At 69.9% G+C, this 115,343-nt stretch carries 98 protein-coding genes and 1 pseudogene (1 of these 99 running past the window's edge); 49 read left to right on the top strand and 50 right to left on the bottom strand.

Features of this window, described 5'->3' with window-relative positions; translation table 11 throughout:
- Positions 1–145 precede the first annotated feature (145 nt).
- Positions 146–484, top strand: coding sequence for a hypothetical protein (locus OG504_RS10800; RefSeq protein ID WP_405989595.1), 339 nt, complete (start codon positions 146–148; stop codon positions 482–484).
- A 252-nt stretch (positions 485–736) separates the two neighbouring features.
- On the opposite strand, the gene OG504_RS10795 is transcribed toward OG504_RS10800, so the two are convergent.
- Positions 737–2,077: an MFS transporter gene (locus OG504_RS10795; protein ID WP_405989594.1), complete on the bottom strand. Its 1,341-nt coding sequence runs from the start codon at positions 2,075–2,077 to the stop codon at positions 737–739.
- A 205-nt stretch (positions 2,078–2,282) separates the two neighbouring features.
- Complete coding sequence (locus OG504_RS10790; RefSeq protein WP_033285796.1) at positions 2,283–2,948, bottom strand: TetR/AcrR family transcriptional regulator; 666 nt, start codon at positions 2,946–2,948, stop codon at positions 2,283–2,285.
- Between the two features lie 189 nt (positions 2,949–3,137).
- Between OG504_RS10790 and OG504_RS10785 the strand changes: the two genes are divergently transcribed.
- Positions 3,138–4,025: a shikimate dehydrogenase gene (locus OG504_RS10785; RefSeq protein ID WP_405989593.1), complete on the top strand. Its 888-nt coding sequence runs from the start codon at positions 3,138–3,140 to the stop codon at positions 4,023–4,025.
- A 34-nt stretch (positions 4,026–4,059) separates the two neighbouring features.
- Positions 4,060–5,859, top strand: coding sequence for a bifunctional sugar phosphate isomerase/epimerase/4-hydroxyphenylpyruvate dioxygenase family protein (locus OG504_RS10780; RefSeq protein ID WP_405989592.1), 1,800 nt, complete (start codon positions 4,060–4,062; stop codon positions 5,857–5,859).
- On the opposite strand, the gene OG504_RS10775 is transcribed toward OG504_RS10780, so the two are convergent.
- The 8 genes from OG504_RS10775 to tkt form a co-directional block, all read right to left on the bottom strand.
- Positions 5,846–7,309: a membrane-associated oxidoreductase gene (locus OG504_RS10775; protein WP_405989591.1), complete on the bottom strand. Its 1,464-nt coding sequence runs from the start codon at positions 7,307–7,309 to the stop codon at positions 5,846–5,848. The genes OG504_RS10780 and OG504_RS10775 overlap by 14 nt on opposite strands.
- 100 nt (positions 7,310–7,409) lie before the next feature.
- Positions 7,410–7,997: a histidine phosphatase family protein gene (locus tag OG504_RS10770; RefSeq protein ID WP_405989590.1), complete on the bottom strand. Its 588-nt coding sequence runs from the start codon at positions 7,995–7,997 to the stop codon at positions 7,410–7,412.
- Between the two features lie 7 nt (positions 7,998–8,004).
- Positions 8,005–8,880 (bottom strand): phosphogluconate dehydrogenase (NAD(+)-dependent, decarboxylating), encoded by an 876-nt coding sequence (gene gnd / locus OG504_RS10765; RefSeq protein WP_405989589.1) that lies wholly within the window; start codon positions 8,878–8,880, stop codon positions 8,005–8,007.
- Between the two features lies 1 nt (position 8,881).
- Positions 8,882–10,540 carry a glucose-6-phosphate isomerase gene (gene pgi / locus OG504_RS10760; RefSeq protein ID WP_405989588.1) on the bottom strand — a complete coding sequence of 553 codons (1,659 nt, stop codon included), beginning with the start codon at positions 10,538–10,540 and terminating at the stop codon, positions 8,882–8,884.
- Entirely contained in the window at positions 10,533–11,468 is a 936-nt protein-coding gene (opcA, locus tag OG504_RS10755) for a glucose-6-phosphate dehydrogenase assembly protein OpcA (protein ID WP_405989587.1), read from the bottom strand. The genes pgi and opcA overlap by 8 nt, the downstream gene beginning before the upstream one ends.
- Entirely contained in the window at positions 11,465–13,081 is a 1,617-nt protein-coding gene (gene zwf, locus OG504_RS10750; protein WP_405989586.1) for a glucose-6-phosphate dehydrogenase, read from the bottom strand. Before zwf ends, opcA begins: the two co-directional genes overlap by 4 nt.
- Entirely contained in the window at positions 13,078–14,223 is a 1,146-nt protein-coding gene (gene tal / locus OG504_RS10745) for a transaldolase (protein WP_405989585.1), read from the bottom strand. The genes zwf and tal overlap by 4 nt, the downstream gene beginning before the upstream one ends.
- A 19-nt stretch (positions 14,224–14,242) precedes the next feature.
- Positions 14,243–16,318, bottom strand: coding sequence for a transketolase (tkt, locus tag OG504_RS10740; RefSeq protein WP_405989584.1), 2,076 nt, complete (start codon positions 16,316–16,318; stop codon positions 14,243–14,245).
- Between the two features lie 146 nt (positions 16,319–16,464).
- Between tkt and OG504_RS10735 the strand changes: the two genes are divergently transcribed.
- Positions 16,465–17,364, top strand: coding sequence for a helix-turn-helix domain-containing protein (locus tag OG504_RS10735; RefSeq protein WP_405989583.1), 900 nt, complete (start codon positions 16,465–16,467; stop codon positions 17,362–17,364).
- A gap of 105 nt (positions 17,365–17,469) precedes the next feature.
- Here the strand turns inward: OG504_RS10735 and OG504_RS10730 are convergent, their stop codons facing one another.
- Together OG504_RS10730 and OG504_RS10725 are read right to left on the bottom strand one after the other, a co-directional pair.
- Positions 17,470–18,873 carry a glycoside hydrolase family 16 protein gene (locus tag OG504_RS10730; protein WP_405989582.1) on the bottom strand — a complete coding sequence of 468 codons (1,404 nt, stop codon included), beginning with the start codon at positions 18,871–18,873 and terminating at the stop codon, positions 17,470–17,472.
- A 263-nt stretch (positions 18,874–19,136) separates the two neighbouring features.
- On the bottom strand, positions 19,137–20,381 hold the full coding sequence (locus OG504_RS10725; protein ID WP_405989581.1) for an Ig-like domain-containing protein: 1,245 nt from the start codon (positions 20,379–20,381) through the stop codon (positions 19,137–19,139).
- Between the two features lie 340 nt (positions 20,382–20,721).
- On the opposite strand from OG504_RS10725, the gene OG504_RS10720 reads away from it, so the two are divergent.
- Positions 20,722–23,385: an FAD/NAD(P)-binding protein gene (locus tag OG504_RS10720; RefSeq protein ID WP_405989580.1), complete on the top strand. Its 2,664-nt coding sequence runs from the start codon at positions 20,722–20,724 to the stop codon at positions 23,383–23,385.
- Between the two features lie 182 nt (positions 23,386–23,567).
- Here the strand turns inward: OG504_RS10720 and OG504_RS10715 are convergent, their stop codons facing one another.
- Both OG504_RS10715 and OG504_RS10710 read right to left on the bottom strand, forming a co-directional pair.
- Complete coding sequence (locus tag OG504_RS10715; RefSeq protein ID WP_405989579.1) at positions 23,568–24,962, bottom strand: ATP-binding protein; 1,395 nt, start codon at positions 24,960–24,962, stop codon at positions 23,568–23,570.
- Between the two features lie 190 nt (positions 24,963–25,152).
- On the bottom strand, positions 25,153–25,848 hold the full coding sequence (locus OG504_RS10710) for a response regulator transcription factor (RefSeq protein WP_405989578.1): 696 nt from the start codon (positions 25,846–25,848) through the stop codon (positions 25,153–25,155).
- Positions 25,849–26,123: 275 nt separating this feature from the next.
- On the opposite strand from OG504_RS10710, the gene OG504_RS10705 reads away from it, so the two are divergent.
- From OG504_RS10705 to OG504_RS10690, 4 genes and pseudogenes are all read left to right on the top strand, one after another.
- On the top strand, positions 26,124–27,842 hold the full coding sequence (locus tag OG504_RS10705; protein WP_405989577.1) for a ferric reductase-like transmembrane domain-containing protein: 1,719 nt from the start codon (positions 26,124–26,126) through the stop codon (positions 27,840–27,842).
- 33 nt (positions 27,843–27,875) lie between these two features.
- Positions 27,876–28,103, top strand: a complete 228-nt coding sequence (locus OG504_RS10700; protein ID WP_405989576.1) for a hypothetical protein — start codon at positions 27,876–27,878, stop codon at positions 28,101–28,103.
- Positions 28,104–28,294: 191 nt separating this feature from the next.
- Positions 28,295–28,774 (top strand): annotated as a pseudogene (locus tag OG504_RS10695) (SDR family oxidoreductase); the annotation flags it as partial.
- On the top strand, positions 28,768–29,031 hold the full coding sequence (locus tag OG504_RS10690; protein WP_405996297.1) for an SDR family oxidoreductase: 264 nt from the start codon (positions 28,768–28,770) through the stop codon (positions 29,029–29,031). The pseudogene OG504_RS10695 and the gene OG504_RS10690, both read left to right, overlap by 7 nt.
- Positions 29,032–29,036: 5 nt before the next feature.
- Here the strand turns inward: OG504_RS10690 and OG504_RS10685 are convergent, their stop codons facing one another.
- Entirely contained in the window at positions 29,037–30,299 is a 1,263-nt protein-coding gene (locus tag OG504_RS10685) for an FAD-dependent monooxygenase (protein WP_405989575.1), read from the bottom strand.
- Positions 30,300–30,397: 98 nt separating this feature from the next.
- Between OG504_RS10685 and OG504_RS10680 the strand changes: the two genes are divergently transcribed.
- Positions 30,398–30,964: a TetR/AcrR family transcriptional regulator gene (locus OG504_RS10680; RefSeq protein WP_405989574.1), complete on the top strand. Its 567-nt coding sequence runs from the start codon at positions 30,398–30,400 to the stop codon at positions 30,962–30,964.
- 25 nt (positions 30,965–30,989) lie between these two features.
- Here the strand turns inward: OG504_RS10680 and OG504_RS10675 are convergent, their stop codons facing one another.
- Together OG504_RS10675 and OG504_RS10670 are read right to left on the bottom strand one after the other, a co-directional pair.
- Positions 30,990–31,889 carry an IclR family transcriptional regulator gene (locus OG504_RS10675; RefSeq protein WP_405989573.1) on the bottom strand — a complete coding sequence of 300 codons (900 nt, stop codon included), beginning with the start codon at positions 31,887–31,889 and terminating at the stop codon, positions 30,990–30,992.
- A gap of 20 nt (positions 31,890–31,909) precedes the next feature.
- Complete coding sequence (locus OG504_RS10670) at positions 31,910–32,335, bottom strand: MarR family winged helix-turn-helix transcriptional regulator (RefSeq protein ID WP_200687367.1); 426 nt, start codon at positions 32,333–32,335, stop codon at positions 31,910–31,912.
- A gap of 287 nt (positions 32,336–32,622) precedes the next feature.
- On the opposite strand from OG504_RS10670, the gene OG504_RS10665 reads away from it, so the two are divergent.
- Genes OG504_RS10665 through OG504_RS10650 form a run of 4 tightly spaced genes read left to right on the top strand, consistent with a single transcriptional unit; the run spans position 32,623 to position 36,440 of the window.
- The gene (locus tag OG504_RS10665) at positions 32,623–33,540 is read left to right on the top strand and encodes an SDR family NAD(P)-dependent oxidoreductase (RefSeq protein WP_405989572.1); all 918 of its coding nucleotides are present in this window, start codon (positions 32,623–32,625) and stop codon (positions 33,538–33,540) included.
- A gap of 23 nt (positions 33,541–33,563) precedes the next feature.
- Complete coding sequence (locus tag OG504_RS10660) at positions 33,564–34,433, top strand: amidohydrolase family protein (RefSeq protein WP_405996296.1); 870 nt, start codon at positions 33,564–33,566, stop codon at positions 34,431–34,433.
- Positions 34,434–34,443: 10 nt separating this feature from the next.
- A complete protein-coding gene (locus OG504_RS10655) occupies positions 34,444–35,970 on the top strand; it encodes an acyl-CoA synthetase (RefSeq protein WP_405989571.1) in 1,527 nt (508 codons plus the stop codon).
- 14 nt (positions 35,971–35,984) lie between these two features.
- Entirely contained in the window at positions 35,985–36,440 is a 456-nt protein-coding gene (locus OG504_RS10650) for a MaoC family dehydratase (protein WP_405989570.1), read from the top strand.
- A gap of 129 nt (positions 36,441–36,569) precedes the next feature.
- Here OG504_RS10650 and OG504_RS10645 read toward each other — a convergent pair whose 3' ends face one another.
- The 8 genes from OG504_RS10645 to OG504_RS10610 all read right to left on the bottom strand — a co-directional run bounded on the left by OG504_RS10645 (position 36,570) and on the right by OG504_RS10610 (position 48,176).
- Entirely contained in the window at positions 36,570–37,412 is an 843-nt protein-coding gene (locus OG504_RS10645) for a hypothetical protein (protein ID WP_405989569.1), read from the bottom strand.
- Positions 37,412–39,085, bottom strand: coding sequence for a histidinol-phosphatase (locus OG504_RS10640; protein ID WP_405989568.1), 1,674 nt, complete (start codon positions 39,083–39,085; stop codon positions 37,412–37,414). Before OG504_RS10640 ends, OG504_RS10645 begins: the two co-directional genes overlap by 1 nt.
- A gap of 35 nt (positions 39,086–39,120) precedes the next feature.
- Positions 39,121–40,965: a LamG-like jellyroll fold domain-containing protein gene (locus OG504_RS10635; RefSeq protein ID WP_405989567.1), complete on the bottom strand. Its 1,845-nt coding sequence runs from the start codon at positions 40,963–40,965 to the stop codon at positions 39,121–39,123.
- A 52-nt stretch (positions 40,966–41,017) separates the two neighbouring features.
- Positions 41,018–43,939: a glycoside hydrolase family 2 TIM barrel-domain containing protein gene (locus OG504_RS10630; RefSeq protein ID WP_405989566.1), complete on the bottom strand. Its 2,922-nt coding sequence runs from the start codon at positions 43,937–43,939 to the stop codon at positions 41,018–41,020.
- Positions 43,939–44,802 (bottom strand): carbohydrate ABC transporter permease, encoded by an 864-nt coding sequence (locus tag OG504_RS10625; protein ID WP_318020000.1) that lies wholly within the window; start codon positions 44,800–44,802, stop codon positions 43,939–43,941. Before OG504_RS10625 ends, OG504_RS10630 begins: the two co-directional genes overlap by 1 nt.
- A gap of 13 nt (positions 44,803–44,815) precedes the next feature.
- Positions 44,816–45,775 (bottom strand): carbohydrate ABC transporter permease, encoded by a 960-nt coding sequence (locus OG504_RS10620; protein ID WP_405989565.1) that lies wholly within the window; start codon positions 45,773–45,775, stop codon positions 44,816–44,818.
- Positions 45,775–47,061 (bottom strand): ABC transporter substrate-binding protein, encoded by a 1,287-nt coding sequence (locus tag OG504_RS10615; RefSeq protein WP_405989564.1) that lies wholly within the window; start codon positions 47,059–47,061, stop codon positions 45,775–45,777. Before OG504_RS10615 ends, OG504_RS10620 begins: the two co-directional genes overlap by 1 nt.
- Before the next feature lie 98 nt (positions 47,062–47,159).
- Complete coding sequence (locus OG504_RS10610) at positions 47,160–48,176, bottom strand: carbohydrate kinase family protein (RefSeq protein ID WP_405989563.1); 1,017 nt, start codon at positions 48,174–48,176, stop codon at positions 47,160–47,162.
- 151 nt (positions 48,177–48,327) lie between these two features.
- Between OG504_RS10610 and OG504_RS10605 the strand changes: the two genes are divergently transcribed.
- From OG504_RS10605 to OG504_RS10590, 4 genes are all read left to right on the top strand, one after another.
- The gene (locus OG504_RS10605) at positions 48,328–49,092 is read left to right on the top strand and encodes a DeoR/GlpR family DNA-binding transcription regulator (RefSeq protein WP_019058991.1); all 765 of its coding nucleotides are present in this window, start codon (positions 48,328–48,330) and stop codon (positions 49,090–49,092) included.
- Positions 49,089–50,426, top strand: coding sequence for a 6-phospho-beta-glucosidase (locus tag OG504_RS10600; protein ID WP_405989562.1), 1,338 nt, complete (start codon positions 49,089–49,091; stop codon positions 50,424–50,426). The genes OG504_RS10605 and OG504_RS10600 overlap by 4 nt, the downstream gene beginning before the upstream one ends.
- A 114-nt stretch (positions 50,427–50,540) precedes the next feature.
- Positions 50,541–53,600 carry an alpha-mannosidase gene (locus tag OG504_RS10595; RefSeq protein ID WP_405989561.1) on the top strand — a complete coding sequence of 1,020 codons (3,060 nt, stop codon included), beginning with the start codon at positions 50,541–50,543 and terminating at the stop codon, positions 53,598–53,600.
- An 80-nt stretch (positions 53,601–53,680) separates the two neighbouring features.
- Positions 53,681–54,931 carry an alpha-L-fucosidase gene (locus OG504_RS10590; RefSeq protein ID WP_405989560.1) on the top strand — a complete coding sequence of 417 codons (1,251 nt, stop codon included), beginning with the start codon at positions 53,681–53,683 and terminating at the stop codon, positions 54,929–54,931.
- 100 nt (positions 54,932–55,031) lie between these two features.
- Here OG504_RS10590 and OG504_RS10585 read toward each other — a convergent pair whose 3' ends face one another.
- Both OG504_RS10585 and OG504_RS10580 read right to left on the bottom strand, forming a co-directional pair.
- Complete coding sequence (locus OG504_RS10585; protein ID WP_405989559.1) at positions 55,032–56,717, bottom strand: carbohydrate binding domain-containing protein; 1,686 nt, start codon at positions 56,715–56,717, stop codon at positions 55,032–55,034.
- A 138-nt stretch (positions 56,718–56,855) separates the two neighbouring features.
- Positions 56,856–58,007, bottom strand: coding sequence for an ATP-grasp domain-containing protein (locus OG504_RS10580; RefSeq protein WP_405989558.1), 1,152 nt, complete (start codon positions 58,005–58,007; stop codon positions 56,856–56,858).
- A 304-nt stretch (positions 58,008–58,311) separates the two neighbouring features.
- On the opposite strand from OG504_RS10580, the gene OG504_RS10575 reads away from it, so the two are divergent.
- On the top strand, positions 58,312–59,220 hold the full coding sequence (locus OG504_RS10575) for a metallophosphoesterase family protein (RefSeq protein ID WP_405989557.1): 909 nt from the start codon (positions 58,312–58,314) through the stop codon (positions 59,218–59,220).
- Complete coding sequence (locus tag OG504_RS10570) at positions 59,168–59,848, top strand: 4'-phosphopantetheinyl transferase (protein WP_405989556.1); 681 nt, start codon at positions 59,168–59,170, stop codon at positions 59,846–59,848. Before OG504_RS10575 ends, OG504_RS10570 begins: the two co-directional genes overlap by 53 nt.
- A gap of 34 nt (positions 59,849–59,882) precedes the next feature.
- On the opposite strand, the gene OG504_RS10565 is transcribed toward OG504_RS10570, so the two are convergent.
- Positions 59,883–60,110 (bottom strand): hypothetical protein, encoded by a 228-nt coding sequence (locus OG504_RS10565; protein WP_405989555.1) that lies wholly within the window; start codon positions 60,108–60,110, stop codon positions 59,883–59,885.
- A gap of 218 nt (positions 60,111–60,328) precedes the next feature.
- Between OG504_RS10565 and OG504_RS10560 the strand changes: the two genes are divergently transcribed.
- Entirely contained in the window at positions 60,329–61,354 is a 1,026-nt protein-coding gene (locus OG504_RS10560; protein ID WP_405989554.1) for an alpha/beta fold hydrolase, read from the top strand.
- A gap of 46 nt (positions 61,355–61,400) precedes the next feature.
- Here the strand turns inward: OG504_RS10560 and OG504_RS10555 are convergent, their stop codons facing one another.
- Together OG504_RS10555 and OG504_RS10550 are read right to left on the bottom strand one after the other, a co-directional pair.
- Entirely contained in the window at positions 61,401–61,940 is a 540-nt protein-coding gene (locus OG504_RS10555) for a toxin-antitoxin system, toxin component (RefSeq protein WP_405996295.1), read from the bottom strand.
- Between the two features lie 32 nt (positions 61,941–61,972).
- Positions 61,973–62,629, bottom strand: coding sequence for a helix-turn-helix domain-containing protein (locus OG504_RS10550; protein WP_405846105.1), 657 nt, complete (start codon positions 62,627–62,629; stop codon positions 61,973–61,975).
- A 225-nt stretch (positions 62,630–62,854) separates the two neighbouring features.
- Here OG504_RS10550 and OG504_RS10545 point away from each other — a divergent pair, with 225 nt between their 5' ends.
- On the top strand, positions 62,855–63,520 hold the full coding sequence (locus OG504_RS10545; RefSeq protein ID WP_405989553.1) for a hypothetical protein: 666 nt from the start codon (positions 62,855–62,857) through the stop codon (positions 63,518–63,520).
- 95 nt (positions 63,521–63,615) lie between these two features.
- On the opposite strand, the gene OG504_RS10540 is transcribed toward OG504_RS10545, so the two are convergent.
- Together OG504_RS10540 and OG504_RS10535 are read right to left on the bottom strand one after the other, a co-directional pair.
- Positions 63,616–64,377 carry a cache domain-containing protein gene (locus OG504_RS10540; protein WP_405989552.1) on the bottom strand — a complete coding sequence of 254 codons (762 nt, stop codon included), beginning with the start codon at positions 64,375–64,377 and terminating at the stop codon, positions 63,616–63,618.
- A 41-nt stretch (positions 64,378–64,418) separates the two neighbouring features.
- The gene (locus tag OG504_RS10535; protein WP_405996294.1) at positions 64,419–65,144 is read right to left on the bottom strand and encodes a FadR/GntR family transcriptional regulator; all 726 of its coding nucleotides are present in this window, start codon (positions 65,142–65,144) and stop codon (positions 64,419–64,421) included.
- Between the two features lie 131 nt (positions 65,145–65,275).
- Between OG504_RS10535 and OG504_RS10530 the strand changes: the two genes are divergently transcribed.
- The 4 genes from OG504_RS10530 to OG504_RS10515 are packed head-to-tail and all read left to right on the top strand — an operon-like array spanning position 65,276 to position 69,293.
- On the top strand, positions 65,276–66,313 hold the full coding sequence (locus tag OG504_RS10530) for an ABC transporter ATP-binding protein (RefSeq protein WP_405989551.1): 1,038 nt from the start codon (positions 65,276–65,278) through the stop codon (positions 66,311–66,313).
- 49 nt (positions 66,314–66,362) lie between these two features.
- The gene (locus tag OG504_RS10525; RefSeq protein WP_405989550.1) at positions 66,363–67,574 is read left to right on the top strand and encodes an ABC transporter substrate-binding protein; all 1,212 of its coding nucleotides are present in this window, start codon (positions 66,363–66,365) and stop codon (positions 67,572–67,574) included.
- A 3-nt stretch (positions 67,575–67,577) separates the two neighbouring features.
- Positions 67,578–68,441, top strand: a complete 864-nt coding sequence (locus tag OG504_RS10520; RefSeq protein ID WP_405989549.1) for an ABC transporter permease — start codon at positions 67,578–67,580, stop codon at positions 68,439–68,441.
- Between the two features lie 36 nt (positions 68,442–68,477).
- Positions 68,478–69,293, top strand: coding sequence for an ABC transporter permease (locus OG504_RS10515; RefSeq protein WP_366429958.1), 816 nt, complete (start codon positions 68,478–68,480; stop codon positions 69,291–69,293).
- Positions 69,294–69,334: 41 nt separating this feature from the next.
- Here OG504_RS10515 and OG504_RS10510 read toward each other — a convergent pair whose 3' ends face one another.
- Positions 69,335–70,747, bottom strand: a complete 1,413-nt coding sequence (locus tag OG504_RS10510) for an aminopeptidase P family protein (RefSeq protein ID WP_405989548.1) — start codon at positions 70,745–70,747, stop codon at positions 69,335–69,337.
- A 93-nt stretch (positions 70,748–70,840) separates the two neighbouring features.
- Here OG504_RS10510 and OG504_RS10505 point away from each other — a divergent pair, with 93 nt between their 5' ends.
- The 12 genes from OG504_RS10505 (at position 70,841) to OG504_RS10450 (ending at position 84,771) form a co-directional block, all read left to right on the top strand.
- Positions 70,841–72,013 (top strand): NAD(P)/FAD-dependent oxidoreductase, encoded by a 1,173-nt coding sequence (locus tag OG504_RS10505; RefSeq protein ID WP_405989547.1) that lies wholly within the window; start codon positions 70,841–70,843, stop codon positions 72,011–72,013.
- Positions 72,010–72,312: a (2Fe-2S)-binding protein gene (locus OG504_RS10500; RefSeq protein WP_405989546.1), complete on the top strand. Its 303-nt coding sequence runs from the start codon at positions 72,010–72,012 to the stop codon at positions 72,310–72,312. Before OG504_RS10505 ends, OG504_RS10500 begins: the two co-directional genes overlap by 4 nt.
- On the top strand, positions 72,305–73,738 hold the full coding sequence (locus OG504_RS10495) for an FAD-dependent oxidoreductase (protein ID WP_405989545.1): 1,434 nt from the start codon (positions 72,305–72,307) through the stop codon (positions 73,736–73,738). Before OG504_RS10500 ends, OG504_RS10495 begins: the two co-directional genes overlap by 8 nt.
- A gap of 69 nt (positions 73,739–73,807) precedes the next feature.
- Positions 73,808–74,704, top strand: a complete 897-nt coding sequence (locus tag OG504_RS10490; RefSeq protein ID WP_405989544.1) for a dihydrodipicolinate synthase family protein — start codon at positions 73,808–73,810, stop codon at positions 74,702–74,704.
- Positions 74,705–74,744: 40 nt separating this feature from the next.
- A complete protein-coding gene (locus OG504_RS10485; RefSeq protein WP_405989543.1) occupies positions 74,745–75,746 on the top strand; it encodes a proline racemase family protein in 1,002 nt (333 codons plus the stop codon).
- Positions 75,747–75,815: 69 nt separating this feature from the next.
- The gene (locus OG504_RS10480; RefSeq protein WP_405989542.1) at positions 75,816–76,511 is read left to right on the top strand and encodes a GntR family transcriptional regulator; all 696 of its coding nucleotides are present in this window, start codon (positions 75,816–75,818) and stop codon (positions 76,509–76,511) included.
- Positions 76,512–76,593: 82 nt separating this feature from the next.
- Positions 76,594–77,592: a LacI family DNA-binding transcriptional regulator gene (locus OG504_RS10475; protein WP_403585941.1), complete on the top strand. Its 999-nt coding sequence runs from the start codon at positions 76,594–76,596 to the stop codon at positions 77,590–77,592.
- Positions 77,593–77,702: 110 nt separating this feature from the next.
- On the top strand, positions 77,703–79,049 hold the full coding sequence (locus tag OG504_RS10470; protein WP_405989541.1) for an ABC transporter substrate-binding protein: 1,347 nt from the start codon (positions 77,703–77,705) through the stop codon (positions 79,047–79,049).
- Positions 79,050–79,053: 4 nt separating this feature from the next.
- Entirely contained in the window at positions 79,054–80,010 is a 957-nt protein-coding gene (locus OG504_RS10465; protein WP_405989540.1) for a carbohydrate ABC transporter permease, read from the top strand.
- Positions 80,007–80,882: a carbohydrate ABC transporter permease gene (locus OG504_RS10460; protein ID WP_405989539.1), complete on the top strand. Its 876-nt coding sequence runs from the start codon at positions 80,007–80,009 to the stop codon at positions 80,880–80,882. The genes OG504_RS10465 and OG504_RS10460 overlap by 4 nt, the downstream gene beginning before the upstream one ends.
- A 40-nt stretch (positions 80,883–80,922) precedes the next feature.
- Positions 80,923–82,524: a glycoside hydrolase family 13 protein gene (locus OG504_RS10455; RefSeq protein WP_405989538.1), complete on the top strand. Its 1,602-nt coding sequence runs from the start codon at positions 80,923–80,925 to the stop codon at positions 82,522–82,524.
- A gap of 66 nt (positions 82,525–82,590) precedes the next feature.
- Positions 82,591–84,771 carry a discoidin domain-containing protein gene (locus tag OG504_RS10450; protein ID WP_405989537.1) on the top strand — a complete coding sequence of 727 codons (2,181 nt, stop codon included), beginning with the start codon at positions 82,591–82,593 and terminating at the stop codon, positions 84,769–84,771.
- Here OG504_RS10450 and OG504_RS10445 read toward each other — a convergent pair.
- The 10 genes from OG504_RS10445 to OG504_RS10400 all read right to left on the bottom strand — a co-directional run bounded on the left by OG504_RS10445 (position 84,761) and on the right by OG504_RS10400 (position 93,433).
- Positions 84,761–85,558, bottom strand: coding sequence for an ABC transporter ATP-binding protein (locus tag OG504_RS10445; RefSeq protein WP_405989536.1), 798 nt, complete (start codon positions 85,556–85,558; stop codon positions 84,761–84,763). The two genes, OG504_RS10450 and OG504_RS10445, sit on opposite strands and share 11 nt — an antisense overlap.
- Positions 85,559–85,578: 20 nt before the next feature.
- On the bottom strand, positions 85,579–86,358 hold the full coding sequence (locus OG504_RS10440; protein ID WP_405989535.1) for an ABC transporter permease: 780 nt from the start codon (positions 86,356–86,358) through the stop codon (positions 85,579–85,581).
- Positions 86,355–87,128 (bottom strand): ABC transporter permease, encoded by a 774-nt coding sequence (locus tag OG504_RS10435; RefSeq protein WP_405989534.1) that lies wholly within the window; start codon positions 87,126–87,128, stop codon positions 86,355–86,357. The genes OG504_RS10440 and OG504_RS10435 overlap by 4 nt, the downstream gene beginning before the upstream one ends.
- Entirely contained in the window at positions 87,125–88,093 is a 969-nt protein-coding gene (locus OG504_RS10430; RefSeq protein ID WP_405989533.1) for an ABC transporter substrate-binding protein, read from the bottom strand. The genes OG504_RS10435 and OG504_RS10430 overlap by 4 nt, the downstream gene beginning before the upstream one ends.
- Positions 88,094–88,310: 217 nt before the next feature.
- Positions 88,311–89,246 carry a PDR/VanB family oxidoreductase gene (locus OG504_RS10425; RefSeq protein WP_405989532.1) on the bottom strand — a complete coding sequence of 312 codons (936 nt, stop codon included), beginning with the start codon at positions 89,244–89,246 and terminating at the stop codon, positions 88,311–88,313.
- On the bottom strand, positions 89,243–89,422 hold the full coding sequence (locus OG504_RS10420; protein WP_405989531.1) for a hypothetical protein: 180 nt from the start codon (positions 89,420–89,422) through the stop codon (positions 89,243–89,245). Before OG504_RS10420 ends, OG504_RS10425 begins: the two co-directional genes overlap by 4 nt.
- Positions 89,419–90,483, bottom strand: coding sequence for a Rieske 2Fe-2S domain-containing protein (locus OG504_RS10415; protein WP_405989530.1), 1,065 nt, complete (start codon positions 90,481–90,483; stop codon positions 89,419–89,421). The genes OG504_RS10420 and OG504_RS10415 overlap by 4 nt, the downstream gene beginning before the upstream one ends.
- A gap of 319 nt (positions 90,484–90,802) precedes the next feature.
- Complete coding sequence (locus OG504_RS10410) at positions 90,803–91,627, bottom strand: MIP/aquaporin family protein (RefSeq protein ID WP_405989529.1); 825 nt, start codon at positions 91,625–91,627, stop codon at positions 90,803–90,805.
- Entirely contained in the window at positions 91,609–92,346 is a 738-nt protein-coding gene (locus tag OG504_RS10405) for a YoaK family protein (RefSeq protein ID WP_405989528.1), read from the bottom strand. Before OG504_RS10405 ends, OG504_RS10410 begins: the two co-directional genes overlap by 19 nt.
- A gap of 124 nt (positions 92,347–92,470) precedes the next feature.
- Positions 92,471–93,433, bottom strand: a complete 963-nt coding sequence (locus OG504_RS10400; protein WP_405989527.1) for a LysR family transcriptional regulator — start codon at positions 93,431–93,433, stop codon at positions 92,471–92,473.
- A gap of 154 nt (positions 93,434–93,587) precedes the next feature.
- On the opposite strand from OG504_RS10400, the gene OG504_RS10395 reads away from it, so the two are divergent.
- Complete coding sequence (locus OG504_RS10395) at positions 93,588–95,567, top strand: amidohydrolase (RefSeq protein WP_405989526.1); 1,980 nt, start codon at positions 93,588–93,590, stop codon at positions 95,565–95,567.
- Positions 95,568–95,614: 47 nt separating this feature from the next.
- Here the strand turns inward: OG504_RS10395 and OG504_RS10390 are convergent, their stop codons facing one another.
- Positions 95,615–95,809 carry a hypothetical protein gene (locus OG504_RS10390; protein WP_405989525.1) on the bottom strand — a complete coding sequence of 65 codons (195 nt, stop codon included), beginning with the start codon at positions 95,807–95,809 and terminating at the stop codon, positions 95,615–95,617.
- Here OG504_RS10390 and OG504_RS10385 point away from each other — a divergent pair.
- From OG504_RS10385 to OG504_RS10370, 4 genes are all read left to right on the top strand, one after another.
- Positions 95,799–97,343 carry an MFS transporter gene (locus tag OG504_RS10385; protein ID WP_405989524.1) on the top strand — a complete coding sequence of 515 codons (1,545 nt, stop codon included), beginning with the start codon at positions 95,799–95,801 and terminating at the stop codon, positions 97,341–97,343. The genes OG504_RS10390 and OG504_RS10385 overlap by 11 nt on opposite strands.
- A gap of 77 nt (positions 97,344–97,420) precedes the next feature.
- Positions 97,421–97,669: an Atu4866 domain-containing protein gene (locus OG504_RS10380; protein WP_266864405.1), complete on the top strand. Its 249-nt coding sequence runs from the start codon at positions 97,421–97,423 to the stop codon at positions 97,667–97,669.
- 12 nt (positions 97,670–97,681) lie between these two features.
- Positions 97,682–99,229: a Na+/H+ antiporter gene (locus OG504_RS10375; protein WP_405989523.1), complete on the top strand. Its 1,548-nt coding sequence runs from the start codon at positions 97,682–97,684 to the stop codon at positions 99,227–99,229.
- A gap of 127 nt (positions 99,230–99,356) precedes the next feature.
- Entirely contained in the window at positions 99,357–100,748 is a 1,392-nt protein-coding gene (locus OG504_RS10370; protein ID WP_405989522.1) for an amidohydrolase family protein, read from the top strand.
- A 74-nt stretch (positions 100,749–100,822) separates the two neighbouring features.
- Here OG504_RS10370 and OG504_RS10365 read toward each other — a convergent pair whose 3' ends face one another.
- Both OG504_RS10365 and OG504_RS10360 read right to left on the bottom strand, forming a co-directional pair.
- On the bottom strand, positions 100,823–101,917 hold the full coding sequence (locus OG504_RS10365) for a glycosyl hydrolase family 18 protein (protein WP_405989521.1): 1,095 nt from the start codon (positions 101,915–101,917) through the stop codon (positions 100,823–100,825).
- 106 nt (positions 101,918–102,023) lie between these two features.
- A complete protein-coding gene (locus OG504_RS10360; RefSeq protein WP_405989520.1) occupies positions 102,024–102,854 on the bottom strand; it encodes a GntR family transcriptional regulator in 831 nt (276 codons plus the stop codon).
- Between the two features lie 168 nt (positions 102,855–103,022).
- Between OG504_RS10360 and OG504_RS10355 the strand changes: the two genes are divergently transcribed.
- The 5 genes from OG504_RS10355 (at position 103,023) to OG504_RS10335 (ending at position 108,549) form a co-directional block, all read left to right on the top strand.
- Positions 103,023–104,369, top strand: coding sequence for an ABC transporter substrate-binding protein (locus OG504_RS10355; protein WP_405989519.1), 1,347 nt, complete (start codon positions 103,023–103,025; stop codon positions 104,367–104,369).
- A 5-nt stretch (positions 104,370–104,374) separates the two neighbouring features.
- On the top strand, positions 104,375–105,340 hold the full coding sequence (locus OG504_RS10350) for a carbohydrate ABC transporter permease (protein ID WP_405996293.1): 966 nt from the start codon (positions 104,375–104,377) through the stop codon (positions 105,338–105,340).
- A 67-nt stretch (positions 105,341–105,407) separates the two neighbouring features.
- The gene (locus tag OG504_RS10345; protein ID WP_405989518.1) at positions 105,408–106,310 is read left to right on the top strand and encodes a carbohydrate ABC transporter permease; all 903 of its coding nucleotides are present in this window, start codon (positions 105,408–105,410) and stop codon (positions 106,308–106,310) included.
- Positions 106,307–107,554: a 6-phospho-beta-glucosidase gene (locus OG504_RS10340; RefSeq protein ID WP_405989517.1), complete on the top strand. Its 1,248-nt coding sequence runs from the start codon at positions 106,307–106,309 to the stop codon at positions 107,552–107,554. The genes OG504_RS10345 and OG504_RS10340 overlap by 4 nt, the downstream gene beginning before the upstream one ends.
- Complete coding sequence (locus tag OG504_RS10335; RefSeq protein ID WP_405989516.1) at positions 107,554–108,549, top strand: N-acetylglucosamine kinase; 996 nt, start codon at positions 107,554–107,556, stop codon at positions 108,547–108,549. Before OG504_RS10340 ends, OG504_RS10335 begins: the two co-directional genes overlap by 1 nt.
- Positions 108,550–108,882: 333 nt before the next feature.
- Here the strand turns inward: OG504_RS10335 and OG504_RS10330 are convergent, their stop codons facing one another.
- Together OG504_RS10330 and OG504_RS10325 are read right to left on the bottom strand one after the other, a co-directional pair.
- Positions 108,883–109,671, bottom strand: a complete 789-nt coding sequence (locus tag OG504_RS10330) for an Atu4866 domain-containing protein (RefSeq protein ID WP_405989515.1) — start codon at positions 109,669–109,671, stop codon at positions 108,883–108,885.
- Positions 109,672–109,781: 110 nt separating this feature from the next.
- Positions 109,782–111,647, bottom strand: coding sequence for a glycoside hydrolase family 76 protein (locus OG504_RS10325; protein ID WP_405989514.1), 1,866 nt, complete (start codon positions 111,645–111,647; stop codon positions 109,782–109,784).
- Between the two features lie 402 nt (positions 111,648–112,049).
- Here OG504_RS10325 and OG504_RS10320 point away from each other — a divergent pair, with 402 nt between their 5' ends.
- Complete coding sequence (locus OG504_RS10320; RefSeq protein ID WP_405989513.1) at positions 112,050–114,869, top strand: MGH1-like glycoside hydrolase domain-containing protein; 2,820 nt, start codon at positions 112,050–112,052, stop codon at positions 114,867–114,869.
- A 54-nt stretch (positions 114,870–114,923) separates the two neighbouring features.
- Here the strand turns inward: OG504_RS10320 and OG504_RS10315 are convergent, their stop codons facing one another.
- Positions 114,924–115,259 carry a hypothetical protein gene (locus OG504_RS10315; RefSeq protein ID WP_405989512.1) on the bottom strand — a complete coding sequence of 112 codons (336 nt, stop codon included), beginning with the start codon at positions 115,257–115,259 and terminating at the stop codon, positions 114,924–114,926.
- Positions 115,260–115,326: 67 nt separating this feature from the next.
- Positions 115,327–115,343: the final stretch of a glycoside hydrolase family 9 protein gene (locus OG504_RS10310; protein WP_405989511.1), read on the bottom strand. 1,906 nt of this gene lie beyond the right edge of the window; 17 of the gene's 1,923 nt are visible here — the last part of the coding sequence; the start codon falls outside the window, past its right edge — the gene reads right to left on this strand; its stop codon occupies positions 115,327–115,329.

Raw genomic sequence — 115,343 nt, 5'->3', positions numbered from 1 at the left:
TCCGGCCGATGTTCTTGCGCGAAACGTCATCTGTCAACGGGTTGCCCGCGCGAAGGGAGGGCCCAGGGATGTGCCTGGCGCACGGACTGAAGAAGGCCGATGTCTCGGTCGCCGCGGACGGCACGCGCTCGGCGGTGCGGCGCCAGTGTCTGCCGCACGCGGAGATCAGGGGCGCCGGCATCATCGCCCCGCGACTCGCGCCCTGCTCTCGGACGAGGTCCTCAACGGGCTGTCCCTCATCTTCGGCACCAAGGGCATGATCGGCGTGCTCCACGTCATGGAGTTCAAGTGGGACGACCAGGGAAGGCCCAAGAACCCTGCCGGCACAGCCCTGTCGGGCAGCTGGTCCGGCCTGCGGTTCGACACCGCACGCGACTGCATCAACCTGTCGATCTGGAGCGCCCACGACCACTTCCCCGAGGACACGCACCAGCAGCGCGGCAGGCAACTCGTCGACATCGCACCGGAGTCGACCCGGAACTGACACCCCGACCTGCGCCGGATCGCCACCTCCGTCCCCGTCGACCCCTGGCCGACCACCACCATCACCCTGCTCGGCGACGCCATCCACACGATGACCCCGGGCCAGGGCGTCGGCGCCAACACACCGCACTGCGCCGGAAGTTCCTCGCCGACATGTACGCGTACCGAGGTTCCGAGACGGTCTGAGCGCCGCCTCGGAAACCGAAACCCCCGGGCAACGGAGCCCAGGGGTGCGGTGGTTGAGGCACTGAGGTCAGGCCGTCACCGTCTCCGGCTGCGACGCCTCCCGGGGTGACCGGGTGCCGAGCAGTTCCGTCGGCACCGTGTTCGTCTCGCGGGCCGAGATCGCCGCGATCACCGGCGGGACGCACAGCGCCGCCGTGAACAGTGCCACCGAGGACCAGTCCGTGCCGTCCGGACCCGCGATCTGCGCGGCGAACGTGACCGCGAACCCGGCCACCGCGAAGCCGATCTGCGTGCCGATCGCCATGCCGGACAGCCGGACCCGGGTCGAGAACATCTCGCCGTAGAAGGAGGGCCACACGCCGTTCGCGGCGCTGTAGACGACGCCGAAAGCGACGATGCCGAGGATCAGGGTGAGGGCGTAGGAGCCCGTCGAGATGGCCCAGAGGTAGAGGAACATCGTGATCGCGCTGCCGACCGCGCCGATCAGATACACCGGGCGGCGGCCGATGCGGTCGGACAGGGTGGCCCACAGGGGGATCGCGGCGAGCGCGACGAGGTTGGCGAGCGCGCCCACCCACAGCATCGACGAGCGGGACATGCCGACGGAGTCACTGGTCGCGTAGGCCAGCGCCCACACCGTGAAGATCGTCGAGACGGAGGCGATCAGCGCGCCCGCGATCACCCGCAGGACGTCCGCCCAGTGCTCGCGCAGCAGCACCACGAGCGGCAGTTTGACGACGCCCTCGGTCGCGGCCTGCTCGGCGAAGGCCGGGGTCTCCTGAAGGTTGCGGCGGATGAAGAAGCCGGCCACCGCGACCAGCACGCTCGCCCAGAACGGAACGCGCCAACCCCATGACAGCAGCTGCTTGTCCGGGAGTTGGGCCACCGCGAGGAACACGAGCGTGGCGATGAGCTGGCCGCCCTGGGTGCCGCCCAGCGTGAAACTGGTGAAGAAGCCGCGCCGGTCCGCCGGCGCGTGTTCCAGCGTCATGGAACTGGCGCTCGCCTGCTCGCCCGCCGCCGAGATGCCCTGCAGGACCCGGCACAGTACGAGCAACACCGGTGCCAGGCCGCCGACTTGGCCTCGCGTGGGCAGGCAGCCGATGAGGAACGTCGACAGGCCCATCAGCAGCAGCGTGAAGATCATGATCTTCTTGCGGCCGACCCGGTCGCCGAAGTGCCCGAGGAACAGCGCGCCGACCGGCCGGGCCGCGTAGGCGACACCGAAGGTCGCGAGGGAGAGCAGGGTCGCGGTCGCCGGGTCCGAGTCGTCGAAGAAGACCTTCGGGAAGATCAGCGCGGCGGCACTGCCGTAGATGAAGAAGTCGTAGTACTCCAGGGCGCTGCCGATCCAGGCGGCGGTGGCGGCCTTTTTCGGTTGCCCGACGGCTTTGGCGGGGACGGACACGGCTTGCTCCTTCGGGGAAACTCCACCGTGGGCGGAGTGAGCGGAGACGGGGGCGACGGGTGTGACGGGGGCGTCGGGGGCGTCGGGGAGACGCGGGGGAGGTGGCGCCGGGTCGCGGCTAATTAACCCACTGGGTAGTTAGTCTCGGTGGGTAGGGATGTTGCGCTCACGTTTCCCAGGTGTCAAGGGGGGCCGTCGGGCGACTTCAGTCCGTCGCGCGCTCCGCCGTCAGGTAGGCGATCACCATGTCGCCCAGCATCGTCCGGTAGTGCTCGCGCTGCGCCGGTGCCACCAGGTCGCGGCCGAACAGGGCGCCGAAGGTGTGCCGGTTGGCGACCCGGAAGAAGCAGAAGGAACTGATCATCGCGTGCAGGTCGACGGCGTCCACGTCGGCCGTGAACAGGCCGGACTTCTGGCCCGCCTCCAGGATGCGGCGGATCACGTCGAGGGCGGGCGAGCCGATCTTCCCGAGCTTCTCGGAGGCGGCGATGTGCTCGGCGCCGTGGATGTTCTCGATCGACACCAGGCGGATGAAGTCCGGGTGCTGCTCGTGGTGGTCGAAGGTCAGCTCCGCGAGCCGGCGGATCGCCGCGACCGGGTCCAGGTGCTCGACGTCCAGGCCCCGTTCGGCCTCGCGGATCACGCCGTAGGACCGTTCCAGAACAGCCGTGAAGAGCTGTTCCTTGCCGCCGAAGTAGTAATAGATCATCCGCTTCGTGGTGCGGGTACGGGCGGCGATCTCGTCGACGCGGGCGCCGTCGTAGCCGGCCCGGGCGAACTCGTGGGTGGCCACGTCGAGGATCTCGGCCTTGGTGCGGGCCGCGTCGCGGATGCGCCCGTTCGGTCGTGCCGGTTCTTCGACGCTGGTCATCGGGTTCCTCGGCTTCGTTCGGGCGTGGGCGCGGTGTGCGGCCGATTGTAGAAGGGCCGGACGGTGGCGGTCGGCCGAGTCCGCGGCGGGGCTTCCGGAGTGCGTGGCCGGGGGCTTCCCGTAGCCGGACGATGCTGATATAGCTAACGTACTAGTTCGTACATTAGTGAGCCACTCAGGAGGGCCGCCGTGGCCGATGTCTTCAAGGACTCGTATCTCGTCGGGCTGATCGGTTCCGGCATCGGGCCCTCCCTCAGCCCGGCCCTGCACGAGCGCGAGGCCGACCGGCAGGGTCTGCGCTATGTGTACCGGCTCATCGACATCGACACACTCGGCGTCGGCCCGGAGGCGGTCGGCGAACTGGTGCGCGCCGCCCGCGACTTGGGCTTCGACGGGCTCAACATCACCCACCCCTGCAAGCAGCTCGTCATCGAGCACCTCGACGGGCTCGCCCCGCAGGCCGAGGCGCTGGGCGCGGTCAACACCGTCGTCCTCGAGGCGGACGGCCGCGCGATCGGCCACAACACGGACGTCACCGGCTTCGCCGCCTCCTTCGCACGCGGACTGCCCGACGCACCCATGGAACGCGTCGTCCAGCTCGGCGCCGGTGGCGCGGGCGCGGCCGTGGCACACGCCACGCTCACCCTCGGCGCCGAGCGCGTCACCGTCGTCGACGCGCTGCCGGAACGGTCCAACGCCCTCGCCGACTCCCTGAACCGCCACTTCGGCCCGGGCCGCGCCGTCGGCGCCACCCCCGACCGGCTGCCCGAACTCCTCGCCGCCGCCGACGGCATCGTCCACGCCACGCCCACCGGGATGGCCGCCCACCCCGGACTGCCCTTCCCCCCACGCCTGTTGCACTCCGAGCTGTGGGTCGCCGAAGTGGTCTACCGCCCGCTGGAGACCCAACTGCTGAGCACCGCCCGCGCGTTGGGCTGCGCCACCCTCGACGGTGGCGGCATGGCGGTCTTCCAGGCGGCGGACGCGTTCCGCCTGTTCACCGGCCGGGAACCCGACAGCGCGCACATGCTCGCGGACATCGCCGAGTTGGCCGGTGCCGTGCCCGCACCGAAATAGCGCCGCGCCCGCTTCCAGCCAGAGAGGTACTCCGATGCGGACATCCATCGCCACCGTCTCCCTCAGCGGCTCTCTCACCGAGAAGCTCACGGCCGCCTCCCGGGCCGGCTTCGACGGCGTCGAGATCTTCGAGAACGACCTGCTCGCCAGCCCGTTGACCCCCGAGGAGATCCGCGCCCGGTGCGCCGACCTCGGCCTGACCATCGACCTCTACCAGCCGATGCGGGACATCGAGGCCGTGCCCGAGGCCGAGTTCGCCCGCAACCTGCGCCGTGCCCGGCACAAGTTCGAGCTGATGCGCAGGCTCGGCACCGACACCGTCCTCGTCTGCTCCAGCGTCTCCCCGCTCGCCGAGGACGACGACGCGCTCGCCGCCGCCCAGCTCGGCCAACTGGCCGACCTGGCACAGGAGTTCGGCGTCCGCGTCGCCTACGAGGCGCTCGCCTGGGGACGGCATGTCAGCACGTACGATCACGCCTGGCGCATCGTCGAGAGCGCCGACCACCCCGCGCTCGGCACCTGCCTCGACAGCTTCCACATCCTGTCCCGGGGCTCCGATCCCAAGGGCATCGAGGACATCCCCGGCGAGAAGATCTTCTTCCTCCAGCTCGCCGACGCCCCGCTGCTCGCGATGGACGTCCTGCAGTGGAGCCGCCACTACCGCTGCTTCCCCGGCCAGGGCGGCTTCGACATCGCCGGACTCGTACGGCACGTCCTGACCGCCGGTTACGACGGCCCGCTCTCGCTGGAGGTCTTCAACGACGTGTTCCGGCAGGCGGAAGCCGGCCCGACAGCGGTCGACGCCCAACGCTCGCTGCTGGTCCTCCAGGAGACGGTCGGCGTCCTGGAGCCCCCAACTCCCGTCGTCCCCACGGGCATCGCCTTCGCCGAACTCGTCACCCCCGACGCGGAACCCGTCACCGCCCTGCTCGCCGCCCTCGGCTTCGCCCGCGTGGCCCGCCACCACGGCAAACCCGTGGACCTGTGGCAACAGGGCGAGGCCCGCATCCTGGTCAACACCGGCCCCGCCCTACGCCGGGACGGTACGACCCTCGCGGCAATCGGCCTGGAATCACCCGACCCGGACGGCGCCGCCCGCCGCGCCGAGGCCCTCCTCGCGCCGGTCCTGCCCCGCCGCCGTACCCCCGAGGACGCCCAACTCGACGCCGTGGCCGCACCGGACGGCACGGAACTCTTCTTCTGCGCCCGCACCACCCCCGAACTCCCGGGCTGGCGAGCCGACTTCACCGACACCGCCGGCCAACTGCCCTCAGGGGCAGGCATCCAGCGCATGGACCACCTCGCCCTCACCCAGCCGTGGCACCACTTCGACGAGGCAACTCTCTTCCACCGCAGTGTCCTTGGGCTCCAGGCTCAGGAGAGCGTCGACGTCGCCGACCCCTACGGCCTGTTGCGCAGCCGAGCCGTCACCACCCCCGACGGCAGCGTCCGTATCGCGTTGAGCGTCGGCGCGGCCCCCAGCGAGGACGGCGCCCACGCCCAACACATCGCCCTCGCAACGGAGGACGTGGTCACCGCGGCCCGCCGCTTCCGCGAGTCCGGCGGCCAACTGCTGCGTATGCCCGCGAACTACTACGACGACCTTGCGGCCCGATTCGACTTCACCGAGGGCGAGTTGGCGACGTACCAGGACCTCGGGATCCTCTACGACCGTGACGCGGGCGGCGAGTTCCGGCACTGCTACACCCGGACGGTCGGGCGCGTCTTCTTCGAACTGGTCCAGCGCGAGCCGGGCTACCGGGGTTACGGCGCCCAGAACGCGCCGGTGCGGCTGGCCGCCCAGCACGCGGCGAAGCGGCTCACTGGCGGCTGACGGTCCGGGTCACGCCGGTGACGACCGTCGTGGCCAGGATCCAGCCGGTGATGATCAGGGCGTAGGCGAGGTACTGGTACCAGCCGTTCGGCGCGAACGCCTCCTCCTGTCCGAAGGAGATCACCGGGAGCAGCAGGTCGAGCGTGTAGAACACCGGGTTGAAGTGCGGGGCCTCGGACGCCTTGAGGGCGTGGGGGTGGTGGAGGCCGTAGGTGAGCGCGCCGATGGCCAGCAGCGACAGGAGCCAGCCGCAGGCGCGCAGCGGGCGGAAGCCGTAGCCGACGGTGGCGTCCTGGACGTAGCCCCAGATCCGGTTGTACCACCGGAGGGTGCCGCGCAGGCGGCGCTGCTTGGCCAGTTGGACGGTGCGAGCGGAGTAGTCGTCGCCGACGCGGCGGTAGGCGGCGGCCAACTGCTCGTAGGCGTGCGGGACATAGCCTTCGGTGTCCCGTTCGAGCATGGTCAGCCGACGGGCGGCCGGTATGTGCGGGGTGAGCGAGGTGTAGGCGAGGCTGGTGAGGGAGACCTGGTCCGGCAGCATGGTCGGCTCCAGCCACAGGACGTCGATCTGCGCACTGTGCAGCACGAAATTCCCTGTCACGGGCGGCCCTTCGCGCAGCCAGAGTTCCCCCATGGTGGAGCTGCCCGCCAACAGTGCGGAGCCGCCCGGGTTCGACAGGCTGGTGTACGACAGGTCCAGTCGGCCCGCGATCCGGGCGCCGCGCAGACCGACCCAGCCCTCCACGCGGGCCAGCCGGAGCAGGAAGTTGCCCTCCACGACGAGTACCTCGGCGTCGATGGCGGAGTCTCCGGGGTGGGAGAGATGCGCCGTGTTGAGGTTGACCGACCCGGCGACACTCGCGCCGCTGAGCCGTATCTGACCCTGTGTGCGCAGTCCGGTCGCCCGGAGATCGTCCCCGATGGCCGCCTGATTGAGCTGCAGCACGGGCTGCTCCTCGTCCGGAGCGATGATCTCCGTGCCCTCCAGATACAGGCTCCCGGCGATCTTCGCTCCGGCAAGCCGCACCAGCCCGCTGAACCGGGCCCGGGTCAGCCGCAGCACGCCGTCCACCCGCATCGCGTGGGCGGTCAGCCCGGGCAGGACGGAGTCGCCGAGGTTGAGTTCGCGCAGCCGGGCCGCGTAGCAGCGGGGCACCTCGTCGAAGTGGCAGTACCGCAGCCGGACGGGGTGGTCGATCGTCGCGTACTGCAGATCGAGCCTGCCGCTGATCCGGGCGCCCGCCAGGCTCAGCGACGCTATCTCGCCTGCTTCCTGGGGCCCGTTGAGCAGCAGAGCCCGCAACACCTCGGCGCGGACGGTCCGTTCGGGCCCCCAGCCGGAGCCGAGGGCCACGTCCTCGTCCTCCGTCGTGCGGAAGTCCACGGACTCGCCCAACGGGAACGCCCGCCACACCTGTTCCTCGGCCGGTGTCAGATCGTTGATCTCCATCAGGCGGGACTCTAGTCGCGGAGGGCGCGCGGGCACAGGGGACGACGACGGCCCGGACCGCACGTCAACGCGTGGTCCGGGCCGTGGAGTTGTGCCGTTGTTACGGTCGGGTGTTCCACTCCGCGATCACCGGGCGGTCGTGCTCGGTGGAGAGGCGGCTGACCGTGCCGGTGGCCAGCTGGAACAGGCGGCCGTCCGCCGCCGTGAGGCCCAGGCGGCGGGCCGTGAGGACGCGGAGGAAGTGGGCGTGGGCCACGAGGATCACGTCACCGTCCACGAGCGCGGTGTCCACCCGCTTCAGGACCCGGTCGGCCCGGGCGCTGATCTCGTCCGGGGACTCACCGGGGTGTCCGGCAGGGCCCGGCGGCACCCCGTCGGTCCACAAGTACCAGTCGGGGCGGGTGCGGTGGATGTCGACGGTGGTGACGCCCTCGTAGGCGCCGTAGTCCCACTCGTGCAGGTCGGGGTCGGGTACGGCCCCGGTGATGCCCGCGAGTTCGGCGGTGCGTATCGCGCGGCCGAGCGGGCTGGTGAGTGCGAGAGCGAAGGCCCGGTCCGAGAGGAGCGGAGCGAGGGACTTGGCCTGTTCCTCGCCGTGCTGGGTGAGGGGCAGGTCGGTCCAGCTGGTGTGCTGGCCCGACACGCTCCACTCCGTCTCGCCGTGGCGGACCAGCAGAAGATCCCCCACGGCGCGCCTACTTGGACTCGACGGCGTGACCGCCGAACTGGTTGCGCAGCGCCGCGATCATCTTCATCTGCGGGGAGTCGTCCTGACGCGAGGCGAACCGCGCGAAGAGGGAGGCCGTGATCGCGGGCAGCGGCACGGCGTTGTCGATGGCCGCCTCGACGGTCCACCGGCCCTCGCCGGAGTCCTCCGCGAAACCGCGCAGCTTGTCCAAGTGCTCATCGCCGTCAAGGGCGTTGACCGCCAGGTCCAGCAGCCACGAGCGGATGACGGTGCCCTCCTGCCAGGAACGGAACACCTCCCGCACGTCCGTGACGGAGTGGGCCTTCTCCAGCAGCTCCCAACCCTCGGCGTACGCCTGCATCATGGCGTACTCGATACCGTTGTGAACCATCTTGGAGAAGTGCCCGGCACCCACCTTGCCGGCGTGCACGAAGCCGAACTCGCCCTCGGGCTTCAGCGCGTCGAAAATCGGCTGCACCTTCGCGATGTTCTCGGCGTCGCCGCCGACCATCAGCGCGTAGCCGTTCTTCAGGCCCCACACACCACCGGACACGCCCGCGTCGACGAAGCCGATGCCCTTGGCGCCCAGCTCCTCGGCGTGCTTCTCGTCGTCCGTCCAGCGGGAGTTGCCGCCGTCCACGATGACGTCACCGGGCTGGAGCAGCTCGCCCAGCTCGTCGACGACCGACTGGGTGGGGGCACCGGCCGGGACCATCACCCATACCGTGCGCGGCGCTTCGAGCTTGCCGACCAGTTCGGCGAGGCTCTCGACGTCGGTCACTTCGGGGTTGCGGTCGTAGCCGATGACGGTGTGGCCCGCGCGGCGGATGCGCTCGCGCATGTTGCCGCCCATCTTGCCGAGGCCGATCAGTCCGAGCTGCATGTCAGTTCACTTCCTGGGAATTACGGAGCGTCCGGTAGGTGGCCACGAGAGCGGCGGTGGAGGAGTCGAGACCGGGCACGTCCGCGCCCTCGGTCAGGGCGGGTTCGACGCGCTTGGCGAGGACCTTGCCGAGCTCGACGCCCCACTGGTCGAAGGAGTCGATGTTCCAGATCGCACCCTGGACGAACACCTTGTGCTCGTAGAGGGCGATGAGTTGGCCGAGCACCGAGGGGGTCAGCTCGCGGGCCAGGATCGTGCTGGTGGGGTGGTTGCCTTTGAACGTCTTGTGCGGCACCAGCTCCTCCGCGACGCCCTCGGCCCGCACCTCGTCCGGCGTCTTGCCGAAGGCCAACGCCTGTGTCTGCGCGAAGAAGTTGGCCATCAGCAGGTCGTGCTGAGCCTTGAGGCCCTCGCTCAGCCCGCCGATCGGGTTGACGAAGCCGATGAAGTCCGCCGGGATCAACTTCGTGCCCTGGTGGATGAGTTGGTAGTAGGCGTGCTGCCCGTTCGTGCCGGGCGTGCCCCACACCACCGGGCCGGTCTGCCACTCCACCGGATTCCCGTCCCGGTCCACGGACTTGCCGTTGGACTCCATGTCCAGCTGCTGCAGGTAGGCGGTGAACTTGGAGAGATAGTGCGAGTACGGCAGCACCGCGTGCGACTGCGCGTCGAAGAAGTTGCCGTACCAGACGCCCAACAGGCCAAGAAGGAGGGGGGCGTTGGACTCGGCGGGTGCGGTGCGGAAGTGCTCGTCGATGAGGTGGAAACCGTCGAGCATCTCGCGGAAGCGGTCGGGGCCGATGGCGATCATCAGGGAGAGACCGATGGCGGAGTCGTACGAGTAGCGTCCGCCGACCCAGTCCCAGAACTCGAACATGTTGTCCGTGTCGATGCCGAAGTCCGACACCTTCCCGGCGTTCGTCGACAGCGCCACGAAGTGCTTCGCGACGGCCTTGTCGTCACCGCCGAGACCCTCAAGGAGCCACGTCCGTGCGGACGTCGCGTTGGTGATCGTCTCGATCGTCGTGAACGTCTTGGACGCGACGATGAACAGCGTCTCGGCCGGGTCGAGGTCACGGGTCGCCTCGTGCAGGTCGGCGCCGTCCACGTTCGACACGAACCGGACCGTCAACGAGCGGTCCGTGAACGCGCGGAGGGCCTCGTAGGCCATCGCCGGGCCCAGGTCGGAGCCGCCGATGCCGATGTTGACGACATTGCGGATCCGACGACCCGTGTGGCCGGTCCACTCGCCGGAGCGGACGCGGTCCGCGAAGCCGGCCATCTTGTCGAGCACGGCGTGGACTTGGGGCACGACGTTCTCACCGTCGACCTCGATCACCGCGTCACGCGGGGCACGCAGCGCGGTGTGCAGGACCGCGCGGTCCTCGGTGACGTTGATCTTCTCGCCGCGGAACATGGCGTCCCGGAGGCCGAACACGCCGGTGGCGGTGGCCAGTTCCTGGAGAAGGGCGAGGGTCTCGTCGGTGATCAGGTGCTTGGAGTAGTCGATGCGCAGGTCGCCGACGGTGACGACGTACCGCTCCGCGCGCCCCGGGTCCGCCGCGAACAACTCACGCAACTGCGGCTGCAGTTGATCCGCGCGGTGGTCCTCCAGAGCGGTCCACTCGGGCCGCCGCACGAGCTTGGGGGAGTCAGACATGACGGGGGGTCTCCTTGGTGCCGTCGGCCCGCAGGGCGATGGCGTACATCTCGTCGGCGTCGAGGCGCCGCAGCTCCTCGGCGATCAGTTCGGAGGTCGTGCGCACCTTCAGCGCGAGGGTGCGGGAGGGCTGCCCGGGCAGGGACAGCGTGGCCAGCGGGCCCTCGGGGCGGTCGATGACGACCTCGCCGGCGCCGGTCCCGAGGCGGACGGCCGTGATGACCGGTCCCGCGGTGACCACGCGGTCGATCTTCACCTTGAGGCGTGCCTCCAGCCAGCGGGCCAACAGCTCGGCGGCCGGGTTGTCGGCCTCGCTCTCCACGGCACCCGAGGTGATCTTGGACTTGGCCTGGTCGAGGGCCGCCGCCAGCATCGAGCGCCACGGGGTCAGCCGGGTCCAGGCGAGGTCGGTGTCGCCGGGCGCGTAGGCACGGGCGCGGGCGTCCAGCGCCTCCAGCGGGTTCGTCGCCGAGTACAGGTCGGTGATCCGGCGCTGCGCGAGGGCGCCCAGCGGGTCCTTCGCCGGGATCTCGGGGGCGTCCCCGGGCCACCAGACGACGACCGGCGCGTCCGGCAGCAGCAGGGGCAGCACCACAGAGTCGGCGTGGTCGGACACCTCGCCGTAGGTCCGCAGCACGACCGTCTCGCCGGTGCCTGCGTCGGCGCCCACCCGGACCTCGGCGTCGAGGTGCGAGTTGGTGCGGTCCCGCGGGGTGCGGGCGTGCCGCTTGATGACGACCAGGGTGCGCGAGGGGTGCTCGTGCGAGGCCTCCTCGGCCGCCTTGATCGAGTCGTAGGCGTTCTCCTCGTCCGTGACGATGACCATCGTCAGGACCATGCCCACGGCAGGGGTGCCGATGTCGCGGCGACCCTGCACCAGCGCCTTGTTGATCTTGCTTGCCGTGGTGTCGCTCAGGTCGATCTTCATGGCCTGCGCCAGCTCCGTCCGTCTCGTGCGAGCATCTCGTCCGCCTCCTCGGGACCCCAGCTGCCCGAGGAGTACTGCGCGGGCTTGCCGTTCTGTGCCCAGTACTCCTCGATCGGGTCGAGGATCTTCCAGGACTCTTCCACTTCCTGGTGGCGCGGGAACAGGTTGGCGTCGCCGAGCAGCACATCCAGGATGAGCCGCTCGTACGCCTCCGGGCTCGACTCCGTGAACGACTCGCCGTAGGCGAAGTCCATGGACACGTCCCGGATCTCCATCGAGGTGCCCGGCACCTTGGAGCCGAACCGGACCGTCATGCCCTCGTCGGGCTGGACGCGGATGACGATCGCGTTCTGGCCCAGTTCCTCGGTGGCGCTGGAGTCGAAGGGGGAGTGCGGGGCGCGCTTGAAGACGACCGCGATCTCCGTCACGCGCCGCCCGAGCCGCTTGCCGGTGCGCAGGTAGAAGGGGACGCCCGCCCAGCGGCGGTTGTCCACCTCCAGCTTGACGGCCGCGTAGGTGTCGGTCTTCGACTGCGGGTCGATGCCGTCCTCCTGGAGGTAGCCGACGACCTTCTCGCCGCCCTGCCAGCCCTCCGCGTACTGCCCGAACACCGTGTGCTCGCCCAGCTTCTCCGGCAGTCGCACCGACTTCAGCACCTTGAGCTTCTCGGTGAGCAGCGCCTCCTCGTCGAAGGCGATCGGCTCCTCCATGGCGGTCAGCGCCATCAGCTGCAGGAGGTGGTTCTGGATGACGTCACGGGCCGAACCGATGCCGTCGTAGTAGCCGGCGCGGCCGCCGATGCCGATGTCCTCGGCCATCGTGATCTGGATGTGGTCGACGTAGGACCGGTTCCAGATGGGCTCGTACATCTGGTTGGCGAAGCGCAGCGCCAGGATGTTCTGGACCGTCTCCTTGCCGAGGTAGTGGTCGATGCGGAACACCTGGTCCGGGTCGAACACCTCGTGGACGATCTTGTTCAGCTCGCGCGCGCTCTTCAGGTCGCGGCCGAACGGCTTCTCGATGACCGCGCGCCGCCAGGAACCCTCGCCGGCCGTCGCGAGCCCGTGCTTCTTCAGCTGCTGGACGACCTTCGGGAAGAACTTCGGCGGTACGGAGAGATAGAACGCGTAGTTGCCGCTGGTCCCGCGGGACCCGTCCAACTCGTCCACGGCGGCGCGTAGTTGCTTGAACGCGGTGTCGTCGTCGAAGTCGCCCGGGATGAACCGCATGCCCTCGGCGAGCTGCTGCCAGACCTCCTCGCGGAACTCGGTCCGCGAGTGCTCGCGCACCGAGTCGTGCACCACCTGCGCGAAGTCCTGGTCCTCCCAGTCCCGCCGGGCGAACCCGACGAGGGAGAAGCCCGGCGGCAGCATGCCGCGGTTGGCCAGGTCGTACACGGCCGGCATCAGCTTCTTGCGGGACAGGTCACCGGTGACCCCGAAGATGACCAGCCCGGACGGGCCCGCGATGCGCGGGAGCCGACGGTCGCGCGGGTCGCGCAGCGGGTTGTCCCAGCCGGCGGCCAGGGCGTCGGTGATCTCCTCGACGGTGAGCGCCTGCACGGCCGCCTCGGCCGCTCCGGCCGGTTTCGTTTCGGGAAGTTCCTCGGTCATTCCCCGTCGACCCCCTTGCTGTTCAGCGACTTCGCGACGGCGTCCAGCAGGTCCTGCCAGGCCACCTCGAACTTGGCGACGCCCTCGTCCTCCAGCTGCTTGACGACCACGTCGTACGAGATCCCCAGCCGCTCTACGGCGTCCAGGTCGGCGCGGGCCTGCGCGTAGCCGCCGGTCACCGTGTCGCCGTGGATGTCACCGTGGTCGGCGGTGGCGTTCAGCGTCGCCTCCGGCATGGTGTTGACCGTGCCGGGCGCGACCAGCTCGTCGACGTACAGGGTGTCCTTGTACGACGGGTCCTTCACGCCGGTCGAGGCCCACAGGGGGCGCTGCTTGTTGGCCTTGGCGCCTGTTAGACCGGTCCAACGGTCACCGGAGAAGACCTCTTCGTAGGCCTCGTACGCGAGCCGCGCGTTGGCGAGAGCCGCCTTGCCCTTGAGGGCGAGGGCCTCGTCCGTGCCGATCGCGGTGAGGCGCTTGTCGATCTCGGAGTCGACGCGGGAGACGAAGAAGGAGGCCACGGAGTGGATGGTCGCCAGGTCGATGCCCGCGGCCTTCGCCTTCTCCAGGCCGGCCAGGTAGGCGTCCATGACCTCGCGGTAGCGCTCCAGGGAGAAGATCAGCGTGACGTTGACGCTGATGCCCTCGCCGATGACCTCGGTGATGGCGGGGAGGCCGGCCTTCGTCGCCGGGATCTTGATCATCACGTTGGAACGGTCCACCAGCCAGGCCAGCTGCTTGGCCTCGGCGATGGTCGCCTCGGTGTTGTGCGCGAGCCGCGGGTCGACCTCGATGGAGACCCGGCCGTCCCGGCCGCCGGTCGCGTCGTAGACCGGGCGCAGGATGTCGGCGGCGGCGCGGACGTCGGCGGTGGTCATCATCCGTACGGCCTCTTCGACCGTCACCCTGCGCACGGCCAGGTCGGCGAGCTGCTGCTCGTAGCCCTCGCCGGAGCCGATGGCGGCCTGGAAGATCGAGGGGTTGGTGGTGACACCGACGACGTTCTTGGTGTCGATGAGTTCGGCGAGGTTGCCGGACTCGATCCGCTTGCGCGACAGGTCGTCCAGCCAGATGGAGACGCCCTCGTCGGACAGGCGCTTGAGAGCTCCCGCGGTGGCGGTCACTTCGGTCACTGTGATCATCTTCTTTCTGGCGATCGGATCAACCGCGCGCGGCGGCAAGGGATTCCCGGGCAGCAGCGGCGACGTTCTCGGCCGTGAAACCGAACTCGGCGAACAGGGTCTTGGCATCGGCGGAGGCGCCGAAGTGTTCGAGGGAGACGATGCGTCCTGCGTCACCCACGAACCGGTACCACGTGAGACCGATCCCGGCCTCGACCGCAACGCGGGCCTTCACGGACGGCGGAAGGACGCTGTCGCGGTACTCGCGCGACTGCTCCTCGAACCACTCCACGGACGGCATCGACACCACCCGTGCACCCACGCCCTCGGCCTCCAGCTGCTCCCGCGCCTCGACGGCGAGGTGCACCTCGGAACCGGTCGCGATGAGCACGACGTCCGGGGTCTCGGTGGAGGAGTCCTTGAGGACGTAACCGCCGCGCGCCGCATCGGAGTTGGGCGCGTAGGTCGGCACACCCTGGCGGGTCAGCGCGAGGCCGTGCGGGGCGGGCTTCGTGGCGTGCCGCTTGAGGATCTCGGCCCAGGCGATCGCGGTCTCGTTGGCGTCGGCCGGGCGCACGATGTTCAGGCCCGGGATGGCGCGCAGCGAGGCGAGGTGCTCGACCGGCTGGTGCGTGGGGCCGTCCTCGCCGAGACCGATGGAGTCGTGCGTCCAGACGTACGTCACCGGGAGCTGCATCAGCGCGGAGAGACGGACGGCGTTGCGCATGTAGTCGGAGAACACCAGGAAGGTGCCGCCGTAGACACGGGTGTTGCCGTGCAGGGCGATGCCGTTCATCTCGGCCGCCATCGAGTGCTCGCGAATACCGAAGTGGATCGTACGGCCGTACGGGTTCGCCTCCGGCAGCGGGTTGCCCTTCGGGAGGAAGGACGAGGTCTTGTCGATGGTGGTGTTGTTCGAACCGGCGAGGTCGGCGGAGCCGCCCCACAGCTCGGGCAGGACCGGTCCAAGTGCCTGGAGGACCTTGCCGGAGGCGGCGCGGGTGGCGACGGAGGAGCCCGCCTCGAAGACCGGCAGGGACTGCTCCCAGCCCTCGGGGAGCTGCCCGGCGACGACCCGGTCGAAGAGCTTCGCCCGCTCGGGCTGCTCGCCGCGCCATGTGTCGAGCTGCTTGTCCCAGGCGGAGTGCGCCTCGGCGCCCCGGTCCAGGGCCCGGCGGCTGTGCGCGATGACCTCGTCGGCGACCTCGAAGGACCGCTCCGGGTCGAAGCCGAGGACGCGCTTGGTGGCGGCGATCTCGTCGGCGCCGAGCGCGGAGCCGTGGGCGGCCTCGGTGTTCTGGGCGTTCGGGGCGGGCCAGGCGATGATCGTGCGCATCGCGATGATCGAGGGGCGCTCGGTCTCGGCCTGCGCCGTCCTCAGCGCCGTGTACAGCGCGTGGGTGTCGATGTCACCGTCGGCGGCGGGCTCGATGCGCTGGGTGTGCCAGCCGTAGGCCTCGTAGCGCTTCAGGACGTCCTCGGAGAAGGCGGTCGCGGTGTCGCCCTCGATGGAGATGTGGTTGTCGTCGTAGACGAAGACGAGGTTGCCGAGCCTCTGGTGGCCGGCGAGGGAGGAGGCCTCGGCGGAGATGCCCTCCTCCAGGTCGCCGTCGGAGACGATCGCCCAGACGGTGTGGTCGAAGGGCGACTCGCCCTCGGGAGCCTCGGGGTCGAAGAGGCCGCGCTCGTAGCGGGCGGCCATCGCCATGCCCACCGCGTTGGCGACACCCTGTCCGAGCGGTCCTGTCGTGGTCTCCACACCGGCCGTGTGCCCGTACTCGGGGTGACCAGGCGTCTTCGAGCCGTGCGTCCGGAACGCCTTCAGGTCGTCCAGCTCCAGCTCGTAGCCGGCGAGGTACAGCTGCGTGTACAGCGTCAGCGAGGTGTGGCCGGGGGAGAGGACGAAGCGGTCACGGCCGGTCCACTCGGGATCCGCGGGGTCGTGACGCATCACCTTCTGAAAGATCGTGTACGCGGCGGGAGCCAGGGCCATCGCGGTTCCCGGGTGGCCGTTGCCGACCTTCTGCACCGCGTCAGCGGCCAGAACACGGGCGGTGTCGACGGCTCGACGGTCGAGATCGGTCCACTCGAAGCTGTCAGGTGTGTGCGCGTTCATCTTCAAGAAGTCCTCGGTAAGAGCGGAAGAACTGCTCGGACGTCTTCAAATCTAAAAGTCTGACTTTTACGAGGGAAGGTGCCGGTGTGCCAGCCTGTGGTGAAAGTGGGACACCGGGATGAGCGTCGAGGCGGCACGAGAAGGACATGACGGACAGAACTATCCAAGACGTCGGCGGTGACGGCGACGTGATCAGAACGTTTCCCTTCCCTGTCGATCTGAGTGTCTGCGGCGTCGGCATGCAGGTCGGCCCGATGGGCACCGACCACACCTGGCACGCCGACGCGCCCCTGCACCGCGTCCACCGCATCGACTTCCATGTGGTGATGCTCTTCTCCGGCGGCCCGGTCCGCCACATGATCGACTTCGCCGAGTACGAGGTGAGCGCCGGTGACGTCCTGTGGATCCGCCCCGGCCAGGTCCACCGCTTCTCCTCGACCAGCGAGTACCGCGGCACGGTCCTGACCATGCAGCCCGGCTTCCTCCCGCGCGCCACGGTCGAGGCGACCGGCCTCTACCGTTACGACCTCCCGCCCGTCCTGCACCCCGACGAGCCCCGCCTCGCCGCCCTGCGCGCCTCCCTGGGCCAGCTCCAGCGCGAGTACGAGGACTCGACCACGCTCCCGCTGAGCCTGCACACCTCTGTCCTACGACACTCCCTGACGGCCTTCCTGCTACGGCTCGCGCATCTCGCGGCGAGCTCGGCCGAGGACGCCGCCGGGCAGGCCGACACGACGTTCACGCTCTTCCGGAACGCCGTCGAGAAGGGCTTCGCCACCAATCACAGCGTCAGCGCCTACGCCGACGCCCTCGGCTACTCCCGCCGCACCCTGGTCCGCGCGGTCCGCGCCGCGACGGGTGAGACTCCGAAGGGCTTCATCGACAAGCGCGTCGTCCTGGAGGCGAAACGGCTGTTGGCCCACACGGATCTGCCGATCGGCCGCGTGGGCGCGGCAGTTGGGTTCCCGGACGCGGCGAACTTCTCCAAGTTCTTCCAGCAGCACACGGATGTGACACCGGCGGGGTTTCGGGCGGAGTTGCGGTGAGGGCGGTGGACGCGCTGAACGGGGACATGTCGAAGGAAACGGGGGCGTGTCGAAGGGGGCCCCACGCGCACGCGTGAAGCCCCCTTCTCCCGTGGGGAGTTGGTATCAGTGGCCGAAGTCGAACCAGTTCACGTTCACGAAGTCCGCCGGCTGGCCGCTGCTGAAGGTGAGATAGACGTCATGGGTGCCGGTGACCGAGCTGATGTTCGCCGGGACTGTTCTCCATGACTGCCAGCCCCCGGTGTTGGCCAGGGCGAAGCTGCCGACCGGGGTCGCGGTGGGGCTGTCGAGGCGGACCTGGACCAGGCCGCTGACCCCGCTCGCGGCGCCGCTCGCGACCCGGGCGTAGAACTGGGTGGCCGCCGTGGAGCCGAAGTTGACTCCCTTGTAGAGCGCCCAGTCTCCGTTGGCTATGGAGCCGATGTCCTGGCCGCCGCCGGTGTCCGTGGTGGTCTCGGCGATCGTGCCGGACTGGCTGTCGTAGGACTCGGCCTGGACGGCGCTGTAGGCGTCCCGGTTGCCCGTCGGCGGGGGTGTGGTACCGCTCCCACTGCCCGTGGACGAGAGCACCTGGACGTAGTCCACCGTCATCGGGTGGTTCGGGTCGGTGGTGCTGGTGGGGCCGCCGCCGAACGCGTCCGGGAAGCCGCCGCCCATTGCCACGTTCAGGATGATGAAGAAGCCGTGGTTCGTCGCGTTGGCCCAGGTCGTCGCGTCGACCTGACTGGAGTTCACCGTCTCGAAGTTGACGCCGTCGAGGTAGTAGCGGATCTGTTCGGGGCTCGTGGAACGGTCCCACTCCATCGCGTACGTGTGGAAGCCCGCCTGGCAGGTCGTTCCCGTGCACGCCGTCGAACCGCCGATGCCGGTCGTCTCGTTGCACGGACCGCCCGGGCTGGTGCCGCAATGCACCGTGGACCAGTCGGTGTTGAGACCCTGGACGTTCTCCATGATGTCCAACTCGCCCACGCTGGGCCAGTTCTGGTAGTTGCCCCGGTACGGCGCGCCCAGCATCCAGAACGCGGGCCAGTACCCGAGCGCCGATGAGCCGGTGACATTGGGGAGTTGGATACGGGCCTCGACGCGGAGCTTCCCGCCGGCCGGCGGCTGGAAGTCGGTGCGGTTGGTCTCGATACGGCCCGAGGTCCAGTTGCCGGAGGCGTCCCGGCGCGGGGTGATCAGCAGGTTGCCGTTGCCGTCCAGGGCCACGTTGTTGGTGGAGGAGGTCATCGTCTCGACCTCGCCGGTGCCCCAGTTGGCGGCCCCGCCCGGGTACGAAGTCCCGGTGTCGTACTGCCAGTTGGTGGTGGAGACACCGGTGCCCGCGGAGCCGTTGAAGTCGTCCAGGAAGACCTGTGTCCAGCCCGACGGGGGCGTGGGCGCGGACGCGTTCGCGGGCAGGGTGAAGGCCGTGGCGGTGGCGGCCGCCAGGCCGAGGGTGCTGAGGACGGCGATCAGGGTGCGCCTGAAGGGGCGGGGTCTGCGCTGCGTGCCGCGGGGTTCACTCATCGGTGCCTCTCGGATACGGAGTGGGGGTGCGGGGTGCCGTGCCTGTCTGAGAGCGCTCTCAGACAGTGGGGTGCGCGGTCAATGTGCTCTCAGCCACCCAGGCCGTCAAGAGGTGAAGCCGTGAAAGTCCTTTCGCTGTGCGGGAGTTCGGGCGATGAATGCGGTGAAAGAGGAAGTTTCCGATCCGCCTTCCGAGGCGGCAGGGGCCTGCCCGGGACCGGTCGGGATCGGAGAGCCTCCGTCGGGACCCGGGGTGACAGGCCCTAGACCGCGCTCCCCGCCTTCCACTCCGCCCACGACAGGTTCCAGCCGTTGAGGCCGTTGTCCGCTGCCACGGTCTTCTCGCCGGAGTTCTTCACGATGACGACGTCGCCGAGCATCGAGCTGTCGTAGAACTTGTAGCCGGCGACGGAGGTGTCGTTGGCGCCCTTCGCGTCGTGCAGGCCGACGCAGCCGTGGCTGGTGTTCTCGCTGCCGAACACCGAGGTGGACGCCCAGTAGTTGCCGTGCACGAAGGTGCCGGAGGTGGTGAGGCGCTGGGCGTGCGGGACGTCGGAGATGTCGTACTCGTCGCCGAGGCCGACCGTCGAGGACTCCATGCGGGTCTGCTTGAACCGCTCGCTGATCACCATGATCCCGGACCAGGTGGTGTGCTGGGCGTTGCCGCCGCTGACCGGGTAGGTCGCGAGGGTCTTGCCGTCGCGCTTGACGACCATCTCCTTGCTGGACAGGTCGACCGTGCTGATCTGCTCGCGGCCGATGTCGAAGGTGACGTCCTTGGACTGGACGCCGTAGATCCCGTCCTGGCCCTCGACGTCCTTCAGACGGAGGCTGAGGGTGATCTTCGTGCCGGCCGCCCAGTACGTCTCGGGGCGGAAGTCGAGCCGGGTGTCGCTGAACCAGTGGCCGACGATCTCGACGGCGGGCTCGGCGGTGACCGTGATCGCCTTCTGGACATTGGACCGGTCCTTGACCGCGTGCGTGAAGTTGATAGACACGGGCATGCCGACGCCGGAGGTGGAGTTCGCCTCAGGGGTGAAGTAGCCGACGAAGGTCTCGCCGGGCGACTTCGTGGTGAAGGTCATCGTCTTCGCGGCGGCGTCCTGCGCCTGCGCCGCGACCGTGTACTTCGTGCCCGAGTACGGGTTCTTCGTGGACGTCCACTTCGTCTTGGCGTCGTTGAAGGTACCGGCCAGCGTGGAGCCGTCGTTGCCGGTCACCTTCACCGTGGCGAGCGTGCCGTCGGCCACGGTGACCGTGACCGGGGTCGTGAACTCGGCCTTTTTGGTGCCGTCGGCGGGCAGGACCGTGACGGTCGGCGCCTTCGCGGCCTTCACGGACGCCGTCGCCGACGAACCGCCGGACGACGAGCTCTCCGCGGCCCCCGCCGAACCGCTGCAACCGGTCAGGACGGCGGCCGGCACCACCCCGAGCACGGTGAGGACCCCACGACGGGACCACCTCTCCGACTGCTTCTCGGACCGGTTGGATATGTGCGACACGCCCACGGCAGGCCTTCCTCCGCATGTCGCGCACACCCCTGGCCGTACGCGACGAGATCACCAGTGCCGTTGCATCCTCCGCCACTTCCATGGGTTGAATCTTTGAATCCCAGGAGCTCCACCTGAGATTCCTGTGAAGAGAGCCTGAAAGAAGTCCTGAAACCACGGTTGCCGGACGCTTCCCGAGTGTGAACAGAGTATGAAGGCGCCGACCGGTGCCCTGAGTATCCGGTGAGATCCCCGTCCCGCCATGGCTTCCCCACCTACCCGGTCGGAATAGTGAGGAAGGAACTGAAGGCGGAGTTCCGTTTCGGCGGCTCCGCGGCAGACCACGCCGGAGGTATTCGTGACCGAAGTCCGCAAGCGGCCCACCGTGGCGATCGTCGGAGCGGGCGCGGCAGGCGCCCTGACCGCCGTCCAGCTCTGCGAGACCGCCACCCGCCGCCGGACCCCGCTCGACCTGGTGCTGGTAGACCCGGCCCCGGAAGCCGGCCGCGGCACGGCCTACGCCACACCCGATCCACGCCACCGGCTCAACGTCCCCGCGGGCGGCATGAGTTGCTACCCCGACGACCCCGGTCACTTCACCCGCTGGCTGTGCCGCCACGGTGAACCCACTGTCAGCGGCGCCGACTTCGCCACCCGCTACCGCTACGGCGCCTATCTCGCCGACACCCTCGCCCAGGCCGTCGTCCGTTCCCACGGTACGGTCTCCGTACGCAGGCTGCGCACCCGCGCCGAGAGCTGTACCGGCACCCCCGAAGGCCCGGTGGAACTCCACCTCGCCGACGGGGGACTCCTCACCGCCGACAGCGCCGTCCTGGCCACCGGCCCCGCCGCCCCTACGGCCGCCTGGGCCCCGCCCGCCCTGCGCACCTCGCCCCGCTTCATCAACTCACCCTGGAAACCCGGTGCGTTGGACGCCGTGCGTGAGGACACCGCCGACATCCTTCTCGTCGGCACGGGCCTCACCGCCGTGGACCTCGCCCTCACTCTGGACCGTTCCAAGCGCACGGCCCACGCCGTCTCCCGCAGTGGACTCCTGCCCCAGCCTCACACGTTGGGACCGGCCGGCGCGATGGAGGCGCCGAGCTGGCCCCGCGACCTGACCCTGAGCGGCCTGCGCCGAACCGTCTACCGGCACGTCAGCCGCTCCGTCCGCACCCACGGAGACTGGCGCCCCGCCCTGGACAGCCTGCGCCCGCACACCGCGAGACTCTGGCGCAGCCTGACCCCCGAAGAACGCGGGGAGTTCCTCGCCCACGAGGGCGCCCTCTGGAACACCCACCGCCACCGCATGGCCCCCACCACCGCCGAGTCGGTCACCCGGGCCCGCACCGCGCGCCGCCTCCAAGTGCACGCCGCCACGATCACCGACGCGGCGGAGGGTGACGGGCAGTTGGTGGTCACGCTCTCCAACGGCCGTACGCTGCGCGTGGGTTGGGTGATCGACTGCACGGGACCCGGGCAGCGGCTCGAAGACCCGTTGTGGCGTGGACTGTTTGAGACCGGAACGGCCGTTCCAGGCCCCCTCGGCATGGGGGTGGCCACCCGAGACGGACGCCTCCTCGATGCCCAAGGTCTTTCCGCACGACCGCTGTTCACGCTCGGCGGTCCCAGGCGCGGCGAGTTGTGGGAGACCACCGCGATCCCCGAGATCCGCGTCCAGGCGGCCGCCCTGGCCCAGCAGTTGCTGGCGGCTCCGGCCCGCCGCGCCACGCGCCGCAGGCCCGTCGACGGACTCGGACTCCCGCTGTCGACCTATGCCGAGGCCGCTACCGCGTACCGCAACGGACTCGACCGGGTCCTCAAAGTACGCGCCGGAGCCGAGGATGCCTTCGCACGCGCGGTCGCCCTGGACCCCGGATTCGCCCTGGGACACGCGGCGTTGGCCCTGCTCGGCCACGAGTGCGGAGCCGCCGTGGACGTACCCCGGGCGCTCGCCGACGCCCAGCGCTGCGCACACGAACGCGCCGACGAACGCGAACGCTCCTTCGTGGAGGTGATCACGCGCCGGGTCCAGTCCCCCGACGGGGACGGCGCGTTGATACGCCACCTCGACACCCACCCCGCCGACGCGCTCGCCCTCGCCGCCGCCGTCCCCACCATCGCCTTCTCCGGTGTCACCGACCTCGACGGCGACTACGCGCTGCGGCTCGTCGAGCGGACGTCCCCCGCCTACGACGGGCACTGGTTCCACACCTCGCTGCTCGCGTTCCTGCGCCAGGAACAGGGTCGGCTGCACGAGGCGGGTGAACTCGCCCACCGCGCCCTGGGAGTTGAGCCCGCGTCCGGTCACGCCGTGCACGCGCTGGCCCACGTCCACTACGAGTCCGGCGCCCACGAGGCGGGCCGGGACTGGCTGGACGGCTGGTTGTCCGGGCAGGGCCGGGGTGCCGTCCATCGGGCCCACTTCTCCTGGCACATCGCCCTGCACGAACTGGCGTTGGACGACCCCGCCGCCGTACGCAGGCGCTGGTTCGCGCAGTTGGCGCCGGGGCGGGTGACCGGGGTGCGCGCGCTGGTCGACTCGGGGTCGCTGCTGTGGCGGGCGAGGCTCAGCGGCAACTGGCAGGGGGAGCTGCCGACTTCGGACGTCCTGGACACCGTGGCCTGCGAGGTGCTGGAGCGGCCGGCGACGGCGTTCACGGCTCTGCACGCGGCGGTGGCTCTGACGGCCGCCGGAGACCTCCCGGCCCTCCGCCGCCTGCGCGACCACGCGGCGGGCGCCGACCCGGTGCAGCGCGAGGTCATCGCCCCGCTCTGCGACGCCTTCGCCGCCCTCGTCGAACACCGCTTCCACGAAGCCGCCCACGGCCTCGACGCGTTGCTGCCGGTCCTGCGCAAGGTGGGCGGCAGCGCGGCCCAACGCGAGGTCGTGGAGGAGACGTTGCTGTTTGCGCTGGTGTCGGCGGGGCGGTGCGATGCGGCCCGGCGGTTGCTGGACGCGCGGCTGGACCGGAAGGCGGCGCCTCGGGATCGGCGGATGCTGGCGGGACTGCCCGGGTGAGAGGGGTGGGGCCGGGCGTCGGTGCTGGACGCGTGTCTCTGTCGTAGACCCGCGTCTGGATTCGGCGCGTCGGTCCCGGCGGATGTCGGCGGGGGCCGCTGCGGGGAAACGGTTGGGACGAGCGGGAGTTGGACATGTGTCCCGTTCCCGTCGTGGGCCCGCGTCTGGATCCGACCTCGTGGTCAGTCGGGAGTGGGCCGTTCGCGGGGCTCGTCCTCCGGTGTCGAGGGGAGGCTGAGGGTGGCCTCCAGGCCTCCGGTCGCGGTGGCGCCAAGGCGGAGGGTGCCGCGGTGGAGGTGGGCCTGTTGGTCGACGAGGGCCAGGCCGAGGCCGGAGCCGGGGGAGCGGGTGCGGGTGCCGCGGGTGAACCGGGCCTTCATGGCCTGCCGTTGGGCGGCGGGGATGCCGGGGCCGTCGTCGCCGACGGTGATCCGGACCGTGCCCGCGTCCTCGCCGAGCCGGACGTCCACAGTGCCGTCGGGACGGCCGTGGAGGGCCGCGTTGTCGAGGAGGTTGTCGACGGCCAGGCGTAGGCCGACGGGCCAACCGTCCACGGTCGCGGGGGAGTTGGCCGTCAGCCGGTAGGTGGTCGTGGGGTGGCGGTGTGCGGCGTGGGCGACGGCCTCGTCGAGGAGTTCGCTCAGGACGACCGGGGTGCGTTCGGGGAGAGCGTGGGCGTCGCCGCGCGCCAGGGTCTGAAGTCCCGTGAGGAGCGCGGTGATTCGGCGGTGCTCCGCGCTCATCGCCTCCAGGGCACGGGCCCGTTGGGGTGCGGGGAGGCCGGGGTTGCGCTGGAGGGTCTCCAGGGTGACCCCGAGGCTGGTGAGCGGGGTGCGGAGTTCGTGGCCCGCGTCGGCGGTGAAACGGCGGGTGGAGTCCATGCTGACGCGCAACTGGTCCAGCATGCTGTTCAGCGCGTGGGAGAGGTCCGCGACCTCCTGCGGGCGTGTGACGGCGGGGAGTTGGTGCCCGGCCGTGTCCGCGCTGATCGCGAGGGCGCCGGTCCGCAGCCGTTCGAGCGGCTGGAGGATGATCCGGGTGAGCAGCCAGACGCCGCCGGCCGTGGCGAGGGCGGCGAGGAGGGTGACGGCGGCGACGATCACGGTGTTGTCCGCCAGCCGCCGCTCGATCGGGTCGATGTCCTGGAGGACTTCGAGCCGCTCGCCGGTGGTGCTCAGGGAACGGGTCAGCGAGCGCCAGGTCTGCCCGTCGGTGTCGATCGTGCGGTAACCGTCGCGGGCGGGCACCGGGAGCGGGGCGGCCGGCGTCTCCCCGTGCTGCGCGATCACCTTCCCGCCGGAGACGAGCCGCACCAGACTCTGACTGCCGGCCAGCAGACCGCCGTAGTCGTCACTGTCCTCGTCGTTGGTGCTCGAATGCCCGGCCTGGTCGCGGAGTTTGTCGGCGTCCTGGTCCCCCTTCTCGGCACGGGCGGCGAGCTGACGGTCGACGTCGGTGCGGTCGCGATGGTCGATCCGGACGACGATGACCAGCCCCGCGAGCGCGACCACGACGGTCACCAGCAGGACGACAGCGGCGGTGATCCGGGAACGGAGACTGCGCGGGAGCCAGGTCATGGACCGGTCCACGGGGCGACGGCGGAGGTGATCCCGGCGTGCGGGTTGCGCGGGTCCCACGTCGTGGGCGGGTACGCGGGACTGCCCCCGGCGATGTTCCGGGGTCTCGGGTCGCGCAGCAGCCACGTCATGGACCGTTCCACAGGATGCCCGCAGCCGTGATCGGAGCGCACGCCCCGGGGCACCCCCTTCACGGCCCGGTCCGCAGGACGAAGCCGATCCCGCGGACGGTTCGGAGTACTCGGGGGCCGCCGTCGGCCTCGAGTTTTTTGCGGAGGTAGCCGATGAACACGTCCACCACGTTGGTGTCGACGTCCCAGGTGTAGCCCCAGACCTGCTCCAACAGCTGGGCCCGGGAAAGGACTTGGCCAGGTCGGTGGGCAAGGGCGAGGAGCAGGTCGAACTCGCGGGTGGTCAGCCGGAGTTCGCGTCCCGCCCGGGAGGCCATGCGGCGCGCGGGCTCGATCGCGACATCTCCGACGACCAGGGACCGCTCGGTCGTCGACTCGTGCAGCCGCACCATCGCGTGCAGCCGCGCGGACAACTCCCCGACGGAGAACGGTTTTACGACGTAGTCGTCCGCGCCCGCCGCGAGCCCCGCGACCCGGTCGTCGACCTCGTCGCGCGCGGAGAGCATGCACACGGGAAGCGTCCGGCCCTGGGCGCGCAGTGCGCGGACGACCTCGACCCCGGACAGTCCCGGCATCGTCACGTCCAGGACGATCACCGACGGCGGCCGGCCGGCGACCTCGTCGAGTGCCGTTTCGCCGTCCTCGGCCAGCCGCACCGTGAAGCCCTCGAGACCGAGCCCCAGGTCCAGGGCCGCGCGCACGCCGGGGTCGTCGTCGACCACCAGTACCTCCGGCTTCCGGCCCACCGCCGCCATGCAGCACCTCGACTTCCTCACCGGCACCCGCGGGAACGGGCACCGTCGCCTGCCTCAAGGATCAGCTGCCTCAAGGATCGGCGGTGAACGACAAGGAAGTCTAAGAACCACGCGGGCCACTCCTCCCACCGAGCCGGCATCGACACAGGTCAGCGGCGCGCACGCCCCTCCCGGCCGCCGGGTTTCTTAGAGCGGCCACAAAGAGCGGAGCGAGGGTGAGGACACGCCCTGGCCGCCGGGGCACCCCTGGCCCTCGCGACGAAGGAAGCCCGCCGATGACCCTGTCCACCGCGCTGCCCCGCGGGCAACGCACCCCGCCCGCCCCACCCCGCAGGGGGCGATTCACACTCGCCGACCCGCTCGGCGCGCTGGCGATCCTGTCCGTGGTCGCGGTCGTAGCGCTGTGGGTCATGAACCAGGGAGGCCCGCTCAGCCTGACGGCCTCCGACCGGGCGACCGGCTCCCTCGGCCTGCTCGTGGGACTCCTGGCCTCCGACCTGATGATCCTCCAGGTCGTCCTGCTCGCCCGGATCCCCTGGGTGGAACGGTCCTGGGGCCACGACCTGCTCACCCGCCGGCACCGCCTGGTCGGCTTCGCGTCGTTCTGGCTGATGGCGGCCCACGTCACCCTGTTCGCCTTGGAACGGTCCACCCGCGAACCCACGGCGATACCGGACGCACTCCTGCGCCTGTTCGTCACCGACTCATGGATGCTGTTCGCCACCGTGGGGACCGCCCTGCTGATCATGGTCGTGGTCACCTCGGTCCGCGTGGCCCGCCGCCGCCTCCGCTACGAGTCCTGGCACCTGCTGCACCTCTACTCCTACGCCGGCATCGCGGCCACCTTCCCGCACACCTTCACCGACGGCGCCGACTTCCACGAGACCTGGACCCGCGTCTACTGGTGGTGCCTGTACGGCTTCGCGTTCGCCGCCACCCTCCTCTACCGCGTCGCCCTGCCCACCTGGCGCTCCCTGTACCACCGCCTCCGGGTCGAGTCCGTGGTCACCGAAGCACCCGGCACTGTCTCGGTCACCCTCAAGGGCCACCGCCTGGACCGGATGCGGACGGCCTCCGGCCAGTTCTTCGTCTGGCGCTTCCTCGACGGCCCCGGCTGGTCCCGCGGCAACCCGTACACCCTCTCCGCCGCCCCCACCCCCGACCGGCTGCGCATCACGATCAAGTCCGCCGGCGACGGCAGCGAACGCGCCGCCCGCCTCACCCCCGGCACCCGCGCCCTGATCGAGGGCCCCTATGGCACCCTCACCGCCCGCCACCGTACTCACCCCGGCATGCTCCTCATGGCTGCGGGAATCGGCATCACCCCCATGCGCGCCCTGCTCGAAGACGCCCCCTACGCCCCCGGCGAGGCCACCCTCATCTATCGCTACGGCGAGGACGAGCACGCCGTGTTCGCCGACGAACTCCGCGCCATCGCCACCCGCCGAGGCGTTGAGCTGATCCTCCTCCCGGGACCGCGCCGCGCCGACACGTCCTGGCAGGCAGTGGGTCCCGCGCACCTCGACGACACGTCCTGGTCGGTCGCGGGCCCGGCCCACGGTACGGATGCCTCCGGGCCAGCCGCCGGTCCCGCGTACCGTACGGATGCCTCCGGGCCAGCCGCCGGTCCCGCGTACCGTACGGATGCCTCCGGGCCAGCCGCCGGTCCCGCGCACCTCACCGATACCTCCTGGCAGACCACGGGCTCGGCTCACCTCACCGATACCTCCTGGCAGACGGCGGGTTCCGTACACCGCCCTGACACCTCCCGGCAGGCAGCAGGGTCAGCCCAGTTCGCCAACGCTCCCGGGCACGCCACCGACCCCACCCACCTCGACGACGACGTCCAGGTCCTCAAGAACCTCGTCCCCGACATCGCCCGCAGGGACATCTACGTCTGCGGTCCGCCCGCTTGGATCACCGCCGTCCGCAAGGCGGCCCGTGGCGCCGGCGCCCATCGCGACAGCGTCCACACCGAAGAGTTCGCCTGGTAGCAGCACTCCGCCCCGTCAACAACAGGAGCACACATGCGACGCATCACTCTCTGGCTCACCGCCACCCTCTCCGTGGCCGTCCTCCTCTTCGCCTTCCAACTCAACGCCTCCGGCGTGACCGGTAAGTCGGGGGACGGCGGCGACCACATGCCGCCCGCGTCGACGTCCACCTCCACTTCCACGCCCAACGCCTCGGCCAAGCCCGGGGACGACACCGCCGGCGACGGTGACCACGTCGGAAAGCCGGGCGAGAACAAGTAGGTGCCTGACGAGCCCGCCAACTCCCGCTCAGAGAAGCCTGCTTCAGGCACCGCGAAGTCGGCCTCGGGCCGGTGTGCGGCGCGGAGCCGGAAGAACTGGGCCTCTGCGGTATTTCTTGTTCCGGTCCAGGGCGTGCGCGGCAAGGTGGGGATCTTGGTGGCCGGTGGATCGGGAAAGACGGGAGGGCGGCGATGGACGGGACGGAACGTGTCGTGGTGGTCAGTGGTGGCGGCACCGGCATCGGCCGCGCCGTCGCCGAGGCGTTCGCCCGGCAGGGCGACAAGGTCTTCGTCCTCGGCCGGCGGGCGGAGGTCCTGCGTGCGACGGCGCGGGAGATCGACGGCGCCCACCCCGTGCGGGCCGTCACGGTCGACCTGTCGGAGCCCGAGCAGATCGAGCGGATGCTGGACGAACTCCCGGCAGATGTCGATGTGTCGGTGAACAACGCGGGCGGCCGGGGCGGCCCCGCACAGGCCGGGAGCCTCAAGGAGGTTGCCGAGCAGTAGCGGCGGGTCTTCGACAGCAACGTCCTGCCGGCGGTCCTGCTCACCGAAGCACTGCTGCCGCGCTTGGCCAGGCCCGGCGGCCGCGTGGTCACCATCGGTTCCGTCGCCGCCCTGCGGGGCAACGGCGCCTACGGAGCCGCCAAGGCGGCCCTGTCGGCGTGGAACCACACACTCGCGCGGGAGTTGGGCCGAGGGGCGCGACAGCCAACGTCGTGGTGCCCGGGTTCGTCGCGGGCACCGAGTTCTTCGGCGTACCCGCCGACGAGGAGGAACGCGCCGGGCGCCGCGCCCAGACCCTGGTCGGCAGGGTGGGAGAACCGGCGGACATCGCCGCGGCCGTCGTCTTCCTGGCGTCTCCCGAGGCCCGCTACATCACGGGCGAGTTCCTCAACAGCAACGGCGGCGCCGTACTGGGGCGATGACTGCTTCACGGTCGAGGCCTACTGCCAGCGGGACCGGTAGGACGGCATCGCGGAGCGACGTTCCAAGAGCACGTGCTGGAACGGGAGTTGAGAGGTGAGCGGCGGGTCCGGTGACGTCGGTCCAGGCCCGGCGGTGTCCAGTCGGCGTGCTGCAGGACGGCGTGGACGGTCGTCCGGGAGGGGGCCAGCCGGAGCGCCGTGTTGCGTACGGCGACGGCCACGGGGTGGGTCAGCTGCTGGCCCATGCGGCCGGCTGGGCGGGCAGCACGGGCGACGGACCGGGTGCGCGGGCGGCGCTCGGCGTCGTAGCGGGTCAGCGCCGATTCGACGGTGGGCCCGGTGGCGAGTACGGCGGCCAGCACGGCCGCGTCCTCCAGCGCCTGGCACGCGCCCTGGCCGAGATGCGGGGTCATGGCATGGGCCGCGTCACCGAGCAGCACGATCCGGCCCGCGGTGAAGGCGGGCACGGGCGTCACCAGTTCGTGGACGTCGTGGTGCAGGAGGGTGTCGGGGCGGGTGGCGTCGAGCAGCGCGGGGATCGGATCGTGCCAGGTGCCGAAGCGGCGGCGCATCGCGTCGAGGGCGTCCGAATACCGCACACCGGGCGGTGAGTTGAGCACCGCGTGCCACTCGGCCCGGCCGTCGGTGAACGCGATGTGGCCGAATTCGGCGCCCTTCCCCCAGGTCGGCTCGAAGTCGGTGGCCAGGTCGACCGGACGCTCGGTGACGGCGCGCACGACGGTCGACCCGCTGTAGGCCGGACCCGGGTGGCGAGGGAGCAACTGCGCCCGCAGCCGGCTGCCCACTCCGTCGGCGGCCACGACCAGATCCGCCTCCAGGACGGCGTCGTCGAGCGGTATCCGTACCCGGCCCGCTGTGGACCGGTCCACGAAGGCCACCTCGGCCCGGGTCACCAGGCAGCCGGACGGCAGCGCCGTGCGCAGCAGCTCGTGCAGCACGGCTCGGGGATGCCGACGATCGGTGTGCCCAGCTCGCGTTCGAGAACGGTCCCGTCCATCCGGGCCAGCCAACCGCCACCGGGGACACGGGTACCCCCGGTGTACTGGGGCCGCGGCGCGCACCGCCGGACCGACACCGAGGACGTCCAGGGCGCGCAGGCCGTTGGCGTGCAGGGAGATACCGGCGCCCGCGTCGGCCGGGACGGCGGCGCGTTCGACCACCGTCACCTCCCAGCCGATCCGGCGCAGACCGATCGCGGCCGCCGGCCCGCCGATGCCTCCGCCCACCACCACCGCGCTGCCACCCATACCGGCCCTCCCTCGTCCGCCCCGCCACATGCCTTCTACAGATGTAGAAGGAGGGTGGTTCACGGTAACCCACTCCTCTACAGGTGTAGAAAGGGGGGATGTCCACAGACCGACGTACCGTCCTCGCCGACGCGGCCATCGACGTGCTCGCCGAGGCCGGAATCCGCGGACTGACCCATCGCGCGGTGGACCGCGCGGCGAACCTGCCGCCCGGCACCACCTCCGCCTACCACCGCACCCGCCAGGCACTGTTCACCGCACTCGTCCGCCGCCTGGTCGCCCTCGACCAGGCGGAACTCCAGGCGACCGGGGAACGGACGCCGGTACCGCGCAGCCCCGACGAACTGGCCGCCGGGATCGCGGCCTTCGTCGAGCAACGGCTCACGAGCGACGGACGCAGACGCTCCCTGGCCCGGTACGCCTGCGCCATCGAGAGCGTGCACCACCCCGAACTGCGGGAGATCCTCGTGCCGCGCCACAACGCGGGACGACAGGTCGTCCGCGACTTCCTGGCCGCGCGGGGCGTCGCGGACGCCGAGGACCGTACGGTCACGCTGCTGACCTGTGTGGACGGGTTGGTCTTCGACCGCCTGGTGGGAGGCGGAGCCGTGTCGGAGCAGGAGATCCGTGGGCTGGTGACGGCGGCCCTGCGTCAGGGCCCTTAGGCCGTCGCCTGCGTCACCGGCCCCGTCACACCTCCGGCCGCCACCCCAACGCCCGCGATATCCCACGCGCCGCGAGCCGCACCGCCGGGATCAACGCCGGTACCTGCGCGTCCACTTGAGGCACGACCACCGACACCGCGGCGGCCACCGCACCGCCCGGACCGCGCACCGGAGCCGCCACCGACAGCGCGTCGTCCGTGATCTGACGGGTGCTCACCGCCACGCCGGTGCGCCGGACTTCGGCCAGCACCCGGCGCAGCCGTACCGGATCGGTGATCGTGTACGGCGTGAAGGACGCCAACGGACCGGCGCAGTAGGCCTCTTGGGAATCCGGGTCGTCGTGGGCCAGCAGGGCCAGGCCCACTCCGGTGGCGTGGAGCGGCCAGCGGGCGCCCACCCGGATGTGTACGCCGACCGCCGAACGGCCCGAGATCCACTCGGTGTAGACGACCTCCGTACCGTCCCGCACCGCCAACTGCACGTTCTCGTGCGTCGATTCGTACAGGTCCTCCAGGTAGGGCAGGGCGAGTTGGCGCAGGGCCAGGCCGCGAGGCGCGAGTGCCGCGACCTCCCACAGCCGTAGACCCACGTGGTACGCCCCCGACGTGTCCCGCTCCAGTGCGCCCCACTCGGTGAGGGCGCCCGCGAGGCGGTGGGCGGTGGTCAGGGTGAGGCCGGCGCGGCGGCTGATGTCGGACAGGGACAGGGCCGTGTGCGCGTGGTCGAAGGCGGCGAGCACGGCGAGCAGCCGGTCGGGCGCGGACCGCGTGGCGGGCGCCGTCGACCGGGGGATCTTCGAGGGCCGCGTGACTGGCGCGGGCCCAGTGGTCGTCTCCGACCGTGCAGTGGTCGCGGACTCGGTGGTCGTCGCCGAGCGCGTGGCCGTCGCGGAACCGGCGTTCGTCGCGGACCGGGTGGTGGTCATGGCCGGGCCTCCGTCCGGTGTCAGGTCAGTCCGTCCTCGGCGACCCGTTGCAGCAGGGTGTGCAGGGTCTCGCGCTCGGTCGCGTCGAGCGGGCCCAGCAGTTCGTTCGTGACGCGCAGGCCCGCCTCGTCCGTGTCGCGCAGGAAGCCGCGGCCGTCCGCTGTCAGGACCACGATGCGGCTGCGCCGGTCGTCGGGGGAAGGGCGGCGCTCGGCGAATCCCAGCTTCTCCAGGTCGTCGACCAGGCCGACGATTGCGCTCGGGTCGTAGCCGAGGCGGGTGCTCAGTTCGCGCTGGAGGGCGCCCTCGGACGTGGCCAGGAAGCGGAGCAACGCGTAGTGGCGCAGCCGTAGGCCCGACTCCTGGAGGAACGTGTTGAAGAGCTGGCCGGAACGCAGGCCCAGCCGGTACATGAGGTAGCCCGTGTCCGCGTGCAGCCCGCGCATCCACGGCTCGTGCGCGTCGATCGGGGGGTTCGCGGCGTGCGGCTGACGGGCGATGGCGGGCTCCCTGGGTCGAGGCCCCGGGCGGGGCGTGCGGTGGTCCGGAGCCAGTCTGACGCACATGGTCCATCGGCAACAACTATTGACGTCAACAATTATTGCTCTTAGCTTCGATCTCGTAGCCGCATCGGTGCCGTTCGCAGTCCCCGTCGTTCTCGCAGCCTTCGGGGACTTCGCGGTCACGGTCCCGATGTGTCGTACCGCAGCCTCGTCTTGTGAAGGGACCGCTCGTGCCCAGCATCGATCTGACCGGCAAGGTCGCCGTCGTCACCGGCAGCGGCCGGGGCCTCGGCCTCGCCTACGCGCACGCCCTGGCCGCCCACGGCGCGTCCGTGGTCGTCAACGACATCGACGAGGCGGTGGCCGAGCAGGCCGTGAAGTCGATCGCCGAGGCGGGCGGCACCGCCGTCGCCGAGGTCGTCCCGGTCGGTACGACCGAGGCCGCCGAGCGGCTGGTGAACCGTGCCGTCGAGGAGTTCGGGCGGCTCGACATCCTGGTCACCAACGCGGGCATCCTGCGCGACAAGGTGCTGTGGAAGATGACCGACGACGACTTCGACGCGGTGATCACCACCCACCTCAAGGGCACCTTCACCTGCGCCCGCGCCGCCGCCGTACGGATGCGCGAACAGGGCGAGGGCGGCAGCCTGATCCTGGTCGGTTCGCCGGCCGGCCAGCGCGGCAACTTCGGCCAGACCAACTACTCGGCCGCCAAGGCCGGCATCGCCGCCTTCGCCCGCACCTGGTCGATGGAACTGGGCCGCGCGGGCATCACCGTCAACGCGATCGTCCCGGTCGCCGCGACCGCGATGACCGAGACGATCCCCGCGTTCGCCCCGTACATCGAGGCCATGAAGAACGGCGCCCCGCTGCCCGACTTCCTCCGCAAGGGCGAGGGCTTCGGCACCCCCGAGGACTGCGCCGCCCTCGTCCCGTTCCTCGCCTCCGAGGCCGCGCGCGGGATCACCGGCCAGGCCATCGGCATCGGCGGCGACAAGGTGGCACTCTGGTCCCACCCGCAGGAGATCAGCGCGGCCTACGCCGACGGCGGCTGGACCCCTGACACCCTGGCCGACGCCTTCCCCACCTCGGTCGGCGCCGAACTCCAGTCGGTCGGCATCCCCGCACCGAAGCTGCCGGAGGCGTGATGGACATCGGTACGGACACGGGTATGAACGTCGGTGAACTCGTCGCGATCGACGTCCACACCCACGCGGAGGTGTCCTCAAAGGGGCACTCCTCCCTGGACGACGACCTGCACGACGCCTCCTCCGCCTACTTCAAGGTCGAGGGCAAGCGGAAACCGACCCTGGAGGAGACCGCCGCGTACTACCGCGAGCGGAAGATGGCCGCGGTGATCTTCACGGTCGACGCCGAGTCCGCGACGGGCACCGAGCCCGTCCCGAACGAGGAGGTCGCCGAAGCCGCCGCCGCCAACCCGGACGTCCTGATCCCCTTCGCCTCCATCGACCCCTTCCGCGGCAAGGCGGGCGTGCGGCAGGCCCGCCGCCTGGTCGAGGAGTACGGGGTCAAGGGCTTCAAGTTCCACCCCAACATCCAGGGCTTCTTCCCCAACGACCGGTCCGTGGCCTACGACCTGTACGAGGTCATCGAGGAGACGGGCACCATCGCCCTCTTCCACACGGGCCAGACGGGCATCGGCGCGGGCGTACCGGGAGGCGGCGGCATCCGCCTGAAGTACTCCAACCCCCTCCATGTCGACGACGTCGCCGCCGACTTCCCGCACCTCAAGATCATCCTGGCGCATCCGTCCTTCCCCTGGCAGGACGAGGCCCTCGCCGTCGCCACGCACAAACCGGGCGTCCACATCGACCTGTCCGGCTGGTCCCCGAAGTACTTCCCGCCGCAGCTGGTGCAGTACGCCAACACCCTGCTGAAGGACAAGGTCCTCTTCGGCTCCGACTACCCCGTCCTCACCCCCGATCGCTGGCTCGCCGACTTCGAGAAGCTGCCGATCAAGGACGAGGTCAAGCCGAAGATCCTCAAGGAGAACGCCGCCCGCCTGCTCGGACTGACGTAAGGGGCACCGGATGCGCAACGAGGGACTGGGCTCCTGGCCCGCACGCCGGGCCCGGAAGACCCCGCACCGCACGGCTCTGGTACACGGTGGACTGTCGACAGACCGCAGTAGTTCGTCGATGGACTACGGCACATTGCATACACGAACCACCCGCCTCGCCCACGCCCTCCGCGCCCGAGGCGTCCGCCGCGGCGACCGCATCGCCTACCTCGGCCCCAACCACCCCTCCTACCTGGAGACCCTGTTCGCGGCCGGCATCCTCGGCGCGGTCTTCGTCCCCCTCAACACCCGCCTCGTCGGCCCCGAGATCGCCCACCAACTCACCGACTCCGGCGCCAAGATCCTCGTCTACGGCCCGACGCACGCCGGTCTCGTCGCCGGCCTCCCGGGCAACACCGACGTCCGTACGTACCTCGAAGTCGGCCCGGAATACGAGGAGTTGCTCGACGCGGGTTCCGACGAGCCGATCGACGAGCCCGTCTCGGCCGACGACACCTGCATCATCATGTACACCTCGGGCACGACCGGCCGTCCCAAGGGCGCCATGCTCACCCACGGCAACCTGGCCTGGAACGCGATCAACGTCCTCGTCGACACCGACCTGATCGCCGACGAACGCGCCCTGGTCTCCGCCCCGTTGTTCCACACGGCCGGCCTCAACATGCTCACCCTGCCGGTCCTGCTCAAGGGCGGCACCTGCGTCCTGGTCGAGGCCTTCGACCCGGCGGCCACCTTCGACCTGATCGAACAGCACCGGATCACCTTCATGTTCGGGGTCCCGACGATGTTCGACCAGCTGGCCCGCCACCCCCGCTGGGCCGACGCCGACCTCTCCTCGCTGCGCATCCTCACCTGCGGCGGCTCCCCGGTCCCGTCCCCGCTGATCGCGGCCTACCAGGAACGCGGGCTGACCTTCCTCCAGGGCTACGGCATGACGGAGGCCGCGCCCGGGACGCTGTTCCTGGACGCCGAACACGCGGTCAGCAAGGCGGGTTCGGCGGGCGTGCCGCACTTCTTCAGCGACGTACGGGTCGTACGGCCCGACCTCACCCCCGCCGACGTCGGCGAGACCGGCGAGGTCGTGGTGCGCGGGCCCCATGTCATGCCCGGCTATTGGGGGTTGCCCGAGGAGACGGCCGCGGTCTTCGCCGACGGCTGGTTCCGCAGCGGGGACGCGGCACGGACCGACGAGGACGGCTATGTGTACATCGTCGACCGCATGAAGGACATGATCATCTCCGGTGGGGAGAACATCTACCCCGCCGAGATCGAGGATCTCCTCCTCGCCCACCCCGACATCGTGGAGTGCGCGGTGATCGGGGTCTCGGACGACAAGTGGGGCGAGGTGCCGCGGGCGGTCGTCGTGCCGCGCGAAGGTGCCTCGCCGGACCCGGACGAGGTGCTCGCGTCGCTGGCCGGCCGGCTCGCCAAGTACAAGATCCCCAAGTCGATGGTGGTCGCGGACGAACTCCCGCGTACCGCCTCCGGCAAGCTCCTCAAGTCCCGGGTGCGCAAGCGCTTCGGCACCAACTCTTAGCTAAGGAACGCGATATGGGCATCACCGTGAACGGCCTCGACGAACTCAAGAAGCTCGCCGGCAGCGACCTCGGCACCAGCGAGTGGATCGAGATCACCCAGGAGCGCATCAACACCTTCGCCGACGCGACCGGCGACCACCAGTGGATCCACGTCGACCCGGAGAAGGCCGCGGCAGGCCCGTTCGGTGCGCCCATCGCGCACGGCTATCTGACCCTCTCCCTCTTCATCCCGCTCTTCACCGGGCTGCTGGACGTCGAGGGCGTGTCGACGAAGGTCAACTACGGCCTGAACAAGGTGCGTTTCCCCGCGCCGGTCAAGGTGGGGTCGCGCATCCGGCTCGTCGCCAAGCTCGCCTCGGTCGAGGACGTACCGGGCGGGGTGCAGATCGCCGTCGACGGGACGATAGAGATCGACGGCGGGCCGAAGCCCGCCGCCGTCCTGCAGAGCCTCTCGCGGTTCTACGCCTGACCGGCGGCTACTGCCGACTGTCGACCAGCCGACCGTCTACTTGCTGACTGTCTACAGCCGCCTGTCCACTGCTGCTTGTCTACGCCCGACTGCCGACTGAGTGACGGTCGACAGCCGACCGCCGCTTGGCTACTGCTGCTTGTACGAGTAGACGCTCGTCGACACCTCGCACACGCCCGGCTGGACGACCTCGGCGCGCAACGTCCCGCTGTTGACGTCGTAGTCGATGCCCTCGGCCTCGAACGTGCCCGTGCAGATGCTGCGTTGGGGGAGTGCGAACAGGCTGGTGACCGTGCCGGTGATCGGCTGGCCGTCCAGCTTGTGGGGCAGGTCGACCTGGAGGAGCGGGCGGATCTCGGGGAACTTGGTCCCCGACGCGTCGTCCGAGACGCACACCAGGCGGGTGTCCGTCACGAAGTCGCAGCCCTGGATGTCGTTCACCGTCTTGTCCAGGGTGATCTGCCCGGCCTGCGGCAGCGCCCCGCCCGTCTTCGGGGTGGACGCGTTGAGCAGGGGGGTGGGGAAGACCTGGAGTCTGGACTGGTCGCCCCACTCGCCCGACACCATCCACTGCGTGTCGGGCGAGATCGCGTCGAACGAGTTGTTGATCTTCTCGCCCGAGTCGAGCGTGTGGACGTACGTGTAGCGCGTCCCGGACGGCGTGGTGACCGCGAACATCTTGGACGTGCCCGTGTCGGCGCCCTGGTAGGCGTCGAAGACGTAGCCGTTCGCGATGTCCGGGTCGCCGATGTGGTTCCAGCCCTGGATGCGCAGATCCAGTGGGATGGACGCCAGCCCGCGGTACAGCAGCGAGCCGTCCGCCTGACTGGCGACGCCCTCACCGCCGCCGAGGCTGCCGGTGTACGCCGTGCCGGTCTCCACCCAGGTGGTGGAGGCGGCGGCCGAGGAGGTGCTCACGCCGAGCGTGAGAGCACCCAATAAGCCAGCGAAGACAGTGAGTTGACGCTTCATCAGATACCTGCCAGGTCGACGAAGATGGGGTTGGAATAGAACCATGTGTCGGCCCACGGGTCACCGTTTCCGGGCTCGTGGGGGATCGGGCCGTGCGGGTCGACCGAGGCACCGAGGTAGCCCGCACCGTGTCGCCTGCCGTCGCTGCCGCGCAGCCGCAGATAGAAGGACTCGTCGCCGGCGGTCACCGGGACGCGCAGCGTGTACGTCCCCTTGCGGCCGCTGACGTCCGCCGTACGGACGACCTTCGTGTCCGGCGCCCGCCACGCGTCCCGGTCGGACACGGCGCCGCGCACCGCGCCCCGGATCACGTCCACGTGTGCCAACTGGGGCAGGATTCCCTGGGCGTTGGGCCGCGAGGCGGTCGTCACGGTGATGTTCAGGGTGAGCCGGTCGCCCTTGCGGACCCGCAGTCGGCCGCCCAGCGTGACGCCCTGACCGTGGTCGCAGTCCCGCTTCAGGCGGACGTCGAGCCCGTCCAGCAGATGCCCGTGGTCGACCCAGACCCGCCCCGCGCGCATCCCCGCCATCACCTCGCGGTAGCCGTAGCGGGTCACGCCCACATGGGTGCGGCTGAACTCGCCGGGCCAGAAGTCGCTGCCGGGCTGCGGGGAGTCGGTCTGCACCGGGTCGGGCAGCTTGCCGGTGTTGTCGAAGTTCTGTCCGTCGGGCCAGGCGCCGTTGGCCCAAGTGTCGTAGACCGTACGGTGGTTGTCGGAGTTGGTGGTGATCGAGAACAGCCGGCCCTCGGCCAGCATCGAGTCCCACAGCCCGCCGACGGTCGCCGTCGCCCAGTCGAAACCGCCGTACGTGACATACGCGTCCGCCGGATAGCCCGACCAGGACTGTGCCGAGGGCTTGTTCTCGTACTCGCCGCGGATCGACGTGGCGCCGCGCCAGCCGGGGAGAGCCGCGCCCTGGGCGCCGGGCGCGCCCTCCATGCCGATCATGATCTCGGGAGCCGCGTCCCGCCAGGCCCGCATCTCGTGCGGAGAGTCGATGCCCAGGCGCAGCGGGTGGTTGGCGAGGACGAGGACGTCGTCGACGTAGCCCGAACGCCGTTGCGCGGCCAGCCACTTGACGGCCTTCACGGCATGCGCCTCGTTGCGGGCGGTGTCCGCGTCGGCGACGCCGCCCTTGTCGTAGCCCAACAGCTTGCCGTCGTAGGCGAGTTCGAACTGCGTGAGCAGATCCACCTCGTGCCGGCCGGGTGCGGCGAACACCGTGCAGTGCTCGGCGGCCGGGATGTACCACTCCAGGCCCTGGAAGATCAGTTGGCGGGGGTTCGCGGCACGCGCCTTGAGGATCTCCGCGTGCTCCAACTCGGCGCCGTAGGAGGCGTGTCCGAAGTTGGAGTGCTCGTTGAACACCATCCAGTCGAGGCCGTACTTCGCGGCGGCCCGCGCCTGCTGGGAGAACGTGTACTTCGCGTCGTGGCTGTACACGGAGTGGACGTGGTGGTCGCCGACGAGGTAGGCCAGGCGCGGGTCGTTGCCGCCGTAGCCGCGCCCGGCCGCCGCGGCGGAGGTGGCGAGCGGGCCCGCGCCGAGGGTGAACGCGGCGCCGAACAGGCCCGCACGGCGCAGGAGTTGGCGTCGGGAGACGCCTTGCGCGTCGAGGTCGGCGGGGGAGACGGACGGATCGGCCCAGGAGGGCAGCTGCTGCTCGGTCATGATGATTCGGAAGTCCTCTGGAGGCTGGAGGGCTGTCAGTGGTTCATGAACGACGTGACGGGCAGCGCCCGTTCGACGATCCGGACGTCGCCGAGCCGGCCGTGCAGGATCTGGTCGATCTTCCCGGCGTACTCGTAGCCGCCGAGCAGCCAGGGCAGCCCGACCGAGGTGAGGCCCACGGCGGTTGCCGTCGGGTTGCGCACGACGGGGCAGCCCTCGACGTAGAGCGTGGTGTGCTTGCCGTCGTTGACGACGGCGAGGTGCCACCAGGTCTCCAGCGGAGTCTCCTGACCCCAGTTGCTGGCGATGCCCTCCTGGTTCAACGGCCGTACCGCCCACTGGGGTTCACGGTCGTTGGAGAGCGAAAGCGTGGCGAGGGGCTCGTCCGGGTCGTCCCCGGTCTTGCCCGCGGCACCGCCCGTGCCGGTCCGACTGACCAGCCCGGACCAGGCGTTGTGATCGGGGTCCCAGTCGGCGGGCAGCCGGTAGAACGCCTCGACGGTGTAACCCCGTTTGAACGTTGCCGAGTTGAGCGGCGCCCCGTCGACCGTGCGCAGATACGCGCCCTTGAGCGGTGACTTGTAGCCCGTGAACTCCAGGCTGCCGTGGCCGGGTTGGTCCGGGTGGTGGTCCGAGGACCAGTTCAGGGTGCCGCCGCCGACCGCGACGAGGGTGAGGTCGTTGCCGCGTCCCGACTGGTCGCGGACCGTGCCGCTGACGGCCGTGGCGTCGGCGTGTCCGTCGAAGCGCCAGTACGCCACCGTGCCGGGGACGAGGAGCTTCGAGGCGGGACGCGACGGGCGGGCGGCGACCGGGGCGAAGCCGGCGAAGCGGTCCGCGAAGTCGATGCAGACGGTGAACCGGTCGGCGTCGCCGCTGAGTTCGATCTCCTGGCGCTCCAGCTCGTTGAGGCCCTTCGCCGCCCGGCCCAGGATCCACGGCGAGACCGTCTCGACGTCGATGACCCCGCGGTCCAGGTCGAAGCGGTAGAGGCGGATCATCGCCGCGCCGCCGAAGTAACGGTTCTGATAGTTCGTCAGGTGCAGGTGGACGTCATTGCCCGCCGCGTTCTTGCGTGTCGCCCGGCCCGCGGGCCAGTAGTGCCCGTTGAGCGTGAGGAAGATCTGGTCGTGGTCCTCGATCAGCTGGTCCCACAACTGCTGTCCGTAGTCCGACAGTTGGTCGTCCTCGACGACCAGTTCGTGCGTCGTCAGGATCACCGGCGTGTGCGGGTGCTGGGCGAGGACGCTCTTCGCCCATGCGTACCCCTTCGCCGACAGCCGCCAGTCCAGCGCGAGCACCATCCACTCACGGCCCGCCGCCTCGAAGAGGTGGTACGTGTTGTAGCCGTCGGCGGAGGCGCCGCCGAACGTGCGCGCGCCCTTGAACCGCTGCGGCCCGAACGTGTCCAGGTACGGCGAGGTGCCGCGCTGGTCGTCGGTCGACGAGTTCACGTCGTGGTTGCCGGCCAGGACGCTGTAGCCGACGCCCCGCCGGTCCAGCAGCCTGAACGCATCGCCGATCGCGGCGAATTCGGGCTTCGCGCCGTTCTGCGTCAGGTCGCCCAGGTGGGAGAGGAAGACGATGTTCTCGTCCTTGCCGTGCTCCAGGAGATAGCGCAGCGAGGCCTCGATCGGCGCCTTGTCGATGCTCGGCCCGTCGAAGAGGTACTGGGTGTCCGGCATCACCGCGAGAGTGAAGCGCCGGCTGGCGGTGTCGGGCCGCCAACTCGCCGTCGCCGGGGCTGCTTCGGCGGTGGTCGGCAGTGCGACACCGGCCGTTGCGGCGGCGCCGAGCAGGGCCGTCGCGCGGAGGAAACTGCGCCGTCCGGCGCCGGCCTGGGCCGTCTCGCACTGATCGTGCTCATGCGAAGTACACACGTGTGCTCCGTACAGGGTGAGTGCTCGTGAAAGCTGCTGAGAACTGGGAATTTCAGAGAACGCGCAGGGTCCAGCTCCAGCGATGGACTCCCGGTGCGACGAGATGCCGCGCCGACGTGTCGGGTCCGCACGAGGCCGTGCCCAACCCCCGGTGGGCCGCGTCGAGTTGCACCACGCAGGACGCGCGCGGCACCAGTTCGTCGTGGTGCCGTACGGCGGTCAGGTCCGCGGCGCGATGGCGGGTCACCGAGACCTGGCGGGGCTCGTCGAGGTCGACCGCGAGACCGGTGGCGTCCGGCGCCGACAGCGTGAACCGCCGTACCCCGTGCCGCCCACCGCTCTCCTGCGGCCGCAGATACGGGGTGAACAAGGCGTCGACGGGGACCGAGTGGTGGCCCACGGGCGCGCCCGTGCTGCGGTCGGGGTACGACTCCCAGGGACCCCGGCCGAACCACTCCAGCAGATCAAGACCCGGCACCGTCTCGAACACGGTGCCCACCCGGGCCACGTCGACGAACTCCTCGGGCAGCTGGGCCGATTCCTCGACCAGGACTCCACCCTCCACCGGCGTGAACACCTGACAGTGCCGGACCACACCGACCGCCCCGGCGTACTCGGCGACCGTCGTCACCCGCTCGCCGTCACGCCGTACCGAGACGATCTTCCGGACCAGCGAGTCGAGCCCCCACGTCCGCCAACGCGCCGCCATGCCGCCCAACTCGTCGTTGTCGGTGGGCGCCCGCCACAGGGACAGGGTCGGGGCGACCATCAACAGTGGGTGGCGCAGCAGGCCTTCGCCGTCGACCTCGACCCGACCGCCGCCAACTACCGGCGGTGCCATGGGCGTTGCCGTGCGCAGCCGTACCTGGGGTGCGCACACGTCCGTGCCGCGTGGCGCCCACGGCTGGTCCTCGGCCGTCGTCACGCGCAGCGTCAGCCAGGCCTCGCCGCCGTCCTCCGGCAGCTCGAACGGCAGCGGTACGGCCACCGTCTCGCCCGGGCACAGCGTGGGCAGCTCGGCCGGAGCGGTCGGGGTGCGGCCGTCCGCGAGGGCCAACTCCCAGGTGGCGGTGAGCCATTCGAAACCGCGGAAGTGCTGGTGGTTGCCGAGGACGATGCCCTCGTGCCGGAAACACTCGATGCGCACCGGCGCCGCGATCTCCCGGTGCTCGAACATGACCGGCTTGGGCGTGCGGTCGGGGAACACCACGCCGTCCGCGATGAACGCGCCGTCGTGGATCGACTCGCCGAAGTCACCGCCGTACGCCCAGCGTTGACCGGGCGCGGCGACACCGTTGTCATACAGTCCGGCGCCCGCGCGGCCGGTGGGTCTTCCGTCGCTCACACGCTGCAGGATTCCGTGGTCCCAGAACTCCCAGATGAAGCCGCCCTGAAGACCCGGGGTTGACTCGATGGCAGCCCAGTGGTCCGCGAGGGTTCCGTTGCTGTTGCCCATCGCGTGCGAGTACTCGCACTGGATCAACGGCTTCGTCTGCTCACCGGACAGCGCATGGGCGACACAGTCCTCCAGCGACGCGTACATCGGACACGCGATGTCCGAGGCGAGGTCCGGGTCGGCCCAGCCGCGCTTGGCCGCGCCCTCGTATTGGACCGGTCTGGTCGGGTCGTGGCGCCGGACCCAGCCGGCCGCCGCGTCGTGGTTCGCGCCGTAGTCGGACTCGTTGCCGAGCGACCAGATGATCACCGAGGGGTGGTTCTTGTCGCGCAGCACCATCCGCGCCGTGCGGTCCACGAACGCGTTCAGATAGCGCGGGTCGTCCGCGATCTCGTGCGCGTGGTCGTGCGACTCGATGTCCGCCTCGTCGACGACGTAGAAGCCCAGTTCGTCGGCGAGGTCGTAGAGCGCCGGGTCGTTCGGGTAGTGCGAGGTGCGGATCGCGTTGAAGCCGAACCGCTTGAGCAGTACCAGGTCCGCGCGCATGTCGTCGTACGACACCGTGCGGCCGGTCAGCGGATGGAAGTCGTGCCGGTTGACGCCCCGGATGTACACGCGCTCGCCGTTGACGAGCAGGTCTCGCCCGACGATCTGTACGTCACGGAAACCGATGCGCCGGTACGACGCGTCGGCGACCGTTCCGTCGGCGCGGTGCAGCCGGACGGTGAGGCCGTACAGCTCGGGCGTCTCGGCGTTCCAGGTGCGGACCTCGGGCACGGTGGCGCGCATCCGGGCCTCCCCGAGGAAGTCGGAGACCCGGTCGTCCTCGGTGTTGAACCGGTCGAACTCCTCGTCCTGGGTGAGGAGTTGACCGTCGAGATCACCGCTGACGTACCACCCGGCGGGCAGCGCGCCGGCCGCGTCCCGCACCTGGCAGTCGACCCGCAGGGCGCCGTCGTAGGACGCCCGCACGGTCACGTCCGCGAGATACAGCGGATCGGTCGCGTACAGCAGCACCGACCGCGTGATGCCCCCGTGCCACCACTGGTCCTGGTCCTCGATGTGCGAGGCGTCCGACCACTTGACCACGGTCAGCCGTACGGTGGCCCGCTCGCCGGGACGTACGACGTGCGAGAGGTCGAACTCGGCGGCGAGGTGGGAGTCCTTGGAGACGCCGACGGGCCGCCCGTCCACGTGCACGAGCAGCACGCTCTCCGCGGCCCCGACCTGGAGCACGATCCGCCGCCCGGCCCAGTCGGCCGGGATGTCCACCTCACGCTCGTAGACACCCGTCGGATTGGCTGCGGGCGACAGCGGAGGGAATTCTGTATACGGCATACGGACGTTCGTGTACTGCGGAAGGTCGTCAGTGTCCTGCATGGTCCATACGCCCGGAACGTATGCGGACGACCAGGCGTCCGCCAAAGGCGCGTCCGGCGCCGGCAGCAGCTGGAAGCGCCAGTCGCCGTCGAGGGAGCGCGCATCGGCTCGGCGGTCCACGGCGGACATGGGCAACCGCCCCCAGGAGGTCACCTCGGGTGACTCCCAGGGGCGGAGCGCGAGCAGTGGGTCGGTCATCAGCGGATGGCTCCCTTGCCGAGGTCGCCGATGATCTGCTTGGCGCCGACCGCGAACACGATCAGCAGGGGGACGAGGGCGAGGAGCGCGCCGGTCATGACCATTCCGTAGTCGGTGGTGCCGTGGGTGCCGTTGAGCTGGGACAGGGCCACCTGGAGGGTGACGTTGTTCGGGTTGGTCAGGGCGATCAGGGGCCAGGCGTAGTCGTTCCACTGGCCCATGAAGGTGAAGATGCCGAGGAAGGCGAGGCCCGGGCGGACCACGGGGAGGGCCACGTGCCAGTACTGGCGCAGGAAGTTCGCGCCGTCGATGCGGGAGGCGTCGAGGAGTTCGTCGTGGATCGCGCTCTTCATGTACTGGCGCATCCAGAAGATGCCGAACGCGTTGGCCGCCGCCGGCACGATCAGCGCGGTCATCGAGCCGATCCAGCCGAGCTTCGCCATGATGACGAACTGCGGGATGGCCGCGAGCTGCGCCGGCACCATGAAGATGACCATCAGCAGCGCGAACAGCACGTTCTTGCCCGGGAACTGGAACTTGGCGAAGACGAACGCGGCCAGCGAGTCGAAGAACAGGACCAGGAAGGTCACCGACCCCGCCACGAGCACCGAGTTGAACATCGAGCCGAAGAAGTCGATGTTGTCGAAGAGGCTGCGCACGTTCTCCAGGAAGTGCGTGCCCGGCAGCAGCTTGGGCGGGTAGGAGAAGATCTCCGACGAGGTGTGCGTCGACATGATCACGGCCCAGTAGAACGGGAAGGCCGAGAGCAACACGCCCAGGATCAGGGAGACATGGAGGGCGATGCCGCGGCTCCGGTCGCCCCGGATGCCCTTCGGTCGCCGTGTGCCTTGGAAGAATGCCATGGTGACCGGCTCCCTAGTCTTCGCCCCGGCGCTGCACCAGGCGCCAGTTGACGATGGAGAAGATGATGACGACGAGGAAGATGCCCCAGGCCACGGCCGCGCCGTAACCGAAGTCGTTGTTGTCGAAGGTCTGTTGGAAGAAGTACAGGACCATCGTCTGACCGGAGTGGCCCGGACCGCCCGCGAACGTCGAGTCGTTGGAGGTGTTCTGCAGCAGCACCTGTGGTTCGGAGAAGCTCTGCAGACCGGTGACCGTCGAGATGACGAGGACGAACAGCAGCACCGGTCGCATCATCGGCAGCGTGATCCGGAAGAAGGTTTGGACCGGTCCAGCGCCGTCCATGCGGGCCGCCTCGTAGACCTCGCTCGGGATGGTCTGCAGACCGGCGAGGAAGATGATCGCGTTGTAACCGGTCCACTGCCAGGTCATCAGCGTCGCGATGGCGATCTTGATGCCCCACGGAGTGTTCAGCCAGGCGATCTGGTCGATGCCCACCGCCTGCAACAGGGCGTTCACCAGGCCGAAGTTGGTGGAGAACACCGAGCCGAAGACGATCGCGATCGCCACCACCGAGGTGACGTTCGGGAGGAAGTAGGCGAAGCGGTACACGTTCTTGAAGCGGACCGCCGAGTTGAGCATCACGGCCGTGATCATCGCGAGGAAGATCATGGGGAACGTCGCCAGCGCCCAGATGATCAGGGTGTTGCCGATCGAGTTCCAGAAGTCGGTGTCGCTCAGCAGGTACTTGTACTGCGACAGCCCCGCCCACTCCATGGAGCCGAGGCCGTCCCAGCGGTGCAGGGAGAGGTAGAACGAGAACCCGACGGGGATCAGCCCGAAGCAGAGGAACAGCAGATAGAACGGGGAGATCGCGGCATACAGATGCCAGTACTTCCGGAAGCCGCTCTTCGGCTGCGAGGTGGCGGACGAACTGTCCACGGCGGCAGGGGGCTTGTCCAGTGCGGTGGCCATCAGTAGCTCACCCCCAGGTGGTCCGCGATGCGCCGGCACTTGCTCATGGCGTCACTCCAGGCCTTCTTGGGGTCCTTGCCGAGGACACCGACGTTCTTGATCTCGTCCTTGAGGGGCTGCCCGAGCGCGATGTCGAACGGGCTGTTGTAGGCGACCGTGATCTTCTGCGCGGCCGGCCCGAAGATGTCCATCGTGTCCTGCCCGCCGAAGAACGGGTCCGGCACACGCACGGACTTCAGGTCGTACGAGGCGGGGGTGGAGGGGAACAGACCGGCGTCGACGAAGCCTTGAGCCTGGTTGGCCGCGTTCATCATCCAGGTGATGATCCGGAAGGCCTGCTCGGGCTCCCGGCACGCCTTGGTGATCGACAGGAACGAACCGCCGTTGTTGGCCGGCCGCACCGGCATCTGGGCAACTCGCCAGCGCCCCTTGGTCTTTGGCACACCGGTCTTGATGTCGCTGGTCGCCCAGGAAGCGCCCAGCTGACTGGGCAGCTTGCCGTCCTGCACGGCCGAGAGCTGGTCCGGGGTGCCGCTGACCAGATCCGAGACGATCTTGCGCTGCTTGGCCTCGACCGCCAACGCCCAGGCCTGGCGCACGTGTTCCTGATCGCCGATGAAGTGCCGGTCCCTGTCGACGTACCGCTTGGAACCCTGGTTCACCACGTTCTCGAAGATGCTGTTGACGTCGGTGACCAGAGACGCCCCGGGAATCCGCTTCCTGAGCTGCTCGCCCGCCGCGAAGAACTTCTCCCAGGTGTTCAACTCCCCTGAGACATCGGCGGGTTCGTACGGCAGTCCGGCCTTGCGGAACACGCCGTACTGGTAGAAGTGCGCCACCGGACCGCAGTCGATGGGGAAGCCGACCATCGTGCCGTCGTCGGCGATGCCCTGCTCCCACTTCCACGTCAGGTACTGGCTCTTGTACTTCTCCGCGCCGAGTGTCCTGAGGTCCACGAACTGGTCGGCGTTGGGCAGATAGGACGCCATGTCCTCGCCCTTGAGGCCGGCGATGTCGGGGATGTGGGCGCGGCCGGCCATCGTGGTGATCAGCTTGGACCGGTAGTAGCCGCCGATCTTGATCGCCTGGAGGTCGACCGTACTGTCGTAACGCGCCTTGGCGTTCTTGACGACCGTGTCGCCGAGGCCGCCGTCCCAGTACCACAGGACCATGTTCCGGCCGGTGGAACCGGTCGGAACGGCACAGCCGGACGCCAGGCCGCCTAGCGCCGTGGCCGCCGTACCGGCCAGGCCCGCACGGAGCAGGCCTCTTCGTGAGAGCCGCACAGCTCCCACCGCCTTTCGGATCTGTTCGATCTGTTCGGGTCGTGCATACGAGGGACTCAAGTGGGGGGACTTGCAAGGGACTTGCGAGGTGGGGGGAGCTACTCCCGTGCGGGGGGAGTAACAGGTGCGTACGCGACGGGCGGACCGGGGTCCGCCGGGATCCTGTCGACGAGGAAGCCGTATGCACGCCGCAGTTCGGGATCGCGGACTGTATGCAGCCAACGGTCGACGCCGTACCAGCCGGGTGCCGCCAGCGCGCCGCCGTGGTGCTGGACGGACAGCCCGGCCGCGAGCACCGCGAACCGCAGCCGTTCCGCCAGCGGCCAGCCGCCGAGCGAGGCCGCGACGAAACTCGCGCCGAACACGTCACCGGCACCCGTCGCGTCCAGGACGTCCACGGCCAGGGCCGGGACCTCCGCGTACTCGCCGGTCGTCTGGTCGACGGCGATAGCCCCGTCGCCGCCCCGCGTGATCACCGCGACCGGCACCAGTTCGGTGAGGGTGCCGAGCGCCGCGACCGCGCTGTCGGTGCGGGTGTAGGCCATCGCCTCGGCCTCGTTGGGGAGGAAGGCGTGGCACAGGGCGAGCTGGTCGAGCAGGTCGCGCGACCACTGCTCGGTGGGGTCCCAGCCGACGTCGGCGTAGATCTGCGTGCCGTTCGCGGAGGCCTTGGCGAGCCACGCGCGCGGCTCGGCCTCCAGATGCACCAGCGCGGTGCGTGCCTCGGGCGGGTCGCCCATCAGCACGTCCTGCGAGTACGGCGGTTCCTGGCCGTGGGTGACCAGCGCCCGGTCGTCGCCGTGGGCGAGCGAGACGGTGACGGGGGTGTGCCAGCCGTTCGCGGTGCGGGACAGGGAGAGGTCGACGCCCTCCTGGCCGGCGAGGATCTCATGGCAGTACGCGCCGTAGAAGTCGTCGCCGAAGACCGTGGCCAGGGATGTCCGCAGGCCGAAGCGGGACGCGGCGACCGCGAGGTTCGCGATGCCGCCCGGGCCGCAGCCCATGCCGCCGGTCCAGATCTCCTCGCCCGGCGTCGGCGGCTGCGGCAGACCCGTGAGGACGAGGTCGTAGAAGAGCAGCCCGGTCAGCAGCACATCGGGCCGGGGGTCGTCCACGCGCGCATCCTCTCGTCGGCACGTCGTCTGGAGAGTTCGTCAAAACTCTTCATTTCGGTGACCGGAATCGTGCGCTGCTCGACGAGATTGGTCAATACCCAAGCAGAACTGAGCATGGAAATGATTGAAGATGACGAGTAGTGTTCGCGGCGTGCTGGCAGAACGACGACATCAACTCATCCTGCGGGCCCTGCGCTCCGGGGGCCCCGCGGCCGTGACCGATCTCTCCGAGCAACTGGGTGTGAGCCCGGCCACGATCAGGCGTGATCTGCTCAAACTGGAGGAGGACGGACTGCTCACGCGCGTCCACGGCGGTGCCGTGGCCGACGAGGGCGACCAGCCCTTCGCCGAGGTCGCCGAGGTGCGGGTGGCCGAGAAGGACGCGATAGCCGCGCGCGCCGCCGCGATGGTCGCGGACGGCCAGTCGGTCCTCCTCGACATCGGCACCACCGCCTACCGGCTGGCCCGCCAGCTGCACGGCCGCCGGCTCACCGTGATCACCAGCAACCTCGTGGTCTACGAGGAGCTGGCCGACGACGAGGGCATCGAACTGGTCCTGCTCGGCGGCATGGTCCGGCGCGAGTACCGCTCCCTGGTGGGCTTCCTCACCGAGGACAACCTGCGCCAGCTGCACGCCGACTGGCTCTTCCTCGGCACCAGCGGAGTGCGCCCCGGCGGTCAGGTGATGGACACGACGGTCGTCGAGGTGCCGGTGAAACGGGCCATGATCAAGGCCGCCGACAAGGTCGTGCTGCTCGCGGACGCGCAGAAGTTCCCGGGTACGGGGATGGCGAAGGTGTGCGGTCCCGAGGACCTGGACGCGGTGGTGACGAACGCCCCGGTCGACCCGGTGACCCGTTCCTCCCTGGAGGAAGCGGGCGTCGAGGTCGTCGTGGCAGGAAAGGTGAAAGCGTGAAGCTGACGATTCTGGGCGGCGGCGGGTTCCGGGTGCCGCTCGTGTACGGGGCACTCCTGACGGACCGCGGCGAGGGCCGGGTCAGCGAGGTGGTGCTGCACGATCTCGACGACAGTCGACTGTATGCGGTCGCCCGTGTACTGGCCGAACAGGCCGCCACCGTGCCCGACGCCCCCACCGTCACCGCCACCACCGACCTCGACGAGGCCCTGCGCGGCGCCGACTTCATCTTCTCCGCGATCCGCGTCGGCGGCCTGGAGGGTCGCGCGAACGACGAGCGGGTGGCCCTCGCGCAGGGCGTCCTCGGCCAGGAGACGGTCGGCGCCGGCGGTATTGCCTATGGTCTACGAACCGTCCCGGTCGCCGTCGACATCGCGCAACGCGTGGCCCGCCTCGCCCCCGACGCCTGGGTCATCAACTTCACCAACCCGGCCGGCCTGGTCACCGAGGCCATGTCCCGCCACCTCGGCGACCGCGTCATCGGCATCTGCGACTCCCCGGTCGGCCTCGGCCGCCGTATCGCCACGGTGCTCGGCGCGAACCCGCGCGAGGCCTTCATCGACTACGTCGGCCTCAACCACCTCGGCTGGGTCCGCGGCCTGCGCGTCGCCGGCCGCGACGAACTCCCGCGCCTGCTCGCCGACCCGGACCTCCTCGGCTCCTTCGAGGAGGGCAAGCTCTTCGGCACCGACTGGCTCCAGTCGCTCGGCGCCATCCCGAACGAGTACCTGCACTACTACTACTTCAACCGTGAGACCGTCCGCGCCTACACCGAGGTCGAGAAGACCCGCGGCGCCTTCCTCCGCGACCAACAGGCCCAGTTCTACGACGAGATGAAGCGCCCCGGCACCGCCGCGCTGACCGCCTGGGACCGCACCCGCGCCGAGCGCGAGGCGACCTACATGGCGGAGAACCGGGAGACCGCCGGCGCCGGCGAACGCGACGCCGACGATCTCTCCGGCGGCTACGAGAAGGTCGCCCTCGCCCTGATGCGGGCCATCGCCCGCGACGAGCGCACCACCCTCATCCTCAACGTCCGCAACCAGGGCGCGCTGTCCGTCCTCGACACGGACGCCGTCATCGAGGTCCCGTGCCTGGTCGACGCCAACGGCGCCCACCCCGTCGCCGTCGACCCGCTGCCCGACCACGCCACCGGCCTGGTCTGCGCGGTCAAGGGCGTCGAGCGCGAGGTCCTCGCCGCGGCCGAGAACGGCTCCCGTACGACGGCGGTGAAGGCCTTCGCGCTGCACCCGCTGGTCGACTCCGTGAACGTCGCGCGCCGACTGGTCGAGGGCTACACCGAGGTCCACCCGGGCCTGGCGTACCTTAAGTAGGCATCCGCTCAGTAAGCGCTTTCCCCAGTTCGCGACAGCACCCCGAGTTCTCGGCAGCGAGATCTCGACAGCTCCCCAGTTCTCAGCAGCTCCCTGGTTCCCTGGAGACCTCCCATGCACGACGAACGCCGCCGGATCGAGGAGCGCGTCGAGCGCGCCCACAACCAGCGCATCAAGCCCGCGATCTACGCGGCCACCGCGCCCTTCACGGTCGAGGCCTGGCAGGCCCCCGGTGAGCCGGTCTCCTTCGACGAGGCCGCGGCGGCGCCGTACGAGCCGTTCGCCATGGACACCCCGTGGGGCCCGCCCTGGGGCACCACGTGGTTCCGGATGCACGGGCAGGTGCCCGAGGAGTGGGCCGGGAAGCGCGTCGAGGCCATCATCGACCTCGGCTTCGTCGGCGACTGGCCCGGCAACCAGGCCGAGGCCCTGGTCCACCTGACGGACGGGACGCCGCTGAAGGCGGTCAACCCGCTCAACCAGTACGTGGCGATCGCCAACCCGGCGACGGGCGGCGAGGTCATCGACTACCTGGTCGAGGCGGCCTCCAACCCGGACATCCTCGCCAACGACTTCTCCGAGCCCACACCGCTCGGTGATGTACTGACCGCGGGCGACCGTCCACTGTATACATTCCGCCGCGCCGACCTCGCGGTCCTCGACGAGGAGGTCTTCCACCTCGACCTCGACGTCCAGGTGCTGCGCGAACTGATGCTGGAACTGGGCGAGCACGACCCCCGCCGCCACGAGATCATGCACGCGCTGGACCGCGCCCTCGACCTCCTCGACCTGGACGACGTCGCCGGTACGGCCGCCGACGTACGAGCCGCGCTCAAGCCCGTGCTGTCCAAGCCCGCCAACGCCAGCGCGCACATCGTCTCCGGTGTCGGGCACGCGCACATCGACTCGGCGTGGCTGTGGCCGATCCGCGAGACCAAGCGCAAGACGTCCCGCACCTTCTCGAACGTGACCTCGCTCGCGGACGAGTACGAGGACTTCATCTTCGCCTGCTCGCAGGCCCAGCAGTACGAGTGGGTGCGCGACAACTACCCGCAGGTGTGGGCCCGCATCCAGGAGTCCGTCAAGCGCGGCCAGTGGGCACCGGTCGGCGGCATGTGGGTCGAGTCCGACGGCAACCTGCCCGGCGGCGAGGCCATCGCCCGCCAACTCGTCCACGGCAAGCGGTTCTTCATCGAGCACTTCGGCGTCGAGACCAAGGGCGTCTGGCTCCCCGACTCCTTCGGCTACAACGCGGCCTACCCGCAGCTCGCCAAGCTCGCGGGCAACGAGTGGTTCCTCACCCAGAAGATCTCCTGGAACCAGACCAACAAGTTCCCCCACCACACCTTCTGGTGGGAGGGCATCGACGGCACCCGCATCTTCACGCACTTCCCGCCGGTCGACACCTACAACGCCCGCTTCAGCGGCGAGGAGATGTCCCGCGCGGTCCGCAACTACCAGGAGAAGGGCAACGCCACCCGCTCCCTGGCCCCCTTCGGCTGGGGCGACGGCGGCGGCGGCCCCACCCGCGAGATCATGGAACGGGCGCGCAGGCTCGCCGACCTGGAGGGCTCGCCGAAGGTCGTCGTCGAGCACCCGGACGAGTTCTTCGCCAAGGCCCGCGCCGAATACCCGGACGCCCCCGTCTGGGTCGGCGAGCTCTACCTCGAACTCCACCGCGCCACCTACACCTCCCAGGCCCGCACCAAGCAGGGCAACCGGCGCAGCGAACACAAGCTCCGCGAGGCCGAGTTGTGGGCGACCACGGCCGCGCTGCACGCACCGGGCTACGCCTACCCGTACGAGAAGCTCGACCGGCTGTGGAAGACGGTGCTGCTGCACCAGTTCCACGACATCCTGCCGGGCTCCTCGATCGCCTGGGTGCACCGCGAGGCCGAGGCCGAATATGCCCGTGTGGCAACGGAGTTGGAGGAGCTGACGGCGGCGGCCGTGACCGCGCTGGGCGGCGGCGGAACCCGCGTCTTCAACAGCAGCCCCTTCGACCGCGCCGAGGTCATCCGCACGGCGACCGGCGTCCCGATGTACGCGACGGTCCCCGCGAACGGCAGTGCCCCGCTGGCCGCCGAGTACGTCCCGCAGGCGGTGACCGTCACCGACCGCGTCCTCGACAACGGCGTCGTCCGCGTCGAACTCGCCGACGACGGCACCCTCGCCTCCGTGCGCGACCTGCGCCACGGCGGCCGCGAAGTCCTCGCGGAGCAGGGCAACTTGCTGCGTCTGCACACCGACCTCCCGAACTACTGGGACGCCTGGGACGTCGACAAGCACTACAAGAACCGCTTCACCGACCTCCTCGACGCCGACTCCATCACGGTCGTCGACCAGGACCCGCTGCTCGGCGCGATCCGGGTGGAACGGTCCTTCGGCAAGGGCTCGAAGATCGTGCAGACGATCACCGTTCGCGCGGGCAGCCCCCGCATCGACTTCGAGACCGACATCGACTGGCATGAGGCCGAGAAGTTCCTCAAGGCCGGCTTCCCCGTGGACATCCGCGCCGCCCACTCCTCCGCCGAGATCCAGTTCGGCCACATCCAGCGGCCCACGCACACCAACACCAGCTGGGAGGCGGCCCGTTTCGAGGTCTCCGGCCACCGCTGGGTGCACCTCGCCGAGCCCGGCTACGGCGTCGCCGTCATCAACGACTCGACGTACGGCCACGACGTCTCCCGCACGGTCCGCGAGGACGGCGGCACGACGACCACGGTCCGCCTGAGCCTGGTACGCGCCCCGCGCATCCCCGACCCGGGCGCCGACCAGGGCAAGCACCGCCTCACCTACTCGCTGCTGCCCGGCGCGAGCATCGAGGACGCTGTCGCCGAGGGCTACGCCCTCAACCTCCCGCTGCGCGTGGCCGATTCGGGCGGCGCCCCGGAACCGGTCGTATCCGTCGACGGCGAGGGCATCACCGTCGAGGCGGTCAAGCTCGCCGACGACGAGTCCGGCGACGTCGTGGTCCGCCTCTACGAGTCGAGCGGCGGCCGCGCCCAGGGCGCACTGCGCACGGGCTTCCCCCTCGCGGCCGCCCGGATCACCGACCTGCTGGAGCGCCCGCTGGCGGACGAGGTCACCGTCGACGGCGATTCGGTTGCCGTATCCCTGCGGCCCTTCCAGATCCTGACGCTCCGTCTGCAGCGGGCGGGCGCGGGCCAGTAGAGCCTGGGGGCGGGCCCGGCAGCGCACGTCGGGCCCGCCACCAGCCCCCGACTGACTTTGTACGTAAGGGGAGTTCAGCCGTGACCGTGAAACCGTGGTTCACCGACGCCAAGTTGGGGATCTTCGTCCACTGGGGGATCTACGCCGTCGACGGCGTCCAGGAGTCCTGGTCGTTCTACGACGACCTCGTGCCGCACGACCGGTACATGTCCCAGCTCGACCGCTTCACCGGCGCGAAGTACGAACCGCGCGCCTGGGCCGACCTGTTCGCCCGCGCCGGCGCCAGGTACGCCGTCCTGACGAGCCGTCACCATGACGGAGTCGCCCTGTGGGACAGCGAGTTCGGCGATCTCAACCTCGGCGAGGACTACATAGCCGGGTACGCCGACGCGCTCCGGGAGCAGGGCCTCAAGGTCGGCCTCTACTACTCGCACTCCGACTGGAACCACCCGGACTACGCCACCACCCGCAAGCCCGGCCGCCCGCCGGAGCAGGAGGACAACCGCTACTCCGAGTGCTCGGCGGAGGACGAGGACCTCGAGGCCTGGGAGCGGTTCATCGCCTACCGGGACGGCCAGATAAGGGAGTTGGCCTCCCGCTACCGGCCCGACCTGATGTGGTTCGACGGCGAGTGGGACCGCAGCGAGGAGCAGTGGCGCATCAAGGAACTCGCCGCGCTCATCCGCACGTACTCACCGGATGTGGTCTTCAACGCCCGCATGCTCAGCGAGGGCGACTACGCGACACCGGAGCAGGGTGCCCCCGTCGAACCCCCGGACGGGCCCTGGGAGTTGTGCCTCACCATCAACGACTCGTGGGGCTACCAGCACCACGACGACAACCACAAGTCGCTGACCCAGCTGGTGCGTTACTTCACGGAGACGATCGGCGGGGGCGGCAACCTCCTTCTCGACGTCGGCCCGATGGAGGACGGCACCATCCCGCGGCCACAGGTCGAGCGCCTCGAAGGCCTGGGGGAGTGGATCCGCAAGCACACCGACGCCGTCTACGGCACGGTGCGCGGGCTCCCGGCCGGGCACCACTACGGGCCGAGCACCCTCTCCGCCGACCGACGCACCCTCTATCTCACCCTGTACGACATCCCGCGCGCCGAGATCGGCGTCCGCGGTCTGGTCACCCCGGTCCGCCGGGTCACCGTGCTCGGCACCGGCACCGAACTCGCCCACCGGGTCATCGGCGGACTGCACGAGGCCGTAGGGCAGTTGTGGATCGATCCGCCGTCGCCGGCCGACCTCGACCCGCTGGCCACGGTCCTCGCGGTGGAACTGGACGGGGAGTTGGAGCTGTACCGGGGTTCGGGCCGTTTCTGACCGACGGGGGCAGCTCTTCAAAAGCGCACACCGAGACGGCCTTCGACGCACCGAGGCGGCCGGCCCACACGGGGGACCGGCCGCCAGGGGTGGGGGGTTGTCAGCCGGTGAAACCGGCCGTGATCGAGGTGAACTGCCAGGTGTTCTGGCTGATGCCGGAGCAGTTGCTCACCACTCCGCCACCGGCGCACCCGCGGTCACGGTTGACCGACCAGAAGGCGAGCCGGGCGATGTGGTGCGAGTTCGACCAGTCACGGATCTGCGTCCAGATGGCGGGAGTCGTGGTCTCCGACTGGTCCGACAGACCGTTCATGCCCGAGATGCCGATGTGCGAGTAGGCCGTCGCGTCGTCCCAGCCGAACGTGGACTTCAGCTTGGTCTTCAGGCCCTCGGCCGCGGCGACCGTGTTGCCGTACATGTCGGAGCCGCCGCCGAAGTCGAACGGCATGATGGTGAAGACGTCGATGCCGGCGTTGAGCGACTGCGCCTGCTCGATGAGCCGGTTGCCGTAGTACGTCGGGCCGGTCGTCGAGGTGCCGAAGGTGACGATCGTGCGCAGGCCCGGGTTGTTGGCCTTGACGGTCTTCAGCGCGGTCAGGATCTTCGCCTGGACGGCCTCGTTCTCGAACTCGTCCGTGTTCTCGATGTCCATGTCGATCGCCTTGAGGCCGTAGGCGCTGATCACCTTCTGCAGCGCCCCGGCGAGCGCGCTCGCGGAGGAGCAGTTGGCGCCGAGCTTGCTGCCCTGCCAGCCGCCGAAGGACGGCACGATGTCACCGCCGGCCGCGCGGATCTGGTTGATGGCGGTCTGGTCGACGCCACCGGTCAGGGGTCGGCTGCCGTCCCAACTCGGGCTGCAGCCACCGGAGTCGAGCACGAACGCCATCGTGAACCACTTGATGCCGGTCGCGCTCATCACCGTGCTCGGGGCCGGCGGATCGCCCCAGCCCTCGTAGAGATACGGCGCTGCCTGGGTGAAGCCGGTGCCACCGCCGGTGCCGGCACTCGTCGTGACGCTCACCGCGTTGGAGGCCGCCGAACTGTTCCCGGCCGCGTCGCGCGCCTTCACGGTGAACGTGTAGGCGGTACTGGCCGCGAGCCCGGTGACCGTGCCGCTCGTACCGGAGACGCTGAGGACCTGGTTCGAACCGCTGTAGACGTCGTACGCCGTGACGCCGACGTTGTCCGTCGAGGCGCCCCACGACAGCGACACGCTGGAGGAGGTCTTGCCCGTGGATGTCAGGCCGGTCGGCGCGGTCGGGGCCTGGGTGTCGCCACCGCCGCCACCGCCCGGACCGTCGAGGCTGATGTCGTCCGCGTAGTAGGTGCCCTGCGCGTACCAGCCGTGGACGTAGATGGTGGCACTGGTCTGCGAGGCGGTGGTGGTGAAGGACGTCGTCAGCTGGCTGTACGCCGACGGGGACGAAGTCCACGTCGAGGAACCGCCGTTGACACCGAGGTAGACATAACTGCCGCGCACCCAGCCGCTGAGCGAGTACGTCGTGCTCGGTTGCACGGCGACCGTCTGGGAGCACTGTGCGGTGTCGCTCGAACTCACCGCGCCCGCAAGGGCCTTGGAGCCGCCGTGCACGGGCGTGGAGACGACCGAGCCGAGGTTTCCGGAGCAGGACCAGGGGGAGAGACTGCCCGACTCGAAGCCGGGGTTGGTCAGGACGTTGGCCGCTTCCGCGGTGCCGGGCAGCGCGATGGCCCCGGCCATGGCCAGGGCGGCGGTACCGAGCAGGGCGAGGAGCCGATGTCTGGAGCGTCTGAGTGTGTCGCGCACGCGATCTCCCTGAAGTAATGGGGGTGTTCGGGAGTGCAAGAGGGTGCGCAACCAAGTTGGTATGGACCAATCGCGGTGTCAAGACGCGACGTCATGATTGGTCCATACCGGTATGAAGTTGTGGGGCGGGACCGGGAGTCAGGCGCGAGCTGCGGCCCGGCTGCCCGTCTCGGAGGTCTCCGTCGCCGTCTCCATCTCGTCCTGCGCCGGTGCGGGCGCTGCCGGGAGCAGGGGCCCCGACTCCTCCGCGCGCTGGTGCGGGAGCGACACCGGACGCAGCTGACGCGGGCCGGACACCACCGCGTAGTCCGCGCCCAGGAACGGCGGCTCCATCGTGCCCGGGTCCTCACCGAGCGCCAACTGCACTGCCGCCCAAGGGGCGTTGACCCCACACAGCGACAGCTGGTGCAGGCCGCCCGCCGGACGGGTGTTGACGTCCATCAGCACGGGCTGGTCGCCGAACATGCGGAACTGGATGTTGGACAGGTAGTGCAGCCCGAAGCCCTCGGCGATCCGGCGGGCCGGCTCCAGCCACTGCTCGTGCAGGGTGAAGCCGCGACGGCGGCCGTTCTTCGTGCGGCCCACGGCGAGCCGGACGAGGTTGTCGGGACCGGTCAGGCAGTCCACCGACACCTCCGGCTCCTCCAGGCGCGGCATGACCAGCCAGTCGACCTGCTCGTCGGCCTGCTCCAGCGCCTCGACGACCATGTCGAGCGGGACGTAGGGGCTCGGGAAGCCGTTGAGGTGCATGAGCGAGAAGGGGGCGCGCGTGATCACACGGAAGCCCACCCCGCCTGCGCCGGACGCCGGCTTGAAGCACGCCTTGTGTCCGGCGGCCTCCAACTCCTCGACGGCGGCGACGAGTTCGGGTGCCGTACGGACCCGCCACCACGGCGGTACGGGCACGCCGATCGCCTGGACGGCCTCGTACGCGATCACCTTGTCGTGGAAGACGGCGACGGCCTCGGGCGTCGGCGCCAGCAGCGCCGTGCCCACCGCCTCGAAGTCCGCGCGGTGCGCGACGATCTCCGACTGGTGCAGCCGGGGCACGAACACGTCGATGCCGCGGCGGGCGCACTGGTCGAGCGCGAACTCGACGTACGCGGCCGGGGACAGGCCCTCGGGCTCGAGGTCGGCGGTGTCGGCGGCGGCCAGTACGGGGGAGTCGGCGTCGCCGTGCGTGGCATGGATCTCGACGGCCCTGTCGCTGGGATTTCTCCGCAGCTGATCCATGAAGAACACGTTCTCCGCGTACGTGCGGTTGAGCCAGACGCGTACGCGAGAGACCATGCAGGGCCGTCCTTTCGGGTTCGCGGGCACGGCGGAGCAAGGCCGTGCCCGGCCAAGGTGGTTGGAGGTACACCAAACCGCCCTCGGCGAAGAGGCGTTCGTGGCGGTGGTGTTGGGGCGATCATACGGCTTTCGAAGGGTGCCGCGTGCAACGCCCGTGTTACGGATTTCCCGATGGTGCCCACCGGGGACATGAACGCCCGTCGAAGCGCTGCCCTGACCGCCGCGTACGGCCCGGCCGTCTTGTCGCGGCACGGCGGCGTGTGATCTCGTGGACCCATTCGTGTGCGCGGAGGGGGCGAGGGTGGAGTCGACGGTCGGCGGTGCCGGACAGCTGCTGGCCATCAGCGACCTGCACATCGGGTACGCCGAGAACCGCGCCCTGGTCGAGAACATGCGGCCCGTCACGGACGACGACTGGCTGATCGTGGCCGGTGACATCGCCGAGACCGTGGCCGACATCCGCTGGGTCCTCGAACTCCTCGCCGGCCGCTTCCGCAAGGTCCTCTGGGCCCCCGGCAACCACGAGCTGTGGACCCACCCCAAGGACCCCGTCACCCTGCGCGGCGTCGCCCGCTACGACCATCTCGTCGCCCTGTGCCGGGAGTTGGGCGTCGTCACCCCCGAGGACCCCTACCCCGTCTGGGAGGGCGCGGGCGGCCCGGTGGTCGTGGCCCCCCTGTTCCTGCTCTACGACTACTCGTTCCTGCCGGCCGGCTGTACGACCAAGGCCGAGGGACTGACGTACGCGCACGGCACGGGCATCGTCTGCAACGACGAGTTCCTGCTGCACCCCGATCCCTACCCCAGCCGCGAGGCCTGGTGCCGGGCCCGGGTCGCCGAGACCGAACGCCGGCTCACCGAGATCCCCGACACTCTCCCCACGGTCCTGATCAACCACTACCCCCTGGACCGGCACCCCACCGAGGTCCTCTGGTACCCCGAGTTCGCCATGTGGTGCGGCACCGCACTGACCGCCGACTGGCACCGCAGATTCCGTGTGGACACCATGGTCTACGGCCATCTCCACATCCCGCGGACCACCCATCACGAGGGTGTCCGCTTCGAGGAGGTGTCCGTGGGATACCCCCGCGAGTGGCAGAAGCGCTCCGAACCCCCGGGCCGACTGCGCCGCATCCTGCCGATGGAGGTCGGAACCGGTGATCGAGGAACTGCTGCCGGACTCCGTGGTGACCGTGGAGACACACGGTGACGAGGGGCTCCAGGACGCCCCGCTGTACCCCGAGGAAGAGGCTCGCGTGGCCCGCGTGGTGCCCAAGCGCCGCCGTGAGTTCGCCGCCGTACGGGCCTGTGCCCGGCGTGCCATGGAGAAGCTCGGCGTGCCCCCGCAGCCGATCCTGCCCGGCGCCCACGGCGCGCCGGCCTGGCCCGCGGGCATCATCGGCAGCATGACCCACTGCGACGGCTACTGCGCCGCCGCGCTGGCCCGCGCCACCGACCTCGCCTCGCTCGGCATCGACGCCGAACCGCACGCCCCGCTCCCGGACGGCATCCTCCTTTCCGTCGCCCTGCCCGCCGAACAGGAGCGCCTGGCACGCCTGACGGCAGAGCGGCGCGGCGTGCACTGGGACCGGCTCCTGTTCAGCGCCAAGGAGTCCGTCTACAAGGCGTGGTTCCCCCTCACCGGCAAGTGGCTCGACTTCTCCGAGGCCGACATCGAGGTCTTCACGGACCCCGGCGAGGAAACCCGTGGCGGCCTCCGCGCCCGTCTTCTGGTCCCCGGCCCGGTGGTCGACGGCCAACGTCTCGACGTGTTCGAGGGCCGCTGGACCGTCGGCCGCGGACTGGTCGCCACGGCGGTCACGGTCCCGCATCCGTGAACCGCGCGTACGTTCCCGGCCTTTGACACTCCGCTCACCCCTCCGGTCCCCAGCTCTGCAACAGCCGGAAGAACGCCTCCTCGTTGCCCGCGAGCCCGGCGTCCGTCAACGCCTGGTCCGCCTCGGCCAGTACCGAGGGTGGGACGAGCACGGGGCGAGGGTCGCCCGGTGGGCCGTCGAAGGCTGCTCGGACGGTGTGCAGCAGCCGTAGATAGGCCTGAACGGCGGCGCGCTCGCGGTCGGTCATCACTGCGGTCTGCATAGGACGGCTCTCCCCTGGTCGGCGTCAGGCGCCCCCGCACGGCGGTGGCACGACTCCAGCTTGCCGGGTGCCACTGACAATGCCGTTGTGGCGGGCGCCGGTTCGCCCGCTTAGCGGAGGCGAAACGTCACCGAAATCCCCGGTGGGACAGCGGCCCTACGCTGGAGGGAAGGGCTTTCGGCCGTCTGCCGGCGGCCAGGTGAACGGGAGGCGAGTGCGTGGAGGACGTCCCGGCACGGCGCCCGGCGCGCGCCGCACGACTGCGCTCGGTGGGCGCAGGAGAACTCGAGCTGCAGTACCGCGTCGTGCACGGATACCGCCGCGCCTTCCGCATGGCAGGCCAGGGCCCGGCCCTGGTCCTCATCCACGGCATCGGCGACTCCTCCGCCACCTGGACCGACCTGATCCCCGACCTCGCCCGCACCCACACCGTGATCGCCCCCGACCTCCTCGGCCACGGTGCCTCCGACAAACCGCGCGCCGACTACTCGGTAGCCGCCTACGCGAACGGCGTCCGCGATCTGCTCACCACCCTCGGTATCGAGTCCGCGACCCTGCTCGGGCACTCGCTGGGCGGGGGAGTGGCGATGCAGTTCGCCTACCAGTTCCCCGAGCGCACCGAACGCCTCGTCCTCGTCAGCGCGGGCGGCGTGGGCCGCGAGGTCAATCCGGTGCTACGGCTCGTCTCGCTCCCGGGGTCCCATCTCGCCCTGTCCGCACTCCGGTTGCCCGGCATGCGCCTCCAAGTCGGCCTCACGGTCGGGCTGTTGCGGCTCCTCGACACCGACCTCGGCCAGGACGCCCCCGAACTCCTCACCCTCGTCGACGCGTTGCCCGACGAGACCGCCCGCAACGCCTTCATCCGCACCCTGCGCGCGGTCGTCGACTGGCGCGGCCAGGTGGTGACCATGCTCGACCGCTGCTACCTCACCGAGGGCATGCCGACCATGCTGCTGTGGGGCGACCGGGACAGCGTGGTGCCGGTCCGGCACGCGTACGGCGCCCACGAGGCCATGCCCGGCAGCCGGCTGGAGATCTTCGAGGGCGCGGGGCACTTCCCGTTCCACACCGACCCGGCACGGTTCCTCACCCTGGTCGAGGAGTTCACCGGCACCACCACCCCCGCGCACTGGAGCCGTGAGCACTGGCGTGACCTCCTGTGCGAAGGCCGCCCGGGCGTCACGGCTCAGGGCGGCGCGACGGAACGGGACCTGCGGGAGGCGAGCGAACGCAGCGCCACGTGAGACGTGCCTGCCGGTTTGGCCAACCCGTTTGACGGGCCGTCAATTCCTAGCTCCGCGGCCCCGGATACCCCAGCGCCGCCTCGATCCGCCCCGCCAGGTGGTCATGCTGCGCGGGTCCCTTGGGAGACGAACCGGCCAGCCACGTACGGCACTTGCTGGCGAGCAGCAGACCGAAGCTCTCGGCCTCCCGCTCGTCGGCGCGCTCGAACCGGCTGCGGGCCGCCACCTTGAGGACGGTCGCGCGCAGCGCCGCCTCGTCGACCGTCTCGCCGAGCAGCCGGGCGGCCACCGCGGTGCCGTCCAGGTGCGGGCCGCAGTGCCCGGCCTTCATGTGCCACAGCTCGTGGCCCAGGATCACCAACTGGTGGTCGGGGGCGGTGCGTTCCTCGATGACCACGAGGTCCTGGTCGGCCATGTCGAGCCACAGCCCGCTCGCGGTGCACGCCGGGAAGGCGGCCGTACGGAACTGGACCGGGCGGCCGCGGCGGCGGCTCATCGCGTCGCACAGCGCGGCGTACAGGTCGTGGGGGCGTGCGGGTGCGCCGAGGCTCAACTCAGCGACCAACTCGCCGCACAGGCGGCGCATCTGCCGTCCGACACCCACCGTTCTCCCGCGGATCACGACTCGGGCCGCTTCACGCTCTCCAGGAGCATGTCCAGCCACTCGGCGACCTTGTCGCGGTGCTGGTCGGTGGGCAACTGCGCGGCCCGCCAGGCGATTCCGCGCACTCCGTGATCCTGGAGCAGCCGCTCCAGCGGGTCCTCTGCGGCCTCGGCCGCCGCCCGCTCACGGTCCGCGAGCTTCTGCAACAGCTCCTGCTCGGTGCGCTGGAGGGCACCCGCGAGGGCTTCGGAGTCCTCGGCCGTGAGGAATCCGGCGTGCACACGGAAGAAGCGCTGGAGGGCGTCGCAGTGCTCCATGGTGGGACGCCGGTCGCCGTTGATGAGCGCGCCCGCCTGCTGGCGGGACATGCCCGCGCCGTCGGCGATCTCCTGCTGGGTGTACTTGCGCCCGTTGGGCTTGAGTCTGGTACGGCGCAGCAGGTCGAGGCGTTGCAGGAACCGGGCCTGCACGTCGGGTTCGCCCGCGGGGCGGCCGCTCAGCAGGGCTCTGACCACGGGCTCCGGGACACCGCAGGCGACGGACAGCCGGCCGATGTGGACGACCTCGGCCTGGGGTACGCCGAGCCGTTCGGCGAGCGCGGTGACGCGGTCGACGACGGCGGGCAGCAGAGCGGTCGGCGTCGTGCCCGGTACCTCGAAGCCATCCGACACCGACAGATCTCCTATACGTCTCTCACAGGCTTCTCACAAACGGCGGCTGTGAACATCCCGGAGAGTAGCGGTTGGTTCGAACTCGCATCCAGGTCTCGCCACAACTGTGGCCAATTTCAGCCGTCAACAAGCACGAAATGCCACGATAGTTGACACGGCTCGCGTCGGGGCAGCAGGATCAAGACGCCGCGAGAAGGCCGCATAGGCAAGAGGGGTGACCTCCCGATGGCATATCAGGCAGGTGGGCAGCGGTCCGCGCCGCGGCCCGTCCCCGAGAGTCCCGAGGCCCAGGCGTATCTGCTGGACTACGCGACGCTGTTGGAGGCCGTCACTTTCCCCTCCGTCGTCATGGACCACCGCTGGGACGTGGTGTTGACCAACGGCGCGTTCAAGTCACTTTTCCGGGCGGTCGGCCCGCATCCGACGGCGATGCCGGGCGACAACTTCCTTCGCTTCGTGCTCTTCCACCCCGACGCGGGCACCGTTCTCGGTGAGCACGAGTCGAGTTGGTGCCTGCCGATGCTGGCCCACTTCGCCGCCGCCGTGGAGAGCCACGGACACGACCACGGGCTGCAGGCGATCCGCCGTGACATCGCCCAGGACCCGATCATGGAGGCCGCCTACCGGCAGGGCCTGCCGCACTGGATCCGCGCGGTCGGCGAGCAGGCGGCCGTGGAGCACGACGGCGCGGTCCGCCCGCTGCTGCACCCCGACCCGCGCTGGGGCGCCACCGACTGTCGCGTCGTCGGCGAGACCCCCAAGACCCTTGAGAACATGGGCTATACGCGTCTGACGCTGGTTCTGCGCGAGGCCCGCCGCGTTCCACCGCCCAGGGTCCGCAGGGCCGGCCGCGGCGCCGGACATCTGAGGGTGGTCTCCTCGGCCGAGTGAGCACGGGTTCCGTACGGCTCGCCTCAACTCGGCTGCCGGGCGTGTGAGTTCTGTGCGGGGCGACCCCAATTCGGCGGCCGCACCGAAGGGTTCGGTCACCGTTCCGCGACCACCAGCACCAACGGCACCCCGTCGCACGGCACCAGCCGCGCCCCCTGCGCGAACCCGGCCCGGCCCGCCGCGAGGGCCTCCGCGAAGTCCGGTCCCTTGCTGAGCGAACCGACCAGGTGCCGGGGATCGGTCGAAGCGGCCACTCTGCCACGGGCGTTCACGAGTCTGGCCGGTCCCGGCAGCCGGTGCAGCATCGGCATCACGGCCGCCTCGAAGTGCCGTAGATACACGTCCGCCGCGGCCACCCCGGCGAACCGCCCCTCCATCAGGACCGGCGCGGACAGGGTGAGGCTGTACTCGTCCGAGCAGAGGTAGTCGACGTACGGCCCGGCGACCGCCCGCTCCCCGGTGTCGCGGGGCAGCGCGAACCAGTCCCAGTGCGTGTAGTCGGCGTACGCCGAGTGCTCGGGGTCGAGATCGAGCAGCAGCGGGCGTATGCCGCCGTCGGAGGTGGACTGCCACCACTCCAGCCATGCCGGTACGTCGCTCAGCAGGCCCGGCGCCGCGACGAAGCCGACGCCGGACACCAACTCGTGCCGGACGAGCCGGAGATGGAGGCCCGGGCGCAGGGCGGCGAGGTCGACGGTCGCCGGGCGGCGGCCCTGTGCGGCGACCTCGGCGAGCAGTGCCGTCGTGTCGGCGCGGGTGGCGGCCACGGCGTCGAACACGGACTCCAGGGCCGAGCGGACCCCGGCCGCGACGGACTGCTCGGGTGCCGTGGCCGGTGTTGCCGTCGCGAGGCTCATGCGTGCCCTCCAGCAGACGGGGAGCGGACGCGGTGACGGTTCTACAGGGCCAGACGTTCGGCGATGAGCCGGGCCGTCGATTCCTGCACGCACCGCTCGGCCAGCTCCCTGGCCGAATCGTGGGCCCCATCTTGCACGGCTGAGATTACGGAGCGGTGACGGGCTGCGGCTTCTTCACGATATTCGTCGTTCCCGAGCACGAGACACAGCAGTGCGCCGACCTCGGTCTGCAACGCGACCTGTTCGCGCGTGAGTCGGGCGGACTGCGCGGCGGCGGCGAGCTCGACGTGGAAGCGGCCGTAGACCCGGCCGCGTGCCGACGCGTCCTCGGCGTGCGTCAACTCATCGGCCGTACGCCGGAGTTGGACCAGATCCTCGGGCTCGGTGCGCTGCGTGGCGAGCCGGGCGGCGGTGCCGGACAGGGCCGCCCAGTGGTCGCCGAGGTCGCGCAGCTCCTCGGTGCTCCAGCCGCGCAGCCGGACCTTCAGCCGCTCCTCGCCCGGGACGTCGGGCAGGGACACGAAGCTGCCGCCGCCGCGCCCCCGGCGGGTGGTGACGAGCCCTTGCTGGCGCAGCGCCATCAGCGCCTCCCGCAGGGTCACCGTGGACACGCCGAGCTGCCCGGCGAGTTCGCTCTCACCCGGGAGCTGCTCACCGTCGGAGAGCAGTCCGAGCTCGATGGCGTCCCCGAGCCGGCTGACGACGGCGTCGACCCGCGCCCGGTTGTCGACCGGGGCGAAGACGGCTTTCCGGGCGCCGCCGTTCATGTGCTGCTGCTGGTTCACGGCCACCACCTTGCACGTTGACTCAAGCTTTACCCTAAGGGGGTCTTGAGATTTGAACTATGACTTCATATGTTTCCGTGCAACGTTACAGAGCATCAGAAAGGTTCCCGCCCATGGAGGGGATTGCGATCCGGTTGCGGGATCTGCGGAAATCGTTCGGGGAGACGACCGCCGTGGCAGGGGTCGACCTGGAGATCAGGGACGGCGAGTTCTTCTCGATGCTCGGCCCGTCCGGCTCGGGCAAGACGACCGTGCTCCGCATGATCGCCGGCTTCGAGAGCCCCACCGGGGGCACCATCGAGCTCGCCGGCCAGGACGTCACCGGCCTCGCCCCCTTCGAGCGGGACGTGCACACCGTCTTCCAGGACTACGCCCTCTTCCCGCACATGACGGTCGAGGAGAACGTCGCCTACGGCCTCAAGGTCCGGGGGGTCCCCAAGTCCGAACGCCTCGTCCGCGCCCGAAAGGCCTTGGCCGAAGTGCGACTCGAGGGCTACGGCAACCGCCGTCCCGCCCAGCTCTCCGGCGGCCAGCGGCAACGCGTCGCCCTCGCCCGCGCCCTCGTCGGCCGCCCCAGGGTGCTGCTCCTCGACGAACCGCTCGGCGCCCTGGACCTCAAGCTGCGCGAGCAGATGCAGGTCGAACTCAAGGCGCTCCAGCGGGAGGTGGGCATCACCTTCGTCTTCGTCACCCACGACCAGGAGGAGGCCCTGACGATGAGCGACCGCATCGCCGTCTTCAACGAGGGCCGCATCGAACAGACCGGCGCCCCCGCCGAGGTCTACGAACGCCCCGCGACCCCCTTCGTCGCGTCCTTCGTCGGCACCTCCAACCTGCTGGAGGGCGAGTCCGCCCAACGCGTCGTCGGCACCCCGGGCACCTACAGCATCCGGCCCGAGAAGATCCGCGTCCTCAAGGACTCCGCCGAGCCCGGGACCCCGGACCACGAGAGCGCCGCCGGCACCGTCGCCGAGGTCGTCTACCTCGGCGACTCCACCCGCTTCCTCGTCGACCTCGACGCCGGCGGCCGGCTCACCGCGCTCCAGCAGAACCTGGAGACCTCCGCCGAGGACGTCGCCGCCTACCGCGGCAGCCGGGTGCGACTGCAATGGCACCGGCGCCACACGGTGCACGTTCCCGATCCTCGCTGACCCCGCCCCCCGCTGACCCCGACCCCGCTCCTCCCACGTCCTTTCACGTATGGAGAACGTCGTGCGCCTCACCCCAACCCTCAAGGCCGTCGCCGCCGTGGCCACGCTCGTGCTGGCCGCCACCGCCTGCGGCTCCTCCGGCTCGACGGGCAGCTCGTCCGGCGGCCTCAACCCCCCTGATCTCAAAGCCCAGTCGAAGCTCGGCAAGAGCGAGGGCGAGGTCAACCTGATCGCCTGGGCCGGCTATGTCGAGGACGGCTCCAACGACCCCAAGGTGAACTGGGTCAGCGACTTCGAGAAGCAGACGGGCTGCAAGGTCAACTCCAAGGTCGCCGCCAGCTCCGACGAGATGGTCAAGCTGATGAAGACCGGCGAGTACGACGCCGTCTCCGCCTCCGGCGACGCCTCCCTGCGCCTCATAGCCTCCGGCGACGCCGCCCCCGTCAACACGAACCTGGTCCCCAACTACAAGGACATCTTCCCGGACTTGAAGCTCCAGGCCTGGAACTCGGTCAAGGGCAAGGCCTACGGCATCCCGCACGGCCGCGGCGCCAACCTGCTGATGTACAACACCCAGAAGGTCACCCCCGCCCCGACCTCATGGGCCGCGGTCTTCGACGACGCCTCCCGGTACAAGGGCCATGTGACGGCGTACGACTCACCGATCTACATCGCCGACGCGGCCCTCTATCTCAAGGCCACCAAGCCCGAGTTGAAGATCAAGGACCCCTACGCGCTCGACCAGAAGCAGTTCGACGCGGCCGTCGCGCTGCTGAAGAAGCAGAACGCGGACATCGGCGAGTACTGGAGCGACTACCTCAAGGAGATCTCCGCCTTCAAGAGCGGCGACTCCGTGGTCGGCACCACCTGGCAGGTCATCGCCAACCTCACCGCCGACGAGGGCACCAAGATCAAGGCCTTCGTGCCCAAGGAGGGTTCGACCGGCTGGTCCGACACCTGGATGATCTCCGCCAAGGCCAAGCACCCCAACTGCGCCTACCAGTGGCTCAATTGGATCGTCTCCCCGAAGGTCAACGCCCAGGTCGCCGAGTACTTCGGCGAGGCACCCGCCAACTCCAAGGCCTGCGCCGAGACCAGCGACAAGAACTTCTGCACCACCTACCACGCCGCCGACACCGCGTACTGGAAGAACATCGCCTTCTGGAACACGCCCATCGAGCAGTGCCTCGACGGCCGTACGGACGTGAAGTGCGTGCCGTACGCCAAGTGGGTGCAGGCCTGGACCGAGATCAAGGGCTGAGACATGTCCTTGCTGAACCGGACCGCGGGGGCGCTGTACCGGCGCCCCCGACTACGGCTCTCCCTGCTGCTCACCGCACCGCTGCTGTGGCTCGCCGTGCTCTATCTCGGCTCCCTGAGCGTGCTGTTCGTCTCCGCATTCTGGACGACGGACTCCTTCACCTCCGAGGTGGTGAAGGTCTGGTCGACCGACAACTTCCACGAGCTGTTCACGGTGCCCGTGTACCGGCAGGTCATCCTGCGCAGCATCGGCGTCGCGCTCGCCGTGACGGTCCTGTGCGCCGTGATCGCGTTCCCGCTCGCCTTCTATACGGCCCGCGTCGCCAAGGCCAAGTGGCGTCCGCTGCTGGTGGTCGCCATCCTCACCCCGCTGTGGGCCAGTTACCTGGTCAAGGTGTACGCGTGGCGGCTCATCCTGTCCCAAGGCGGCCTGGCCGACTGGATGTTGAAGCCGTTCGGGCTGAGCGGACCCGGGTTCGGACTGCCCGCGACCGTCCTCACGCTGACATACCTCTGGCTGCCGTACATGGTCCTGCCGATCCACACCGCGCTGGAGCAGCTGCCCGCCAACCTCCTTGACGCGTCAGCGGACTTGGGCGCGCGGGCCGGGCGGACCATCCGGTCGGTCGTACTGCCGATGGTGCTGCCGTCCGTCGCCGCCGGCTCGATCTTCACCTTCTCGCTCAGTCTCGGCGACTACATCACCGTGCAGATCGTCGGCGGCAAGACCCAGCTCATCGGCAACCTCGTCTACTCCAACATCGAACTCAACCTGCCCATGGCCGCCGCCCTCGGCACCGTCCCCGTCGTCGTCATCGTGGTGTACCTGCTCGCGATGCGGCGCACGGGCGCGCTCAGCAGCCTGTAGATGATTCCCGACAGCCTCCGAAGGGGGTGACATGTCATGCAGCTCTCCCGTTCCGCGCGTATCGCCCTGCGCGTGGCCGCCGGGTTCGGCTTCGCGGTGATCTACGTCCCGCTCCTGCTCGTCCTGGTCAACTCCCTCAACCCGGACCGCAGCGCGAGCTGGCCGCCGTCCACCCTGACCTTCCACTGGTGGTCGGTCGCCTGGCAGAACTCCGGTGCGCGCGCGGCCCTTTGGGTCTCCGTGAAGGCAGGTCTCGGCGCCACCGCCATCGCCCTCGTGCTCGGCACGCTGATCGCCTTCGCGGTCGCCCGGTACCGCTTCTTCGGCCGCGACGCCATCTCCTTCGTGGTCGTCCTGCCGATCGCGCTGCCCGGCATCGTCACGGGCATCGCCCTCAACTCGGCGTTCAGTACGGTACTCGAGCCGCTCGGGGTGGGCCTCGGCCTGTTCACGGTGATCGTCGGACACGCCACCTTCTGCATCGTCGTCGTCTTCAACAACGTCGTCGCCCGCCTCAGGCGCACCTCCGGGTCGTACGAGGAGGCCGCGATGGACCTGGGCGCCGACACCTTCCGCGCCTTCGTCGACGTCACCTTCCCGCTGGTGCGCTCGGCGCTCCTCGCGGGCGGACTGCTCGCCTTCGCGCTGTCCTTCGACGAGATCGTGGTGACCACGTTCACCGCCGGACCCGGTATCGAGACCCTCCCGATCTGGATCTTCAACAACATGACCCGGCCCCAACAGGCCCCGGTCGTCAACGTGGTGGCCGCGGTCCTCGTCCTGCTCTCCGTGCTCCCGATCTACGTCGCCCAGCGGCTGTCCGCCGACACGGCCACCGCCAGCCGCGTCTGACGACCGGTCACCCTGCATGCCAGGGTGACCGGTCGACGCACTCAACCTGCGAACTCACGCATCCATGCCTCGACTTCGTCGGCCGAACGCGGCAGCCCCGCTGACAGGTTCTCGTAGCCGTCGGCGGTCACCAGCAGATCGTCCTCGATCCGCACGCCGATGCCCCGCCACTCCTCCGGCACCGTCAGATCGTCGGGCTGGAAGTACAGGCCCGGCTCGACGGTGAGCACCATGCCGGGTTCGAGGACCCCGTCCACGTACTCCTCGCTCCGCGCCTGGGCACAGTCGTGGACGTCGAGCCCGAGCATGTGCCCGGTGCCCGCCATCGTGAACCGCCGCTGGAGCGACAGCTCGTACGCCCGCTCGGCCGGCCCCTCGATGAAGCCCCACTCCACCAGCCGTTCGACCAGGGACCGTTGGGCCGCCTCGTGGAAGTCCCGGTAGTGCGCACCCGGCTTCACCGCCGCCATGCCGGCCTCCTGGGCCTCGAACACCGCGTCGTAGACCGTGCGTTGGACCGGGGAGAACGTGCCGTTGATCGGGAGGGTGCGGGTGACGTCGGCGGTGTAGAGGCTGTGCGTCTCGACTCCCGCGTCCAGCAGGAGGAGTTCACCGGGGCGGACCGGGCCGTCGTTGTCGGTCCAGTGCATGATCGTGGCGTGCTCACCGGCGGCGCAGATCGAGCCGTAGCCGACATGGTTGCCCTCGACGCGTGCCCGGCGGAAGAACGTGCCCTCGATCCAGCGCTCCGAGGTGGCGACCGCCTGCGACAACTCCCGTACGACATCGGTGAATCCGCGCACCGTGGAGTCGACGGCCCGGCGCATCTCGCCGATCTCCCACGCGTCCTTGACCAGCCGCAGCCCGGAGACGGCCGACTCGAACTCGTCGTCGCGGTCCTCGTCGGTGTCGAGCGCCGTGTCCAGGGCCGGGTCGATGCCGCGGACGATGCGGGTGGGCGTCCCGGAGGCCTTCGCCAGGTCCTCGGCGATCGTCCGGATGTCACGGCAGGGCAGTCCGAGCACCTGCGCCGACTCGGCGAGCGAGCGGCGGCGGCCCATCCACAGCTCGGCGGTGTAGCCCGTCCAGAACTCGTCGGTGTCCCGGCTGTCGCGGGGGAGCTGGTAGCAGTGCGCGTCGTGGCCGCCGTCGGGGCGGGGCTCCAGGACGAGGGCACCGTCGCGTGCCTGGTCGCCGGTGAGATGCACATAGCCGGAATACGGGCGAAACGGGTGGTGGTCGTCGTTCGAGCGGATCAGGAGGTGTCCGGACGGCACGACCAGGCGCTCGCCCGGGAAGAGCGCGGACAGTGCGGCCCGGCGGCGCGCCGCGTGCGGCGCCTGCTCGGTCGGTTCCAGATCCGTGCGCTCGGTGTCGGCCCAACCGGTCCGCATCAGGGCGGACAGCTCGTCGGAGATTCCTCGGTACAGACCGTTCTTTCGGCCCTTGGCCACGTCGGGCACCTCTTCCGTGTGTGGTGATTCCGGGTGTGGTGACATTCGCGTCGGGACATACTCAATCAGAGAGTCATGTGACATAGTACTGTCGTGAGCAAGCGACTGACCTGCGATGTCGTGGTCGTCGGAGCCGGAATGGTGGGCGCGGCCTGCGCTCTCTACGCGGCCCGGGCGGGCCTCGACGTCGTCATCGTGGACCGTGGCCCGGTGTCCGGCGGCACGACCGGCGCCGGTGAGGGCAACCTGCTCGTCTCCGACAAGGAGCCGGGCCCGGAACTCGACCTCGCCCTCCTCTCCGGCCGGCTGTGGGCCCAACTCGCCGAAGAGCTCGGGGAGTTCGTCGAGTACGAGGCGAAGGGCGGCCTCGTCGTCGCCTCCACGCCCGACGGACTCGCCACGCTGGAGCGTTTCGCCGAGGAGCAGCGCGCCGCGGGAGTCGTCGCTGGACCGGTCCAAGGCGACGCCCTGTACGACCTCGAACCCCATCTCGCCCCCGGTCTCTCCGGCGGCGTGTACTACCCCCAGGACTGCCAGGTGATGCCGGCCCTGGCCGCCGCCCACCTCGTCCGGGCCTCGGGCGCCCGCCTCCTCACCGGCCGTACGGTGACGGACGTACTCCTCAAGTCGGATGGAACGGTCCACGGCGTCCGCACGGACCGGGGCGACATCCTCGCCCCCACGGTCGTCAACGCGGCCGGCACCTGGGGCGGCGAACTCGCCGCCCTCGCCGGAGTCACCCTCCCCGTCCTCCCGCGCCGCGGCTTCGTCCTCGTCACCGAACCGCTGCCACGCCTGGTCCGCCACAAGGTGTACGCCGCCGACTACGTGGCCGACGTGGCCAGCGACTCGGCCGCCCTGCAGACCTCACCGGTCGTGGAGGGTACCGCCGCTGGACCGGTCCTGATCGGTGCCAGCCGCGAACGGGTGGGCTTCGACCGGGAGTTCTCGCTGCCGGTCGTCCGGGCGCTGGCGGCGGGCGCGACGAAACTGTTCCCGTTCCTGTCCGACGTCCACGCGATGCGCTCCTACCTCGGCTTCCGTCCGTACATGCCGGACCACCTCCCCGCCATCGGCCCGGACCCCCGGGTTCCCGGCCTCGTCCACGCCTGCGGGCACGAGGGTGCGGGCATCGGACTGGCCACCGGCACAGGGCACTTGATCGCCCAACTGCTCGGCGACAAGACCCCGGACCTCGACCTGGCCCCCTTCCGGCCCGACCGCTTCCCAGAGTCCCCCGAGTTCCCCGAGAAGGAGGGCGCGTGAACTCCCCGCTGGACCTCGCCGACGCCCACCCGGGCCCGGCCTTCACGGTCACCCTCGACGGCCGCGAGATCGAGGCACTCCCCGGCCAGACCGTCGCCGCCGCACTGTGGACGGCGGGCGTGACGTCCTGGCGCAACACCCGCGGCGAGGGCCGCCCACGCGGCATCTTCTGCGGGATCGGCGTCTGCTACGACTGCCTCGTCACCGTCAACTCCCGCCCGAACCAACGGGCTTGTCTGGTGCCCCTGCACCCGGGCGACGCCATCCGTACGCAGGAGGGGACGGGCCACGATGACTGACGACCGACCGCACCTCGCCGTGATCGGCGCGGGCCCGGCGGGACTCGCCGCCACAGTGGCCGCCGCGTCTCACGGCGTCCGCGTCACCCTGATCGACTCGGCGGCGCGGGCGGGCGGCCAGTTCTACCGACAGCCCGCCACCGCACTGAACGCCGGACGCCCGCAGGCCCTGCACCACCAGTGGCGGACATGGGAGCGGCTGCGGGACTCCCTCGCGCGACACGTAGAGGCAGGCCGTGCAACACACTTGACCGACCATCATGTCTGGCTTGTGGAAAGGCTGTTGAAGCAGCAGGCCGACGACGCCGACCGAAACGCCTTCACTGTGCACGCCCTCCTCGGCCCCGAGCAGGAGGCCCCGGTCGAGGTATGCGCCGACGCCGTCCTCCTCGCCACCGGCGGCTACGAGAAAGTCCTTCCGTTCCCCGGTTGGACCGTTCCCGGAGTCCTCACCGCGGGCGGCGCCCAGGCCATGCTCAAGGGCACACTCGCCGTCTCCGGCCGCACCGCAGTGGTCGCCGGCACCGGACCGCTCCTCCTCCCCGTGGCGACCGGCCTCGCGGCAGCGGGTGTCGAGGTGGCCGCGCTCGTCGAGTCCGCCGACCCCAAGGCGTTCGTACGACGGACCCGAGCACTCGCCGCACAGCCCGGCAAGGTCGCCGAGGGTGCCCAGTACGCGGCTCAACTCCTGCGCCATCGGATCAAGTTGCTCACCCGGCACACCGTCGTCGAGGCCCACGGTGACGAGCGGCTGGAGGCGGTGACCGTCGCCGCACTCGACACCGACGGGCGCGTCCGGCCCGGCACCGAACGCCGGATCGCCTGCGACACCCTCGCCGTCGGCCACGGCATGCTTCCGCACACCGACCTTGCGGAGACGCTGGGTTGTGGGCTCGACGGACTCGATGTGCAGGTCGACGACGAACAGCGCACCGACGTCCCCGGCGTCTGGGCGGCCGGCGAGACCACCGGTATCGGCGGCGCCGCCCTCTCCCTCGCCGAGGGCCACATCGCGGGACGCTCCGCCGCAGCACGCCTCAACGGCACCGAACCCGACCCGCGCACCTGGGCGCCGGCCGCCAAGTCCCGTACGAGACTGCGGGAGTTCTTCGCCGCCCTCGACACCGTGTACGCACCGCCCGCCCGTTGGACCGATCTCGTCACCGACGACACCGTGGTCTGCCGTTGCGAGGAGGTCGCCGGGGGCGCGATCCGTGAGGCCGTGGACGGACTCGGAGCCGGTGACGTACGGACCGTGAAACTGCTGACGCGAGCCGGGATGGGCTGGTGCCAGGGGCGGATGTGCGGGCCGGCTGTCGCGGGATTGGCCGGGTGCGAACTCACCCCGTCCCGGCGGCCGTTCGCGCGGCCTGTACCGCTCGGGGTGCTGGCTCATGCCGGAGAGCCCGAACCTGAGCCGGACTGACCGTACGCCCTGTTCATCAGTGAAATGTCACGCGCTATTGAGACACGCGCTACTGAGATCGGACTCCATATGACCACCACCCCGAACCGCCCCTGGCGCGGCGTCCTCGTCGCCACCGCCCTCCCGCTGACCGACGAACTCGCTGTCGACTACGACAAGTTCGCCGAGCACTGCTCCTGGCTCGTCGAGAACGGCTGCGACGGTGTCGTGCCGAACGGTTCACTCGGCGAGTACCAGGTACTCACCCCGCTGGAGCGGTCCAAAGTCGTCGAGACGGCCGTCGCCGCGATCGGCGGCGCGCGCGTGATGCCCGGTGTCGCCGCCTACGGTTCCGCCGAGTCCCGCCGCTGGGCCGAGCAGGCGCGTGACGCCGGCTGCGCCGCCGTGATGCTGCTGCCGCCCAACGCGTATCGCGCCGACGAGCGTTCGGTCCTCGCGCACTACGCGGAGGTCGCGAAGGCGGGCGTGCCGATCGTGGCGTACAACAACCCCATCGACACCAAGGTCGACCTGGTGCCGGAGCTGCTCGCGAAGCTGCACGGCGAGGGGTACATCCACGCGGTCAAGGAGTTCTCCGGCGACGTCCGCCGCGCGTACCAGCTCGCCGAACTCGCCCCGGAACTCGACCTGTTGATCGGCGCCGACGACGTCCTGCTGGAGCTCGCGCTCGCGGGTGCGAAGGGTTGGGTGGCCGGTTACCCGAACGCGCTGCCCGCCGCTTCCGTGGAGCTGTACCACGCGGCCGTCGACGGCGACCTGGCCACGGCGAAGAAGCTGTACGAGCAGCTGCACCCGCTGCTGCGCTGGGACTCCAAGGTCGAGTTCGTGCAGGCCATCAAGCTGTCCATGGACATCGTGGGCCGGCACGGCGGCCCGGTCCGTCCGCCGCGCGTCCCGCTGCTGCCCGAGCAGGAGGCGACCGTGCGGGCGGCCACCGAGAAGGCGGTCGCGGCGGGGCTCGCGTAGTCAACGGCACAGTGGTTCACCGGCATTCATCAGGAGCGTCATGCGCAGCAAACTCGTCCTGCACGCCGTCGACTCGCACACCGAGGGCATGCCCACCCGCGTGATCACCGGCGGCATCGGCACGATCCCCGGTGCGACCATGAACGAGCGGCGGCTGTACTTCCGCGAACACCGCGACCAGATCCGGCAGTTCCTGATGAACGAACCGCGCGGCCACTCCGCGATGAGCGGTGCCATCCTGCAACCGCCCACGCGCCCCGACTGCGACTGGGGCGTCGTCTACATCGAGGTCTCCGGCTATCTGCCGATGTGCGGGCACGGCACGATCGGGGTGGCCACCGTGCTCGTCGAGACGGGCATGGTCGAGGTCGTCGAGCCGGTCACCACGATCCGGCTCGACACCCCGGCCGGACTCGTCGTCGCCGAAGTCGCAGTAGAGAACGGCGCCGCGAAGAACGTCACCCTCAAGAACGTCCCGTCGTTCTCCGTCGGCCTGGACCGCAAGATCACCCTCACCGACGGGCGGACGGTGACGTACGACATGGCGTACGGCGGCAATTTCTACGCCATCCTGCCGCTGGACCAGTTCGAGCTGCCTTTGGACCGGTCCCGCAAGGACGACATCATCAAGGCGGGCCTGTCCCTCATGGAGGCGATCAACGATCGGGACGAGCCCGTCCACCCCGAGGACGACTCCATTCGCGGCTGCCATCACGTCCACCTGTACGCGCCCGGCGCCACCGCCCGGTACTCCCGGCACGCGATGGCGATCCACCCGGGCTGGTTCGACCGCTCGCCGTGCGGAACGGGCACCAGCGCCCGTATGGCGCAGCTCCACGCGCGCGGTGAACTCCCTTTGCACACCGAGTTCGTGAACGAGTCCTTCATCGGTACGCAGTTCACCGGGCGGCTCCTCGACACCACCGAGGTCGCCGGAGTCCCCGCCGTGCTGCCCAGCTTCACCGGCCGGGCTTGGATCACCGGGACCGCCCAGTACCTGCTCGATCCCGCCGATCCGTTCCCGGGCGGATTCATCCTCTAGACCGGGGATAATGGCCGGTCACGCGTGACATTGCACCGTGTGTGACCTTGCACCACTAGGAGACCTCCGATGGCCGTCCAGCGAGCCAGCGCCCCGCCCACCACCGCTCCGGATCTGCCCACGCTGGGCGGCAAGAAGAGCAGCTATCGCGAGCGGGTCGTCGACGCCCTGCGGGCCGCGATGATCGCGGGGGAGCTGCGGCCGGGTGAGGTGTACTCCGCGCCGACGCTCGCCGCCCGCTTCGGTGTCTCGGCGACCCCGGTGCGCGAAGCCATGCTGGACCTGGCCAAGGAGGGGCTGGTCGACACCGTTCCCAACAAGGGGTTCCGGGTGACGGCCGTTTCCGAGAAGCAGCTCGACGAGTACACCCACATCCGAGCCCTGATCGAGATCCCCACGGTGGTGGGGCTGGCCGAGACCGCCGACCCCGTCTCGCTGGAGGCGCTGCGTCCGGCCGCCAGGGAGATCGTCCACGCGGCCGTGGCCGGTGACCTCATCGCGTATGTCGAGTCCGACACCCGCTTCCACCTCGGCCTGCTCGCGCTTGCGGGCAACGCCCACCTCGTCGAGGTCGTCGGTGATCTGCGGGGGCGTTCCCGCCTCTACGGGCTGACGGCCCTCGTCAAGGCAGGGCGGCTGCTTGCCTCCGCTCAGGAGCATCTGGAGCTGCTGGACGCGCTGTTGGACCGTGACAAGGCGGCCGTGCGTGACATCATGACCCGGCACCTGGGGCACGTCCGCGGGCTGTGGGCCGCCCACGACTGACCGGGGCCGGGGGCCGGGATCGGCTTGATCCGGCCGCCTCATAACGCAAACCACTTGCGTATCTTGCGCTATTCTTGCGCACATGACGCGACGACTTGCTGAGGTGGCGAAGAAGGTCGGGGTCAGCGAGGCCACGGTCAGCCGGGTGCTCAACGGCAAACCCGGAGTCTCCGAGCCCACCCGGCAGGCGGTGCTCTCCGCCCTGGACGTTCTCGGGTACGAGCGGCCCACACAGTTGCGCGGGGAGCGCGCGCGGCTCGTGGGTCTGGTGCTGCCCGAGCTGCAGAACCCCATCTTCCCCGCCTTCGCCGAGGTGATCGGCGGCGCGCTCGCCCAACTCGGCCTGACCCCGGTGCTGTGCACCCAGACCAAGGGCGGCGTCTCCGAGGCCGACTACGTGACCCTGCTGCTCCAACAGCAGGTCTCCGGCGTCGTGTTCGCCGGCGGGCTCTACGCGCAGGCGGACGCGCCGCACGACCACTACCGGCTGCTCGCCGAGCGCAACATCCCGGTCGTCCTGGTCAACGCGGCCATCGACCACCTCGGTTTCCCCGCTGTGTCCTGCGACGACGCGGTCGCAGTCGAGCAGGCCTGGCGGCACCTCGCCTCCCTCGGCCACGAGCGCATCGGGCTCGTCCTCGGCCCCGCCGACCACATGCCGTCCGCACGGAAGCTGGCCGCCGCGCGGGCCCTGGCGGCCGACCTGCCCGACGAGTTCGTCGCCCGCGCGATCTTCTCCATCGAGGGCGGTCACGCCGCGGCCTCCCGGCTGATCGACCGGGGCGTCACCGGCATCATCTGCGCCAGTGACCCGCTCGCCCTGGGCGCGGTAAGGGCCGCCCGCCGCAAGGGACTTGACGTCCCGTCACAAATTTCTGTCGTGGGTTACGACGACTCCGCCTTCATGAACTGCACCGAGCCCCCGCTGACCACGGTCCGCCAGCCCATCGAGGCCATGGGCCGGGCCGCCGTGGAGCTGTTGAACTCACAGGTCGGCGGCACCGCCGTACCGGCCGAGGAGCTGCTCTTCGAACCGGAACTGGTAGTGCGTGGTTCCACCGCGCAAGCCCCGCGCGGCTGAGCGTCAGCGCGCTGTCGAATAATTACAGATTCTGCGCGACATCTTGCGGACAGGTGTCGGCGGTGCTTGAGTGTGCGGCGCCCACCGCTCCTGCCCAGAGGGGTCCACCGATGAGAAGCACCGGGTTCCGCCGCACCTTCGCCGCGATCGGCGTCTGTTCTCTCGCGCTCACTGCCTCCGCCTGCGGGTCCGGCGACGACTCGGCGAGCGGCAAGACGCGCATCACGGTCAACTGCGAGCCGCCCAAGAGCGCCAAAGTCGACCGCAAGTTCTTCGACTCCGATGTCGCGGCCTTCGAGAAGAAGAACACCGACATCGACGTCGTCACCCACGACGCGTTCCCCTGCCAGGACCCGAAGACCTTCGACGCCAAACTCGCCGGCGGCCAGATGGAGGACGTGTTCTACACGTACTTCACCGACGCCAAGCACGTCGTCGACATCAACCAGGCCGCCGATCTCACGCCGTACATCAAGGAGTTGAAGAGTTACGACACGCTGCAGAAGCAGCTGCGTGACATCTACACCGTCGACGGCAAGATCTACGGCATCCCGCGCACCGGCTACTCGATGGGTCTGATCTACAACCGCAAGCTCTTCCAGCAGGCCGGTCTCGATCCCGACAAGGCGCCGACGACCTGGGCCGAGGTACGGGCCGACGCGAAGAAGATAGCCGCGCTAGGCAACGGCACCGTCGGCTACGCCGACTACAGCGCCCAGAACCAAGGGGGTTGGCACTTCACCGCCGAGATGTACTCGCAGGGCGGCGACGTCGTCAGCGCCGACGGCAAGAAGGCCACCGTCGACACCCCGCAGGGCCACGCCGTGCTGCAGAACCTGCACGACATGCGCTGGACCGACAACTCGATGGGCAGCAAGCAGCTCCTCGTCATCAACGACGTGCAGCAGCTGATGGGTTCGGGCAAGCTCGGCATGTACCTCTCCGCGCCGGACAACATCCCGATCCTGGTCAAGGAGAAGGGCGGCAACTACGACGACCTCGCCCTCGGCCCGATGCCCGGCGGCCAGGGCACGCTCATCGGCGGCGACGGCTACATGTTCAACAAGCACGACACGCCCGCCCAGATCCGCGCCGGCCTCAAGTGGCTCGACAGCATGTTCCTCACCCCGGGCAGCGGCTTCCTCGGCGACTACGCCCGCGCCAAGAAGGCCAACGCACCCGTCGGGCTGCCCGAACCGCGCCTGTTCAGCGGCGCCGCCGACGTCAAGGACCAGCAGATCAAGAAGGCCAACTCCAATGTCCCGGTGGCGAACTACCAGGCCTTCCTCGACGGCAACCAGTCGCTCCAGATGAAGATCGAGCCGCCGGACGCCCAGCAGATCTACTCCGTCCTCGACGGAGCCGTCTCCGCCGTCCTCACCAAGAAGGACGCGAACATCGACCAACTCCTCAAGGACGCCTCCGGAAAGATCGACGGCATCCTGGCCCGGGGCTGACCCGATGACCCGGACGGCCACCCGGAGTCCCGTCGAGACGACGGCGGTACGACAGGTCGAGGCGCCGCCCCCGCCAGGGGGTTTGGGGCGGCGCCGCCTCCTCGACCAGGCCCGCGCCTACGCCTTCCTCATCGGCGGCCTGATCTGCTTCGCCCTGTTCTCCTGGTACCCGGCGATCCGCGCGGTCGTGATCGCCTTCCAGAAGTACACGCCCGGCTCCTCGCCCGAGTGGGTCGGCACCGACAACTTCACCCAGGTCTGGCACGACCCCGAGTTCGCCGCGGCCTGGCGCAACACCCTCGTCTTCACCGTGCTGGCCCTGCTCATCGGCTTCGCGATCCCCTTCGTACTCGCCCTGGTCCTCAACGAGTTGAGGCACTGGAAGGCCTTCTTCAGGGTCGTCGTCTACCTCCCGGTGATGATCCCGCCGGTGGTCACCGCCCTGCTGTGGAAGTGGTTCTACGACCCGGGAGCCGGCCTCGCCAACGAGACGCTGCGCTTCCTGCACCTGCCCACCTCGAACTGGTCCAACGGCACGGACACCGCCCTCATCTCCCTGGTGATCGTGGCCACTTGGGCCAACCTGGGCGGCACTGTCCTGATCTACCTGGCCGCGCTCCAGTCCATCCCCGGCGAGCTGTACGAGGCGGCCGAACTGGACGGCGCGAGCCTGCTGCAACGCGTCCGGTACGTGACGATCCCTCAGACCCGGTTCGTCATCCTGATGCTGATGCTCCTTCAGATCATCGCCACGATGCAGGTGTTCACCGAACCGTTCGTCATCACCGGCGGCGGACCGGAGAGCGCCACCGTCACCGTGCTCTACCTGATCTACAAATACGCCTTCCTCTACAACGACTTCGGCGGCGCCTGCGCGCTCAGCGTGATGCTCCTCGTGCTGCTCGGTGTCTTCTCGGCCCTCTATCTGCGGCTGACCCGCTCCGGAGAGGACGACCTGTGACCACCCGCACGCTGCTCTCTCCGGCGAGCCTCGCCCGGCCGCGCGGAAAGGCCGTCTACTGGACGGTGTTCACCGGCGTCGTCGTGCTTTTCGCCCTCGCCTTCCTCTTCCCGGTCTACTGGATGGTGACCGGCGCGATGAAGTCGCCGGACGAGATCGCGCAGACCCCGCCCACGATCGTGCCCCACCACTGGCACCTCAGCGGCTACACCGACGCCTGGGACCTGATGCAGCTCCCGGAGCACCTCTGGAACACGGTCGTCCAGGCCGCCGGCGCCTGGGCGTTCCAGCTGGTCCTCTGCACGGCCGCCGCCTACGCCCTGTCCAAACTGAAGCCCGCCTTCGGCAAGTTGATCCTCGGCGGCATCCTGGCGACGCTGATGGTCCCGGCCCAGGCACTCGTCGTACCGAAGTACCTGACCGCCGCCGACCTCCCGCTGATCCACACCAGCCTGCTCAACAGCCCCCTCGGCATCTGGCTGCCCGCCGTCGCCAACGCCTTCAACCTGTATCTCCTCAAGCGGTTCTTCGACCAACTCCCGCGCGACGTCATGGAAGCCGCCGAGATCGACGGCGCCGGGAAACTCCGCATCCTGTGGTCCATCGTCCTGCCCATGTCCCGCCCGGTCCTCGGCGTCGTGTCGATCTTCGCGCTCGTCGCCGTCTGGCAGGACTTCCTGTGGCCGCTGATGGTCTTCTCCGACACCGACAAACAGCCGATCAGCGTGGCACTCGTCCAGCTGTCCCAGAACATCCAACTGACCGTGCTCATCGCCGCGATGGTGATCGCGAGCATCCCCATGGTCGCGATGTTCCTGGTCTTCCAGCGGCACATCATCGCCGGGATCAGCGCGGGCAGCACGAAGGGCTGACACCGCCCCCTTCGACGCCCCCGACAGAAAGGCCAGCACCGTGGGACAGCCCACCCCTGCCCAGAGCCAGGACGACTGGTGGCGCTCCGCCGTCATCTACCAGGTCTACGTCCGCAGCTTCGCGGACGGCGACGGCGACGGCACCGGCGACCTCGCGGGCGTCCGCTCCCGACTGCCGTATCTCGCCCAACTCGGCGTGGACGCCCTCTGGTTCAACCCCTGGTACCTGTCACCGATGAAGGACGGCGGCTACGACGTCGCCGACTACCGCGCCATCGACCCGGCCTTCGGATCGCTCGCCGAGGCGGAGAAACTCATCGCCGAGGCACGGGAGCTGGGCATCCGCACGATCGTCGACATCGTGCCGAACCACGTCTCCGACCAGCACCCGTGGTTCCGCGCCGCGCTCGCCGGAGGACCCGAACGCGACCTGTTCCACTTCCGCCCGGGACGCGGCGAGCACGGTGAACTCCCGCCCAACGACTGGCCGTCGCAGTTCGCCGGCTCCACCGAACCCGTGTGGACCCGCCTCCCCGACGGAGAGTGGTACCTCCACCTGTTCACCCCCGAGCAGCCCGACCTCAACTGGGCCCACCCGGCGGTGCGTCAGGAGCACGAGGACATCCTGCGCTTCTGGTTCGAGCGCGGCGTCGAAGGCGTCCGCATCGACTCGGCGGCGCTGCTCGCCAAGGACCCCGACCTGCCCGACTTCGTCGAGGGGCGAGACCCCAACCCCTTCGTCGACCGCGACGAACTCCATGACATCTACCGCTCCTGGCGGGCCGTCGCCGACGAGTACGGCGCCGTCTTCGTCGGCGAGGTCTGGCTCCCCGACACCGAGCGCTTCGCCCGCTACCTCCGCCCCGACGAACTCCACACCGCCTTCAACTTCGCCTTCCTGTCCTGCCCTTGGGACCCCGAGCGACTGCGCACGTCGATCGACGAGACCCTCGCCGAGCATGCCCCGATCGGCGCGCCCGCCACCTGGGTCCTGTGCAACCACGACGTGACCCGCACGGTCACTCGCTACGGCCGCGCCGACACCGGCTTCGACTTCGCCACCAAGGCCTTCGGCACCCCGACCGACCTCGCGCTGGGCACCCGGCGCGCCAGGGCGGCGGCGCTGCTGTCGCTGGCCCTACCCGGAGTGGTCTACCTCTACCAGGGGGAGGAGCTGGGGCTGCCCGAGGTCGAGCTGCCCGTCGACCGCATACAGGATCCGATGTACCTCAGGTCCGGCGGCACCGACCCCGGCCGGGACGGCTGCCGGGTGCCGCTGCCGTGGGTCGAGGGCGCACCGTACGCGGGCTTCGGTTCGCGTGATGAGCCGTGGCTGCCGCAGCCGGTCGGCTGGACATCGTATGCGGTCGACCGTCAGCAGCGGACCGTCGACTCCATGCTCAACCTCTACCGCGAGGCGATCCACCTCCGGCCGGTCTTCGGGGACGGCCCCCTCACCTGGCTGCCCGCCCCCGACGGCGTGCTCGCCTTCGCCCGCGCGGAGGGCCTGACCTGCGTGGTCAACCTCGCAGACACGCCCGCCGACCTCCCCGCCCACACCCACCTCCTGCTGACCAGCGGCCCCCTGGACGACCAGGGACGCCTGCCGCGGGACACGGCCGCCTGGCTGCGCACCGTATAGCCGCCGGCCCCGGGCCGTCACCCTGCATCCGCTATCCCCGCACCCCCACCTCGAAGGGATCAGCACATGCACAGCACCACCTTCAGATCTGTCAGGCGCATGCCAATGATCGGTGCGGCCGTCGCGCTCGCCGCCGGCATGCTCGTCGCCCTGACTCCCGCCGCCGCCCACGCGGCTTCGGGCGCCTCCCTCCCCTTCACGTCCGTCGAGGCGGAGTCGGCCACCACCACCGGCACGAAGATCGGCCCCGACTACACCCAGGGGACCCTCGCCTCCGAGGCCTCCGGACGACAGGCCGTACGGCTCACCTCCGGGCAGCGGGTCGAGTTCACCGTGCCGCGCGCGGCCAACGCCGTGAACGTGTCGTACAACGTCCCGGACGGCCAGAGCGGCAGCCTCGACGTGTACGTCAACGGCGTCAAGATCAGCAGGACACTCGCCGTCACGTCCAAGTACTCGTACGTCGACACGAGTTGGATCGCGGGCGCCAAGACGCACCACTTCTTCGACAACTCCCGGCTCCTGCTCGGCCAGAACGTGCAGCAGGGCGACAAGGTCGCGTTCGTGGCGACCGGTACCCAAGTCACCGTCGACGTCGCCGACTTCGAGCAGGTCGCCGGGGCCGCCGCGCAGCCCGCAGGGTCGGTGTCCGTGGTCTCCAGGGGTGCCGACCCCAGCGGCGCGGGCGACTCCACCCAGGCCTTCCGGGACGCCATCTCCGCCGCCCAAGGGGGAGTGGTGTGGATCCCGCCGGGCGACTACCGGCTCACCTCCTCCCTCAGCGGAGTGCAGAACGTGACGCTCCAGGGCGCCGGCCAGTGGTACTCGGTCGTGCACACCTCGCGCTTCATCGACCAGTCCAGCTCCTCCGGCGGCGTCCACCTCAAGGACTTCGCGGTCATCGGCGAGGTCACCGAACGCGTCGACTCCAACCCCGACAACTTCGTCAACGGGTCGCTGGGACCGGGCAGTTCGGTCTCCGGCATGTGGATCCAGCACCTGAAGGTCGGCCTCTGGCTGACGGGCAACAACGACAACCTCGTCGTCGAGAACAACCGCATCCTCGACACCACCGCCGACGGCCTCAACCTCAACGGCAGCGCCCACGGCGTCATCGTCCGCAACAACTTCCTCCGGAACCAGGGCGACGACTCCCTCGCCATGTGGTCGCTCAACTCCCCGGACACCAACAGCAGTTTCGAGAACAACACCATCTCCCAGCCGAACCTCGCCAACGGCATCGCGATCTACGGCGGCACGAACATCGCGGTCAGGAACAACCTGGTCTCCGACACCAACGCCCTCGGCAGCGGCATCGCGATCTCCAACCAGAAGTTCCTCGACCCCTTCTCCCCGCTCGCCGGGACCATCACGGTCGACGGCAACACCCTCGTCCGCACCGGCGCGATCAACCCCAACTGGGGCCATCCCATGGGCGCGTTGCGCGTCGACTCGTACGACAGCGCGGTCAACGCCACCGTCAACATCACCAACACGACCATCACCAACAGCCCGTACAGCGCCTTCGAGTTCGTGTCCGGCGGCGGCCACGGCTACTCGACCGGCAACGTCACCGTGAGCGGCGCCAGTGTGCAGAACACCGGGACGGTCGTCGTCCAGGCCGAGGCACAGGGCGCGGCCAAGTTCAGCAACGTGCAGGCCACCGGCGTCGGCGCGGCCGGCATCTACAACTGCCCCTACCCGTCCGGCTCCGGCGCCTTCACTCTCACCGACGGCGGTGGCAACTCCGGCTGGAGCAGCACCTGGTCGGACTGCTCGACCTGGCCGCAGCCCGGCCAGGGCAACCCGCCCCCGGACCAGAACACCAACCTCGCCAAGGGCCGCCCGGCCACGGCGACCGGCTCGCAGGACGTCTACACGCCGGGCAAGGCGGTCGACGGCGACGCGAACTCCTACTGGGAGTCCGCCAACAACGCCTTCCCGCAGGCCTGGACGGTCGACCTCGGCTCCAACCAGGCCGTACGCAGGCTGGTGTTGAAGCTGCCGCCGTCCTCCGCGTGGGGCGCCCGCACGCAGACGCTGTCCGTGCTGGGCAGCACCGACGGCTCGGCCTACTCGACCGTCGTCGGCTCCACCGGCTACCGCTTCGACCCGGCGACCGGGAACTCGGTCACCGTGGCCCTGCCGAGCGGCACGAACCTGCGCTATGTGCGGCTCAACATCACCGCCAACACCGGATGGCCCGCAGGGCAGTTGAGCGAAGTGGAGGCGTACCTCACTTCGTGAGCCGGTCCTGAACCGGAAGCGTCCCGCGCTTCGCCGCCTGGATCTGCTCGTAGACATGGGTCCGCAGTTCGGCGAAGCGCGGGGCGACCCGGGTGTGCAACTGGTCGCGCTCCACGGGCAGATCGACCTTCAGCTGTTCCTGCACGACGGTCGGCGACGCGGACAGCACGACCACGCGCTCGCCCAAGTACACGGCCTCGTCGATGTCGTGGGTCACGAACAGGATCGTGATGGCGCGCTCCCGCCACAACCCCCGTACGAGATCCTCCAGATCGGCCCGGGTCTGCGCGTCGACCGCCGCGAACGGCTCGTCCATCAGCAGGACTTCGGGCTCGTACGCCAGCGCCCGCGCGATCGCGACCCGCTGCTGCATACCGCCGGACAGCTGCCAGGGATACGCTTCCGCCGCCTCCGTCAGCCCCACCGACTCCAGCGCGTCCGCGACCAGCTCACGCCGCCGGGCCTTCGACAAGTTCTTCTGTTTCAAAGGGAGTTCGACGTTCTCGCCGACCCGCATCCAGGGAAAGAGGCTGCGCCCGTACTCCTGGAACACGAACGCCATCCCGGGCGGCGGACCGCTCACCTTCCGCCCGCCCAGGAGGACTTCGCCCGCGGTCGGGGTGAGCAGGCCGCCCATGCACTTCAGTAGAGTGGTCTTGCCGCAGCCCGACGGGCCGACGAGACAGACGAGTTCGCCGGCGTCGACGGTGAAGGTGAGGTCCCGTACCGCCTCCACCCGGCGACCGGAACCCTCGTAGACCTTGTTCAGGCCACGTACGTCGAGCATGGACCGCCCTTTCATGAGCCTTACGAGGAACGGCGGTTGGCGGCGCGCAGGCCGTGGTACCAGCCGAGCACCCGCCGCTCGACCACCTGGAAGACGACGGAGAGCAGGAACCCCAGGATCCCGAGGACGAGGATGCCCGTCCACATGTCCGGGATGGCGAAGCTGCGTTGGAACTGGACGATGGTGAAGCCCAGCCCGTCGGTGGCCGCGAACATCTCGCTGATGACCATGAGGATGATCCCGATGGACAGCGCCTGGCGCAGCCCCGCGAAGATCTGCGGGCTCGCCGAGCGCAGCACCAGCGTGCGCAGCCGGGCGACGCCCGTGATGCCGTAGGAGAGGGCGGTTTCCTTCATGACGGGGTCGACCGCGCGGACGCCCTCGACGGTGTTGAGGAGGACGGGCCACACGCAGCCGCTCGCGATGACGACGATCTTCATCGTGTCGCCGATGCCCGCGAACAGCATGATGACCGGGACCAACACCGGTGGCGGTACGGCCCGCAGGAACTCCAGGACCGGTTCGCACACCGCGCGCACCCGTCGGTACGAGCCGATGACCGTGCCGAGCGCGACGCCGACGACGGCCGCCGTGGCGTAACCGGCCGCGAGGCGCAGGATGCTGGGCAGGACGTCCGTCTTGAGGCGGTCGCCGGTCCACACGTCGGGGAAGGTCTTCAGGATCGTGCGCAGCGGCGGCCAGTACACGTTGGTGCTGCCGTCCGACGCCAGCCACCACAGGGCGATCAGTACGGCCGGCAGTGCGACCGCGAACAGCAGCCGGAGCAGCATCCGCCTCACACCGCCACCTCCCCGCGCACCGACTGGTGCCAGGCCAGCGCCCGCCGTTCCACCGTCCGCGCGCCCACGTTGATGAGCAGCCCCAGCAGACCGGTCACCACGATCAGGGCGTACATGTCGGGCACCGCCTGGGAGGCCTGCGCGATCGCGATGGTTTTGCCCAACCCCGGTGCCCCGATGACCAGTTCGGCGGTGATGGTGAGGATCAGCGCGACGGCCGCCGCCAGTCGCACGCCCGTCATGACGTACGGCAGCGCGCTCGGCCACAGCACGTGCCGGACCCGGGCCCAGGTGCCGAGACCGTACGACCGCGCCGTCTCCTCGGCTACCGGGTCGACGTCCTGGACGCCGTAGAGGACCTGGATCAGGATCTGCCAGAAGGAGGCGTAGACGACGAGCAATAGCACTGACTTCAACTCGGTGCCGTACAACAGCACCGCGAGGGGGATGAGGGCGACAGACGGGATCGGGCGGAGGAACTCGATCGTCGAGGCCGTGGCCTCGCGGAGGTGCGGGACCACGGAGAGCAGGACGCCGACGACGATGCCCGCGCCGACGGCGATCGCCAGGCCCAGGGCCCAGCCGGTGAGGGTGTCGCCGAGGGCCGACCAGAAGGCGCCGTCCTTGAGTTCGTCCCAGAACGCGGAGGCGATCCTGCTGGTCGGCGGGAAGTACGCCTCCTTGACGATGCCGACGCGCGGCACGACCTCGCCGAGGGCGAGGAAGGCCACGAGTCCGGCCGCACCGAGTGCGGTGTTCAGTCCCTTCACGGAAGCAGCTTGTCCAGGTCGGGGGCCGTCTTGAAGAGACCGTCCGTCACGCTCAGCTTCTCCAGCGTCTCGATCGACGAACGGTTGGGATCCGCGGGCCACTTGGGCAGGATCACCTTGGCCAGCACGCTCGACGGGACCTTGGTGTAGGTGGCGACGATCTGGCGGACCTCGTCCGGGTGGGCGTCGGCGTAGGCCAGGGACTCGGCGGTGGCCTCCTGGAACTTCTTGACCACGTCCGGGTTCTTGGCCGCGTACGTCGTCGACGTGAAGTACATGGCGACGGTGAGGTTCGGCGCGACGTCGACCAGCGGCCAGGCGATCTGCTGGGCGCCCTGGTTCAGCATGGTGGTGAGCGCTGGCTCCACGGCCATGGCGGCGTCGATCTGCCCCTTGTCGAGGGCGGCAGGCATCTGGTCGAAGGCCAGCTCCACGAACTTGACCTTGTCCGGGTCGCCGCCGGCCTTGCGGACGGATTCGCGTACGGCCGTCTCGTTGATGTTCTTCAGCGTGTTGACCGCGACCTTCTTGCCCTCCAGCTCCTTCGCCGACTTGAGGGTGCTGCCCTTCTTGACGACGAGGGCGCCAAAGTCCTTGCCGGACACGCCCGTTGAGGCGACGCCGTTGGCGATGGCCTTCACGGGAACGTTGTTGGACTCGGCGAGCATCAGGGAGGTCATGTTGGAGAAGCCGAACTGGAACTGGCCGCTGACCACACCCGGCACGATGGCCGCGCCGCCCTGCGCGAGCGTCATCGACAATTTCAGGCCGTGCTTGCTGAAGAAGCCCTCTTTCTGGCCGAGGTAGAGCGGGGCGACATCGACGATGGGGATGACCCCCACCTTGACCGTGGTGGTTCCGGTGGACGAACTGCTGTTGTCCGACGCTCCGTTGCCGGACGAACCGCAGGCCGACGCGGCGACCAGCATGGATCCGGCCGCGAGGCCGACGAGCAGACGACGCATGGCAACTCCTGTGCAGACGACGGTGTTCCGACAGGCTGTGCGCACACCGCACAGTGGTGCTCAATTGGTGTTGAGCGGGAACGTAAGGCCCCGTCGCGGCCAGGTCAATGCCTAGTGCTCACAATATTGTTGACAGTTACCGAAGTGCGCTCTTGGCGTGTTGTGAAGTGCGCCCTTGCTGTGTCGTCCGGGGTCATCACAGATCCGGCCGGCGTCGTCACAGATCCAGTACGAGCCGCTTTCCCAGGCAGCGCGAGACGCAGATGAGCATCGTCTCGCCGGCCGCCCGCTCCTCCTCGCTCAGCACTGAGTCGCGGTGGTCCGGGGTGCCTTCGACGACATCGGTCTCGCAGGTTCCGCAGGTGCCCTCGGTGCAGGAGAACAGCACTTCGACACCGGCGGCGCGCACGGTGTCGAGCACGGACACGCCCACCGGGACGGTGACCGTCTTCCCGCTCTGCTCCAGCACGACCTCGAACTCGCTGTCGGTGCCGGCGACTTGGGCCTTGGGTGAGAACCGCTCGACGTGCAGGATGCCGCCGGGGCACCGTGCCTCGACCGCGTCGAGCAGCGGCCCGGGACCGCAGCAGTAGACGAGGGTGCCGTCCGGAACGTCATCGAGGACGGAGGGCAGGTCGAGCAGCCCGACCTCGTCCTGCGGAGCGACGGTGACGCGGTCGCCGTAGCGGCTCAACTCCTCCCTGAACGCTATGGAGTTGCGGGTGCGGCCGCCGTAGAGCAGGCTCCACTCCGCGCCCGCCGCCTCGGCCGCGGCCAGCATCGGGAGAAGGGGCGTGATGCCGATGCCGCCCGCGACGAAGCGGTAGCGGGGGGCGGGCTCCAGCCGGAAGTGGTTGCGCGGGCCGCGTACCCGCACTTTGTCGCCCTGCTCCAACTGCCCGTGCACGTACGCCGATCCGCCGCGCCCGTCCGGCTCCCGCAGCACGGCGATCCGCCATGACGTACGGTCCGCCGGGTCGCCGCAGAGCGAGTACTGGCGCTCAAGGTCGGGGCCGAGGACGACGTCGATGTGGGCGCCCGGTGCCCAGGTGGGGAGTTGCTCGCCCAAGGGGTGGCGGAGGGTGAGGGCGAGGACGCCGTCGGCCGCGAAGTCCCTTGCTTCTACCACGAGTTCGGTCTCGTAGGTGGTCATGCGTCGGCTCCCTGTGTGTCGTCGACGGCGTGGCCGCGGGGGTGGGCGAGCATCCACTCCCACATCTCGATCGGGTCCTGCGACGTGTGCTCGCGGCCGCAGTGGCAGGTGCCGTGCAGGACGTCGGTGCCCGGCAGCCAGTCGATGCGGTAGACCTCGCCGGTCGGAGCGGTCACTGGACCTTCTCCACGGGCTTGGCGCCCTCCTCGACCAGCCGGGCGAGGATACGGCGGGCGGCGAGGCCACCGGTGTCGATGTTGATGCTCAGCTCCTGGTAGCCGCCGCGCTCCGAACCCAGCGTCCTCTGAAGGAGGTTGAGCGCGTCCACGTCCTGCATGACGACGGTGTGGTTGTTGCCGCGCAGGAACTCGGTGACCTCGGCGTCGTCCGTGGCCCAGTCGCGCGAGACCGCCCAGAAGTCGTACACCTTGCCGTCCGACGAGGGCGTGATGGCGTAGGTGATCTCGGTGTGGAAGCCGTTCGGGTCGCTGCCGTCCGCCTCGGGGAGCACGCCGACCGGGGCGATACGGCTGTGCAGCAGATACAGGCACGGCGCGTGGTACTCGATGTCCTGCCAGCGGGTGATCCGCCCTTGTATTCCAGTGGACTTGGCATAGAACGGCGGGCACTCGGCGTCACCCATGTGCCGGCTCACCCGTACGACACCGGCGCCCTCGTCGACCTCCGTGGTGATCGGCGTCTCGGCGACCTCGGGGGAGCCGATGTAACCGCCGTGCAGATACGTCTCGTGGGAGAGGTCGAGGAGGTTGTCGACGAGGAGGCCGTAGTCGGCGTCGATCGGTTCCATACCGCTGACGGTGACCCAGTCGGGGGAGGCGAGGTGCGGGGCGCGGGGGATGACCTGCGGGTCCGCGAGCGCCGGGTCGCCGATCCACACCCAGACCAGCGCGTCCTGCTCGACCACCGGGTAGGAGGCGACGCGGGCGGTGCGGGGGATGCGTTTCTGCCCCGGCACGTACACGCAGCTGCCCGTCGTGTCGTAGGTGAAGCCGTGGTATCCGCACACGATCCGGTCCCCGTCGAGCCGGCTCTCGGAGAGCGGGAAACGCCGGTGCACACACCGGTCGTGGAGCGCTACGGCGGTGCCGTCGTCCTCGGTGCGGTAGAAGACGAGGGGTTCGCCGAGGATCGTCCGGCCGAGGAGGTCCCGGCCGACCTCGTGGGTGTAGGCGGCGACGTACCACTGGTTGCGGGCGAAGGCGGTGGTGTGCGGCATGGCGTTCCCGTCCCTGTCTGCGGGGCTTCGTCGCCCCGCGTGCCGTGGTTGGACTCAGCGTCCTGACGCGGGCGACGGCTCGGCAAGACGGCTTCTGCCAGGCGGAAGGGTTTCCGCGAAAAGGCTGGCCAGAGCATCCCTCTGCCTGCCGGTGGTCATCAGCGCAGAGGTCGTGACCGCGTCACGCGGCCGATCCACCTCGGCAGCGGAGCCACCGGTCGGTACTTGCCGGCGATGACCGGCAACGACCAGCTGTGAACCTGTGTGCCGTCCACCGTGAGAACGGTCGGTGACGAAGTGCTGCCGACAACCTTGAAGATCATTCGCACGGGCTGAAGCGGCGCCTGCGCTGTTTCCTGGCATGGACCCGGTTGACCACGACCGTCGCCGCGAGCGACCCGAGCGGCGGGGCGAGGAGATAGACGGGCAGGAGGGAAGGGGTCCCGGCGAACACCGCCGGCCCGAACTCCCTTGCCGGGTTGGCGATTCCACCGGACAGCGTGCCGAAGGCGATGATCTGGACGGCGATAATCGTGCCGACCGCCCACGGGGTGAACGGCCCAAGTCGGCGGCTGGAGACGGCGATTCCGGCGACGGCGACGATGGCGAACATCGTGGCGGTCTCGATCAGGGCGACGGAGGCCCAACTCCAGCCGGGGGCAGGGCGGATGACGGCGTAGTCCACAGCCGGGGAGGCGAACACCGGGCCCCAGACCAGTCGTCCGGCCGCGATGCCGAGCAGTGAACCGGTCAGTTGACCGGCGATGTACGGTGCGACATCGCGGCCCGGGGTGCGGCCGTAGCGCCACATCGCGAGGGTGATCGCCGGGTTGATGTGGCCGCCGGTCAGGCGGCCCCAGGGGGAGAGCATGACGGCGGTGACCGTGTAGCCGGAGAGGGGGGCCACCGCGAGGAGTCTGCCCTCCGGGGTGTTCCACCAGCCGCCGGACGCCGGGTCGATGGTGCCCAGCAGCCAGCGGACCGTTGTCGCCACGACGAACAACATGACCGCGGTGAGGGCGAGTTCGAGTAGCGCGGAGTGAAGTGTGCGCCGCCACGGGGGACTTGCGGACGCGCCCTTCACATCGGCTTCCTTCACATCGGCTTCCCTCGCGACGGCTCTGTTCACAGCGGCTTCGTCCATGAGGCATCCGAGCGGGTCAGGACGAACGCCGTGACCGAGGCCGCCACCAGCAGTACCGCGGCGAACAGCAGGGGCAGCGCCCGGCCGCCGTGCTCGACCGTGACCGCACCGGCCAGACCGCCGGCGAACATCGCTCCGGCCGAGAGCACGCGGCGGCCGACCATGCTGCCCTTGCCGCCCGCGATGCGGCTGTCCGCGGCGACCCCGGTGATGGTGAGCGTCAGGACGGTCGTGGTCAGGTCGGGCACGGCCAGGGCGCGGGCGGTGGCGTTCTGCACGCCCATCGCCAGGCCGAGGAGGGCGATCAAGGAGTACTGGACGGCCGTGGTCACGTGCGAGGTGTCCGTGACCTGGGCTACGACGTACGCCGCCAGGACCAAGGTCGTCTCCAGCAGCAGCGCCAGGTGCAGGACCCGTCCTCGGTGGGCGGCGGCCCCGTGCGCGAGCCGGCCGCCGAGCAGGGCGCCGAGGGCGAACGCGGCCAGGGCCGCCAGCGAGGCGGCCAGGGAGAAGCCCGCCGCGCCGGCGATCGCGAAGCCGGAGAAGACGACGTTGCCGGTCATGTTGGCGACGAAGACATGGCCCAGGACGAGATAGCTGAAGGCGTCCACGAGCCCGGTCACCACCGTCAGCGCGAGCATCAGGGGAGGGAGCGGGCCGTGCCGGTCCTCCATGTCGGGGACGACCGTGGTCCATGCGTCCCGCAGTACGGCAGACATGGCATTGCTCCCATTCGCTGGAGGATTTCCGGTCTCCGGTCTCCGGGCTTCCGGCTTCCTCCTCCGAGCGTCGCGCCGTGGAAGCGTCACGTCCAACATATGGATGCGGGCGCAGCGATCGGCATCAGCGATCGATCGCCGGGGTTCCGCCCTGCTGGTCCGTGACCGCGTGCCGTTCCACCACTTCCAGGAACGCCGCCGCGGCCGGCGCCAACCGCTTGCTGTCGTGGACCGCGCAGATGGTGTGCACGGCCGCCTCGTCCGCGATCCGGAGCGCGCGGGCGCCGTACGGCAGGGCGTCCCGGACGCCCTTGCCCGGAACGGCGGGGTCCAGGAACACCGACGACCTCGGTACGACCGTCACGCCGATGCCCCGTGCCGCCAGCCGGATCATGTCCTGTATCTGGCCGACCTGGAAGTGCTGGCCGGGTTCCACTCCGGCCCGGGCGAACGCGGCCTCCACCTGGCGGCGCAGCCCGCTGCCCCGGGTGAACTGGATGAGCTGATGGCTCTCCGGCAGATCTGCCAGGTCGACGACGTCACCGCCGTCGGCCAGCGCGTGGTCCGCGGGCACGATCAGGACCAGCGGGTCGGCCGCCAGGACCTGGTGGTCGAGGCCGTCCGGGATCTGCCGCGGGCCGAGACCGACGATCGCGATGTCGAGGTCCCCGGTCAGGACCGCCGCGGCCATCTCCGCGCTGGGCGCGTTGGTCACGTGGAAGTCGATGCCGGGATAGCGGGCGTGGTAGTCGGCCATCACCTCGACCAGGTCGACCGAGGAGGCCCGCGTCTGGACGAGACCGAGGCGCAGCCGCCCGCGCCGCAGCCCGGACAGCGCGTCGAGGGCGGCCCGTGCGGTGTCTACGTCGGCGAGGATGCGGCGGGCGAGCGGTTCGAGGAGCTCCCCGGCGGCCGTCAGCCGTACGGAACGGCTGGTGCGGCTGAACAACTGGGCGCCCACGTCCTTCTCCAGCCGGGCGATCTGCTGGCTCAGGGCGGACTGCGCGACATAGCAACTGGCCGCCGCCTGCGTGAAGTTGCGGGTCTCGGCGACGGCGAGGAAGTACTTCAGGTGCCTCAGGTCCATCCCGCGCCCGACTTTCCATCCAGCTGCTTCGGCGATCGATGCAAGCAGAACCATGTGTTGGACCGATCCATTGTCGCAGACCTAGCGTCTGGGGTGTCGCCGGACGACCGACCTCCCACGCCTCCCCTTGTCTCTCCTGCTCCGAGGAGCCTCCATGTCCAGCAGCACCATGTCCGCGGGCACCATGCCCGCGGGCACCATGCCCGTGGGTGGCATACGCCCTTACGACGGGGTCCAGCACCCCGCGCAGCTCGTCGTCCGCAACGGTCGTATCCACACCGGTGACCCCGCCCGCCCCGCCGCGTCCGCCGTGGCCATCACCGACGGCGTCTTCACGGCCGTAGGAGATGACGCGACCGTCGCCCCGCACATCGGCCCCGCCACCCGTGTCGTGGACGCACTCGGGCGGCGTGTGATCCCGGGGCTCAACGACTCCCATCTGCACGTCATCCGGGGCGGGTTGAACTATCTGCTCGAACTGCGCTGGGACGGCGTACGGTCGTTGCGCACCGCCTTGCGGATGCTGCGGGAGCAGGCCGGGCGCACGCCAACTGGGCAGTGGGTGCGGGTGGTTGGGGGCTGGACGGGGGAGCAGTTCGCGGAGAAGCGGCTGCCGACCGTGTCCGAGTTGAACGCCGCCGCGCCCGACACCCCTGTGTTCGTGCTGCACTTGTACCAGTCGGCGATCCTCAACCGGGCCGCGCTGGAGGCCGTCGGCTTCACGCGGGACTCGCCGAATCCGCCGGGTGGCGAGATCGTGCGGGACTTCGCGGGCAACCCCACCGGTGGGCTGCTGGCCGCGCCCGCCGCCGGGCTGCTCTACTCCACCCTCGCCAAGGGCCCGATCCTCGCCCCCGAGGATCAACTCGGCTCCACCCGGCACTACTTGCGCGAGCTGAACCGCTTCGGCATCACCAGCGCCATCGACGCGGCCGGCGGTTTCCAGAACTTCCCCGACAACTACGCGGCCGTCACCGAGCTTGCGGAGCAAGGGGAGTTGACGGTCCGGATCGCCTATCACCTGTTCCCGCAGACCGCCGGGCAGGAACTCGACGACCTGCGCCGCTGGATCGGCATGGTCAGCCCCGGTGACGGAGACGAGTGGCTGCGCTGCAACGGCGCCGGCGAGAACCTTGCCTGGTCCCCGGCCGACTTCGAGAACTTCGCCGAGCCGCGTCCCCAACTCACCGCCCGCGCAAGGGAAGACCTCGACGCGGCGGCCCGGCTGCTGCTCGACAACGGCTGGGGATTCCGCCTCCACGCCACCTACGACGAGACGATCCGCCAGGACCTCGACGTCTTCGAGAAGATCGCCGCGGACGGCGGATTCCCGGACGGGACACGGTGGTTGTTCGACCACGCCGAGACCGTCAGCCGGAGCAGTCTGGACCGGATCAAGGCCCTCGGCGGCGCCGTCTCCGTACAGAACCGCATGATGTTCCAGGGCAAGGCCTTCATCGACCGCTACGGCGCCGAGCGCGCCGCGACCGCGCCCCCGATCCGCGCCATGCGCGACACCGGCCTGCTGGTCGCCGCCGGCACCGACGCCACCCGCGTCTCCAGCTACAACCCGTGGTTGTCCCTGTCCTGGCTGGTCACCGGCCGCACCATCGGCGACACACTCCTCTACCCGGCCGAGAACCGCGTGGACCGTTCCACCGCCCTGGAGATGTACACCACCGCGGGCGCCCACCTCACCGGCGAGGCCGACGTGAAGGGCACCATCACCGAGGGGAAGTACGGCGACCTGGCCGTGCTGTCCGCCGACTACTTCTCCGTCGCCGACGAGGACATCGACCGTATCGAGGCCCTGCTCACCGTGGCCGGCGGCAAGGTCGTGCACGCGGTCGGCGACTACGAGAACATCGCCGCCCCGCTGCCGGAGATCAGCCCGGCGTGGAGCCCGGTCGCCCGCTTCGGCGGATTCCAGGCGAGGACAGAGGCAACAGGGGCACCAGGGGTGACCAGGGCGTCAGGGGCATCGGGCGCCCGGCAGGCCCGTGCCTTCGTGGACGCCGCCGCCGACTCCGAGGAGCAGCGCGCCTGGCGCGACCGGCGCGGCGACTTCGAGCGCGTACCGCAGGTGCCGCACCAGGTCGGCGGCGCGCTCGACCCGCTCGACGGCTGCTTCTGACCGGCCGCTGGACCGGTCCCACGGCGGGTCCAGCGGCCGGTCCGGTTTTACGGCGGCTTGGTGGCCCGACCCGCACTGAGCTGCCGTACCTTCTTCTCGACCGACCGCACACCTCGCTCCGGGAGCAGCAGCATGAGCGCGAGTACGACGACGGGGAAGACCGCGGAGTCCGGCTCGGCCTGGGCGCCGTTGGGGCGGCCGGTGTTCCGGGCGCTGTGGATCGCCCAGTTCGTGTCGAACATCGGCACCTGGATGCAGACCGTCGGTGCGCAGTGGCTGCTGCTCGGGCACGGGGCGACCATGGTGACCCTGGTCCAGACGGCTTCGAGTCTGCCGATCGTGCTGCTGGCGTTTCCCTCGGGCGTGCTCGCGGACCGTTTCGACCGGCGAGGGCTGCTGCTGGTCGCGCAGTTCGCGATGTTCGCCGTGTCGGCGGTACTGACCGTGCTGGCCTTCGCGGACGCGCTGTCCGCCGTACCCCTGCTGGTCCTCACCTTCCTCCTCGGCTGCGGGACCGCCCTGATGGGGCCGTCGTGGCAGGCCATCCAGCCGGAGCTGGTGGAGCGGGAGCAGTTGGGGCAGGCGTCCGCGCTGGGCGCGGTGAACATGAACCTGGCGCGGGCGGTCGGTCCCGCGCTCGGCGGTGTCGTGGTCGCGGCGGCCGGCGCGGGGTGGGTGTTCGGCTTCAACGCGGTGTCGTTCCTCGGGATCGCCGCCGTACTGGTGCTGTGGCACCGCCCGAAGACCACCGTCCCCGCGGCCCAGCAGGAACGGCTCCTGACCGCGGTGTACGCGGGCCGCCGCTACGTCTGGAACGCTCCAGGCGTCCGCCGCGTCCTGCTGCGCACCGCCCTGTTCATCCCCGGCGCGGCGGCCCTGTGGTCCCTGCTCCCGCTCATCGCCGCAGACTCCCTCGGGCTGGGCTCGGGCGGTTACGGCCTGCTGCTCGGCGCGGTCGGGGTCGGCGCGGTGGCGGGCGCGTTCGCGCTGCCGTGGCTGCGCCAACACCTGGGTATCAACGGCATCTTGGCCGCAGGCGCCCTCATGTTCGCCCTCGTCCTGCTGCTCCTCGCCGTCGTTCACGTGACGTGGGTCGCGGTCCTCGTGCTGCTCCCCGCCGGCGTGGCCTGGATCGGCGTCCTGTCCACCCTCAACGCGGCGATTCAGACCCGCCTCCCCGGCTGGGTCCGGGCCCGCGGACTCGCCGTCTACCTCCTCGTCTTCCAGGGCGGCCAGGCCGTCGCCGCCCCCGTGTGGGGCGCCCTGGTGCAAGGGCTGGGCCTGACCACGGCCCTCCTCATCGGCGCCGCCGTCATGGTGCTCAGCGCGCTCAGCCTCTACCGATGGCGGCTCTACGGCATGGAAGGCATCGACCCCACCCTCTCCGACCACTGGCCCACCCCGCCGCTGGTCTTCGTGCCCGGCCCCTCCGACGGCCCTGTACTGGTCTCCGTCGTGTACCGCGTCGCACCGGACGACAGCGCGGCCTTCATCGACGCCATGGACCGTGTCGCCCAGTCCCGCCGCCGTACCGGCGCCATCACCTGGGGCCTCTTCCAGGACGGCAACGAACCCGGCCGGTTCATCGAGAACTACCTCGTCGGCACCTGGTCCGAGCACCTCGCCCAGCACCACAACCGGCTCACGACGACCGACCGGGGCTTCGAGGACAGCGCCCGCGCCCTGCTCCTGCCCGGCACCGCCCCCGAGGTGACCCACGCCTTCGACGCCGCCGTTGGACCGGTCCTGCCCGCCTCGGAGAACCCCTCTTCCTGAACACCTGAAGGTGGGTGCCGGACACCCAGGAGAGGTGTGGCCTGGTTACCCGTGCGCGGGAACGCGAGCGTGGAGCCATGAACACGAACGCAGCACCGCACCCCTTCGTCGGCATGTGGGTCACCGCCGACGGGCACATCCGGCAGGAACTCCTCCCGAACGGCCGCTACGACGAGGCCCGGGGCAACCGGCGGAGCGCCTACACCGGCAGCTACACCGTCACCGGCGACCACATCGACTACGTCGACGACACCGGCTTCACCGCCACCGGTGACGTCCGGGACGGCGTGCTCTTCCACGAGCACCTCGTCCTGTACCGCGCGTAACCCGGTACGGCCATGGACAGCCTCGAACTGATCGTCGTCGTCGCGGCCGCCGTCCTGCTCATGGGCTGGCTGTCGCGGCGCACGGGCCTGAGCGAACCCCTGCTGCTGCTCGCCGTCGGGTGTCTCGTGGGGCTGACCCCGTCCTTCTCGTCGTTCGCGCTGTCCCCGGACGTCGTCCTGTTCCTCTTCCTGCCCGCCCTGCTGTACTGGGAGGCGCTGACCTCCTCGGTGCGGGAGATCCGCAACAACTTCCGCAGCATCGCGCTCCAGTCCACCGGCCTGGTCCTCGCCACCGCCGTCGCGGTCGCCGTCGTGGCCCACACGCTGGGCTACGGCTGGCCGATCGCCTTCGTCCTCGGCGCCGTGCTCGCTCCGACGGACGCGGCGGCCGTCGCCGCGGTCGCCAAGGCCATGCCGCGCCGCATCCTCACCGTGCTGCGCACCGAGAGCCTCCTGAACGACGGGACCGCGCTGGTCCTGCTCGCCGTGACCGTCGACGTCGTCACCGACGAACACCCCTTCTCCTGGTCCGGCACGGCACTCGCCTTCGTCGCGTCCTACGCCGGCGGCATCCTGATCGGCGCGGCGGTCGCCCTGCTCCTCATCCCGGTCAGGCGCCGGCTTCCCGAACCGCTCCTGCACAGTGTGCTGAGTGTCGCGACGCCCTTCCTCGCCTATCTGCCGGCCGAACTCCTGCATGTGTCCGGTGTGTTGGCGGTCGTCGTCTGCGGTCTGGTGGCCGCCTGGTTCGGGCCGCGGGTCATCGGGTCAGAGGCCCGCATCCAGGCCGTCGCCTTCTGGGAGGTGGCGAGTTATCTGCTGAACGGCGCCCTGTTCGTCCTCGTCGGCATCCAACTCCCGGCGGCCGTACGGGCATTGACGTCGGTCTCCCTCCTGCAGGCGACGGTCGCCGCCCTCGCCGTGAGTGTCGCGGTGCTCGGGACCCGGCTGCTCTGGTTCTACTCGGTGCCCTATCTGGTACGGCTCCTGGACCGGCGCCCCCAGCAGCGGGACCGCCGGATCACCGCCCCGCAGCGGCTGCCGTTGGCCTGGGCGGGGATGCGCGGCGCCATCTCGCTGGCCGCCGCGCTGACCGTGCCCGCGACGACCGCCGAGGGCCGCATCGTCGGGCAGCGGGACGCCGTCGTGTTCATCACCGCGGTCGTCATCGTCGTCACCCTCACACTCCTCGGGCCCACCCTGCCGGCCATGGTCCGCCGGGCCCGCTTCCCGGCCGACGAGGACAAGAGCGCCGAACTCACCCTCGCCCGCTGCCGGTTGAGCAGTGCGGCGCTGGACGCCATGCCCGCACTGGCCGAGCGGTACGGGGTCGCCGAGGAGGACACCCTGCGCATGGTCCAGGACATCGAGGACCGCACGGCCCCCGCACCCGGCTCCACGCACCGCCGCGAGAGCGTACGGCACCTCCAACTCGCCCTGCTCCAGGTCAAACGCGACGCCCTCACCGACCTGCGCGACAGCGGCCGTATCGACGACATCGTCCTGCGGTCCGTGCAGGAGGTCCTCGACGTGGAGGAGATCCGGCTGGGGCGGCCGTAGGTGCCGGACGGCGTCCTGGGTGCGGCGCACCTAGGGAAACGGCGGCCTGGTTGCCGTACGGGCGCGGATCGAATCTTGGACCACACGCCACCCGACGTCACCCGACGTCATTCGAAAAGGGGCTCTCATGAACGCCAACGACACCACCAGCGCCGCTCTTCTCGATCAGCTGCGCCGTCAGTCCACCGACCCGAGCCGGCGCATCCTGTTCACCGGCGCGACCGTCGTCACGATGGACCCCGAACTGGGCACGGTGCAGGGCGACTTGCTTGTCGAGGGCGACACCATCGCCGCGATCGGAGCGGACCTGTCAGCGGAGGGCGCGGTGGTCGTCGACGCCTCCGGGACCATCCTCGCGCCCGGGCTCGTCGACACCCACCGGCACGCCTGGGAAGCCCAGTTGCGGCGGATCATGCCCGACGTCGACGACCTCGGCGGATATGTGATGACCACGCTCGCGGGTTACGCCACCGTCTACCGGCCCGAGGACATGTACATCGGCACCAGACTCGCGGCGCTCACCGCGCTCGACAGCGGCATCACCACCGTGCTCGACTTCTCGCACAACTCCCGTACCCGCGAGCACTCCGACGCGGCGATCGAGGCCCTCCGCGACACCGGTATCCGCGGCGTCCACGCCTCCATGGGCCCGCACTTCGGCGACTGGGACCGCCAGTGGCCGGCCGACCTGAACCGCCTCAAGGACCAGTACTTCAGCAGCGACGACCAGCTCCTCACCCTGCGCCTGGCGACCCTCGCCACCGACGAGATCGCAGGACCCGCCCTCGCCTACGGCCCCGAACTCGCCCGTACGGCGGCCGACTTGGGCATCGGTGTCAGCGTCGACGCGGTCTTCGGTGCCTCCGGTTCGGAAGCCGTGCTGTCCTGGGCGAAGCAGGGCATCCTCGGCCCCGATGTCACCCTGATCCACTCCACGGGGCTGACCGTCGAGGCATGGAAGGCGATGGGGGAGTCCGGTACGACAGTGGCCCTCGCGCCCACCTCGGACGCGCAGATCGGCCTGGAGACGGCGATCCCCGCGGTGGACGAGGCGCTCGCCGTCGGCATCCGTCCCGGACTGAGCATCGACGTCGAAGTCGCCCTCGCCAGCGACCTGTTCACCCAGATGCGGGCCCTGCTCGCGATCCAGCGGATGCGTGCCGTCAACGCCGCCTACGGCACCGGCGGCGAGCCCTCCCGCATCACCGCGTACGACGTCCTCGACTTCGCGACCCTCCAGGGTGCCCGGACCAATGGCCTCGGCGAGGTCACCGGCTCGCTCACCGTCGGCAAGAAGGCGGACCTGCTGGTCGTCCAGGCCGAGGATCTCAACAACATGCCGCTCAACGACCCGATCGGGACACTGGTGTTGGGATCGGACGCGCGCAACATCACCGCTGTGTTCGTCGACGGGCAGCCGCGCAAGTGGGACGGTCAGGTGCTCGACGTGAATCTTCCCGAGCTGCGTGCCGAGGTGAGCGCCTCTCGCGACCACGTGCTCAACACGCCTGCGAAGTGAAGGAAGTTGATGCGGCGGGCACCCAGGAGTCCTGGGGTGCCCGCCGCATCAGTGCAACTGGCGGAGCAGGTCGGTCAGTTGGAGAACCAGGGGTTCCCGCCGCCCAGCGACCACACCGAGACCTTGGTGACGCCGAGGCCCTTGAGGACGGCGAGCTTGCGGTCCATGGCGACGCTGTCGACGTAGTCGTAGAGGACGCCGCCGGAGACCCAGCGGATCTCGCCGGAGGAGGCGTCCCGGCGGCTCTCTGTGGTGGCCGGGTTGCTGGAGAAGCCGGGGCTCTTCTTCATGTCGCTGAACTGGATGTTGCCCGTCACGGAGTTGAGGTCGCACGGGTCGGGCGCGCTGTAGCCGTAGGAGGGCACGCCGATGATCAGGCGGTTGGGGTCGGGGATCTTGCTCTGCGCGTACTGGGTGACCTTCTTCAGCCAGTCGTAGGGGCTGATGGGCAGGCAGCGGGCGCCGGACGCGGTGTCGAACTCCTCGTCGTACGCCATGATCACGGCGTCGTCGGCGCCGGTGGCGGCCACCGCCGCGTAGTCGTAGAACGAGGCGTCCTCGGTCATCGCCGGTGCGTCGACCTGGAGGCGCTTGCCCTTGGCGTGCAGGGCGGTGGCCAACTGCTTCAGGAACGTCTTGTAGTTGGTGAAGTCGGCGGTGCTCCAGGACCAGTAGTCCTCCAGGTCGACGTCGACGCCGCTGAGCCCGGCGTCGCTGACGAGGGAGGTGACCTTGGTGACGGCCGCCGTACGGGTGCTGCTGGTGCTGACCAGGGCGTGGACGTCGGCGGTGGTCATGCCGGAGAGCGTCGGGTACTGGTACGCCGAGTGCGCCTTGAGGTCGGCGACGTTGGCCGCGCTGTAGGTGTTGCAGCTGCCGTCGGCGGTGGTCTCCAGTTTCACCGAGCCGTTGCTCTGGACCGACCAGTACTCGGGGTTGAGGGCGCCGTTCTTCACCCTGTTGTCGGCGTACTCGCTCTTGGCGGTGCAGGTGGAGTCGCCGGTCGACCCGGGGTAGAGCCAGGTCTGGAGCTGGACGCCCGAGGTGGCGGAGGTGGCGGTGGTGGAGCGGTGGGCGGTGGTGTCGGCCGGGACCGAGGCCGTACAGGCGAGCAGCGTGGTGACCGTGGACGCCACGACGCCGGTCACGGTGAGTGCGTGACGGAACATGAGCGGTCCTTTCTGGTGGGGAGGAGCGTCTCTTCGGGTGGGGAGGGCGTGCGGGATCGCCACGTCGGCCGGTGGGCCGGCGCGGTGAACTGGTGGGTGAGGGTGGCTAGTTGGTCCAGTAGGGGTCGAAGACCAGGGTGTCGGCGCCGGGGACGGTGGTGGCCGCCGACCAGGAGCCGTCGACGACGCGTCCGCCGTCGGGCCGGGCGGCCAGCGACAGCCTGGTGAAGATGCGGTAGCGGTCGCCTCGGTAGACGGAGCGGGTGAACTCGACGACCCGGCCCTCCGCGTCCCGCGCCGCCCGTTCGAAGAGCAGGGCGGGCGTGTGCACGGAGACGCCGAGGAGTTCGGCCTCCCACTCGTCGACCACGGTCGGCTCGATGCTCTGCGCGGCGTCGGTCAGCAGGATCTCGTACCGCCGGCCGAGCATGCGGTAGAAGGAGTCCGTCTCCAGGTCGCGGGCGGTCAGTCCGGGGACCAGCGCGTGCGGCACGTGCAGGGTCTCCACGCACATCGGGTCGCCGTCGACCGTCCGCAGCCGGGTGATCCGCAGGATCTGCTCGCTGGGCGCGATGCCCAGCCGACGGCCGATCCGAGGTCCGGCGGCGACGGTCTTGAAGTCCAGGGTGCGGCTCGCCCACGTGCCGTCGACGCCGCCGACGCCCAGACCCTGCGCCTGCCCGGGGGCGGCACCGCTGAGGTGCTGGGCGACCTTGGCACGGGCCACGAAGACTCCGCGCCCGTGCTCCCGCACCAGCAGACCGTCACGGACGAAGTCGTCGACCACCGCGCGCAGGGTGGGGCGGGAGACCCCGAGCTCCTCGCACAGCTGCCGTTCGCCCGGGAGGGGACGGCCGGGACCGGTCTCCTCGACCAGGTCGAGGAGGTGGGTGCGGATGCGTTCCCGCTTCTCCCAACGGCTCTCACCGCTGACCATTCCTACCAACTTTCTTTACCAGTGGCTCAACTTCGGCGGGCGCAATGTAACGCTTTGATGGCTTATCTCCAGCAGTTTCTTGCTACGGACTCGCTTGACACTGACCAAATGGTGCCCCAGCATGTGCCCACTGGTCAATAAGTGGTAAGCGAATTCGCCGGAGGTTCCATGTCCGAGTCCCGTACCGCCCGCCGTACCGTCGCCGCGTCGGTGCTCGCGGTAACGGCGCTGCTGGCCGCAGCATGCACCACCGGCGGCGCCACGTCGAAGGCGGACACCGGCGCCGACGACACCACCCCGGTCACGATCACCTTCTGGCACGGTCTCAGCTCCCCGCACGAGATCGCCTCGGTCGACGCGGTGCTGGCCAAGTTCCACAAGAAATACCCGTACATCACCGTCAAGGCCGTCGCCGCGCAGACCGACGACAAGGTCAACCAGGCCATCCGCGGCGGCACCGCGCCCGACGTGGCGTCGTCGTTCAACGCCGCGAACGTCGGCGGCTGGTGTTCCAGTGGAGCGTTCCAAGACCTCACCCCGGACATCAAGGCCGACCACGTCGACATGGGCCAGATCCCGAAGGCCGTCCAGTCGTACACCGCCTTCGACGGCAAGCGCTGCACGATGCCGTGGCTCGCCGACACCTTCGGCCTGTACTACAACAAGAAGCTCTTCGCGAAGGCCGGGATAACGTCCCCGCCCAAGACCATGTCCGAACTGGCGGCTGACGCCAAGAAGTTGACCACCTTCAACGCGGACGGCTCGATCAAGACCGCCGGGTTCATGCCCTACCTCGGCGCCTACGAGATGCTCACCGAGCACCTCGTCCCCAGCTGGGGCGGCAAGTGGCTCACAGCCGACGGCCAGTCAAATGTCGGCGCCGACCCGGCTTTCGCGCAGGCGCTGACCTGGCAGAAGAGCCTCGTCGACTGGTTCGGCGCGAAGAAGCTCGTCACCTTCAAGGCGGGCATGGGCGACGAGTTCTCCGCCCAGAACGCCTTCGAGACCGGCAAGTTGGCCATGATGATCGACGGCGAGTGGCGCAACGCCTTCATCAAGAACGACAAGGCGAAGATCGAGTACGGCACCGCCGCGGTACCGGCCGCCGACGGCAAGTCCGAGCTGTACGGCGCCGGTTACGTCGGCGGCAACGTGATCGGTATGCCGCGCGGCGCCAAACACCCGGGCGCGGCCTGGAAGTTGATCAAATTCCTCACCACCGACACCGACGCGCTCACCTCGCTGGCCGACGCGATCGGCAACGTCCCCACCACCACGGCGGCACTCGACTCGCCCTCGCTCGGACTCTCCAAGGACCCCAACTTCGCCCCGTTCCTTGAGGTTTACAAGAATCCGCTGACCACCACGACTCCGGCGAGCGGTGACGGCGGCGCCTATCTCACCAACTTCGGTCACTTCGTGGAGAAGTGGCAGAGCGGCGGCGTACCCGACCTGAAGGCCGGGCTGACCGCCGTCGACAAGCAGAACAACGCCGCGCTCAAGCTGGGGCAGTGACCGTCATGGCCACCACCCAGCAGATCACTCGACTCCCGCTCGTCGCGGCCCCGTTGAAAGCACGGATGCGCCGCAACCGGCTGCGCGTGCTGCTCTTCCTGGCCCCCGGCCTGGTCGGCTTCGCCGTCTTCCTGATCTACCCGCTGGTGATGACGGTCTGGCTGTCCTTCACCAACTCGAACATGATCTCCCAGGCCCAGTTCGTGGGGCTGCGCAACTACCGCTACCTGCTGGACGGCGACCCGCTGATCTGGCACGCCGTCCGCAACACCGCCTGGCTGGTGGTGATCACGGTCCCGGCGCAGGTGCTCTTCGCCCTCGGCGTGGCCATGGTCACTGCCCGGCTCAAGGCCGGGGCGAGCCTGTTCCGCACCCTGTTCTATCTGCCCGCGCTGGCCCCGCCGGTCGCCGCGACCGTCGCCTTCGTCTGCATGTTCAACCCCAACTCCGGCCCGGTGAACCGGATTCTGGGTCTGCTCGGCATCCACGGACCGCTCTGGTTCAACTCGCCGGACTGGTCCAAACCTGCCCTGACCCTGCTCGCCCTGTGGGGCAGCGGCACGATGATGGTCATCTTCCTGGCGGCCCTGCTCGAAGTACCCGCCGAACTGTACGAGGCTGCCGAGCTGGACGGCGCCGGCCCCTGGCACCGTTTCCGCTACGTCACGCTGCCGACGATCTCCCCGGTCGTGCTGTTCGCGACCGTCACCGGGGTCATCGCCGGACTCCAGTACTTCACCCAGGCGATGGTGGCCTCGCAGGTCGCCAACGGCAACATCCAGGCCGCGCCCGGCTATCCGGACGGCTCCACCCTCACCTTCCCCCAACAGCTCTACATCGCCGGCTTCAACCAGTTCCACGCGGGCTACGCCTGCGCGCTGGCCGTGGTGCTCTTCGTGGTGGCGATGGCCTTCACCGTCGTCCTGCTCCGCCGCGCCTCCGGCTTCGACATCGAGGAGGCGCCACGATGACGTACCCCTTCGCCCATCGGCAAGTCGCCACGACCGCGCGGGACCTGGCCACCGAGGAGGCGCCACGATGACGACGACCTACGCCCCGGCACCCGCCCGGCAGACCCGTGCCGCCTCGCCCCACCGGGCCGCGCGCGGCCGGGCCGGACGCCGCAGGACCCTGATCTGGATCGCCGAACACGCCGTCGCCGTCGGCCTGGCCTGTGCCTTCATCGGTCCGATCGTGTTCATCTTCCTGACCTCGCTCATGACCGACGGCCAGTCCCTCACCACCAGCCTGTGGCCCCACCACTGGCAGTGGTCCAACTACCGCACGGTCTTCAGCACCGCACCGATCGGCACCTGGCTCACCAACACGCTGATCTACGCCGTCGCCGCCACCGCGACCACCCTGCTGTCCAGCGTGCCGATCGCGTACGCGCTGGCCCGATTCCGCTTCAAGGGCCGCAACACGGCGTTCCTGTGCGTCATCACGATGATGATGCTGCCGCCCCAAGTCCTCGTCATTCCCATGTACTTGATGTGGGCCCGGCTCCATCTCACCGGCACCATCTGGCCGTTGGTGCTCCCGTCTCTCTTCGGGGACGCCTTCTCGGTGTTCCTGCTCCGCCAGTTCCTGCTCACCGTCCCCGAGGACTACCTCAACGCGGCCCGCATCGACGGCTGCGGCGAACTCCGGGTCCTCACAAGGGTGGTGCTGCCGATGATGCGCCCGGCGCTCGTCGCGGTCGGCCTGTTCTCCTTCTTCAACGCCTGGAACGACTACTACGGCCCGCTCATCTACACCGGCGAGACGCCCGCCCACTGGACCCTGGCCCTGGGCCTGGCGACCTTCAAGACCTCCCACGCGGTGCAGTGGAACCTCACCATGGCGGCCACCCTCATCGCGATGGCGCCGGTGATCATCGTCTTCTTCTTCGCGCAAAAGGCCTTCATCGAGGGCGTCACACTGACAGGAGTCAAAGGTTGAAGATCACCGTTGTCGGTGGCGGTTCCACGTACACCCCCGAACTCATCGACGGATTCGCCCGGTTGGGCCTCCCCGTCACCGAGATCGCCCTGGTCGACCCCGACCCGGACCGGCTCGATGTCATCGCCCCGTTCGCGCGCCGCATCCTGGCCCGCCAGGGGAGTTCCGCGAAGATCACCACCACCGCGGACCCGGACGCCGGCATCGACGGCACCGATGCGGTCCTGTTCCAGCTCCGCATCGGCGGCCAGGCCGCCCGGCACGTCGACGAGACCTTCCCGCACGAGTGCGGCTGCATCGGCCAGGAGACCACCGGCGCGGGCGGGTTGGCCAAGGCGCTGCGCACCGTCCCGGTCGTCCTCGACCTCGCCGAACGCGTCGCCAAGCGCGCCCCGAACGCCTGGATCGTCGACTTCACCAACCCCGTCGGCATCGTCACCCGCGCCCTGCTGGACGCCGGTCACAAGGCAGTTGGGCTCTGCAACGTCGCCATCGGCTTCCAGCGCACCTTCGCCGACTGGCTCGGCGTCGACCACGAACGCGTCGCCCTGGACCACGTCGGCCTCAACCACCTCACCTGGGAACGAGCCGTGCGGCTCGACGGCGTGGACGTCCTCCCGCGCATCTTCGACGAACACGGCCAGGCCCTCGCGGACCGGCTGCGCATGCCGCTGGACGTGGTCCGCAGGCTGGGCGTCGTTCCCTCCTACTACCTGCGCTACTACTACGCCCACGACGAGGTCCTGCGCGAGCAACTGAGCGAACCCTCCCGCGCCCAGCAAGTGGCCGAGATGGAGGGCGACTTGCTCAAGATGTACGCCGACCCGGCCCTGACCGGGAAGCCCGCCCTGCTGGACAAGCGCGGCGGTGCCTACTACTCCGAGGCCGCCGTGCAGTTGGTGCACGCCCTCACCGCCGACACCGGTGACGTCCGCGTCGCCAACGTCCGCAACAACGGCACCCTGCCCTTCCTCCCCGACGACGCCGTCATCGAGGTCCCGTCCCGCATCGACGCGCAGGGAGCAACTCCCTTGCCCGTCACGGCCGTAGAGCCGTTGTTCGCCGGGCTGATCGCGCATGTGACGGCGTACGAGGAACTGGCCCTGGAAGCAGCCCTGCACGGCGGGGTCGACCGGGTCGCGACGGCCTTGCTGGCGCATCCCCTCGTCGGACAGGTCAAGGTGGCCGAGGAGTTGGCGGCGAAGCTCGTCGCCGCCAACCGTGAACACCTGTGGTGGGCCTGATGACGACAGGCCTGCTGCTCGCGGTCGACGGCGGCAACTCGAAGACGGATGTCGCCGTGTTGAGGACGGACGGCACGATCCTGGGCCGCGCGCGGGGCGGCGGATTCCGCCCGCAGGCGGTGGGCGTGGACGCGGCGATGGACGTACTGGCGGCCCTGCGCGCCGAGGCGATGGCGTCGGCGGGCGTCGCGGCCGACGTCGAGGTGGACGGCATCACGGCCTTCCTCGCCGGAGCCGATCTGCCGTACGAGATCAAGGCGTTGCGCGAGGCCGTCGGCGCCCGCCGCTGGGCGGTCACCCAGCGCGTCGACAACGACTCCTACGCCGTCCTGCGCGCCGGCGCCAGCCGCCCCTGGGGCGTCGGCGTGGTGTGCGGCACCGGTATCAACTGCGTCGGTGTGGCCCCTGACGGGCGCACCACCGGCTTCGCGGCGCTGGGGAGGATCTCGGGGGACTGGGGCGGCGGCATCGACGTGGGTACGTCGGCCCTGTGGCACGCGGCACGGGCGGAGGACGGCCGCGGCCCTCGAACAGCCCTACACACAGCGGTACTTGACCACTTCGGCCTGGCGACGGTCGCCGACGTCACCGCCGCGCTGCACAACGGCGACCTCCCCGCCCTCCGCCTCAGCGAACTCTGCCCGGCGGTGTTCGCGGCCCGCGACGAGGGCGACGAGATCGCGACGGAACTGGTGGAACGCCTCGCGGCGGAGATCGCGAGAATGGCGCTGACCGTCCTGTGCCGCCTCCAACTCGCCACCGCCCCGGACCCCGAAGTCGTCCTGGGCGGAAGCGTGTTGGCCGCCGGCCACAAGGCCCTCCTCGACGACGTCGAACATCGCCTCAGGGAAGCGGTCCCGACCGTCCGCCCGGTGGTGTGCACGGAACCCCCCTTGCTGGGCGCGGCGTTGGCGGCCCTGGACCTGCATCCGGGACCCGCCCCTGGGGCCGAGGCACGGTTGCGGGCGGGGTTCGGGGGGAGCGGCGGTTCCTGATCCGGTACGACCGGGTGGGCGGGGTCTGGTGGGGTGAGGCGCCGGGGTCGGACCGGTGGTGTGCGGGGATCCGCCAGGGCGATCTGGACTTGCGCCAACGCCAACGCCAACGCCAACGCCAACGCCCGGGCCTGGTGGTCGGCGGTTCGTGATTCGGCTCGCCCAGGCGGGGACCGGCGGTGCGAGGCGCCGGGGTTTGCCCCGAGACGCGCGGATCCGGCCCCGCCCCGCTACGACCGCCCGCGCCCCGGCACCGACCTACGCCTGGCCCGGCCGGGGCCATCGACCTAGGCCCGCGCCCGGCCGGGGCACCGCGCTACACCCCGCCCCCCGCTACGCCCGCCCCCCAAGCCGCATCGCATACCCCGCGTGATGCAACTCCTCGCCCCGGAACTCACCGAACGCCCAGAACCCGAGGTCGTCCAGATAGTCGATGCGGTCGCCGTCGATCCAGTAGCGGCCTTCGTAGGCGTGCGGGCGGCCGCCGCGGGTCTCGTCGTAGCGGCCGTCCGGGGTCAACTCCTGGTGCAGGAAGTCGTTTTCGTCGATCCAGACGCCGATGTGCGGGCTGCCGGTGAGGTCCTGGGCGGCCGGGATGCCCGCCGCGGGGGCGGTCGCGCGGCCGGGGGCGTCCGTGCCCGACCAGAGGACCGGCTTGCCCGCCGCCACCAGGGCGCGGACCTCCTCCGGGCGGGTCAGCAACGTGGCCACCGCACCCTGCACATCGGGGGCGAACTCGTCCGGTACGACGAGCAGGTCTCCCGTGTTCCCCGGTGTCAACGTCCTTACGAACTCGGCGCGTTGGCTCCGCCCGCCGACGAGTGCGATCGTGTCCACCACCGCCGGGACCACCGTCATGCCCGTGCAGTCGACGACGATGGCGTTGTCGTCGCCCGCAGCCGTGATGATGCCCGGTCCGACGCCGACCAGCAGGGCGCCGACGAGCAGGACGTCGGCGCCGGTCATGGTGCCGATCAACGGGTCCATCGTCAGGACCCGGGCGTTGGTGAAGAGGACGGGACGGCCGGCGTCGTTCGAGACGATCTCGTCGAGGGCCTTGTTGTTCCAGGTCACGGTGTCCGTGCCGGCTTCCGTGCCGGTCTCCGTGTGGGTGACGCTCATCGTCCGCTCCTCGGGTGGGTCTCCAGGTGGTGTCGCACGGTCAGCCTGGTCGCGTCCGAGGAACGCAACCAGGCTGACCTTTACCCAGGTGTCGGACACCCACCCTGCGCTCAGCTCCCCGCAGCCGCCGTGAGCGCTCCGAGCGCGCTGGCCTGTGTACGCCAATCGGTCTGGTTCGGGCTCGTGCCCGCCCAGCGTTCACCGAGGGCGTTGAGCGTGGACCGGTCCAGTGCCCACAGGGTGTCGGCCTGTTTCTGGATGTACGTCCGGTAGGTCGTGGAACCGGTCGCCTTCGCCAGGTCGGCGAAGTTCCGCATGAAGATGCCCTTGAACTGCTTCTGGTTGTCGTCGCAGGACGCCGAACCGACATCGCAGGACTCGGTCAGTACTCCGCCCACCGTCAGCTGCGAGTTGCTGATCGCCGCGTCCGCCAGCGTCCGCGCCGTGCTCAGCATCGAGCTGTCGCCCGTCGTCTTCCACAGTTCCGTGAAGGCGCCGATGGCCAGGCCCTGGTTGTAACTCCACACGGTGGAACCGTTGTTGGCGCAGGACGAGGAGAGCCCGTCGTTCACCAGACCCGAGGAGTTGATCATCCCGCTGGCCTTGTACCAGGCCGCCGACGTCTTCGCCCGCTGCAGCCAGACCGTGTCACCGGCGATGCGCTGGTGCAGCGCGGTGGTCAGCCAGAGGTACTGCCCGTTCGTCACCGCGTTCTTGTAGGTCCGCTCACGGTCCCACCACACACCGCCGCCGCAGGTGCTGGTGTCCCAGTACTGCTGGACGTAATTGGCAATGGTGACCGCCTCGTTGAGGTAGCGGGCGTCGTGCGTGTAGTCGTACGCGTCGATCCACGCGATCGCCCACCATCCCGAGTCGTCGATCGACCGGCTGATGAAGTCGCCCTCGATCGCGTCCGAACTGCGTGTCCCGGCCGGGAAGACTCCCTTGTTCTGGTCGAAGGTGCGGGCGATGATCCAGTCGTAGTCGTGCGTGCCGGTCGTCTTCGCGAAGTCGATGACGGAGGTGAGGGTCGCTGCCGAGTTCCACCAACTGCTGGGCCACCAGCCGTTGTAGGGGTCGTACGACGTCATCAGCGCGTCCGCCGCGGCGCGCGCCTTCGTCGGTACGGGCCGGTACCACGCCGTGCAGCTGCCCTCGTTGTGGCTCGCCTCCCGGCCGCACGCGCGGACCGCGCCGCCGTAGAGGAGCCCGCGCGGATCACGGGCGGCGTACATCGCGGTGCGGGTCGTGGTCGCCCCGGACGGGGTGCTCGTACGGCCGAGGGAGGAACCGTCCGGCCAGGTCGGGCCGCCGTCCCAGGAACGGTCCAACCAGATCTCGTCCCCGGCGCCACCGGTGTCGATGCTTCCCCAGGCCATGGAGTTCTTCTGGTCCACGTGCAGGCGGATGGTGCGGCCGTACAGGGTGGTCGAGGGGACCGGCTGGTCGTCGCCCGCCGCCTGGGACGCGCTCGTGCCGTCGCAGGCGGTGTCGCAGACGGTGGGGTAGACCCAGTTCGTGCAGCCGACGCCGGCCGCGTCGCCGCAGGCCCGGACCAGGCCGCGCTTGTGGTTGCGCGGGTCGGTGATGTTGTACATCAGCGTCCTTGTACCGGTCCAGGTGCTCGGGATGCTCGCCTTGCCGAGCAGACCGTCCCAGGTGACGCCGCCGTCCCAGGACCGGTCCAACCACACCGCGTCGCCGGACGTGCCGTTGTCGATGCTGGCCCACGCCATGTCGTCCGCGTCGGACACATGGAGCCGGACGACGCGTCCGTTGAGGGTCTTGTCCGGTACTGGAAACGTTTCCTGTCTCGCCTGCGACGGGTCGAGCGTGTCGCAGGCGAGGACGCACACCTGGGTGGCGGCGGACGCCGGCGACGCGATCGGAACGAGCGCCACGAACGCGAGGGCGGCCGTCAGCAGGAAGCTGAGGAACCGTGGTCTGACAACGATGTCGACGTCATGTAGGGACACCGGAACTCGCCTCGATTTCACGATGGGGGACGCTGGGTGTGAATGGATTCAGCTGTGGATCAATGGTCCATACCTCTACCCGCCCTCGTCGCAGTGAACCGGCTTGGTGCGACCCTGTCAATGTCGTAAGGTGCGCTTTTTTCGCGGGAGTTGAGGGCTGTCGCGATGGGTTGACACCCGCTCGCCCGGCGCCCATCATCGGTGCGAACTTCGGCGAGTCATCTCGCGTACCCGTTGCTCTTCCACTTCCAGGCCCCCGCGATCAATCCGTTTGAATCGATTCATATGCCTGGTTGTCCAGTTGAGCTGCTGGTTCCCCCACCGATCCGGGAGGCACTCATGCGCCGCCGCAGGCCACCGCAGAACCGAAACCCCAGACCGGGCCGTCTGGTTGGGCTCACCATGACGGTGGTCGCCGCGCTGGCCGTGACCCCGGCCCTGTCCGCCGGGGCGGCGCCGGCGACCGCAACGCCCGCCCCCAAGGCGGCACTTGATGCCGTGAACTACTCGCCGACTTCCCGCACCCTCAAGCCGACCGCCGTCTACCGCACGTCCGGCAGCGTCGCGAACCCGACGAACGTCCTCAACGGGCAGGCGACCCGGATCTCCGGCTCGCAGTCCGCCGTCACGCTCGACTTCGGGAAGGAAGTCGGCGGATTGGTAACGTTGTCATTCGGCAGCACCAGTTCCAGCGGCCAACGCGTCGGCCTGGCCTTCAGTGAGTCGTCGCTGTACGTGGGCAACAACAGCGACCGCAGCAGCGGCCGTGACGGCGAGGACGGCGCCCTCTACGCCACACCCTCCGCGAACGGCACCTACACCGTGCCCACCGCTCAACTCCGGGGCGGATTCCGCTACTTGACGGTCTTCATTGACAGTTCGGGCTGGGTGGACCTCAAGGGCGTCAGCCTCAACTTCACCGCGGCCCCGGGGAAAACCAACCCGGCGGACTACGCCAACTACTTCACCTCCAGCGACGAGTTGCTCAACCGCATCTGGTACGCCGGGGCGTACACCGTGCAGTTGAACACCATCGCCTCCAACCAGGGCCGCGCCTGGCCCCCGCCCTCCTCGGCCTGGGACAACAGCGCCACCGTCGGCGTGGGCGACTCCGTCCTGGTCGACGGAGCGAAGCGTGACCGTACGGTGTGGCCCGGCGACATGGGCATCGCCGTCCCGACGCAGTACGCGTACTCGAACGACCTCACCTCGACCCGCAACGCGCTCACCACGATGTACAACGCGCAGTCGTCCGCGGGTGAAATCCCTTGGTCGGGGCCGCCGTTCAACCTCACCGGCTCGGACACGTACCACACGTGGACCCTGCTGGGGACGTCCACGTACTACACGTACACCGCCGACCGGTCGTGGCTGGACTCCGAATGGGCCAACTACAAGCGGGGGATGGCCTTCATCACCAACAAGATCGACGGCAACAACCTCCTCAACGTGACCCGCACCCAGGACTGGGCCCGGGTCGGCCAGGGCGGTGAGAACATCTCCGCCAACGCGCTGCTGTACGGCGCCCTCAAGGGCGGTGCCACGCTCGCCACGGTCGAGGGCGACAGCGCGCTCGCCGCGAGCTGGAACAGCAAGGCCGCCGCGATCAAGACCGCCGCCAACTCCCTTCTCTGGGACGCCTCCAAAGGCATGTACAAGGACAACCCGAGCAGCGGTCTGTACCCGCAGGACGGCAACTCCCTTGCCGTCTGGTACGGGTTGAGCGACTCCACCGCCAAGTCGAAGAGCATCATCACCGGGCTCGGCAAGAACTGGGGCATCTACGGCCCGACCACGCCCGAATGGGGCGGCAACGTCTCGCCGTTCGCCGGCGGCATGGAGCTGAACGCCCGCTTCACCGCCAACGACGACTTCACCGCCCTGGACCAGATCCGCCGCACCTGGGGTCACATGCTCGACAGCGACATCGGCACCAAGAGCACGTTCTGGGAGGGCATCCAGTCCGACGGCGGTCCGGCGTACGGCGGTTCGTTCATGAGCCTCGCGCACGGCTGGTCCACGGCGCCCACCTCGACGCTCACCTTCGACGTGCTCGGCACCGCTCCCGAGTCGGCGACCGGCGCCTACCGCTTCGTCCCGCACCCCGGCGACCTGACCAGTGCCCAGGGCCGCATCACCATGCCCCAGGGCGCCATCAACGCGTCCTGGTCCCGCGACCCGTCGGCCGGCACCTACTCGGCCACCCTCTCCAGCCCGTCCGGCAGCAGCGGTCGTATCGGCGTCCCGAAACTCGGCGGCGACATCACGGTCACCGTGAACGGCACCGTCGTATGGAAGAACGGGGCCTTCACGCCCACCTCCGGCATCACCGGCGGCAGCCAGGACGACACCTACGTCTACCTCACCGGTGTCGCCCCCGGCAGCTACACCGTCTCCGCAACCGGCCTCGGCAATCCGTCGGCGCCCACCCAGCCCGGCACCGGCGCCCTGCGCGCGGGCTACACCCGGTGCGCGGGCGAGGGCGGCACCTGCTCCTTCAGCGGCACCCGCTCGGTGGCCTACGGCGCCGGGACGTACACGTACAAGACGGTGACCGGCAGCAGCGCGTGCTCGAACGACTCCTTCGGCGGCGACCCGGCGGCCAACCTCGTCAAGTCCTGCTACGTCGCCGACGTCGGCGGCCCGCCCGGATACACCGCCTGCGCGGCCGAGAACGGCACCTGCGCCGTGCCCGGTTACAACCGTGACGTGGCCTACGGCGCGAACGGCAACTTCGTCCACCAGGTCACCAACGGCTCCGTCGCCTGCACCAACGCCCACTTCGGCGATCCCATCGACGGTGTGGCCAAGTCCTGTTACCTGCCGCCCGCCGGGGCACCGGCCGGTGGCTGGACCAAGTGCGCGGACCAGAACGGCACTTGTGCGGCAGCGGCGGGACAACCGGTGATGTACGGCGCCTACGGAGCGTTCGTCACGGCCACCGCCACCGGCGACACCGCGTGCACCGACGCCACGTTCGGCGACCCCATCTCCGGTGAGTCGAAGGCCTGTTACACCGCGACCGGCGGCCCGGTCGGCTACGCCACCAACTGCTCGGCGGAAGGCGGCTCTTGTGCCTTCAGCGGACAGCAGACCGTCGCCTATGGCGCCCGGGGCCGGTTCCTCTACAAGGCGTTCACCGGTACCGCCGCCTGCACGACGGCCGCCTTCGGCACCGACCCGCTGCCGGGCGTGAGCAAGTCCTGCTACCTCACGTCCTGAGCGGCCCCACGCATCCGGCAGCCTCCACTCCCCGCGTGACCGGAGGCTGCCGGATCACTCCGGGTACGCCACTGCCTCCTTCTGCAGGTGCACGGCGGCCAGCAGGCTCAGTCGCGGCTCCGCCCGGCGCAGCGCACGCACCGCCGCGACGGAAGTGATGTCCCCGTCGAAGCCGACGGCGGTCAGCCGGGACCTGACCCAACGGGCGCGCAGCCGACTGTCGTCGGCGGCGGCGGTGGACTCGACGAGCGCGGCGGCGCGTTCCAGGCCGGGGCGCTCCTCGGGAGAGGCCCCGGCCAGCGCCTGGCGCAGGGCCTCCGCGACCACGTCGGCATCCCGGATGGTCAGCACGAAGGTGTTCTTCTTGCTCAGTCCCGTGATTCCAGTCATGGGGCCCAGCCTGCCGATCATGTTCCGTGCGGGCCAAGCGACTTGAGGAGATTCAGAGCCTCGGCCACTAGTCCTCGTCCTGCG

This window comes from Streptomyces sp. NBC_00986, assembly GCF_045162565.1.
Taxonomy (GTDB): Bacteria; Actinomycetota; Actinomycetes; order Streptomycetales; family Streptomycetaceae; genus Streptomyces.
Note: the sequence above shows the minus strand (reverse complement) of the source record. Positions and strands in the feature narration are given on the sequence as shown.

What these genes read in the sequence shown, in the direction of transcription:
- OG504_RS10790 (WP_033285796.1), bottom strand. Translation starts at nt 2,948, where the DNA reads ATGACCAGCGTCGAAGAACCGGCACGACCGAACGGGCGCATCCGCGAC.
- OG504_RS10780 (WP_405989592.1), top strand. Translation starts at nt 4,060, where the DNA reads ATGCGGACATCCATCGCCACCGTCTCCCTCAGCGGCTCTCTCACCGAG.
- OG504_RS10775 (WP_405989591.1), bottom strand. Translation starts at nt 7,309, where the DNA reads ATGGAGATCAACGATCTGACACCGGCCGAGGAACAGGTGTGGCGGGCG.
- gnd (WP_405989589.1), bottom strand. Translation starts at nt 8,880, where the DNA reads ATGCAGCTCGGACTGATCGGCCTCGGCAAGATGGGCGGCAACATGCGC.
- pgi (WP_405989588.1), bottom strand. Translation starts at nt 10,540, where the DNA reads ATGTCTGACTCCCCCAAGCTCGTGCGGCGGCCCGAGTGGACCGCTCTG.
- opcA (WP_405989587.1), bottom strand. Translation starts at nt 11,468, where the DNA reads ATGAAGATCGACCTGAGCGACACCACGGCAAGCAAGATCAACAAGGCG.
- zwf (WP_405989586.1), bottom strand. Translation starts at nt 13,081, where the DNA reads ATGACCGAGGAACTTCCCGAAACGAAACCGGCCGGAGCGGCCGAGGCG.
- tal (WP_405989585.1), bottom strand. Translation starts at nt 14,223, where the DNA reads ATGATCACAGTGACCGAAGTGACCGCCACCGCGGGAGCTCTCAAGCGC.
- tkt (WP_405989584.1), bottom strand. Translation starts at nt 16,318, where the DNA reads ATGAACGCGCACACACCTGACAGCTTCGAGTGGACCGATCTCGACCGT.
- OG504_RS10735 (WP_405989583.1), top strand. Translation starts at nt 16,465, where the DNA reads ATGACGGACAGAACTATCCAAGACGTCGGCGGTGACGGCGACGTGATC.
- OG504_RS10730 (WP_405989582.1), bottom strand. Translation starts at nt 18,873, where the DNA reads ATGAGTGAACCCCGCGGCACGCAGCGCAGACCCCGCCCCTTCAGGCGC.
- OG504_RS10715 (WP_405989579.1), bottom strand. Translation starts at nt 24,962, where the DNA reads ATGACCTGGCTCCCGCGCAGTCTCCGTTCCCGGATCACCGCCGCTGTC.
- OG504_RS10710 (WP_405989578.1), bottom strand. Translation starts at nt 25,848, where the DNA reads ATGGCGGCGGTGGGCCGGAAGCCGGAGGTACTGGTGGTCGACGACGAC.
- OG504_RS10705 (WP_405989577.1), top strand. Translation starts at nt 26,124, where the DNA reads ATGACCCTGTCCACCGCGCTGCCCCGCGGGCAACGCACCCCGCCCGCC.
- OG504_RS10700 (WP_405989576.1), top strand. Translation starts at nt 27,876, where the DNA reads ATGCGACGCATCACTCTCTGGCTCACCGCCACCCTCTCCGTGGCCGTC.
- OG504_RS10685 (WP_405989575.1), bottom strand. Translation starts at nt 30,299, where the DNA reads ATGGGTGGCAGCGCGGTGGTGGTGGGCGGAGGCATCGGCGGGCCGGCG.
- OG504_RS10680 (WP_405989574.1), top strand. Translation starts at nt 30,398, where the DNA reads ATGTCCACAGACCGACGTACCGTCCTCGCCGACGCGGCCATCGACGTG.
- OG504_RS10675 (WP_405989573.1), bottom strand. Translation starts at nt 31,889, where the DNA reads ATGACCACCACCCGGTCCGCGACGAACGCCGGTTCCGCGACGGCCACG.
- OG504_RS10670 (WP_200687367.1), bottom strand. Translation starts at nt 32,335, where the DNA reads ATGCGCGGGCTGCACGCGGACACGGGCTACCTCATGTACCGGCTGGGC.
- OG504_RS10660 (WP_405996296.1), top strand. Translation starts at nt 33,564, where the DNA reads ATGAACGTCGGTGAACTCGTCGCGATCGACGTCCACACCCACGCGGAG.
- OG504_RS10655 (WP_405989571.1), top strand. Translation starts at nt 34,444, where the DNA reads ATGCGCAACGAGGGACTGGGCTCCTGGCCCGCACGCCGGGCCCGGAAG.
- OG504_RS10650 (WP_405989570.1), top strand. Translation starts at nt 35,985, where the DNA reads ATGGGCATCACCGTGAACGGCCTCGACGAACTCAAGAAGCTCGCCGGC.
- OG504_RS10645 (WP_405989569.1), bottom strand. Translation starts at nt 37,412, where the DNA reads ATGAAGCGTCAACTCACTGTCTTCGCTGGCTTATTGGGTGCTCTCACG.
- OG504_RS10640 (WP_405989568.1), bottom strand. Translation starts at nt 39,085, where the DNA reads ATGACCGAGCAGCAGCTGCCCTCCTGGGCCGATCCGTCCGTCTCCCCC.
- OG504_RS10630 (WP_405989566.1), bottom strand. Translation starts at nt 43,939, where the DNA reads ATGACCGACCCACTGCTCGCGCTCCGCCCCTGGGAGTCACCCGAGGTG.
- OG504_RS10625 (WP_318020000.1), bottom strand. Translation starts at nt 44,802, where the DNA reads ATGGCATTCTTCCAAGGCACACGGCGACCGAAGGGCATCCGGGGCGAC.
- OG504_RS10620 (WP_405989565.1), bottom strand. Translation starts at nt 45,775, where the DNA reads ATGGCCACCGCACTGGACAAGCCCCCTGCCGCCGTGGACAGTTCGTCC.
- OG504_RS10595 (WP_405989561.1), top strand. Translation starts at nt 50,541, where the DNA reads ATGCACGACGAACGCCGCCGGATCGAGGAGCGCGTCGAGCGCGCCCAC.
- OG504_RS10580 (WP_405989558.1), bottom strand. Translation starts at nt 58,007, where the DNA reads ATGGTCTCTCGCGTACGCGTCTGGCTCAACCGCACGTACGCGGAGAAC.
- OG504_RS10565 (WP_405989555.1), bottom strand. Translation starts at nt 60,110, where the DNA reads ATGCAGACCGCAGTGATGACCGACCGCGAGCGCGCCGCCGTTCAGGCC.
- OG504_RS10555 (WP_405996295.1), bottom strand. Translation starts at nt 61,940, where the DNA reads ATGCGCCGCCTGTGCGGCGAGTTGGTCGCTGAGTTGAGCCTCGGCGCA.
- OG504_RS10545 (WP_405989553.1), top strand. Translation starts at nt 62,855, where the DNA reads ATGGCATATCAGGCAGGTGGGCAGCGGTCCGCGCCGCGGCCCGTCCCC.
- OG504_RS10540 (WP_405989552.1), bottom strand. Translation starts at nt 64,377, where the DNA reads ATGAGCCTCGCGACGGCAACACCGGCCACGGCACCCGAGCAGTCCGTC.
- OG504_RS10535 (WP_405996294.1), bottom strand. Translation starts at nt 65,144, where the DNA reads ATGAACGGCGGCGCCCGGAAAGCCGTCTTCGCCCCGGTCGACAACCGG.
- OG504_RS10530 (WP_405989551.1), top strand. Translation starts at nt 65,276, where the DNA reads ATGGAGGGGATTGCGATCCGGTTGCGGGATCTGCGGAAATCGTTCGGG.
- OG504_RS10525 (WP_405989550.1), top strand. Translation starts at nt 66,363, where the DNA reads ATGGAGAACGTCGTGCGCCTCACCCCAACCCTCAAGGCCGTCGCCGCC.
- OG504_RS10520 (WP_405989549.1), top strand. Translation starts at nt 67,578, where the DNA reads ATGTCCTTGCTGAACCGGACCGCGGGGGCGCTGTACCGGCGCCCCCGA.
- OG504_RS10515 (WP_366429958.1), top strand. Translation starts at nt 68,478, where the DNA reads ATGCAGCTCTCCCGTTCCGCGCGTATCGCCCTGCGCGTGGCCGCCGGG.
- OG504_RS10495 (WP_405989545.1), top strand. Translation starts at nt 72,305, where the DNA reads ATGACTGACGACCGACCGCACCTCGCCGTGATCGGCGCGGGCCCGGCG.
- OG504_RS10490 (WP_405989544.1), top strand. Translation starts at nt 73,808, where the DNA reads ATGACCACCACCCCGAACCGCCCCTGGCGCGGCGTCCTCGTCGCCACC.
- OG504_RS10485 (WP_405989543.1), top strand. Translation starts at nt 74,745, where the DNA reads ATGCGCAGCAAACTCGTCCTGCACGCCGTCGACTCGCACACCGAGGGC.
- OG504_RS10480 (WP_405989542.1), top strand. Translation starts at nt 75,816, where the DNA reads ATGGCCGTCCAGCGAGCCAGCGCCCCGCCCACCACCGCTCCGGATCTG.
- OG504_RS10475 (WP_403585941.1), top strand. Translation starts at nt 76,594, where the DNA reads ATGACGCGACGACTTGCTGAGGTGGCGAAGAAGGTCGGGGTCAGCGAG.
- OG504_RS10470 (WP_405989541.1), top strand. Translation starts at nt 77,703, where the DNA reads ATGAGAAGCACCGGGTTCCGCCGCACCTTCGCCGCGATCGGCGTCTGT.
- OG504_RS10465 (WP_405989540.1), top strand. Translation starts at nt 79,054, where the DNA reads ATGACCCGGACGGCCACCCGGAGTCCCGTCGAGACGACGGCGGTACGA.
- OG504_RS10450 (WP_405989537.1), top strand. Translation starts at nt 82,591, where the DNA reads ATGCACAGCACCACCTTCAGATCTGTCAGGCGCATGCCAATGATCGGT.
- OG504_RS10445 (WP_405989536.1), bottom strand. Translation starts at nt 85,558, where the DNA reads ATGCTCGACGTACGTGGCCTGAACAAGGTCTACGAGGGTTCCGGTCGC.
- OG504_RS10430 (WP_405989533.1), bottom strand. Translation starts at nt 88,093, where the DNA reads ATGCGTCGTCTGCTCGTCGGCCTCGCGGCCGGATCCATGCTGGTCGCC.
- OG504_RS10425 (WP_405989532.1), bottom strand. Translation starts at nt 89,246, where the DNA reads ATGACCACCTACGAGACCGAACTCGTGGTAGAAGCAAGGGACTTCGCG.
- OG504_RS10415 (WP_405989530.1), bottom strand. Translation starts at nt 90,483, where the DNA reads ATGCCGCACACCACCGCCTTCGCCCGCAACCAGTGGTACGTCGCCGCC.
- OG504_RS10410 (WP_405989529.1), bottom strand. Translation starts at nt 91,627, where the DNA reads ATGGACGAAGCCGCTGTGAACAGAGCCGTCGCGAGGGAAGCCGATGTG.
- OG504_RS10405 (WP_405989528.1), bottom strand. Translation starts at nt 92,346, where the DNA reads ATGTCTGCCGTACTGCGGGACGCATGGACCACGGTCGTCCCCGACATG.
- OG504_RS10400 (WP_405989527.1), bottom strand. Translation starts at nt 93,433, where the DNA reads ATGGACCTGAGGCACCTGAAGTACTTCCTCGCCGTCGCCGAGACCCGC.
- OG504_RS10395 (WP_405989526.1), top strand. Translation starts at nt 93,588, where the DNA reads ATGTCCAGCAGCACCATGTCCGCGGGCACCATGCCCGCGGGCACCATG.
- OG504_RS10390 (WP_405989525.1), bottom strand. Translation starts at nt 95,809, where the DNA reads ATGTTCGACACGAACTGGGCGATCCACAGCGCCCGGAACACCGGCCGC.
- OG504_RS10380 (WP_266864405.1), top strand. Translation starts at nt 97,421, where the DNA reads ATGAACACGAACGCAGCACCGCACCCCTTCGTCGGCATGTGGGTCACC.
- OG504_RS10375 (WP_405989523.1), top strand. Translation starts at nt 97,682, where the DNA reads ATGGACAGCCTCGAACTGATCGTCGTCGTCGCGGCCGCCGTCCTGCTC.
- OG504_RS10370 (WP_405989522.1), top strand. Translation starts at nt 99,357, where the DNA reads ATGAACGCCAACGACACCACCAGCGCCGCTCTTCTCGATCAGCTGCGC.
- OG504_RS10365 (WP_405989521.1), bottom strand. Translation starts at nt 101,917, where the DNA reads ATGTTCCGTCACGCACTCACCGTGACCGGCGTCGTGGCGTCCACGGTC.
- OG504_RS10360 (WP_405989520.1), bottom strand. Translation starts at nt 102,854, where the DNA reads ATGGTCAGCGGTGAGAGCCGTTGGGAGAAGCGGGAACGCATCCGCACC.
- OG504_RS10355 (WP_405989519.1), top strand. Translation starts at nt 103,023, where the DNA reads ATGTCCGAGTCCCGTACCGCCCGCCGTACCGTCGCCGCGTCGGTGCTC.
- OG504_RS10350 (WP_405996293.1), top strand. Translation starts at nt 104,375, where the DNA reads ATGGCCACCACCCAGCAGATCACTCGACTCCCGCTCGTCGCGGCCCCG.
- OG504_RS10345 (WP_405989518.1), top strand. Translation starts at nt 105,408, where the DNA reads ATGACGACGACCTACGCCCCGGCACCCGCCCGGCAGACCCGTGCCGCC.
- OG504_RS10335 (WP_405989516.1), top strand. Translation starts at nt 107,554, where the DNA reads ATGACGACAGGCCTGCTGCTCGCGGTCGACGGCGGCAACTCGAAGACG.
- OG504_RS10330 (WP_405989515.1), bottom strand. Translation starts at nt 109,671, where the DNA reads ATGAGCGTCACCCACACGGAGACCGGCACGGAAGCCGGCACGGACACC.
- OG504_RS10320 (WP_405989513.1), top strand. Translation starts at nt 112,050, where the DNA reads ATGACGGTGGTCGCCGCGCTGGCCGTGACCCCGGCCCTGTCCGCCGGG.
- OG504_RS10315 (WP_405989512.1), bottom strand. Translation starts at nt 115,259, where the DNA reads ATGACTGGAATCACGGGACTGAGCAAGAAGAACACCTTCGTGCTGACC.